This window comes from Alkalicoccus luteus (assembly GCF_052061695.1).
In the GTDB taxonomy this organism is placed as follows: Bacteria; Bacillota; Bacilli; order Bacillales; family Salisediminibacteriaceae; genus Alkalicoccus; species Alkalicoccus luteus.
This window is the reverse complement of sequence record NZ_JBPZEY010000003.1, coordinates 112,870-221,233: the sequence shown is the minus strand read 5'-3', so window position 1 is coordinate 221,233 and position 108,364 is coordinate 112,870. Positions and strand designations below refer to the sequence as shown.

The 108,364-nt window shown below is 49.4% G+C and carries 133 protein-coding genes and 1 other annotated feature (2 of these 134 running past the window's edge); of the genes, 91 read left to right on the top strand and 42 right to left on the bottom strand.

What is annotated here, in order from left to right; genetic code table 11:
• A protein-coding gene (locus ACSZLD_RS05340; RefSeq protein ID WP_444684640.1) for a potassium/proton antiporter crosses the window boundary here: on the top strand, window positions 1–1,144 show its 3' portion. The gene continues 332 nt to the left of window position 1, outside the view; only the last 1,144 of its 1,476 coding nucleotides appear in the window; the start codon falls outside the window, past its left edge; it ends in the stop codon at window positions 1,142–1,144.
• A 1-nt stretch (window position 1,145) separates the two neighbouring features.
• Here the strand turns inward: ACSZLD_RS05340 and ACSZLD_RS05335 are convergent, their stop codons facing one another.
• Entirely contained in the window at window positions 1,146–2,246 is a 1,101-nt protein-coding gene (locus ACSZLD_RS05335; protein ID WP_444684476.1) for a GGDEF domain-containing protein, read from the bottom strand.
• A 131-nt stretch (window positions 2,247–2,377) separates the two neighbouring features.
• On the opposite strand from ACSZLD_RS05335, the gene ACSZLD_RS05330 reads away from it, so the two are divergent.
• From ACSZLD_RS05330 to ACSZLD_RS05290, 9 genes are all read left to right on the top strand, one after another.
• Window positions 2,378–2,917, top strand: a complete 540-nt coding sequence (locus ACSZLD_RS05330) for a GNAT family N-acetyltransferase (RefSeq protein WP_377907843.1) — start codon at window positions 2,378–2,380, stop codon at window positions 2,915–2,917.
• Window positions 2,914–3,834 carry an AEC family transporter gene (locus tag ACSZLD_RS05325; RefSeq protein WP_444684475.1) on the top strand — a complete coding sequence of 307 codons (921 nt, stop codon included), beginning with the start codon at window positions 2,914–2,916 and terminating at the stop codon, window positions 3,832–3,834. Before ACSZLD_RS05330 ends, ACSZLD_RS05325 begins: the two co-directional genes overlap by 4 nt.
• Before the next feature lie 10 nt (window positions 3,835–3,844).
• Window positions 3,845–4,741, top strand: coding sequence for an arsenic resistance protein (locus ACSZLD_RS05320; protein ID WP_444684474.1), 897 nt, complete (start codon window positions 3,845–3,847; stop codon window positions 4,739–4,741).
• A gap of 5 nt (window positions 4,742–4,746) precedes the next feature.
• The gene (locus tag ACSZLD_RS05315) at window positions 4,747–4,935 is read left to right on the top strand and encodes a hypothetical protein (RefSeq protein WP_444684473.1); all 189 of its coding nucleotides are present in this window, start codon (window positions 4,747–4,749) and stop codon (window positions 4,933–4,935) included.
• Window positions 4,936–4,985: 50 nt separating this feature from the next.
• Window positions 4,986–5,192 (top strand): hypothetical protein, encoded by a 207-nt coding sequence (locus tag ACSZLD_RS05310; RefSeq protein WP_444684472.1) that lies wholly within the window; start codon window positions 4,986–4,988, stop codon window positions 5,190–5,192.
• A gap of 379 nt (window positions 5,193–5,571) precedes the next feature.
• Window positions 5,572–5,922: a hypothetical protein gene (locus ACSZLD_RS05305; RefSeq protein ID WP_444684471.1), complete on the top strand. Its 351-nt coding sequence runs from the start codon at window positions 5,572–5,574 to the stop codon at window positions 5,920–5,922.
• 19 nt (window positions 5,923–5,941) lie between these two features.
• Entirely contained in the window at window positions 5,942–6,328 is a 387-nt protein-coding gene (locus ACSZLD_RS05300; protein ID WP_444684470.1) for a hypothetical protein, read from the top strand.
• A gap of 21 nt (window positions 6,329–6,349) precedes the next feature.
• Entirely contained in the window at window positions 6,350–6,811 is a 462-nt protein-coding gene (locus tag ACSZLD_RS05295; RefSeq protein WP_444684469.1) for an ASCH domain-containing protein, read from the top strand.
• A 184-nt stretch (window positions 6,812–6,995) separates the two neighbouring features.
• Entirely contained in the window at window positions 6,996–7,178 is a 183-nt protein-coding gene (locus ACSZLD_RS05290; protein WP_168006107.1) for a DUF2207 domain-containing protein, read from the top strand.
• A 44-nt stretch (window positions 7,179–7,222) separates the two neighbouring features.
• On the opposite strand, the gene ACSZLD_RS05285 is transcribed toward ACSZLD_RS05290, so the two are convergent.
• A complete protein-coding gene (locus ACSZLD_RS05285) occupies window positions 7,223–7,438 on the bottom strand; it encodes a hypothetical protein (protein WP_444684468.1) in 216 nt (71 codons plus the stop codon).
• 76 nt (window positions 7,439–7,514) lie between these two features.
• Window positions 7,515–8,960: an N-acetylglucosamine-specific PTS transporter subunit IIBC gene (gene nagE, locus ACSZLD_RS05280; RefSeq protein WP_444684467.1), complete on the bottom strand. Its 1,446-nt coding sequence runs from the start codon at window positions 8,958–8,960 to the stop codon at window positions 7,515–7,517.
• A gap of 177 nt (window positions 8,961–9,137) precedes the next feature.
• Here nagE and ACSZLD_RS05275 point away from each other — a divergent pair, with 177 nt between their 5' ends.
• The 7 genes from ACSZLD_RS05275 (at window position 9,138) to ACSZLD_RS05245 (ending at window position 16,601) form a co-directional block, all read left to right on the top strand.
• Window positions 9,138–9,962 carry a MurR/RpiR family transcriptional regulator gene (locus tag ACSZLD_RS05275; protein ID WP_444684466.1) on the top strand — a complete coding sequence of 275 codons (825 nt, stop codon included), beginning with the start codon at window positions 9,138–9,140 and terminating at the stop codon, window positions 9,960–9,962.
• A gap of 13 nt (window positions 9,963–9,975) precedes the next feature.
• On the top strand, window positions 9,976–11,358 hold the full coding sequence (locus ACSZLD_RS05270) for a YjiH family protein (protein ID WP_444684465.1): 1,383 nt from the start codon (window positions 9,976–9,978) through the stop codon (window positions 11,356–11,358).
• Window positions 11,359–11,370: 12 nt separating this feature from the next.
• Entirely contained in the window at window positions 11,371–12,462 is a 1,092-nt protein-coding gene (locus ACSZLD_RS05265) for an amidohydrolase (RefSeq protein WP_444684464.1), read from the top strand.
• Window positions 12,459–13,250 carry a GNAT family N-acetyltransferase gene (locus tag ACSZLD_RS05260; protein ID WP_444684463.1) on the top strand — a complete coding sequence of 264 codons (792 nt, stop codon included), beginning with the start codon at window positions 12,459–12,461 and terminating at the stop codon, window positions 13,248–13,250. The genes ACSZLD_RS05265 and ACSZLD_RS05260 overlap by 4 nt, the downstream gene beginning before the upstream one ends.
• On the top strand, window positions 13,240–14,352 hold the full coding sequence (menC, locus tag ACSZLD_RS05255; protein ID WP_444684462.1) for an o-succinylbenzoate synthase: 1,113 nt from the start codon (window positions 13,240–13,242) through the stop codon (window positions 14,350–14,352). The genes ACSZLD_RS05260 and menC overlap by 11 nt, the downstream gene beginning before the upstream one ends.
• A 134-nt stretch (window positions 14,353–14,486) precedes the next feature.
• Complete coding sequence (locus tag ACSZLD_RS05250) at window positions 14,487–14,789, top strand: hypothetical protein (RefSeq protein WP_168006121.1); 303 nt, start codon at window positions 14,487–14,489, stop codon at window positions 14,787–14,789.
• Between the two features lie 309 nt (window positions 14,790–15,098).
• A complete protein-coding gene (locus tag ACSZLD_RS05245) occupies window positions 15,099–16,601 on the top strand; it encodes a UDP-N-acetylmuramoyl-L-alanyl-D-glutamate--2,6-diaminopimelate ligase (protein WP_444684461.1) in 1,503 nt (500 codons plus the stop codon).
• A 91-nt stretch (window positions 16,602–16,692) separates the two neighbouring features.
• On the opposite strand, the gene ACSZLD_RS05240 is transcribed toward ACSZLD_RS05245, so the two are convergent.
• From ACSZLD_RS05240 to ACSZLD_RS05225, 4 genes are all read right to left on the bottom strand, one after another.
• The gene (locus ACSZLD_RS05240; RefSeq protein WP_444684460.1) at window positions 16,693–17,571 is read right to left on the bottom strand and encodes a hypothetical protein; all 879 of its coding nucleotides are present in this window, start codon (window positions 17,569–17,571) and stop codon (window positions 16,693–16,695) included.
• Window positions 17,572–17,655: 84 nt separating this feature from the next.
• Window positions 17,656–18,003 carry a cupin domain-containing protein gene (locus ACSZLD_RS05235; protein WP_444684459.1) on the bottom strand — a complete coding sequence of 116 codons (348 nt, stop codon included), beginning with the start codon at window positions 18,001–18,003 and terminating at the stop codon, window positions 17,656–17,658.
• A complete protein-coding gene (locus ACSZLD_RS05230) occupies window positions 18,000–18,221 on the bottom strand; it encodes a hypothetical protein (RefSeq protein ID WP_444684458.1) in 222 nt (73 codons plus the stop codon). The genes ACSZLD_RS05235 and ACSZLD_RS05230 overlap by 4 nt, the downstream gene beginning before the upstream one ends.
• A gap of 19 nt (window positions 18,222–18,240) precedes the next feature.
• Window positions 18,241–18,696 carry a hypothetical protein gene (locus ACSZLD_RS05225; RefSeq protein WP_444684457.1) on the bottom strand — a complete coding sequence of 152 codons (456 nt, stop codon included), beginning with the start codon at window positions 18,694–18,696 and terminating at the stop codon, window positions 18,241–18,243.
• Between the two features lie 104 nt (window positions 18,697–18,800).
• Here ACSZLD_RS05225 and ACSZLD_RS05220 point away from each other — a divergent pair, with 104 nt between their 5' ends.
• The gene (locus tag ACSZLD_RS05220) at window positions 18,801–19,097 is read left to right on the top strand and encodes a hypothetical protein (RefSeq protein ID WP_444684456.1); all 297 of its coding nucleotides are present in this window, start codon (window positions 18,801–18,803) and stop codon (window positions 19,095–19,097) included.
• A 451-nt stretch (window positions 19,098–19,548) separates the two neighbouring features.
• On the opposite strand, the gene ACSZLD_RS05215 is transcribed toward ACSZLD_RS05220, so the two are convergent.
• Both ACSZLD_RS05215 and ACSZLD_RS05210 read right to left on the bottom strand, forming a co-directional pair.
• Complete coding sequence (locus tag ACSZLD_RS05215) at window positions 19,549–20,061, bottom strand: hypothetical protein (RefSeq protein WP_444684455.1); 513 nt, start codon at window positions 20,059–20,061, stop codon at window positions 19,549–19,551.
• Window positions 20,062–20,162: 101 nt separating this feature from the next.
• Window positions 20,163–20,537: a hypothetical protein gene (locus ACSZLD_RS05210; protein ID WP_444684454.1), complete on the bottom strand. Its 375-nt coding sequence runs from the start codon at window positions 20,535–20,537 to the stop codon at window positions 20,163–20,165.
• Window positions 20,538–20,694: 157 nt separating this feature from the next.
• Here ACSZLD_RS05210 and ACSZLD_RS05205 point away from each other — a divergent pair, with 157 nt between their 5' ends.
• Window positions 20,695–21,789 carry an MBL fold metallo-hydrolase gene (locus ACSZLD_RS05205; protein ID WP_444684453.1) on the top strand — a complete coding sequence of 365 codons (1,095 nt, stop codon included), beginning with the start codon at window positions 20,695–20,697 and terminating at the stop codon, window positions 21,787–21,789.
• Window positions 21,790–21,804: 15 nt separating this feature from the next.
• Here ACSZLD_RS05205 and ACSZLD_RS05200 read toward each other — a convergent pair whose 3' ends face one another.
• Window positions 21,805–22,026: a hypothetical protein gene (locus ACSZLD_RS05200; RefSeq protein WP_444684452.1), complete on the bottom strand. Its 222-nt coding sequence runs from the start codon at window positions 22,024–22,026 to the stop codon at window positions 21,805–21,807.
• A gap of 75 nt (window positions 22,027–22,101) precedes the next feature.
• Window positions 22,102–22,713 carry a hypothetical protein gene (locus ACSZLD_RS05195; RefSeq protein WP_444684451.1) on the bottom strand — a complete coding sequence of 204 codons (612 nt, stop codon included), beginning with the start codon at window positions 22,711–22,713 and terminating at the stop codon, window positions 22,102–22,104.
• Window positions 22,714–22,942: 229 nt separating this feature from the next.
• Between ACSZLD_RS05195 and ACSZLD_RS05190 the strand changes: the two genes are divergently transcribed.
• From ACSZLD_RS05190 to ACSZLD_RS05155, 8 genes are all read left to right on the top strand, one after another.
• Window positions 22,943–23,479 (top strand): hypothetical protein, encoded by a 537-nt coding sequence (locus tag ACSZLD_RS05190; RefSeq protein ID WP_444684450.1) that lies wholly within the window; start codon window positions 22,943–22,945, stop codon window positions 23,477–23,479.
• A 240-nt stretch (window positions 23,480–23,719) separates the two neighbouring features.
• On the top strand, window positions 23,720–24,742 hold the full coding sequence (locus tag ACSZLD_RS05185; protein WP_444684449.1) for an ArsR/SmtB family transcription factor: 1,023 nt from the start codon (window positions 23,720–23,722) through the stop codon (window positions 24,740–24,742).
• Between the two features lie 17 nt (window positions 24,743–24,759).
• Entirely contained in the window at window positions 24,760–25,977 is a 1,218-nt protein-coding gene (locus ACSZLD_RS05180) for an MFS transporter (protein WP_444684448.1), read from the top strand.
• A gap of 183 nt (window positions 25,978–26,160) precedes the next feature.
• Window positions 26,161–26,400, top strand: a complete 240-nt coding sequence (locus tag ACSZLD_RS05175) for a hypothetical protein (protein ID WP_444684447.1) — start codon at window positions 26,161–26,163, stop codon at window positions 26,398–26,400.
• Window positions 26,401–26,445: 45 nt separating this feature from the next.
• On the top strand, window positions 26,446–26,568 hold the full coding sequence (locus ACSZLD_RS05170; protein WP_377907872.1) for a hypothetical protein: 123 nt from the start codon (window positions 26,446–26,448) through the stop codon (window positions 26,566–26,568).
• Between the two features lie 15 nt (window positions 26,569–26,583).
• On the top strand, window positions 26,584–27,750 hold the full coding sequence (gene chrA, locus ACSZLD_RS05165; RefSeq protein ID WP_444684446.1) for a chromate efflux transporter: 1,167 nt from the start codon (window positions 26,584–26,586) through the stop codon (window positions 27,748–27,750).
• 82 nt (window positions 27,751–27,832) lie between these two features.
• The gene (locus ACSZLD_RS05160; protein ID WP_377907874.1) at window positions 27,833–28,195 is read left to right on the top strand and encodes a nuclear transport factor 2 family protein; all 363 of its coding nucleotides are present in this window, start codon (window positions 27,833–27,835) and stop codon (window positions 28,193–28,195) included.
• Between the two features lie 14 nt (window positions 28,196–28,209).
• On the top strand, window positions 28,210–28,962 hold the full coding sequence (locus tag ACSZLD_RS05155; protein ID WP_377907875.1) for a phosphotransferase: 753 nt from the start codon (window positions 28,210–28,212) through the stop codon (window positions 28,960–28,962).
• A 784-nt stretch (window positions 28,963–29,746) separates the two neighbouring features.
• Here the strand turns inward: ACSZLD_RS05155 and ACSZLD_RS05150 are convergent.
• The 3 genes from ACSZLD_RS05150 to ACSZLD_RS05140 all read right to left on the bottom strand — a co-directional run bounded on the left by ACSZLD_RS05150 (window position 29,747) and on the right by ACSZLD_RS05140 (window position 32,497).
• Entirely contained in the window at window positions 29,747–31,465 is a 1,719-nt protein-coding gene (locus ACSZLD_RS05150; protein WP_444684445.1) for an ABC transporter ATP-binding protein, read from the bottom strand.
• A gap of 90 nt (window positions 31,466–31,555) precedes the next feature.
• Window positions 31,556–32,353 carry a class I SAM-dependent methyltransferase gene (locus ACSZLD_RS05145; RefSeq protein WP_444684444.1) on the bottom strand — a complete coding sequence of 266 codons (798 nt, stop codon included), beginning with the start codon at window positions 32,351–32,353 and terminating at the stop codon, window positions 31,556–31,558.
• A gap of 12 nt (window positions 32,354–32,365) precedes the next feature.
• Window positions 32,366–32,497 carry a hypothetical protein gene (locus tag ACSZLD_RS05140; protein WP_377907878.1) on the bottom strand — a complete coding sequence of 44 codons (132 nt, stop codon included), beginning with the start codon at window positions 32,495–32,497 and terminating at the stop codon, window positions 32,366–32,368.
• A gap of 169 nt (window positions 32,498–32,666) precedes the next feature.
• On the opposite strand from ACSZLD_RS05140, the gene ACSZLD_RS05135 reads away from it, so the two are divergent.
• The 4 genes from ACSZLD_RS05135 to ACSZLD_RS05120 are packed head-to-tail and all read left to right on the top strand — an operon-like array spanning window position 32,667 to window position 35,263.
• The gene (locus tag ACSZLD_RS05135) at window positions 32,667–33,095 is read left to right on the top strand and encodes a MarR family winged helix-turn-helix transcriptional regulator (RefSeq protein WP_444684443.1); all 429 of its coding nucleotides are present in this window, start codon (window positions 32,667–32,669) and stop codon (window positions 33,093–33,095) included.
• Between the two features lie 58 nt (window positions 33,096–33,153).
• Complete coding sequence (locus tag ACSZLD_RS05130; RefSeq protein WP_377907880.1) at window positions 33,154–33,723, top strand: NADPH-dependent FMN reductase; 570 nt, start codon at window positions 33,154–33,156, stop codon at window positions 33,721–33,723.
• Window positions 33,720–34,664: a ring-cleaving dioxygenase gene (locus tag ACSZLD_RS05125; RefSeq protein ID WP_444684442.1), complete on the top strand. Its 945-nt coding sequence runs from the start codon at window positions 33,720–33,722 to the stop codon at window positions 34,662–34,664. Before ACSZLD_RS05130 ends, ACSZLD_RS05125 begins: the two co-directional genes overlap by 4 nt.
• Window positions 34,661–35,263 (top strand): alpha/beta hydrolase, encoded by a 603-nt coding sequence (locus tag ACSZLD_RS05120; protein ID WP_444684441.1) that lies wholly within the window; start codon window positions 34,661–34,663, stop codon window positions 35,261–35,263. The genes ACSZLD_RS05125 and ACSZLD_RS05120 overlap by 4 nt, the downstream gene beginning before the upstream one ends.
• 45 nt (window positions 35,264–35,308) lie before the next feature.
• Here ACSZLD_RS05120 and ACSZLD_RS05115 read toward each other — a convergent pair whose 3' ends face one another.
• The 6 genes from ACSZLD_RS05115 to ACSZLD_RS05090 all read right to left on the bottom strand — a co-directional run bounded on the left by ACSZLD_RS05115 (window position 35,309) and on the right by ACSZLD_RS05090 (window position 42,721).
• Window positions 35,309–36,919, bottom strand: a complete 1,611-nt coding sequence (locus ACSZLD_RS05115; protein ID WP_444684440.1) for a glutathione ABC transporter substrate-binding protein — start codon at window positions 36,917–36,919, stop codon at window positions 35,309–35,311.
• 632 nt (window positions 36,920–37,551) lie between these two features.
• Entirely contained in the window at window positions 37,552–38,754 is a 1,203-nt protein-coding gene (locus ACSZLD_RS05110; RefSeq protein WP_444684439.1) for an ROK family transcriptional regulator, read from the bottom strand.
• 87 nt (window positions 38,755–38,841) lie between these two features.
• Entirely contained in the window at window positions 38,842–39,504 is a 663-nt protein-coding gene (locus tag ACSZLD_RS05105) for a DUF624 domain-containing protein (protein WP_444684438.1), read from the bottom strand.
• A 10-nt stretch (window positions 39,505–39,514) separates the two neighbouring features.
• Window positions 39,515–40,348, bottom strand: a complete 834-nt coding sequence (locus ACSZLD_RS05100) for a carbohydrate ABC transporter permease (protein WP_444684437.1) — start codon at window positions 40,346–40,348, stop codon at window positions 39,515–39,517.
• A 12-nt stretch (window positions 40,349–40,360) separates the two neighbouring features.
• Window positions 40,361–41,281 carry a carbohydrate ABC transporter permease gene (locus ACSZLD_RS05095; protein WP_444684436.1) on the bottom strand — a complete coding sequence of 307 codons (921 nt, stop codon included), beginning with the start codon at window positions 41,279–41,281 and terminating at the stop codon, window positions 40,361–40,363.
• A gap of 90 nt (window positions 41,282–41,371) precedes the next feature.
• Entirely contained in the window at window positions 41,372–42,721 is a 1,350-nt protein-coding gene (locus tag ACSZLD_RS05090; RefSeq protein ID WP_444684435.1) for an ABC transporter substrate-binding protein, read from the bottom strand.
• Between the two features lie 291 nt (window positions 42,722–43,012).
• Here ACSZLD_RS05090 and ACSZLD_RS05085 point away from each other — a divergent pair, with 291 nt between their 5' ends.
• The 9 genes from ACSZLD_RS05085 (at window position 43,013) to ACSZLD_RS05045 (ending at window position 51,814) form a co-directional block, all read left to right on the top strand.
• On the top strand, window positions 43,013–44,056 hold the full coding sequence (locus ACSZLD_RS05085) for a family 43 glycosylhydrolase (protein WP_444684434.1): 1,044 nt from the start codon (window positions 43,013–43,015) through the stop codon (window positions 44,054–44,056).
• Window positions 44,057–44,082: 26 nt separating this feature from the next.
• A complete protein-coding gene (locus ACSZLD_RS05080; RefSeq protein ID WP_444684433.1) occupies window positions 44,083–45,858 on the top strand; it encodes a glycoside hydrolase family 2 protein in 1,776 nt (591 codons plus the stop codon).
• A complete protein-coding gene (locus ACSZLD_RS05075) occupies window positions 45,855–47,195 on the top strand; it encodes a glycoside hydrolase family 43 protein (RefSeq protein WP_444684432.1) in 1,341 nt (446 codons plus the stop codon). Before ACSZLD_RS05080 ends, ACSZLD_RS05075 begins: the two co-directional genes overlap by 4 nt.
• Before the next feature lie 94 nt (window positions 47,196–47,289).
• Window positions 47,290–47,712: a pyridoxamine 5'-phosphate oxidase family protein gene (locus tag ACSZLD_RS05070; RefSeq protein WP_444684431.1), complete on the top strand. Its 423-nt coding sequence runs from the start codon at window positions 47,290–47,292 to the stop codon at window positions 47,710–47,712.
• A 732-nt stretch (window positions 47,713–48,444) separates the two neighbouring features.
• Window positions 48,445–48,924, top strand: coding sequence for a GNAT family N-acetyltransferase (locus ACSZLD_RS05065; protein WP_377907885.1), 480 nt, complete (start codon window positions 48,445–48,447; stop codon window positions 48,922–48,924).
• Between the two features lie 59 nt (window positions 48,925–48,983).
• On the top strand, window positions 48,984–49,889 hold the full coding sequence (locus ACSZLD_RS05060; RefSeq protein WP_444684430.1) for a phosphotransferase: 906 nt from the start codon (window positions 48,984–48,986) through the stop codon (window positions 49,887–49,889).
• Window positions 49,890–50,026: 137 nt separating this feature from the next.
• Entirely contained in the window at window positions 50,027–50,629 is a 603-nt protein-coding gene (locus ACSZLD_RS05055) for a CHRD domain-containing protein (RefSeq protein ID WP_377907887.1), read from the top strand.
• A 167-nt stretch (window positions 50,630–50,796) separates the two neighbouring features.
• Window positions 50,797–51,363: a DUF4256 domain-containing protein gene (locus ACSZLD_RS05050; protein WP_377907888.1), complete on the top strand. Its 567-nt coding sequence runs from the start codon at window positions 50,797–50,799 to the stop codon at window positions 51,361–51,363.
• Window positions 51,364–51,682: 319 nt separating this feature from the next.
• A complete protein-coding gene (locus tag ACSZLD_RS05045) occupies window positions 51,683–51,814 on the top strand; it encodes a hypothetical protein (protein ID WP_377907889.1) in 132 nt (43 codons plus the stop codon).
• Between the two features lie 31 nt (window positions 51,815–51,845).
• Here ACSZLD_RS05045 and ACSZLD_RS05040 read toward each other — a convergent pair whose 3' ends face one another.
• From ACSZLD_RS05040 to ACSZLD_RS05030, 3 genes are read right to left on the bottom strand one after another with little or no spacing between them, the layout of a single operon-like run.
• Window positions 51,846–53,162, bottom strand: coding sequence for a permease prefix domain 1-containing protein (locus tag ACSZLD_RS05040; protein ID WP_444684429.1), 1,317 nt, complete (start codon window positions 53,160–53,162; stop codon window positions 51,846–51,848).
• Window positions 53,159–53,566, bottom strand: coding sequence for a helix-turn-helix transcriptional regulator (locus tag ACSZLD_RS05035; RefSeq protein ID WP_444684428.1), 408 nt, complete (start codon window positions 53,564–53,566; stop codon window positions 53,159–53,161). The genes ACSZLD_RS05040 and ACSZLD_RS05035 overlap by 4 nt, the downstream gene beginning before the upstream one ends.
• Window positions 53,556–54,098: a sigma-70 family RNA polymerase sigma factor gene (locus ACSZLD_RS05030; RefSeq protein WP_444684427.1), complete on the bottom strand. Its 543-nt coding sequence runs from the start codon at window positions 54,096–54,098 to the stop codon at window positions 53,556–53,558. Before ACSZLD_RS05030 ends, ACSZLD_RS05035 begins: the two co-directional genes overlap by 11 nt.
• Window positions 54,099–54,315: 217 nt before the next feature.
• Here ACSZLD_RS05030 and ACSZLD_RS05025 point away from each other — a divergent pair, with 217 nt between their 5' ends.
• The 11 genes from ACSZLD_RS05025 (at window position 54,316) to modB (ending at window position 64,860) form a co-directional block, all read left to right on the top strand.
• Window positions 54,316–54,693 (top strand): GntR family transcriptional regulator, encoded by a 378-nt coding sequence (locus tag ACSZLD_RS05025; RefSeq protein ID WP_377907893.1) that lies wholly within the window; start codon window positions 54,316–54,318, stop codon window positions 54,691–54,693.
• Entirely contained in the window at window positions 54,690–55,568 is an 879-nt protein-coding gene (locus tag ACSZLD_RS05020) for an ATP-binding cassette domain-containing protein (RefSeq protein ID WP_444684426.1), read from the top strand. Before ACSZLD_RS05025 ends, ACSZLD_RS05020 begins: the two co-directional genes overlap by 4 nt.
• Window positions 55,565–56,278, top strand: a complete 714-nt coding sequence (locus ACSZLD_RS05015) for a hypothetical protein (RefSeq protein WP_444684425.1) — start codon at window positions 55,565–55,567, stop codon at window positions 56,276–56,278. The genes ACSZLD_RS05020 and ACSZLD_RS05015 overlap by 4 nt, the downstream gene beginning before the upstream one ends.
• A 222-nt stretch (window positions 56,279–56,500) precedes the next feature.
• Window positions 56,501–57,316, top strand: coding sequence for a GGDEF domain-containing protein (locus tag ACSZLD_RS05010; protein ID WP_377907896.1), 816 nt, complete (start codon window positions 56,501–56,503; stop codon window positions 57,314–57,316).
• A gap of 171 nt (window positions 57,317–57,487) precedes the next feature.
• On the top strand, window positions 57,488–57,715 hold the full coding sequence (locus ACSZLD_RS05005) for a hypothetical protein (RefSeq protein ID WP_444684424.1): 228 nt from the start codon (window positions 57,488–57,490) through the stop codon (window positions 57,713–57,715).
• A 13-nt stretch (window positions 57,716–57,728) separates the two neighbouring features.
• Window positions 57,729–58,232: a hypothetical protein gene (locus ACSZLD_RS05000; RefSeq protein ID WP_377907898.1), complete on the top strand. Its 504-nt coding sequence runs from the start codon at window positions 57,729–57,731 to the stop codon at window positions 58,230–58,232.
• 128 nt (window positions 58,233–58,360) lie between these two features.
• Window positions 58,361–58,816 (top strand): MarR family winged helix-turn-helix transcriptional regulator, encoded by a 456-nt coding sequence (locus ACSZLD_RS04995; protein ID WP_377907899.1) that lies wholly within the window; start codon window positions 58,361–58,363, stop codon window positions 58,814–58,816.
• Between the two features lie 323 nt (window positions 58,817–59,139).
• The gene (wrbA, locus tag ACSZLD_RS04990) at window positions 59,140–59,802 is read left to right on the top strand and encodes an NAD(P)H:quinone oxidoreductase (protein ID WP_377907900.1); all 663 of its coding nucleotides are present in this window, start codon (window positions 59,140–59,142) and stop codon (window positions 59,800–59,802) included.
• Window positions 59,803–60,314: 512 nt separating this feature from the next.
• On the top strand, window positions 60,315–63,377 hold the full coding sequence (locus ACSZLD_RS04985) for a YhgE/Pip family protein (RefSeq protein ID WP_444684423.1): 3,063 nt from the start codon (window positions 60,315–60,317) through the stop codon (window positions 63,375–63,377).
• A 92-nt stretch (window positions 63,378–63,469) separates the two neighbouring features.
• Entirely contained in the window at window positions 63,470–64,210 is a 741-nt protein-coding gene (gene modA / locus ACSZLD_RS04980; RefSeq protein WP_444684422.1) for a molybdate ABC transporter substrate-binding protein, read from the top strand.
• A complete protein-coding gene (gene modB / locus ACSZLD_RS04975; protein WP_444684421.1) occupies window positions 64,207–64,860 on the top strand; it encodes a molybdate ABC transporter permease subunit in 654 nt (217 codons plus the stop codon). Before modA ends, modB begins: the two co-directional genes overlap by 4 nt.
• Window positions 64,861–65,021: 161 nt before the next feature.
• Here the strand turns inward: modB and ACSZLD_RS04970 are convergent, their stop codons facing one another.
• On the bottom strand, window positions 65,022–65,246 hold the full coding sequence (locus ACSZLD_RS04970; RefSeq protein WP_377907904.1) for a hypothetical protein: 225 nt from the start codon (window positions 65,244–65,246) through the stop codon (window positions 65,022–65,024).
• 91 nt (window positions 65,247–65,337) lie between these two features.
• Between ACSZLD_RS04970 and ACSZLD_RS04965 the strand changes: the two genes are divergently transcribed.
• The 4 genes from ACSZLD_RS04965 to ACSZLD_RS04950 all read left to right on the top strand — a co-directional run bounded on the left by ACSZLD_RS04965 (window position 65,338) and on the right by ACSZLD_RS04950 (window position 69,172).
• Window positions 65,338–65,535, top strand: coding sequence for a hypothetical protein (locus ACSZLD_RS04965; RefSeq protein WP_444684420.1), 198 nt, complete (start codon window positions 65,338–65,340; stop codon window positions 65,533–65,535).
• 3 nt (window positions 65,536–65,538) lie between these two features.
• Entirely contained in the window at window positions 65,539–66,567 is a 1,029-nt protein-coding gene (locus ACSZLD_RS04960; RefSeq protein WP_444684419.1) for a sugar diacid recognition domain-containing protein, read from the top strand.
• A gap of 182 nt (window positions 66,568–66,749) precedes the next feature.
• The gene (locus ACSZLD_RS04955; protein ID WP_377907909.1) at window positions 66,750–68,009 is read left to right on the top strand and encodes a GntP family permease; all 1,260 of its coding nucleotides are present in this window, start codon (window positions 66,750–66,752) and stop codon (window positions 68,007–68,009) included.
• Window positions 68,010–68,035: 26 nt separating this feature from the next.
• On the top strand, window positions 68,036–69,172 hold the full coding sequence (locus tag ACSZLD_RS04950; protein WP_444684418.1) for a glycerate kinase: 1,137 nt from the start codon (window positions 68,036–68,038) through the stop codon (window positions 69,170–69,172).
• A 47-nt stretch (window positions 69,173–69,219) separates the two neighbouring features.
• Here ACSZLD_RS04950 and ACSZLD_RS04945 read toward each other — a convergent pair whose 3' ends face one another.
• Together ACSZLD_RS04945 and ACSZLD_RS04940 are read right to left on the bottom strand one after the other, a co-directional pair.
• Window positions 69,220–69,495 (bottom strand): hypothetical protein, encoded by a 276-nt coding sequence (locus tag ACSZLD_RS04945; protein ID WP_377907911.1) that lies wholly within the window; start codon window positions 69,493–69,495, stop codon window positions 69,220–69,222.
• A gap of 78 nt (window positions 69,496–69,573) precedes the next feature.
• Complete coding sequence (locus ACSZLD_RS04940) at window positions 69,574–69,852, bottom strand: DUF4190 domain-containing protein (RefSeq protein ID WP_444684417.1); 279 nt, start codon at window positions 69,850–69,852, stop codon at window positions 69,574–69,576.
• A 155-nt stretch (window positions 69,853–70,007) separates the two neighbouring features.
• On the opposite strand from ACSZLD_RS04940, the gene ACSZLD_RS04935 reads away from it, so the two are divergent.
• From ACSZLD_RS04935 to ACSZLD_RS04925, 3 genes are all read left to right on the top strand, one after another.
• Window positions 70,008–70,553, top strand: coding sequence for a cysteine hydrolase family protein (locus ACSZLD_RS04935; RefSeq protein ID WP_444684416.1), 546 nt, complete (start codon window positions 70,008–70,010; stop codon window positions 70,551–70,553).
• 80 nt (window positions 70,554–70,633) lie between these two features.
• Complete coding sequence (locus ACSZLD_RS04930; RefSeq protein ID WP_444684639.1) at window positions 70,634–71,485, top strand: STAS domain-containing protein; 852 nt, start codon at window positions 70,634–70,636, stop codon at window positions 71,483–71,485.
• Complete coding sequence (locus ACSZLD_RS04925; RefSeq protein ID WP_377907915.1) at window positions 71,482–71,679, top strand: hypothetical protein; 198 nt, start codon at window positions 71,482–71,484, stop codon at window positions 71,677–71,679. Before ACSZLD_RS04930 ends, ACSZLD_RS04925 begins: the two co-directional genes overlap by 4 nt.
• Before the next feature lie 701 nt (window positions 71,680–72,380).
• Here the strand turns inward: ACSZLD_RS04925 and ACSZLD_RS04920 are convergent.
• Both ACSZLD_RS04920 and ACSZLD_RS04915 read right to left on the bottom strand, forming a co-directional pair.
• Entirely contained in the window at window positions 72,381–73,082 is a 702-nt protein-coding gene (locus ACSZLD_RS04920) for a C40 family peptidase (RefSeq protein WP_444684415.1), read from the bottom strand.
• Window positions 73,083–73,238: 156 nt separating this feature from the next.
• Window positions 73,239–73,370, bottom strand: a complete 132-nt coding sequence (locus ACSZLD_RS04915) for a hypothetical protein (RefSeq protein ID WP_377907918.1) — start codon at window positions 73,368–73,370, stop codon at window positions 73,239–73,241.
• A 142-nt stretch (window positions 73,371–73,512) separates the two neighbouring features.
• Between ACSZLD_RS04915 and ACSZLD_RS04910 the strand changes: the two genes are divergently transcribed.
• Window positions 73,513–73,887, top strand: a complete 375-nt coding sequence (locus ACSZLD_RS04910) for a DUF1801 domain-containing protein (protein ID WP_377907919.1) — start codon at window positions 73,513–73,515, stop codon at window positions 73,885–73,887.
• Window positions 73,888–74,491: 604 nt separating this feature from the next.
• Here the strand turns inward: ACSZLD_RS04910 and ACSZLD_RS04905 are convergent.
• Entirely contained in the window at window positions 74,492–74,779 is a 288-nt protein-coding gene (locus ACSZLD_RS04905) for a YggT family protein (protein ID WP_377907920.1), read from the bottom strand.
• A 497-nt stretch (window positions 74,780–75,276) separates the two neighbouring features.
• On the opposite strand from ACSZLD_RS04905, the gene ACSZLD_RS04900 reads away from it, so the two are divergent.
• A complete protein-coding gene (locus ACSZLD_RS04900) occupies window positions 75,277–76,470 on the top strand; it encodes an MFS transporter (protein ID WP_444684414.1) in 1,194 nt (397 codons plus the stop codon).
• A gap of 37 nt (window positions 76,471–76,507) precedes the next feature.
• Here the strand turns inward: ACSZLD_RS04900 and ACSZLD_RS04895 are convergent, their stop codons facing one another.
• Together ACSZLD_RS04895 and ACSZLD_RS04890 are read right to left on the bottom strand one after the other, a co-directional pair.
• Complete coding sequence (locus ACSZLD_RS04895) at window positions 76,508–76,804, bottom strand: hypothetical protein (protein WP_444684413.1); 297 nt, start codon at window positions 76,802–76,804, stop codon at window positions 76,508–76,510.
• 115 nt (window positions 76,805–76,919) lie between these two features.
• A complete protein-coding gene (locus tag ACSZLD_RS04890; RefSeq protein ID WP_377907924.1) occupies window positions 76,920–77,159 on the bottom strand; it encodes a hypothetical protein in 240 nt (79 codons plus the stop codon).
• 112 nt (window positions 77,160–77,271) lie between these two features.
• On the opposite strand from ACSZLD_RS04890, the gene ACSZLD_RS04885 reads away from it, so the two are divergent.
• From ACSZLD_RS04885 to ACSZLD_RS04875, 3 genes are all read left to right on the top strand, one after another.
• On the top strand, window positions 77,272–77,445 hold the full coding sequence (locus ACSZLD_RS04885) for a hypothetical protein (RefSeq protein ID WP_444684412.1): 174 nt from the start codon (window positions 77,272–77,274) through the stop codon (window positions 77,443–77,445).
• A gap of 75 nt (window positions 77,446–77,520) precedes the next feature.
• Window positions 77,521–78,114: a CHRD domain-containing protein gene (locus ACSZLD_RS04880; RefSeq protein WP_377907926.1), complete on the top strand. Its 594-nt coding sequence runs from the start codon at window positions 77,521–77,523 to the stop codon at window positions 78,112–78,114.
• Window positions 78,115–78,248: 134 nt separating this feature from the next.
• Complete coding sequence (locus ACSZLD_RS04875; RefSeq protein ID WP_444684411.1) at window positions 78,249–78,611, top strand: hypothetical protein; 363 nt, start codon at window positions 78,249–78,251, stop codon at window positions 78,609–78,611.
• On the opposite strand, the gene ACSZLD_RS04870 is transcribed toward ACSZLD_RS04875, so the two are convergent.
• Window positions 78,608–78,856, bottom strand: a complete 249-nt coding sequence (locus ACSZLD_RS04870) for a hypothetical protein (protein WP_377907928.1) — start codon at window positions 78,854–78,856, stop codon at window positions 78,608–78,610. The genes ACSZLD_RS04875 and ACSZLD_RS04870 overlap by 4 nt on opposite strands.
• A gap of 125 nt (window positions 78,857–78,981) precedes the next feature.
• Between ACSZLD_RS04870 and ACSZLD_RS04865 the strand changes: the two genes are divergently transcribed.
• From ACSZLD_RS04865 to ACSZLD_RS04850, 4 genes are read left to right on the top strand one after another with little or no spacing between them, the layout of a single operon-like run.
• Window positions 78,982–79,230, top strand: coding sequence for an RNA polymerase sigma factor (locus tag ACSZLD_RS04865; protein ID WP_444684410.1), 249 nt, complete (start codon window positions 78,982–78,984; stop codon window positions 79,228–79,230).
• Window positions 79,202–79,468 (top strand): RNA polymerase sigma factor, encoded by a 267-nt coding sequence (locus ACSZLD_RS04860; RefSeq protein WP_444684409.1) that lies wholly within the window; start codon window positions 79,202–79,204, stop codon window positions 79,466–79,468. The genes ACSZLD_RS04865 and ACSZLD_RS04860 overlap by 29 nt, the downstream gene beginning before the upstream one ends.
• Entirely contained in the window at window positions 79,458–80,873 is a 1,416-nt protein-coding gene (locus ACSZLD_RS04855; protein ID WP_444684408.1) for a hypothetical protein, read from the top strand. The genes ACSZLD_RS04860 and ACSZLD_RS04855 overlap by 11 nt, the downstream gene beginning before the upstream one ends.
• 4 nt (window positions 80,874–80,877) lie before the next feature.
• Window positions 80,878–81,285, top strand: coding sequence for a GNAT family N-acetyltransferase (locus ACSZLD_RS04850; RefSeq protein ID WP_444684407.1), 408 nt, complete (start codon window positions 80,878–80,880; stop codon window positions 81,283–81,285).
• A 95-nt stretch (window positions 81,286–81,380) separates the two neighbouring features.
• On the opposite strand, the gene ACSZLD_RS04845 is transcribed toward ACSZLD_RS04850, so the two are convergent.
• Window positions 81,381–81,518 (bottom strand): hypothetical protein, encoded by a 138-nt coding sequence (locus ACSZLD_RS04845; RefSeq protein WP_444684406.1) that lies wholly within the window; start codon window positions 81,516–81,518, stop codon window positions 81,381–81,383.
• Between the two features lie 15 nt (window positions 81,519–81,533).
• Window positions 81,534–82,808, bottom strand: a complete 1,275-nt coding sequence (locus ACSZLD_RS04840; RefSeq protein WP_444684405.1) for a tetratricopeptide repeat protein — start codon at window positions 82,806–82,808, stop codon at window positions 81,534–81,536.
• A 456-nt stretch (window positions 82,809–83,264) separates the two neighbouring features.
• Here ACSZLD_RS04840 and ACSZLD_RS04835 point away from each other — a divergent pair, with 456 nt between their 5' ends.
• The gene (locus ACSZLD_RS04835) at window positions 83,265–83,912 is read left to right on the top strand and encodes a response regulator transcription factor (protein ID WP_444684404.1); all 648 of its coding nucleotides are present in this window, start codon (window positions 83,265–83,267) and stop codon (window positions 83,910–83,912) included.
• A gap of 172 nt (window positions 83,913–84,084) precedes the next feature.
• Entirely contained in the window at window positions 84,085–85,623 is a 1,539-nt protein-coding gene (locus ACSZLD_RS04830; protein ID WP_444684403.1) for a S41 family peptidase, read from the top strand.
• 44 nt (window positions 85,624–85,667) lie between these two features.
• On the opposite strand, the gene ACSZLD_RS04825 is transcribed toward ACSZLD_RS04830, so the two are convergent.
• A complete protein-coding gene (locus ACSZLD_RS04825) occupies window positions 85,668–86,687 on the bottom strand; it encodes a GGDEF domain-containing protein (protein WP_377907936.1) in 1,020 nt (339 codons plus the stop codon).
• A 165-nt stretch (window positions 86,688–86,852) separates the two neighbouring features.
• Between ACSZLD_RS04825 and ACSZLD_RS04820 the strand changes: the two genes are divergently transcribed.
• Window positions 86,853–87,200 (top strand): DUF805 domain-containing protein, encoded by a 348-nt coding sequence (locus tag ACSZLD_RS04820; RefSeq protein WP_444684402.1) that lies wholly within the window; start codon window positions 86,853–86,855, stop codon window positions 87,198–87,200.
• Here the strand turns inward: ACSZLD_RS04820 and ACSZLD_RS04815 are convergent.
• Complete coding sequence (locus ACSZLD_RS04815; RefSeq protein ID WP_444684401.1) at window positions 87,197–87,556, bottom strand: hypothetical protein; 360 nt, start codon at window positions 87,554–87,556, stop codon at window positions 87,197–87,199. The genes ACSZLD_RS04820 and ACSZLD_RS04815 overlap by 4 nt on opposite strands.
• 111 nt (window positions 87,557–87,667) lie before the next feature.
• On the opposite strand from ACSZLD_RS04815, the gene ACSZLD_RS04810 reads away from it, so the two are divergent.
• The 4 genes from ACSZLD_RS04810 (at window position 87,668) to ACSZLD_RS04795 (ending at window position 91,115) form a co-directional block, all read left to right on the top strand.
• Complete coding sequence (locus ACSZLD_RS04810; RefSeq protein WP_444684400.1) at window positions 87,668–88,750, top strand: acetamidase/formamidase family protein; 1,083 nt, start codon at window positions 87,668–87,670, stop codon at window positions 88,748–88,750.
• A gap of 96 nt (window positions 88,751–88,846) precedes the next feature.
• Window positions 88,847–89,131, top strand: a complete 285-nt coding sequence (locus ACSZLD_RS04805; protein ID WP_377907940.1) for a hypothetical protein — start codon at window positions 88,847–88,849, stop codon at window positions 89,129–89,131.
• A 269-nt stretch (window positions 89,132–89,400) separates the two neighbouring features.
• Window positions 89,401–90,342 carry an ATP-binding cassette domain-containing protein gene (locus tag ACSZLD_RS04800; protein WP_444684399.1) on the top strand — a complete coding sequence of 314 codons (942 nt, stop codon included), beginning with the start codon at window positions 89,401–89,403 and terminating at the stop codon, window positions 90,340–90,342.
• Window positions 90,339–91,115, top strand: coding sequence for an ABC transporter permease (locus ACSZLD_RS04795; protein WP_377907942.1), 777 nt, complete (start codon window positions 90,339–90,341; stop codon window positions 91,113–91,115). Before ACSZLD_RS04800 ends, ACSZLD_RS04795 begins: the two co-directional genes overlap by 4 nt.
• A gap of 9 nt (window positions 91,116–91,124) precedes the next feature.
• Here the strand turns inward: ACSZLD_RS04795 and ACSZLD_RS04790 are convergent, their stop codons facing one another.
• The 3 genes from ACSZLD_RS04790 to ACSZLD_RS04780 form a co-directional block, all read right to left on the bottom strand.
• Complete coding sequence (locus tag ACSZLD_RS04790; protein ID WP_444684398.1) at window positions 91,125–91,334, bottom strand: hypothetical protein; 210 nt, start codon at window positions 91,332–91,334, stop codon at window positions 91,125–91,127.
• Window positions 91,327–91,740 (bottom strand): KwaA family protein, encoded by a 414-nt coding sequence (locus ACSZLD_RS04785; protein ID WP_444684397.1) that lies wholly within the window; start codon window positions 91,738–91,740, stop codon window positions 91,327–91,329. The genes ACSZLD_RS04790 and ACSZLD_RS04785 overlap by 8 nt, the downstream gene beginning before the upstream one ends.
• A gap of 63 nt (window positions 91,741–91,803) precedes the next feature.
• Window positions 91,804–92,256 (bottom strand): GNAT family N-acetyltransferase, encoded by a 453-nt coding sequence (locus ACSZLD_RS04780; RefSeq protein ID WP_444684396.1) that lies wholly within the window; start codon window positions 92,254–92,256, stop codon window positions 91,804–91,806.
• 153 nt (window positions 92,257–92,409) lie between these two features.
• On the opposite strand from ACSZLD_RS04780, the gene ctaG reads away from it, so the two are divergent.
• The 16 genes from ctaG (at window position 92,410) to ACSZLD_RS04700 (ending at window position 104,164) form a co-directional block, all read left to right on the top strand.
• Window positions 92,410–93,327, top strand: a complete 918-nt coding sequence (ctaG, locus tag ACSZLD_RS04775) for a cytochrome c oxidase assembly factor CtaG (protein ID WP_377907945.1) — start codon at window positions 92,410–92,412, stop codon at window positions 93,325–93,327.
• Window positions 93,328–93,340: 13 nt separating this feature from the next.
• Entirely contained in the window at window positions 93,341–93,961 is a 621-nt protein-coding gene (locus ACSZLD_RS04770) for an SCO family protein (RefSeq protein ID WP_377907946.1), read from the top strand.
• A gap of 263 nt (window positions 93,962–94,224) precedes the next feature.
• On the top strand, window positions 94,225–95,499 hold the full coding sequence (locus ACSZLD_RS04765; protein ID WP_377907947.1) for a molybdopterin molybdotransferase MoeA: 1,275 nt from the start codon (window positions 94,225–94,227) through the stop codon (window positions 95,497–95,499).
• Window positions 95,496–95,966: a molybdopterin-guanine dinucleotide biosynthesis protein B gene (gene mobB / locus ACSZLD_RS04760; RefSeq protein ID WP_444684395.1), complete on the top strand. Its 471-nt coding sequence runs from the start codon at window positions 95,496–95,498 to the stop codon at window positions 95,964–95,966. The genes ACSZLD_RS04765 and mobB overlap by 4 nt, the downstream gene beginning before the upstream one ends.
• Window positions 95,942–96,409 (top strand): molybdenum cofactor biosynthesis protein MoaE, encoded by a 468-nt coding sequence (locus ACSZLD_RS04755; protein ID WP_444684394.1) that lies wholly within the window; start codon window positions 95,942–95,944, stop codon window positions 96,407–96,409. Before mobB ends, ACSZLD_RS04755 begins: the two co-directional genes overlap by 25 nt.
• A complete protein-coding gene (gene moaD, locus ACSZLD_RS04750) occupies window positions 96,406–96,642 on the top strand; it encodes a molybdopterin converting factor subunit 1 (RefSeq protein ID WP_377907950.1) in 237 nt (78 codons plus the stop codon). The genes ACSZLD_RS04755 and moaD overlap by 4 nt, the downstream gene beginning before the upstream one ends.
• A gap of 15 nt (window positions 96,643–96,657) precedes the next feature.
• A complete protein-coding gene (locus ACSZLD_RS04745) occupies window positions 96,658–96,954 on the top strand; it encodes a HesB/YadR/YfhF family protein (RefSeq protein WP_444684393.1) in 297 nt (98 codons plus the stop codon).
• Complete coding sequence (locus tag ACSZLD_RS04740; RefSeq protein ID WP_377907952.1) at window positions 96,951–97,142, top strand: hypothetical protein; 192 nt, start codon at window positions 96,951–96,953, stop codon at window positions 97,140–97,142. The genes ACSZLD_RS04745 and ACSZLD_RS04740 overlap by 4 nt, the downstream gene beginning before the upstream one ends.
• 45 nt (window positions 97,143–97,187) lie before the next feature.
• A complete protein-coding gene (locus ACSZLD_RS04735) occupies window positions 97,188–98,147 on the top strand; it encodes a BMP family ABC transporter substrate-binding protein (protein WP_377907953.1) in 960 nt (319 codons plus the stop codon).
• A gap of 3 nt (window positions 98,148–98,150) precedes the next feature.
• Window positions 98,151–98,705: a DinB family protein gene (locus tag ACSZLD_RS04730; protein ID WP_377907954.1), complete on the top strand. Its 555-nt coding sequence runs from the start codon at window positions 98,151–98,153 to the stop codon at window positions 98,703–98,705.
• Between the two features lie 69 nt (window positions 98,706–98,774).
• Entirely contained in the window at window positions 98,775–99,107 is a 333-nt protein-coding gene (locus ACSZLD_RS04725; protein ID WP_444684392.1) for a hypothetical protein, read from the top strand.
• 144 nt (window positions 99,108–99,251) lie between these two features.
• Complete coding sequence (locus ACSZLD_RS04720; protein ID WP_377907956.1) at window positions 99,252–100,184, top strand: beta-ketoacyl-ACP synthase III; 933 nt, start codon at window positions 99,252–99,254, stop codon at window positions 100,182–100,184.
• A gap of 20 nt (window positions 100,185–100,204) precedes the next feature.
• Window positions 100,205–101,443 (top strand): beta-ketoacyl-ACP synthase II, encoded by a 1,239-nt coding sequence (fabF, locus tag ACSZLD_RS04715; protein WP_377907957.1) that lies wholly within the window; start codon window positions 100,205–100,207, stop codon window positions 101,441–101,443.
• Between the two features lie 204 nt (window positions 101,444–101,647).
• Complete coding sequence (liaF, locus tag ACSZLD_RS04710) at window positions 101,648–102,481, top strand: cell wall-active antibiotics response protein LiaF (RefSeq protein ID WP_444684391.1); 834 nt, start codon at window positions 101,648–101,650, stop codon at window positions 102,479–102,481.
• Window positions 102,474–103,514: a sensor histidine kinase gene (locus tag ACSZLD_RS04705; RefSeq protein WP_444684390.1), complete on the top strand. Its 1,041-nt coding sequence runs from the start codon at window positions 102,474–102,476 to the stop codon at window positions 103,512–103,514. The genes liaF and ACSZLD_RS04705 overlap by 8 nt, the downstream gene beginning before the upstream one ends.
• On the top strand, window positions 103,511–104,164 hold the full coding sequence (locus tag ACSZLD_RS04700; protein ID WP_444684389.1) for a response regulator transcription factor: 654 nt from the start codon (window positions 103,511–103,513) through the stop codon (window positions 104,162–104,164). The genes ACSZLD_RS04705 and ACSZLD_RS04700 overlap by 4 nt, the downstream gene beginning before the upstream one ends.
• A 189-nt stretch (window positions 104,165–104,353) precedes the next feature.
• Here ACSZLD_RS04700 and trpS read toward each other — a convergent pair whose 3' ends face one another.
• Window positions 104,354–105,349 (bottom strand): tryptophan--tRNA ligase, encoded by a 996-nt coding sequence (trpS, locus tag ACSZLD_RS04695; RefSeq protein ID WP_377907961.1) that lies wholly within the window; start codon window positions 105,347–105,349, stop codon window positions 104,354–104,356.
• A 59-nt stretch (window positions 105,350–105,408) separates the two neighbouring features.
• Window positions 105,409–105,661, bottom strand: a binding site (T-box leader).
• 182 nt (window positions 105,662–105,843) lie between these two features.
• Here trpS and ACSZLD_RS04690 point away from each other — a divergent pair.
• Window positions 105,844–107,028: a dicarboxylate/amino acid:cation symporter gene (locus ACSZLD_RS04690; protein ID WP_444684388.1), complete on the top strand. Its 1,185-nt coding sequence runs from the start codon at window positions 105,844–105,846 to the stop codon at window positions 107,026–107,028.
• A gap of 60 nt (window positions 107,029–107,088) precedes the next feature.
• Here the strand turns inward: ACSZLD_RS04690 and ACSZLD_RS04685 are convergent, their stop codons facing one another.
• Together ACSZLD_RS04685 and ACSZLD_RS04680 are read right to left on the bottom strand one after the other, a co-directional pair.
• Complete coding sequence (locus tag ACSZLD_RS04685; RefSeq protein ID WP_444684387.1) at window positions 107,089–108,081, bottom strand: sodium:calcium antiporter; 993 nt, start codon at window positions 108,079–108,081, stop codon at window positions 107,089–107,091.
• A 213-nt stretch (window positions 108,082–108,294) separates the two neighbouring features.
• Window positions 108,295–108,364, bottom strand: the final stretch of a protein-coding gene (locus tag ACSZLD_RS04680; protein WP_377907964.1) for an HD domain-containing protein. 467 nt of this gene lie beyond the right edge of the window; 70 of the gene's 537 nt are visible here — the last part of the coding sequence; its start codon lies off the right edge, out of view; its stop codon occupies window positions 108,295–108,297.

The following is a 108,364-nucleotide window of genomic DNA, read 5'->3' as shown; positions in this document are numbered from 1 at the left end:
TGTATTGGACGTAACCTGGCTGGAAGGGATGCTTTTCGGCGCCATTGTTGGTTCAACAGACGCAGCTGCTGTTTTTGCAGCATTAAAGAATCATAATATCAGCGAAAAGCTCGGAGCAACCCTGGAAGCAGAATCGGGAACAAATGACCCGATGGCGATGTTTTTAACGCTCTCTTTTATTACGCTTCTTACTACGGACCGTGTAGGTTTTCTTTCTGTTGCTGGGGACTTCTTCATTCAGATGGGCGTCGGGTTGGCCGCGGGTTTGCTGCTAGGGAAAGCGGCATCGTGGCTGATCAATCGCGTTAACTTAGAATCGAGCGGTTTGTATCCGATCATTGCAATGGGTTTTGCGCTGCTTACGTACAGTCTGACAGCTGTCGTAGGAGGCAGCGGACTGCTTGCTGTCTATATCGCTGCTCTTGTGGTCGGCAACAGCGATCTTACCTACCGGCACACGATCTTCAGCTTTAACGAGGGATTTGCATGGATGATGCAGCTTGGTATGTTCGTTATTCTGGGGCTGCTTGTCTTTCCAAGCGAACTGTTTCAACTGGAGATTATTATTCAGGGGTTATTTTTATCAGCGGTGCTGATTCTCTTAGCTCGTCCTGCCGCGGTTTTCTTAACATTGATCGGCTTTTCATATAGTTTAAGGGAAAAGCTGCTCGTTTCCTGGGCCGGGCTGCGAGGTGCTGTTCCGATCGTATTGGCAACCTTCCCGCTAATAGCTGGTCTGCCGAATGCACAGCTGTTTTTCAACGTCGTGTTTTTTGTTGTGTTAACCTCAGCTTTAATTCAAGGAACCTCTATTGCACCAGCTGCAGAGAAGCTCGGACTCACCGGTCCAAAGAAGGTGACTCCGTTTCATTCTCTCGAGCTTGTGTCGATTGGAAAGGCGAACGCGGAAATCATTGAATACACGGTGAACGAAGAGACGAAAGTGATTGGTCAGACACTTTCAGACATTGCCTTCCCGCCTGACGTATTAATTAACGCGATTATCCGCGGGGAAACACTCGTCACACCATATGGGGAAACGACAATTGAAAACGGGGACATCCTGTATATTCTCGTGTCAAAAAAGCGTAAGAAAGACTTAAAAACGCTGCTCGGAGAAAGACGCAGCGTTCCGGAAGACTAAGTTAAAACATTTGCACGGCCCGCACGGAACTGGTGCGGGTTTTGTTGCGTCCGCTCCGCTTTGCTTCATACAGCGCTTCGTCTGCATCGGCTGTGAGTGTTTCTGGGGCGGCAGAGGTTTCCGGAAAGGCGGCAATGCCAATCGAGAGTGTCACGTGGATAACACTGTCATCTGAAAGCACGAACGGGTGTGCTTCGACAGCTTTCCGGATGCGTTCTGCAATTTCATTTGCATCGTCCTTAGCACAGCCAGGAAGAAGTACGGTAAATTCCTCACCGCCGTTACGGCTGATGATATCAACCGGACGAACATTTCTGCCCATAATAGCCGCAATTTCCCTCAAAACAAGGTCGCCTTCACGATGTCCATACGTATCGTTTACCCGCTTAAAATGATCAATGTCAGCAAAAAGCAGCGCGAGTGGCTTGTCTTCCTCCTTCGCCTCTTCAGAAAAGGTGCGCAAATGCATATTGAACTGACGCAGGTTATTAAGCCCGGTGAGTCCGTCTGTGAGCGACTCTTCACGGTATCGTTTGAGCAGGTGCTGCGACCGTCTTGTATATTCTACCGTGTAAAAAGCAGCAGCTGCACCAATGTATGAAACGGCCCAGTAAAATGGTATAAGCCCGGTCAGGATGGACAGATCCTGAAGCAGATAAATGATGACCGCCGTAAAGATCACGTTGGCAGCGGTCGTCATCCAAAATACGCAGAAGGTTTTTGGAAGCTTGCTGCGGGCGATCCATACTGCTGCAATCGTTACAGCAATGATAAGTGCACTTCCGGCTAAAGCAGATACGGTCATACCAAAAAGAAAGCGGCCTATGATAACAAACAGCATGGCAATGCCTGCAGGGACGGCACCTCCATAGTAGGCAAGCAGCAGAATAGGAATATGACGCAGATCCACAATCGTTTCGCCATACTGCAGACTGTAAAACATCAGTACGTTAGACAGCAGCCCGCCCATTACACCGGCAAACAGCTTCAGCTTTAATGGAGATGTCTGGTGCAGCGCATAGCGGCCAGTAAATTGCGTATATAAAAATAATAACGTTGTTAACACAGCTAGATTTGCACCAAGCTCTTTGATCATCGACATAAAACGGTCCTCCGGGAGGGTGTGGCGTCATGATATTATTTTAGCATAACAGAGGAAGATTCAGGAAAGTTTATTTTTACTCCAGAAAGGCGTAAACTGGAAACGACAAGGAAAATAAAGGACAGATGCCGATGATGCTAACAGAATCAAACCTGCAGCTGAAAATACCGAACGAAGCAGAAATCCACAGTCTATACTGGTGGAAATATATTGAAGAAAAACAGCTTGCCAAGCAGTGGAACGGCCCATACATACCAGAAGAGTTCGTTGATGAGAAAACCTATTCTCAAATCTGGCAGGAAGAAATAGAGGCTGGCATTCCGGCTGCAGCTGCAATCGTGATCAATGGAAAAGCAGTCGGCTATACAGGAGCTTACTGGGTGGACCGGAACACCGACTGGCTGGAGGGTGGCATTGTCCTTTACGACCCGGATTACTGGAACGGAGGCTATGGAAGCACTGCTTTCCGCCTCTGGATCGATTATTTGTTTTCCTCGATGTCGATCCATCGCATCGGTCTCTCGACATGGTCCGGCAATACCCGCATGATACGTGTCGCAGAAAAAATGGGATTTATAGAAGAAGCACGAATTCGTGAAGCCCGATTGTGGAAAGGAAAACGGTACGATGCGATTAAAATGGGCGTGCTGCGACAGGAGTGGGAAGGATGATTGTGGAGATCGCCATTCAGGTGATGTTTCCGATTCTTGCTCTCGCGGCAGCAGGAGCGTTTTTTCAGCGGTGGTTTCAGCTGGATCTTGGCACTTTATCCAGGCTTCTGACATATTTCTTTCTGCCCGCTGTCGTCTTTACGACGATTTCCACACAGGAAATGGACAGCAGTCTGCTGCTTGACGTCGGCGCATTTCTGTTCATTCAATTTTTATTGCTGGCTGGAATGTCGAGACTGATTTGCCGACTGACCGGCATGGACCCGAAGCTTGCTCCGACGTTTAAAAACAGCGTCGTGTTGATGAATTCCGGAAACTTTGGCCTGCCTGTAAGCCAGCTCGTGTTTGCGGGTACAGCCGGTGTTTCTATTCAAGTCATCGTTCTGCTGTTTCAAAACTTTTTAACGTATACATACGGATTGTTTCAAGCGGCATCTTCTACAGCCGATACGATGAAAACAGCGGTGATGCAGCTGCTGAAAATACCGGTTCTCTATGCGCTGGCAGCTGCCGTTATTGTGCAGCTGACCGGCATCAGTCTGCCTGACCCGGTGATGATTCCGCTCGAGCAGACGGCGGATGCTTTTATCGCACTTGCCTTGTTTACGTTGGGGGCGCAGGTTGCTTATCCAGCGCTGAGGCAGTTATCCCTCCTCTTTTTCGCAGCGGTTATTGCGCGTTTGATATTTGCGCCGCTGCTCGGATTGGGAATCATCTTTTTACTCGGCATTGATGGCCTAACGGCTCAGGCCCTTCTCATCGCGAGCGCGTTCCCGATGTCTCGAAACAGCGCGCTGTTTGCACTGGAATACGACAATTATCCGGAATTTGCGGCACAGGGCGTGCTCATCTCCACGATCTTAAGTATGTTCACTGTCAGCTTTTTCATCTATCTGGCCCAGCTCTTATTTGCTTAGGAGGGGAACGATGACCAGAAAACATGCAATCGATCCGTTTTTACTCCTTGCAGCAGCTGTATGTGGGCTTTTGATAAGCGGTACTGCACCTGACTGGACATTGGAGCCGATTATTTACCTGCTGCTCGCGAGTATGTTATTTTTCGTTTTTTATACGATGCCAAGCGGCAAAGAAAAACGTGAAAGGAACTTTCGCTTGACGGTCCTGCTCTTAAATGGAGTGGTGGCTCCACTTTTCGCAGTATGTCTTGGGTGGCTTTTTCTCGGCGGTGAAACAGCGCTGTTTATCGGGTTTTTGATGCTGATGGTAACGCCATGTACCGACTGGTATTTGCTGTTTACGAAGGCAGCCGGAGGAAACGTGAGGCTTTCAGCCAGCTTCATTCCGAGTAATCTTGCGTTGCAGCTCTTTTTCTTATCCGCAATCGTAGTGATTGCTGGTGGCGCATTTGGTTTCAGCGGCGTAGCCGTTTCTTTGATGCAGGCGTTAGCTGTGGTTCTGCTTCCATTGGGTGCTGCGGTAGTTGCCCGGGCAAAGCAACCAGGCAGAAGCGTCCCGGAAAAGCTGCCCGTATTCTTGCTGGCAGGCGCTGTTCTGCTGATCTTTATGGCTGAAGGGGGGGCGCTCGGACAAGCGTGGGAGCAGGCTGGCATCATCTTCGTGCCTGCACTGCTTTTTTTCCTCACAATGAGCGGAGCCGGATACGCCATTGGAAAATGGCTGCACATGGAGCGCTCGGCGCACATCAGTCTCGTCTTTACCGTCTCCGGGAGAAATGCACCACTCGCTGTAGCGTTCGCTGCAGCAGCTTTTCCGAATGAGCCGCTCATCCTGCTCGTACTGCTGGCTGTGCCGCTGTTGGAGCTTCCTTATTTAAGTCTGCTGACATATTTATTAAAGAGGTGATTTCCATGAACCGTTACATGATTGCGCTGCTGGCAGCCGTTTTAATGCTTGGCATCGCCGCAGCTTTATTTATCACGATGCAGTCCCAGCATCGCGACAACCTGCAGGTGATGCAGTCCTGCATTGAGGAAGGCGGGGTGGTGAACGTAGAAGAACGTTTTCTAGGGAACCAGGTGGAATGCCGGCTCCCCTGATGTGAAACGAGATTTTCATTGAACCGTATACATAATATAGGAGGTATAGCGTGCTCGTATCAGCTCTTATAATAGCCGGTTTCGTCTTGATCGTTCTTGTACTTCTAAAAGGATTGAAGCTGAGGCGAAAAGAGGTCCAGCAGTATTATGGCGGCATGCATCTGATCAGCCTTCTGGTGATCGCGATAGCAATGATTACTCTGATCATGTGGAGCGGGAACGATGCGCAGGAAATGCGGCCCGATGAACCAATGTGAACGAATCCTCTAATCTATACAACTGTCGGAGTGACTCTCATGCAGCTTGTGCAGGCCGTGTACGATTATCGTTTTGCTGAAAATAGAAACGTCCCCGTTTTTTCGTTTTCCATGGTAGGACTGCTGGCGATATGGTTCAGCACGATTCTATTTTTGACAGGTTGATTGGTATGAGAAAACGTTCATCCTATGAACGTAAAGGATAAAAGAAGATTGAAGTTAAAAGACGGATAGGAACTTGCATCTGGAATCACTTGCCTGCGTCCTATTCAAAGTAATGAAGCAGGAATAGATTCATGAATAGAATGTACGCTGACCATCAAGCTTAACGAGGAGGCTTATTATCGCAAATCTACTACTTCTGGCAGCAGGGCTGTTCGTGCTAAGTATGTTATATTTCCCGTTCCGCTGGCGTAAGAAGCTTGATCTGCAAAAACAAGAGATCAATCGCACGTGGGGCAGATCTCATTTTATCATCCAGCTTGTGTTGATTGCAGCGGGGATCGCGCTTCTCTTGTATGGAGCCATCTTTTTCCGAGATCAACCGCCTGTATACCTTTCACCAATCGTCATTCTGCCGGCTTTTTACACACTTCTGGCTCTCGGACAGGCGTTCTTTGATTCCAAATTTGCCGAGAAGCCGGATGTGGTCGCGTATTCAAAACGAATGGCAGCACTTACGGTGATGCTCGTGACAGGCTGGTTCCTGTTATTGGCTTTAATCGGGTGACGTTAAAGGAGGCTGATTCATGATCTGGATCATTTTTTCTATTGCAACAGCGCTGTTGTTCATGTCACTGTGGGGACTTCGCAAATGGGTAGGGCTTGAGCGGCACGAGGTTAACCAGGACTGGGGAAGGGGCTTTAAAGCTCTGCGCTTTGGCATCATAGCCGTAGGCATTGCGGCAATCCTGATCCGGGCTGGTTTAGGGGAGGTGCAGCTGATTGCAGGGACAGCTGCCGAGATTTCACTGATAGCCGTCACCATGATCATGCTGCAGCAGCTCGTTCAGCTGGTCTATGACGTACGTTTTGCAGAAGACAAAAGTGTGAAGCACTATTCGGCAGGAGTCAGTATGCTGCTTTTTCTGTATATACTAGGGATGGTAAGTATGATAGTTCTGTTTACTACATAACTGATAAAGGATGTGTCGATCATGAAAGAAGCGTTAGTAGAGGCATTTTGGGAGCGGGCTAGACAAGCAAAGGGAATTAAGGCGGACAATTATTACGAAGCCTTTTCGTTCGGAGGCAACTCGGCGGATGAATTGGCCAGACTCGTACTGGATCAGGAAAAAACTGCTACCTGTTCGGCGCTGCCGTTATACGAAATCGAGCAGCAGCCGCTACCAGAGCCAGGCGCTTACAGCATCGTTCTCGCTGAAAACGGCTCTCCGCTCGCTGTGATAGAAACGACGAGAGTGTCAATTATGAAAATGGAGGACGTGCCGGAGGATTTTGCACTGGCAGAAGGAGAAGGCGGGTACGAAAAATGGTGGGCTGATCACGAAGCCTTTTTCAAAGAGGAGCTTGGTAAGTACGGTCTGCGCTTTGATCCATCGTTAAAGCTCGTCTGTGAGCGGTTTCTGCTTGTTTACACAGAAGGACCGGCGCTGTAATGGACTGGCTTGGAAGCATTGCTGCCACGATGCTGTTTTTTCTAACAGGTACGACGCTCGTTGCGTTTATCACCGTGCAGATTCTGAAGCGAAAGAAGTAGCGCAGCGGCATAGAACAGGAGAAAGATGGGTATAGAATAGGGAAGCAACCCTATTCTGAAAAGAAGGTGATGAGATGCGGATCATGCAGCCAGTTAAACATCAGCTGATTGATATTATTCTGTTTTTTATCGCTGCCGTGCTCGTATTTGGCATTCTTTTTGATATGGCCGGTTTTGGAATCGGCACAGTCGGTCTGATTATCGTTTCCATTATCACCGCTGTCGTCATCGTGTATGGCAAGGCAGCATTAGGAAAAGAGGCATAACGTGAAGCAGCTTCGGTTTCGAACCGGAGCTGCTTTTTATTGTCTCATTTTGGAGCAGGATCTTCTTCGTTTCCGATTCTCTTTTCAACATGATCAAGTCGCCTTGATATTGCTTCCAGCTGCTCCGCGCGTTTTTGCTCCAGCTCCAGCCGCTTTTTTGTCTGCTTGTTCATGTTGTTGATGAACACAAGCAGAACGATGAGCATCGCTAGCGGAAGAATAAGAATGAACAGGGCTGAAAACTGATAAATCAGATCCATATCATCACCTCCTCAACGCCTCCAGTATAGCAGACATAGGGAAGAGGCTGAGGAAGCCCCAGCCTCTTACAAGTATTTACTGTTCTTTTTCCACCTGCTTGCGGACTTCTTCCTCTGTAAACTGTACGCTTGGGCCGATAATCACGTGGATGCTGTGCTTGCCGACGATATTCGTACCGGGAACCCCGGTGCGACGGATTGCACCTTCATCAACAGCGTCCATGTCGTGAACCTCCAGTCGCAGCCTGGTGGCGCAGCTGTCGATCGAAGCAATATTTGCAGCTCCGCCAAGACCGGCAATGATACGGGCGCTTTGAGCGGAAAGCTCGCTGTCTGCGTCTTCCTCTCCGGCGCTCGTCTCCTCCGTTCCGGTTTCCTCCTGGCGACCGGGTGTCTTCAAATCAAACTTAATAATTAAAAAGCGGAACAAAAAGTAGTAAATGGCTGCAAAAACGAGACCCTGAACGATCAGCATATACGGCTGCTGCGCAAGAGGCATAACGAAGCCGAGCACAAAGTCGACTAAGCCTGCGCTGAAACCGAAGCCTGCCATCCACTCAAACGATGCTGCAATAAAAAGGGACAGTCCGGTTAACGCAGCATGCACGACGAACAGAAGCGGAGCAAGAAACATAAACGAAAATTCAAGCGGCTCTGTGACACCGGTAAAGAAGGAGGCAATTCCAGCTGCAAGGAGCAGGGCGGCGGCCTGTTTCCGCTGCGTTGTTTTCGCAGTGTGGTACATGGCGAGCGCAGCAGCTGGCAGTCCGAACATCATAATCGGGAAAAAACCGGCCATGTAGCGTCCTGTCACGCCTGGTTCTCCTTCACTGGACCAGTAATTTCCGATGTCGTTTATGCCCGCGAGATCAAACCAGAATACCTGATTCAAGGCATGATGCAGTCCGGTTGGGATAAGCAGACGGTTGAAAAACCCGTAAAGACCGGCGCCGGCAGGACCGAGTCCGCTGATCGCCGTTCCGAACGTGACGAGCCCGTTGTAAACAACCGGCCACAGAAAGAAGAAAATACCTGCGAGCCCGACGGATGCAGCAGCTGTTAAAATCGGGACGAGCCGTTTGCCGCTGAAAAAGGCAAGTGCATCAGGCAGCTTCACGTGGCTGAAGCGGTTGTAAAGCGCTGCAGCGACAAGACCGACAATGATGCCGATAAAGACGTTGTCAATACCGGAATAGGCAAGCGGAGCATCATCTTCGGCTACTCCCATCATGCCAGCCACGTTTTCACTGCTTAAAAGCTGTGTAATAACGAGAAAACCAACGAGCCCGCTAAGTGCTGCTGCGCCATCTTTCTCTCGGGACATACCGATCGCAACACCGACAGCAAACAAGATCGCAATGTTGTCGAGAATCGATGTGCCGGCGTTAATAATAAACTGGCCGATCACGCTGTCTTCGTTTACGGCCGTGATCCAGTTACCGATTCCGGCGAGAATCGCAGCCGCTGGCAGTACGGCAACAGGCAGCATGAGTGAACGCCCGATTGCTTGAATATACTTCATAAAGATGGTTCCTCCTCCAATAAATAATGAAGCGATTTCATACAAACAGAATAGCATTTATTCATATAGATGTCTAGACCACTAGATAAATTAAATCTTCTAAATTTTTGTTGTTTTTGCAGGATATCCTGCATTATACTGTGAAGAAGCAGGAAAAACTTCGTTATGGATTAGGAGGTGGACGAGCTGTCCTTAAAGGATTTGCTGCATGAACGGTATAACAGCTTTTCACGCGGTCAAAAGAAGGTGGCTGGTTTTTTTCTGACGCACGCGTCTGAAGCAGCAATGCTCACGGCCGGGCAAATCGGTGAACGAACAGACGTTAGTGAAACAACCGTCATTCGCTTCTCGCATGCGCTCGGATACCGAGGCTTCAGTGAGCTTCAGGAAGCGTGGCGCACAGAATGGCTTGGCGTGCAGGAACATGGACCGGTGTATGCGGCAGAAAGTATACCGGCCAAGGAAATCCGCATGCTGGAAGGTATCGATACAGAAGCGCTGGAACCGCTTCTCACAAAGTGGAGCCGCAGTCTGCTTCAAGCTGAGCGAGTTGTGATTGCGGGCTTCGATGGTACATATGCAGCGGCTTACTGGCTTGCTTTCTCGCTTCGCGGGTTTCGTAAGCGCATACATCTCATCGGACCGGAAACGATGCAGCCGGAGGAGATTCTTGATATGGATAAGAGCACGTGCGTCGTGCTGCTATCCTTCCCGCGCTATCACTATCAGTCAAAAGCAGTCGCAGAAGCCGCCAGCGGTAGGGCAGGGGAGCTGCTCGTTATGACGGATCATGCATCGAGTCCGCCAGCCGCCTCAGCTGACAGCGTCTGGACAGCATCCGTTGCTGACGGCGGTGATTACCGCTCTGCCGCCTACACCATTACGCTTTTGGAAATGCTGCTGGAAAAAGTCGAGCACCATGCAGACGAACTCGGTCAAGCTGCACCGCGCCGAAAAGAATTAGAAAAACTGTACGCTGCAAGCAGACGTTATTTAGAATAGAGGAGGCCTTACAATGAGTTCACTGCCGAATATCAACCAGGAATTTTCACCAAAACCGAAGCCGACACGAAAAGACATCTTATCCTTTATCCTGCCGTCTATACTGGGTATCCTCCTGTTTATTGTGCCGATCCCGCAGGATGACAGCATAACGATCCCGATCGCGTTTATGGCAGGGTTCATTAACGGAGCGCTCGGCGATGCAATCCCATTTATCATCATTGCTGTTATGGCCGTTTCTGTAATCTTGACGATCGGCGCTCAGCTTCTGAAGCCAGCGTTTGTGCTGGAACGAGACAGCCTGCGTTCGCTGCTGCTCGTTAAACCAGTATGGACCGTCATCCGCGCAGCAGGGCTGCTGTTTGCGGTGATGGTCGTATTCGGATTCGGAGCGGAAGCAGTTTACTCAGAAGATACCGGCGGACTGCTCATGTACGACCTGCTGCCGATTTTACTGACAACGTTTTTACTTGCCGGCTTTTTACTGCCACTGCTATTAAACTTCGGGATGCTCGAATTTATCGGCGTGCTGCTCATGAAGGTCATGCAGCCGCTTTTTCGGGTGCCGGGTCGAAGCTCGCTCGACTGCCTGACGTCATGGGTTGGCGACGGAACAATCGGCGTGCTCCTGACAACGAAACAGTATGAGAGCGGCTACTATACAAAGCGGGAAGCTGCTGTAGTAGCGACAACGTTTTCGGTTGTCTCCATCACATTTACGATCGTCATCATCGATTACATGGAACTGATGCACATGTTCCCGCAGTATTACTTGACGATCACGATCGCGGGTCTGTTTGCTGCTGTCATTATGCCGCGTATCCCGCCGCTCTCGCGTAAAGCGGACACAGCATATGAAGGCCAGGAAATCAAAGGGGACGTCGAAGTTCCCGCTGGTACATCCCTAGTGAAAGCCGGGTTCAGCGAAGCAGTGGCGAAGGCGCGCTCCAGCCGCAGTCCAAAGCTGTTTGTCCGGACCGGACTGCAGAACGTGCTCGACATGTGGATCGGTGTGCTGCCTGTTGTGATGGCAATTGGAACAGTCGCGCTCATCACGGCTGAATTCACGCCTTTCTTTTCAATTCTCGGACGTCCGTTTGAACCATTGCTTGCGTTGATGCAGGTACCGGAAGCAGAAGCTGCTGCTCAAACAATGGTCGTAGGGTTTGCGGATATGTTCCTGCCGGCGATTATCGGAAGCGGCATTGAAAGTGACATGACCCGCTTTATCATCGCCTGTGTGTCCGTTACCCAGCTCGTATATCTGTCAGAGATGGGTGGACTGCTGCTCGGCTCCAAGCTGCCGGTTAAATTCCGTGATCTCGTGTTCATCTTTATTCTGCGCACGTTGATCACGCTTCCGATCGTCGTGCTGATGGCCCATCTGATTTTTTAGGAGGAATGTTTCATGGATACGATCCTGCAAACGTATGAGGAGCTGCACAGGCTTGCAGAGCCCTCCTGGCAGGAGGAAAAAACGTCACGCTACTTGCAGCAGCGTCTAAAGGAAGCCGGTTTTTCACTGACAACGTTTGAAGGACACCACGGATTTTTTGCGGAAATAAAAGGGGAGACAGAGGACGTGCTGATGCTGCGGGCCGATATGGATGCCCTTCCATATGAAATTGAGGACGGTACGGTTTACCGGCACACGTGCGGGCACGATGCGCACAGCTCCATCGTGCTCCATACAGCACTGAACCTGAAAGATACGCTTCCAAGGCATACGCTCCGCTTTCTGTTTCAGCCGGCTGAAGAAACGGCAGCAGGCGCACTGCAGATGATTCGGGATGGTGTGTTGGACCGAGTTGTTTTCCTGGCAGGGCTGCACGTCAGACCGTTGTCCGAGCTGGCAGCAGAAGAAGCGTCTGCCGGCATCCAGCACGGAGCGACAATCGCTGTTAAAGGTCGTGTCACCGGTGAAGCGGCCCATGCTGCTAGAGCCTCAACCGGGATCAATGCGCTTTACGCCGCCGGACGACTCATGCGTAAACTGGAAACTTTTTCAATAGACGGTCAATCGGCAGTGATGACAAAGCTGAAAGCCGGAACGAGCGTTAATACGGTGCCGGATGAAGCGGTGTTTGAGCTTGATTTACGTGCACCCGACAATGAAGCAATGGAGCTTATATGGGAGAAGATGCAGCATGCAGCGGACGACGTAGAAGCAGAAACAGGCTCCCGCTTCACTCTTGAGGCAGCGGAGCATGCACCGGCGGCTGTAATTGATCCACGAGCAGCAAACTGCGCCAGGCGGGCGATTGCCGGTGTTTGTCACGTGGCTGACGTGCTGAAAACGCCAGGGGCAGAAGATTTTCATCATTATACGAATGTGAAAGAAGCACCGGCTGCCGTTATGGTCGGACTTGGCTCAGGATTAACGCCGGGGCTGCACCATCCGGATATGACATTTGATCTCAGAGCACTGCCAAAAGGCGTGGAAATCATGACGGCGCTGCTCGCGGAAGCGGATCTGGTCGACTGGAGGGACGAAGCGTGAAGCACGTAACAATCAGAGAACTAACGACAACAGCCGAACTAGAAGAGGTGTTTGAGCTGGAAGCATTCATCTGGAACCGGGATGACGCCGTGCCGCCTAACCAGACGATCACATCCGTTAAAAACGGCGGTTTCGTGCTCGGCATGTTTGATGAACGCCGGCTGATCGGATTTCAGTACAGCTTTCCGGGCTTTAACGGCACAGAGGTGTATCTATGCTCGCATACGCTCGTTGTTCATCCCGATTATCAAAAACAGGGTCTCGGTGAACAGTTAAAGCAGGCGCAGCGAACGCTTGCTGAAGCGAAAGGGTATCAAACGATCCAGTGGACGTACGATCCACTGGAGTCCGTCAACGCGAAACTGAACCTGCATAAACTCGACGCGACAAGCAGTGAGTATATCGTGAACGCATACGGAGAGCTGCACGACGCAATTAACACCGGAATGCCGACAGACCGGCTTGTCGTTTCCTGGTCATCCAGACCGGTAAAAAAGCAGCCAGTTTCGATCGAGGATGCAAAGACAGTGTATCCGATTGAAGAACGAAACGGCGTGCCTGTTCCGGGTACGGTCCGGTATACGGAGGCTGACGTCCTGCTCGTACCTGTCCCGTCATCTATTCAACAAATCAAACAGCTCAGTCATGAGGCAGCGTTAACGTGGCGGCTTGTTCAGCGTTCCGTGCTGCCGCCGTTATTTGCTAATGGATATTCTATTGTGGACTATCTGCCTTATGGGAGCCACTATGCGTACGTTTTAACAAAGGAGCGTCCAGATGCAGATTAAAGAAGTGATCATCAGAGAATTAGTCATGAAGCTGAAGCATCCATTTACAACCAGCGTCGGAACAGAAACCGAGAAAGCTTTTCTGCTTGCAGAAGTTCGCACGGAGAAAGGTGTTTCCGGCTGGGGCGAAGGTGTATCCATTGCGGAACCAATTTATAACGAAGAAACAATTTCGACAAACTGGGCCGTATTACGCGAACAGCTTTTGCCGACGCTGTTTCAGACGACCATTCGTCATCCTGATGATGCCGCTCGGGCCTTCCAGTATGTTCGCAGAAACTATAATGCGAAAGCGCTGTTGGACGGTGCGATCTGGGATGCCTATGCCAAAGAAGCCGAAAAGCCGCTTTATGAGGTGCTTGGCGGAGAAAAACGTCCGGTTGATGTCGGCATCAGCATTGGCATCAAGCCCTCGATGGGGGATGTGCTTGATACAATTACAAAAGCAGTCGAGGAAGGCTATAAGCGGATAAAAGTGAAGGTCAAGCCAGGCTGGGACATTGACCTGCTGAAGCTGATCAGGGAGCAGTTTCCTGATATTTCGCTCATGGCCGATGCAAACTGCGCCTATACGCTAGCTGACATCGATCATTTGCGACGCTTCGACGATTTTCAGCTGATGATGATCGAGCAGCCTCTCGCAGAGGATGACATCATTGATCATGCCCGGCTGCAGCGGGAATTACATACGCCAATCTGTCTTGATGAAAGCCTCCACAGCGACGAGGATGTGCGAAAAGCGCTGGAACTCGACAGCTGCCGCATCGTTAATATGAAGATCGGACGTGTAGGGGGATTGTCCGAAGCGCGCCGAATTCATACCAGGTGCAAGCAGGCAGACGTACCGCTTTGGTGCGGCGGCATGCTGGAGGCTGGCATCGGTCGTGCGCACAATGTAGCATTGACTACGCTTCCCGGATTTACACTGCCAGGGGACACGGCCCCGTCGTCTCACTATTGGGAACAGGATATTATTCAGCCCGAGGTCAAGATGTCCGCGGGTCAGATTATGCTTCCAGAGGAGCCGGGCATTGGCTTCGAGCCGGATATGGACCGCATTCATGCGCTGACTGTTCGTTCTCAAACGTTTGTAAGTCGATAGCGGCCGGACCCTGAGACCGACAGCTGCACCAATCCCATGCAGACTTATCAGAAGCTGACTGGAAAAATGAGGATTGGATTTTTCCTCCCATTTTCTGCTAAGCTTATAGCAGAAGAAATGTGGGAGGGGATCGGATGAAGGGATTGCTGGAGCTGGTCCGAGTCATCTGCATCATGCTTGCAGCAGGTGCAGCTGCCTGGTGGATTGTGCTTGAACCGCTCTACAGCGTAAACAGCCAGGTGCAAAATTGGAGCTGGATCGGGGCAATGGCCGTTTTTGTATTTATTTTTGTGCTGTACCGGAACCGTTGGCAGTTTTCCGGCTGGTATACGGGACCCGGGAGAGAAAAGCTTTCACGCCCGATTACAACAGCACTCGTTGCTATTGCAGGAGTCATGATCATCATTCCATTTTTATCGTTGCTCGTCAGTAGTTGAAAGAGCCGCAGGGACACTGATCCCTGCGGCTCTTCATACATAGTACAACCAATCATTATATTAAGATAATAGGTTCATTTTCATGCATTCTGCCGCTCAATTGCGTATAATAAACAACACTATGCGTCCTGATAACCTTTACTTCTTACCTTTTCGGTATGATGTGCGTGCGAGGTCAGCGACTACATGCTTTTCAACGTTCGTGCGCTTATGAACGACCTGCAAAAGTGTTGACGATTGTCCCAGTTTTATGCGTAATTTAGCGGGGTAAAGGAATAGAGACTATTTTTATGTGATTGGAGCTGCATCATGAATCTTTACCCGATTTTACATCATCAGATTATTACACAAACGGGCCCTGAGCCGAATGGTATTACTCATATCTCCTATGATTCCCGAACAATCGGGAATCAGGGCTGTTTCATCTGCATTCGCGGAGAACAGTCGGATGGGCATCGTTTCATTGATATGGCTGTTAACCAGGGAGCTGTTCAGGTCATCGGGGACGATGAAGAAGCGCTGCATGAACACGCGCTTCGGCATCCTCATGTTCAGTTTATTCTCGTTCAAGAACCAAAAAAGGCAATGGCGTTGTATGCAGCCCATTTGGAAGAGGATCCGCACCATGAGCTGTCGCTTATCGGCGTCACTGGCACACAGGGCAAAACGACGATCACCGCCTACGTACGCTCCTTGTTAAATCGTTCTGGAATCAAAACCGGTTCCATCGGCACGGCAGGTGTATGGGATCACGAAAAACCACTTCCGCTGCCGAAAAGCACCCCTACCACACCGGAATCAGCCGATTTATTTGATTATTTGTCGAGGATACGCCAGAAGCAGATTACGTCGGTTGTGATGGAGGCGACCTCAATCGGACTCGACCAGGACAGGCTTCATGGTCTCCATTTTGATGTTGCCGTCCATTCCAACCTGTCGCCGGAGCATCTGGATTATCATGAAACGTTCGAGGCCTATAAACAAGCAAAGCTGAGGCTGTTCGATCATGCGGAAACGGCCGTCGTAAACGTGGACGATGATGGTATGAGCCAGGATATACTGGATGCATTTACTGGCCCCGTCTGGACATACGGGATGAACCGTGAGGCGGATGTGAAGGCAGAAAACCTTCGCTACACGAAGCAGGGAAGCCACCTTGATTTAATTGTGGATGGCGTTTCTCACGATGTCTTTCTGCCGGTATTTGGTCTTCACAACGTATACAATGCGATAGCAGCTATTACAGTGTGTCTTGCTAAGGGGCTCGGGCTTCGACATTTACTTACACGACTCTCCAGCTTGGAAGGGCCGCCCGGCAGACTCCAGCTCATCCCGGAAGTATCAGACCGGCTGATGCTGTTTGACTTTGCCCATACCCCGCAGACGCTCACTAATTTATTTCACACGATTAAACCGCTTCGCTATAACCGTCTGATTGTGATGGTCACTGGCATCGGGATACGTGAAAAATCGCTGCGTGCTCCGATTGCGGAAGCAGTAGAGGGGAGAGCAGATGAGATCGTCGTTACAGCTGATCATCCCGGGAACGAAACAGCGGAAGCGGTAGTGGCCGATGTGATGGCGGGATTCCGATCGACGAAGAATGTCCATCCTGTCGCGTATCGCGGCGAGGCCATTCAAAAAGCGATGAGTCTTTCTTCAGAAGGCGACCTTGTTCTCATTACGGGAATTTGTATGGAGGATTTTCGGATCATTAACGGTGAGAAACAGCCGTATTACGATTATGATTACGTTCGTGACTTTCTCTGTAAGCATCCATGTTTGAAATCCAAAGTTGCTTCAGCAAACTGATCGATCATGAAGGCCTCAGCAATGTGTTGAGGCCTTTCGTATGCAGTAAACGATCGAAAAATGCCGTTCCGGTGAGCGGAACGGCAGATGTTTACTGATTCAGCATGTGAATGGTTGCAAGCAATTCTCCAATAATTTGCCCTTTGAATGGATCCGGCGCGCTGACGCCGTCCGGGTTGATCCACTCGTAGCGGTCCTTTTCGCTGCTGAAGCTGAAGCCGGCATCCTCTAGAAATGCAGCAAGTGCTTCTGGAAAAGCGTCGCTGCCAGTGAACGCACGGTAGTAATCCGTCAGCGAAACATAGAGTTCCACGTCATCCGGACTGGAAGAGATGACGAGCAGATCATCCGGCTCCTGAATAATCCACTGGCCTTTGGAAAAAATACCAACCTGAGCTCCTTTGAGGCCGGAAATGCCGTCGAGGTTAATACCGAATACGTAATTAATCAGCTGGCGGATCTCAGCACCACTTAAGGAATCGTTGTAATGCCGAATCACCCGGTCCATGACGTGGTTTTTCTTCATATTCATAATCGCAGCATCCTGACTGACATCATCTGCCTGCAGGCCGAGCGACTGTCGAACCGCTTCCATCACGAATGGATCATAGCGGTCAAGCGTATTTCCATACCCGAGCCTGGATACGAGTGAAATATCCACATCAAAGACGAGCTGTACAGCTTCTCTGGCATCCTGACCTTTTACCCGATTGTTCGTCTGCCTCATATATCGATCCATCACTTCCACCTGAGACATGGTGCGGATCGACTCATCCTGACTCAGATCGTGTTTCGTTAACCCGAGTGACTCGCGCACAGCACGCATCACTTTTTTATCATACATTGGTTCTGCATCCTTCACTGAAGCGGTATCGAAATCTGCCTGATCTTCTGCAGCCGATGCCGGAACTAACCCGAGAAAACATAGTGCGGTAATAAAAACGATAACCATCATTAGACGTGCCTGCATAAAACCCCTCCTATGAATCGTGATCAACACTTCCTTAGTATACCGTATAAAGGAAATAAAAGGGGGAGAGATAAGAGGAAGCGCCTATAGCTTGAAATCCTGTTCCTTAAGGACCGGACTTTCGAGAATAAGCGCGGTCATCCCTTCGTCGGAGATCGTTTCATGACGCTCACCTGTGGTCCAAAACGCAGCATCGCCTGCTTTTACCGAAGAAAAGCGGGAGTTAGAGCCGCATACTTCAGCCGAGCCGGAGCATATGATCATTAGCTGAGGGACACGTGCTTCATGCATGGCGATCGTACCTTCAGGAGGAAGGTGAACCACTGAAACCGCCGCTTCCCCTTCGAAGCGGGTGACAAGCTGATGGACAAAGTCCGATCCATCATCGCTGATGCGCCGGCCATCTTTAGCTTGAAAGGAGAAGATCTTCATGCTTTTTCTCCATCCGTCCATTTGCCAACAACGAAGTAAATGAGCATGACGACCACGGGTATAAACGGCGCGAACAAAAAGAGATCAAGGGAGAGAAACAAAGCGAGAAACAGGGCGCTGCCGCCGCCTAACGCAAAGAGCGGCCTGCTCTTACGCAGGCCGATTCCAAAATACCAGGCGCCGATGACAGCAGCGAGTGTTAAAAACAAGGTGTACATAGGCAGTCTCCTTTTTGGGTTAAGAACGGGAGCCGAAGGTCAGGCCATACCGTCTCGATTCAAGTTTGCGAAAGCTGGTGATGAGAAAGCAGCCGGCGAGAAGACCAGAGATCATGCCAACTTCAATCGACAGCAGCGTTGTCGTAAATGCTCCGGAAGTCGGCGTTAAAAACGTCGGACCGGCAAAATAAAGTGCCGGGAAAAAGATGATGTACAACAGCGGAAGACCGACAAAGACAAATAAATCCCAATCGAACTTCCAGCTGCCGGATTGACGGAACCGCCAAAGTAAAATCGGAAATCCTAGCACAATGCCAAGCGGTATGTAGTAAAGCGGGAAAAAGAACGTTGGCGTCGGATTACCAGTAACCGCCGCATTTTCGCGGATCGAGTATGTAAAATCAACCGTCAGAATAAACAAGCTGTACAGCACGAAGGCGTAAGCAAGAAAACCGACAGAGCGCGAGATGGACATACACATCGCCTCCTTTTCTGAAAAATCTGTTCATGAGTGGTACCATTGTAACATAGAGAAATCACGCTTGCCGTAAGACTTTTCTTTTAGAAGGAGGAGATACAGTGCTTGCACTCGGTGCCTTTTTCATCGTAGCAATGATAATGGCGGCCGCAGCAAACCTGGCTGCGACAAGAGTAGTAAAAAAGCGTGGGATCGATGAGGACGGGATTGCAGGAAAGCTCACCCTTTCTTTTTTACTTGGGCTCCCGGTCGTGTGGATGGAGTACTTTCCGCTGCCAATTGGCATGCTGATTTTCTTTATCATCAACCCGCAGCAAAACGCCAGCTTGAAACGGAGCTTTGCGCTGTCAGGCATGGTGCTGTCTCTTATCAGCGGCATCTTTGGATTCATTTTTTAGTCGGGACGGTTAGCAAATACGGGAAAACGAGCCTTTAGGGGCTCGTTTTTTATTGGTAAGGACGCAGCGGTCATCGTATGATGGGACCGCTTTTTTTACGCGTCTTTATGTTGCATGGAGTACGTATTACGACGTTTCATTCGTTACATTGACCTGTTGCGTGGCTTCAGTCCCATTTAGTCACGGCAAAGCTTTTAACCTGTGTAAAGGTAGAATGGTCCGGCGCTAAGCAGTATAAGGCCTTCGTTTAGCTATTGATTGTCTGCACCGCTCCACGCTAAAAAAACGGGCACAGGCCCGTTTTACTCATGCGTACTGTAACTGCAAATGCATTTCCAGCTATTCGGAGCGCTTTTTTGCTTTGCGGTCTTTCTCAAAGAAATACAAAAAGCCTGCTGAAGCAGCCATTCCGAGAACGATGATAACGGCCTGCATCCTATCTCCCCTTTCCCTATCCGAGGTGAAACGCGGACCAAAAGGCCATGGCAAGGCCGGCGCACAGCCCGGGGTCCATATATTCCGGACACTCGGCTTCAATCGTATACGTGGGATTCAGTAAAAATCCGCTCCGCTTTGTTTCTCCAATTTTCTCGCCATTGTAGCAGATGTCACCGGAGCCATTCCAGGCAGCAACGATAGAAACAGCGGGAAGATGTCGGCCGTGCAGCTCAACCCGGTATTTCTCTTTAGCGCTGTACACGCTCAAGACTCTTGCAATGGCGCGCTTATCCTTCGAAATGCACCATGAATGACCGCGTCGCACCGAAAACGACTCCTGAAAAAATTCATAGCTCGTATCCGTCGACTTCACGAGAAAATTAACATCGTAGCGTGGGTTAACCGAAGGCCGTGTTTCGTTGCGGTGAAACCAACGGTGAATGCGGGCACGCTGGCCGTTTTCGAGTTCAACGGCGATCGGTTTTGTTGATGAGCCAATGAGCGGCCGGTCCATGACGATCCTCATCTCTTCCAGTCCTTTCTGTGTCTGCAGCTGCATCAAATTCTGGGAGTTGTCAGTTTCTTCTACGGAAAGGAAGAAGAAGTGGTTTCACGATTTTGAAAAAATCATATTCTGGTGATGCTGAACAATAGCGCCGTGACGATAATCACCGTATCACAGAATGTCAGCGCTGCAATCCGGGGGCGGCCGCTTTTGTTGATGTCCATGTACATTTGCACGGCTGCATCGATCATGACGGCAACGACGAGAGCGCCGAGTGCATAAACAAGAAAGGCTTCATTCCATATACCAGCAGCAAAAACGAAAGCCAAAAGGATGTATAAAGCTGCAGACACGTATTTCCATTTTTGATGCACGGAATCGTAAGGAGAGCTGAAAAAGCCGTTATCGGCGTCCTCAATCCGGAAGAGCTTCTTAACGATCTGACGGATCACGATCCAAATGCCGACGATCGCTGCAAGAATAAACAATAAGAACATAGTGATCCGCTCCTGTTTTTCTATTCCTTTCCCAGCAGGGTTTTTCGCTAAACGCGGAGGCTTTCCTTCAACGTGTGTAAATCCACTTCGCTTGCGGAAGTGATTGATTTCCAGCTAAGATAAGACTAATCCTGACTGCAGAAAGGAACATCCGCTTATGCTGAGAAAAACACTTACAGTAGGTTTAGCAGCTGCCACCGCTGCAGCAATTGCGATTAATATGCACCCTGGATTCGGCCAGGCTCCTGGAAAAGCACACCGCGATTCCTTTAAGGACGCTCCGAATCTTCATAACGGCAGGTTCCATAACAAGCGTGCGTCAGCCGTTTCCGTAAACCCTTGCGATCTGTACACGATGACACGAGACCTGTTTCGCGACCGGGATGTGCGAAGCCCGTTTGCACCGCTGGCGGTTCAGACGCCAGAATGGGATAAGGATGAGAGCGTGACGTGGTTCGGTCATTCCTCCTACTACGTGCATATCGATGACATCCGCCTTCTGGTCGATCCGATGTTTGGTCCCGCTGCGGCACCGCTGCCGGGAACCGGAAGCAAGCGGTATACAGGGGACTTGCTGTCGATGATTCCGTCGATGCCGGATATCGATGCCGTCCTGATTACACATGACCACTACGATCATCTGGACTATCCGACGATTCAGGCGCTGCTTCCAAGAGTGAAGCGGTTTATTGTGCCTCTCGGTGTTGCGTCACATCTTATTCGCTGGGGCGTGAGCCAGGAACGGATTCAAGAACTGAACTGGTGGGAAGAAACCTATGTAAAGGACGTGAAGGTCGCCCTCACGCCTTCGCATCACTTTTCAGGCAGAACGATGGCTGCACGGGACCGCACGCTTTGGGGCGGCTGGGTGATCGCCGGCAGTGAGAGCCGACTTTATATCAGCGGAGACGGCGGCTACGGGAGTCATTTCAGAGAGATCGGGGATGTCTATGGCCCATTCGATTTGGCTGTCATGGAAGGAGGCCAGTACGACAGCCGCTGGGAAGGTGTGCATATGACACCGGAAGAAGCGGTTCAGGCGTTTGAAGACGTACGAGGCCGCAGCATGATGCTCTCCCATTGGGCTGGGTTTACGCTTTCCTTCCACAGCTGGGAAGAGCCGGCTGAACGGGCGCTGGCAGAAGCAGAGCGCAAGGATGTCAACCTGCTGACTCCGCATATCGGAGAGACCACGGCCTGGCACGCTCCCGCTCCGCAGACAAACTGGTGGAGACAGCCGGCTTATCAATAAGAACGAGAAAAGGCTTCAGGAGCTTTTATCCTGAAGCCTTTTTGATTCGTTTTTCATGTTAACATTGCGAATGATTCCATACACAATCAGCCCGGATAACAAGAGCGCGAGAAGTGCAAAGACAATGCCGTAGCCGGTTTCCTGAGCTGAAAACTGCTCGACTGCCAAGCGCACCATCGCGATAACACTAATCCCGAGCGACACGAGAATCAATGGGTGAATGCTTGCTTTTTCCATCCTATCAGTCCTTTTCGTAAACGTGTGAATCAGGCGGGTACCGGTCATCTGTTTCAGTTACCCGTCTGTAGCACCTTAAGCAGCCTTCTCGCGAAGGTCATCCGGGCTCATCGTAAGAGACCATCCGTCGGCGACAAAAAAGGCCACTTCAATGTCCCCATAGAGAAAGTGGATCTTCCACCTGCCTTCATTCGAAAAAACGAGGTTTCCTTCTTCATCAATCATGGCAGCCCCGGTCATGGATTCCCATTCCTGAGCGGTGATGCCGGAGCTTTCAAATACAAGGTTTTGGATCACTGCGTTGTCGGGATCTATGTCTGCTTGATCATCTTCTATCCAAATATCAAAGGCGACGTTGGCTGCAACGGATTCGCTGTTGGAATCAGACTCGTCTCGTGAGCTGAACGTAATAGGCTCCGCTTCGACGAGAGACTCTTCCTCGTGTGTTTCAGCAAACCGTTCCGTTCCTTGCAGGGAATCATGTTCCAGCGAGTTACCGATATCCTGAAACAGCTGTTCCACCTGGTCATGATTTAAGGAAGGAGGATCTTCGCGCTCCGGATCACGTTCGACCGTAAGGACCTCGAGACCATGCTCTTCTCCCATTTCAACGACGTCTTCCTCGGTTGGTTCTGAGCACGCAGCCAGGAAAAGGGAGGCCGGTATAAGTAAAATCCGTTTTTTCATGTGACGCTCCTTTCATCCACATTCCATTATTGTGAACGACCTGTCCGATGTGTAACAACGGGCGGTCAGCGGGTAAGAGAGTAGCACCGGCTCGATGATAAAACGTGCGGCCGTAAAGAAACTGTTCCTCCATTGTACATGAAATGGAAAGAGATTTCCTTTATTTTGTTTGACATATGATGGGAAGTTTGGAAAACTTAAAGCAGAGGAGCACAGAAAGGATGGCATCATGGGAAAGAAACTTATCACCGGGATCCTTCTGCTGATGATTGCAATTCTTGCTGTAGCAGCCGTCGTGAATATGCTGCCGGGAAGAGGATCTTCTCCGGAAGAAGCGTTTTACGACTTTTCGGAGGAAGAGGGCTTTCAGTCACCGGATCTTGTGTACCAGGAATGGAAATTTGATGGGACGGCTATTTACGCCTATCGGGAAAACGACATGCCGAATCTTGCGGTCTTCACCGAGGGTCTGCTCGGCTGGAGGATCGAAGGAACGCGGGAAAATATTCCGTCACATACAGTCGCTGTCCCGATGCAGGTAGGAGACAGTGAGCTGCTGTACGGCCGGATTCCATTGGATACAGAGCCGGCGCCAGCGGCAGTCCATATTGGTTCGGACATCGTGCAGCTTAATGATCGTGCGCGGGAGACCGGCGTTTGGATTGCGGAGCGCCCGGAACGTCACGGCTTATTTATGGATCTGCAGGTAGTCGACACGGAAGAAGAGGTACTGATTGAAGAGGAAATACGATTAGATATGTTTTAATGGCTGCTGGATACGATAACTATCGCCCTCGACCTTTTTGCGGAGTAAAGCACTCGTTTTATGTTGGGTTAACACTGGTTCATAGTCCCCTTGCTAAAGCCGGCTTCGCGCAGCGGCTTTTTTAGTTGACCTTACATTCGATGCACATCGAAATGAACATTTGACATACGTGAATATTTGTAGTTTAATATGAATTAAATAATACATTCGATAAAAATCGAACAAGAGAGGTGAAGCCAAATGGAGCTGAAAGTACACGTGTCAGAAGCGGTTGATTTAACAGGCTTTATGTATGTCATTCATAATAGCGGCAGAAAAGAAGATGAAGAGCTGGTTGAAAGGATGCTCAAACATGATCCGGCAGAGCAAAAGCTGGATCAGATTCGGCAGCGGCTTTCAGCAGCGGAGCACGAGCGGCTGGAGGTGTTTATGAATGAAGACAGCGCGATTGTCCCGGCACTGCTGCCAATTTTGCTGGAGGGGGAGCCGGAGCTTTCGGCAAGTGCGTTCAGCGAAAAGCTGCGGAAGCTGGATAACAACGTCATCCGCAGCAGCATGTTCAGCCGTGCCTTCACGGACACCACGTATGATGGAACGGATATCGATCAGGGCAAACGGCTCGTCGAGCAGCTTGCTGTTCCGGCGAAAGAAAAATGGAAGCTGTTTTACTACCTGGACCGGCCTGAAGCCTTAAAAGACGAGCTTGCTGCGCTTATAGATGAAATGTACGCCACCTATTACGAGCCGATTCGGGAGGAAGCACTCGCTGCAGCAGCTGCGTACCGCGCGGAGCTGCTTGAGCAGCCGAACGATCCGGAGCACCCCGTTAGACGGCTCGTAGCTGACTATGTGGATGTAGATAACGTGGACGTCATCCACGTGTATCCATCCTTTTCGCTGAATATCGGCTTTATGCTGGCGGATGTGTCTAAAGAGCGCACGGTGCATTTCAGCATCGGCATTCAGCGGTTTTCTCTGATGGAATCGAAGCTGAACGAAGAGGAGCTGTTCGGTCTGCTGAAGGTATTGACGGATGAGCGGCGGTTTCGATTGCTGCGCTTGTTGAAAAAGCGCCCGCACTACGGCTATGAGCTGGCGGAAGCGCTCGGTGTGTCAAACTCGACAATCTCTCACCATCTGGCCATTTTACTAAGTCATCAGTTCGTCACATCAGACCGGGCAGAAAACAGGGTGTACTACAAAGTGAATACCGCGGAAATTAAGCGTGTCATGGCACAGGTGGAACGTATGTTTGCTCAATAAAGAGGAGGAGAACGGCGATGGAACAGAAAAGCCTCTGGCGCAATCGTGCCTTTATCCTGTACTTTTTTACATTTCTGGCGTCTGGATTAAGCGTGTCGTTTTTTCTGTTTGCGGTGAACTGGTACGTCGTCGACTCACTCGGACTGGAAGCGATGCTCGGTCTCGTCTTTTTTGCAAGCTCCGTGCCGCGCCTGGTGTTTATGCTGATCGGCGGGGCGCTTGCAGACCGTTTCAACCGTGCGGTGATTATGCTCGTATCAGATTTAACAAAGGCCATTCTGCTGATCGGGATCATTGTCCTGCTCGTCTTTCAGCTCGTGAACATTTGGGTGCTCGTCGTGCTCGCTCTTTTGTTCGGATTACTGGATGCATTTTTCTGGCCCGCAAGTCAGACGGTGCTTCCTGGGATTGTTGGTAAAAAGCAGTTAACGCGAGCAAACTCCGTTGTTCAGCTGACGAACAACGCGACGTTAATAGCCGGCCCAATGCTCGCTGGCTTTCTGATCGGGTTCGGCAGCTATGAGCTGATGTTTTTGGTCGTTTCCATTATGCTGTTTGCAGCAGCTGCGATCGATTGGAGATTGAAGCGGGACATTGAAGTACCTGAAGAATCGGATCGAGAAGAATCTGTGCTGCATGCTATAAAAAGTGGATTCAGCTACATGCGAAGCCGGCCTTTTCTGCTGACGCTCATGATGACGTCCGTCTTCTTAAATCTGCTCTTAGTCGGACCGTTTGTGATGGGACTGCCGATTTACGCGAACCTGATTTTAGGTGGGGACGAGCTGACCTACAGCTACTTAAACGCAACGAGCGGAGCCGGTATGCTTGCTGGGGCGCTGCTCGTCGGGGTGCTGAACATTCAGCGAAAGCGCGGGTTGGTATCACTGTCTGGTATCCTGCTGTTGGCACTTGCTTTCTTAGGCTTCGGACTGGCACCTGACTTACTGTGGAGTCTCGTCTTTATTGCTTTCGTCGGCATGCTGATTTCGGTAATCGATATACCGCTCATTTCAGCAATTCAGGCGAATACGCCCGATGACTACCTTGGCCGTGTCATGAGCATGCTTACGTTTGCAGCACTGGGGCTGGTGCCGGTCAGTTATTTACTGACATCGCTGCTGCTTTCTGCAGGTCTGGCAATTGATACGATTATGATCGGCGGGGCCATTCTGATGGGCGTACAGGCTCTGGTCGTCATCACGTTCGCCAAATCGATTCGCAGCATCGATTAATTCGGACTCCAGCCCTGTAAAAGCTGTCTCCATTTACATTGGGAGGCAGCTTTTTTGGATTGACAACCTCCTGCAGGTAAAAAAAGCTTCCACATACCAAATTGTTAACCGTTTTTTACAAAAACGTTCATTCTCCCATGATAAACTGGATAAAGTACAACTATGCGTTAGGAGGCAGAAGGCATGAATGCAGAAGAACTTATGACCGGTTTAACGATGTGTGCTGCACCAGAAGCACCAAAGAAAATCGAGCAGTTGCGTCCGGAAGTCGTAATCGATTTGCGAGCGGAAGCCCCCGTAACGGAGGAATCCGTTTCGTTCTCACTTGCAAACGGTGGTCCGACTGATCCACAGGAGCTGAAGCGGGCTATTGAATATACCGCTGAAGTACTGCAAAATGGAAACCGCGCGGTGCTTCACTGACAGGGTGGAAAGAGCCGCACCGGGAGTGTAGCAGCGGGAGTACTAATGGAAACGGGAGCAGCAAATTCGGTGGATGAAGCGCAGCGGACTATCCTTCGCTATAGGCCTGAGGCGGTTATCCAGGAGGAAGCACTGGCTGTTCTCCGCAAACTGTATGAACCAACGTAGAAGGGACGTTACATAGTGAAAACGTGGCTTGAGATATTTCTCGTATCGCTGCGGCTCGGACTGACCTCCTTCGGGGGACCGGTCGCACACTTAGGTTATTTTAAAGAAGAATATGTGAACCGCAGAAAGTGGCTCACGGATAAACAATATGCCGATCTCGTCGCATTGTGCCAGTTCCTGCCTGGACCGGCCTCCAGCCAGGTGGGGATAGGCATCGGGATGGCACGAGGCGGAACGCTGGGGGGATTCATCTCCTTCATTGGGTTCACAACGCCATCCGTACTGCTGTTAATGGCGGTTGCCGTCGGCTTTCAGCAGCAGGGCCTGATCGACCTTGGCATCATTGATGGCTTAAAAATTGTTGCCGTTGCTGTCGTGGCGCACGCCTTGTTAGGGATGGGCAGAAATCTGGCTCCGGACAGCCAGCGCGCCTCGATTGCGGTGCTCGGGTTTGTGGCGGTTCTGCTCGTTCCTGCTGTCTGGATTCAGGTAACGGTGATCATTGCAGCCGGTCTGATCGGCTGGTGGCTGTACCGCGATCAGGATTTACCAAAGGCTGAAACGCTGCCGTTAAAGCTCTCAGGCAAGTTTTCAGCGGTTTGCCTGTCGCTGTTCGCCGCACTGCTGGCTCTGCTGCCGCTTTTGCGATCAGCAACGGATAGCCTGCACATTCAGCTTGCCGACAGCTTTTACCGGGCCGGATCGCTCGTATTTGGCGGTGGACACGTTGTCCTTCCGCTGCTCGAGCGTGAAGTCGTACCGACCGGCTTGATTTCAGAAAGTGATTTTCTCGCTGGATACGGCGCAGCTCAGGCCGTTCCCGGTCCATTGTTCACCTTTGCGAGCTACCTTGGCATGGTGATTGACGGAGCGCCGGGGGCTCTGACGGCAACGATCGCGATCTTCACTCCAGCTTTTCTGCTTCTGCTTGGCGTGCTGCCGCTTTGGCTGAAGGTGCAGCAGGCGCCAGGGATGCGTGCAGCTGCAGCCGGCATCAATGCCGCTGTCGTCGGCATTCTTGCTGCAGCACTATACAGCCCGGTCTTCACATCAGCGGTCGAAAACGGAAGTGATCTCGCATTTGCAGCCGTGTTGTTCATGCTGCTCGTCTACTGGAAGCGGCCGGCCTGGCTGATTGTCATCATCGGAATAGTCGGCGGGTTGCTGTTTTACGGAGTATAAGCTACATCTGAACAACTATGACATAGGCTATACGGGCTTAAGAGGAAGAACCTCAGCCAGCACCTGATTGGAGGAGTCTGTAATGAGTGATCAGTTAAGCGCACACATTCGCGAGCTCGAGGAAACCCATATCCGGCCTGACGTCAGGCGTGATATAAAACAGCTTGGCGAGCTGCTTGCCGATTCCTTTATCGAAATAGGCAGCTCTGGCCGAAAGTACGGAAAACGAGAGGTATTGGAAAGCGGGGTGCACGTAACCGAGATGACGATGCATGACTATCAGGTGCGAACGCTTGCGGAGAATACCGTACTCGCCGTTTATTACCTCGTGGATCATACCCAGCAAAAACAGACGTACCGAAGTTCGATTTGGAGTAAAATCGATGGACGCTGGCAGCTCGCCTTTCATCAGGGTACGCCGTCAGCCAGCCATAAAGCTGATTGAAGGAGGAGGGCGACATGGATTCTCACAGAGAAGAACCGTTAACTGGCGGTAATGTGTCGGCCGTCGTCCGGATCGGGCACACGGTGCGCAGAAGCCTTCGCAGCGGAAGCCGTGATGTGCACCGGCTCCTGCTGCACCTGGAACGGAAGCAGGTGCCGTTTACACCTCGCTTTTTAGGAATCGACGATCAGAACAGGGAAATGCTGACCTACATAGAAGGTGTTGCGGCGGACTATCCGGGAGCTTCGTGGATGTGGCGGGATGAGGCGCTTATCCGGATCGCCGGCATGCTCCGCCAGTATCATGATGCTGTGAGCGACTTTCCGCTTGAAGGCAATTGGGAAACGATGCCGCTGTCACCAGATGAGCCGGATATCATTTGTCACCGTGATTTTGCCTTCTACAACCTGATTTTTCAGGATCAGCAGCCGGCAGGCGTGATTGATTTTGATATGGCGGGTCCTGGTACAGCGATGTGGGATGCTTCGTATACGGCCTATACGTGCGTGCCGCTCGGCAGCAGAAGCAGGACACATAATAATGATGAACGAATCCGGAGGCTCGACCTCTTTTTTGAAGGCTACGGTGCTCCTAAACCGGCTGATGTTACCGATATCCTTGTGCGGCGTCTGGAAAGTCTGTGTGCGACCATCGAAGCAAAGGCAGCTGCCGGTGAAACTGCGTTCCAGCGCATGAAGAAAGAAGGCCATATCGATTATTATCAACAGGAAATACGTATCGTGCGAGCCCAATTGCAGCGCGCGTAGGCAATACGGAAGCACACAGCATTCTGGAACGTATGCAGCTATCCCTGTAAAATCGCTCCTGAAATCATGAATATTCGCTTCCTTAACGAGAGCCATGAGCGGGAAACGTTTAAGCCGACCGGACTGAAACAGCTGTAACGAAAACACGATCTTTTATGCAGCCAATGTTCGCCGCAGTAGGATCAATCGCAGGCGAAGCATATCAACCTGAAAAAGTCTTTCAACTTACATGTTTATTCGTTTGAAAGTATTTCCCTTCTGCTTACCTAGCCTGCCGTGGGCTGGCCTTCAGCTATTTCTCGGGGTGACTCCTGTATGAAGGGAAGAAAGGCACGGGATGATGGCGTAGTAGGATGGCGCGGCTTCCAAGGGCATGCCGGACACATCGGGCAAACGGCTCTGATTCATGGAGAACTACGTCAGGACAGAGGCGACTGCTTTTTTTCCATTTATCATGAATTCGATGAAGGATTGGCATCCCCACTTAACATCGAAACGTTTCATGGAGAAGTTCTATCTTGTATGGAACCTGATCGTGCGTTCATAACCAGCACATGAAACGCACTGCCAGCTGCCGGCATCGAAGGAGCTCGACTCCGGGAGGATCAGAACGAGGCGAAGATCCAGCGCTTCCGACAGCAGGAGGGAAAGCCGAGCCCGTTCCCTCCGGAAAGCGAGTGTCCGCAGATATAGGCAGATGCCATCTTATTCACCTAAAATGACTTTATCAACACGCTGAAAAAGACAGCAGTCCCGAAACGGGATGCTGTCTTTTTTCTCATGCTTATACAAACACCGTCTGTACGTCATGCAGGCGTGCGTAGTGACCGCCGCGCTTGAGCAGCTCACTGTGGCTGCCTTCTTCTTCAATCCCGTTTTCTGTAACAACAACGATGCGGTCGGCGTGGCGGATCGTTGCCAGCCGGTGCGCAATGATCAGCGTCGTCCGTCCTTCTGCAAGTTCGGTGAGTGAGCGTTGAATCGATGCCTCTGTTTCTGTATCCAGAGCAGACGTCGCCTCATCCAAAATGAGAATCGGCGGATTTTTCAAAAACATGCGTGCAATGGAGAGGCGCTGCTTTTGACCGCCTGAGAGCTTCACGCCCCGTTCACCGACGACCGTATCAAGACCGTCTGGAAGTTCGGTGATAAAGCTTTCCAGCTCGGCACGACGCGCCGCCTCTAAAATCGCTGCATCGTCAGCTTCCAAGTTTCCGTAGCGGATGTTTTCCCGGAGCGTGCCGGAGAACATAAAGACATCCTGCTGGACGATGCCGATCTGCCGGCGCAGAGAAGCGAGCTTCATGTCACGGATATCGATGCCGTCAACGGTGATGCTGCCATCCTGAATTTCATAGAAGCGCGGCAGCAGGCTGCACAGTGTCGTTTTACCGGCGCCGGAGGGCCCGACAAAGGCTACGGTTTCCCCGGCCCGAATGGAGAGATCGATGCCGTCCAGCACCGGTCGGGCTTCGGTATAGCCGAAGCGGACTCCTTCATAGGCAATATCGCCGTGAACGACCTCCACCGTTTTCGCGTCGGGCTTATCTGCTATATCCGGGGTCGTATCAAGGATGGCGAGAAAGCGCTTGAATCCGGAATAGCCCTTCGGATAACTCTCGATAATCGCATTGATTTTTTCGATCGGGCGGAAAAAGACGTTCGTCAGCAGGATGAAAGCCATGAAGTCGCCGATCGATAATGTGCCCTGAACGATAAAATAAGCGCCGCAGAGCAGAACAAACAGCGTCATCACCCGCATCATCATGTAGCTGAGCGAGTTGTTGATCCCCATAATACGGTACGACCAGATTTTTGCTTCTTTAAACTTCAGGTTGTCCTTTTGGAACAGACGCCGTTCATGCTTTTCGTTGGCAAACGCCTGCACGAGGCGGATTCCGCCGATCGTATCCTCCACGCGCGCGTTAAAATCAGCCATGCGCACAAACATAGACTTCATCGCCTGTGCCATCTTCCGGTTGCAGTATACGACGATAAAGACGAGCAGCGGCACGACGAAGAATGTGAGCAGCGCGAGCTCTACATTAATATAGAGCATGACCGCAAAGGAGCCGATCAGCGTCATGAACGCAATGAATAAATCCTCCGGGCCGTGGTGCGCAACTTCGCCAATTTCAAACAGATCGTTCGTCAGATTGGAGAGCAGGTGTCCGGTCTTATTGTTGTCGTGATAGGTAAACGACAGCCTCTGTACGTGCTCAAACAGCTCGGCACGCATGTCGGTTTCAATATTAATCCCGAGCCGGTGCCCCCAATAGGTGACGACGTAATGGGCGCCTGAGTTGAATATGTAAATGACGAACAGCGCAGCGCTTGCCCAGATAATAAGCGTCAGGTTGCCGGTCGGCAGGAGTGAGTCCACGACATAGTTCACGATCAATGGGAACGCAAGCTCCAGCAGTGCCACAAATACGGCGCAGATAAACGTAACCGTAAACAGTTTTCGGTACGGTCTATAGTAACGGATAAACCGTTTTAACATAAAAAATCCCTCCAATCATCGGTATTTATCATACCAGAAAATTGAAGGGAATCCTATACTAATTGAAAACGATTATCAATTAAAATATGATTATGTTTTTGCTTGCTTGCGCAGTACGGCAATGCTGCACGTGTGCGGGATACTGTGTACCGCTCCCGGATACTCGCTCACGAGCATTTCCGCAAGCTCCTCCATCACCTTTCTGCGAACCTCTTCCTCCTGGGAGACGATCCAGGAGATGGAGCTGATTCGTCCACACCACTCGGTGTTCGTAAACGAGACGGTGTAGTCAAGAGAATAAAGCTCTTTTAGTGAAAGATGATGCGACTGCCACTCCTCAAACCATTCAACCGGGAAGCCAAGAATCCGCTGTTTTGATGCTGCTTTGGCACCAGCAGGGGAGACAGAGCCTTCTGGAAGACGCTCTATTAAAAACGTAATCGTCTTGTCGACAATGTCTGTTCCTGTCTGAAAGCCAGCGTCCATGACGAGCAGGTGACCATTCGGTTGGAGCACACGGCTGATTTCCTGCAGTGCTTTTTCGCGATCAAACCAGTGCCAGGCCCGCATAACTGTAATCATATCTGCATAGTCATCTGCAGCAGGCAGCTCTTCTGCAGATCCGGAAGCATAAAAGAGGCTCGTTCCGGCTTGACGCTGCATCTTTTCCGCATCGTTCAGCAGTTCCGGAGACGGCTCAACGCCTGTCACGACCGCACCTTCCCGGGACAGCGCCCGGCTTAATACACCCGTTCCGGCTCCGATATCCACCGTTACGGCATCGTGAAAGGAAACGCCTCGCTGTTTTAAACTGGAAAAAAGGTCACTTGGCAGATCGTTGCGGTATTTCCCGTAGGCGGATGCTTCTTTTCCAAAGTGCATATACATTACGATACCCTCCTAATTCTCCAAAAGCTTTCCGGCGATAAGACCCAGCAGAAAGTTCGTGACGAGATAAACTCCGGCCCCTCCAAGAAGGAAGGTAACAATCGCTGCTGTGATTCCAAACGACACGGCCTGTGAAGACATCATGAATACCCTCCATCGCTGTCTAGCATTGCTACCAGTATAACCCAATCTGCTTCATTTTCATACGAACTAAAAACTTACATAAAGTAAGTTGACAACAAATAATAAGCGTGATAAGATTATCTCATATTCAAGATAATTTAATTCGAGATAAAAGACTGGAGGGATGGCGATGGAGCCTGCTGCCTGTTTGAAAGCAGTTGCTGTGCTTATCAAAGCACATGATTCGGTACACGCGTGTATTAAGCGCGATGCAGCGAAGGCAGGACTGAATCCAACAGAGTTTTCGGTGATGGAACTACTGCTGCATAAAGGCGCACTGCCAACGCAGGAGATTGGCAGGCGAGTGCTCATTTCAAGCGGAAGTATCACGTACGTTGTCGATAAGCTGGAAGCAAAACAGCTCGTCAGGCGCTCCCCATGCCCGACAGACAGGCGGATCACGTACACCGAGCTGACAGAAAACGGACGTGCATTAATCGATAAAGCGTTCTCCCGGCATCGAGAAAACGTGGAAAGCTTATTTGCTGAAGTGGAGTCCGAGCAGCTGGAGTCGATGATCAGTACATTAAAGCAAATCGGTCGAAAAGCAGAAGAGTAGTATTTTTTTAACCAATTATCTCGAATTCGAGATAAAACCCTTGAGGAGGAATATAATTATGGAAAAGCGTAAAATCGGCATTATTTTAGGATCAACGAGAGAGGGACGTGTCAGCCCGCAAGTAGGGGAATGGGTAAAGGCAATTGGAGACGAAAGAGGCGATGCAGAATACACGATTCTCGATCTCGCTGATTACAAGCTTCCGCTGCTTGGCGAACCGGGCGGAGATGCATCCGGAGCGGCAAACTGGGCAGCAGACGTGGCGGCTCAGGACGGATTCGTATTTATCGTGCAGGAGTACAATCACTCTATCAGCGGCGCATTAAAGAACGCCATGGATTATTTGAAATCAGAGTGGAACAACAAAGCAGCTGGCATCGTTTCGTATGGTGCGGCAGGAGGTGCAAGAGCTGCGGAGCATTTGCGCGGGATTCTCGGAGAGCTGATGGTTGCAGACGTCCGGGCTCATCCGACGCTGTCATTGTTCACCGATTTTGAAAACGGCTCTGTATTTAAGCCGGCAGACGTGCAGCGGAAAACGGTCGGCCAAATGCTAGATCAGGTAAACGACTGGTCGGAAGCAATGCGCTCTGTCCGAAACAAAAAGGAAGAGGTGAAGCAGACATGAGAACACAGGGAATCCATCATATTACGGCTATTGTGGGGCACCCGCAGGAGAACGCAGACTTTTATGCCGGCGTTCTCGGGCTCAGGCTCGTTAAAAAAACGGTTAACTTTGATGATCCAGGTACCTACCACCTGTATTTCGGCAATAAGACAGGAGAACCGGGTACGATCATCACCTTTTTCCCTTGGGCGAATGCCTTCCCTGGTAAAATCGGGAGCGGACAGGTCGGGGTCACCACTTACGTCGTACCGGAAGGCGCTCTTGCTTTTTGGGAAAACAGGCTGACGAATCTGAACATACACGTACAAAAAGAAGAACGGTTTGGCGAGACGTTTCTTGCATTTGAAGATCCGCATGGTCTTCAGCTGGAAATCGTGGCAAGAGACCGAGGCAGTAAAAGCGACTGGGAGACGGAAGATATTTCGTCCAATGAAGCGATCAAAGGTTTTGGTGGTGCGATTCTGCTTTCCTCCCGGCCTGAGCAAACAGGAAAGCTGCTGACAGAAGGCATGGGTCTGCAGCTCATCGGACAGGACGGCGACTATATTCGCTACGAAGCGCCAGCTGAGCTCGGAAATATCATTGATATTAAACAAACGCCGGTCGGAAGCGGCGAAATGGGCGTCGGCATGGTCCATCATATCGCCTGGCGCGCTGCGGACGACGCCGAGCAGATCGAATGGCAGGAGCACATCCGCAACCTCGGCTACGGTGTAACCGACGTGCGCGACCGTCAGTACTTTAACGCAATTTACTTCCGGGAGCGAGGACACCTCTTGTTTGAGATTGCAACCGATCCACCAGGATTTATGCGAGATGAGCCAATCGAAGCGCTCGGGGAAGAGCTGAAGCTGCCGGAGCAGTTCGAAGCGCAGCGTGAAAAAATTGAGCAGCATGTGCTGCCATTTACAATACCTATTCAGAAGGGAGAAAAAGCATGAAGCATACCTATCAGCAAGGTCATGAGGACAAGCCGGTTTTATTAATGCTGCACGGAACAGGAGGGACAGAGCACGATTTACTCTCGGTTGCCTCCATGATTGATAAAGAAGCCTCCGTGTTAAGCGTCCGCGGCAACGTATCAGAAAATGGGATGACCCGCTACTTTAAAAGGCACGCGCCGGGCATTCTTGACCAGGAGGACCTCGCATACCGCACCGATGAACTTTTTGAATTCATTAAGCAGGCAGCGGACGATTATGGATTCGATCCGTCCCGCGTGGTCGCCGTCGGGTACTCAAACGGAGCGAATATTGCCGCTAATCTGCTTCTGAAAATCAAAGGCAGCCTCGCTGGTGCGATCCTGTACCATCCGATGATTCCAAACAAGGATGCTGTGGTGCCTGATCTCTCCAACGTGCCCGTTTTTATCGGCGCCGGGATCAACGATCAGATGGTGCCGATGGATGAAACGGAAAAGCTACGGGATATATTGCAGGAAAACGGTGCCGAGGTCTCCATGAAGGTGGAAACGAACGGCCATCAGCTGACCGGCACGGAAATTGACGCTTCGAGAGAGTGGTACGAGCAATCATTTTAACGAAAAACGACGCCCGGGGGAACATGCCCCAGGGCGTCGTTTTTTTTATTCAGATCGTGTAACAGGAAACATGTCATACAGACTGCTTGGATGAATCACAAAGTTTTCCACGTCTTCCTGCAGGCCGGCGAGGTGTTCGATGTGATAAAGCGGCACGAGCGGCAGGTCATCCATAATGAGCTCCTGTGCGTCGAAATAAAGCTGCTCGCGCTCCGTTTCATCGCTTTCCTGACGGGCAGCTTCCAACAGGTCATCGACTTCGCTGTTCTCATAAAACGTACGGTTTCCGGAAACGCCGCGGCTCTCCGAATGGAATACCGGATACAATCCATAATCGGCATCACCGGTCACGGTGCCCCAGGAGCTGATAAACATCGGTGCGTCTCCATCATTCAGGTGATCGCGGTGAACGCCTGATTCCATCGAGATGATGTCTACAGTGATTCCAATCGGAGCGAGCTGTGCCTGAATTATTTCCGCAGCGTCCTGCCAGGCACGGGAGTCATCGACCCACAGCTCTGTCTCAAAGCCTTCGTCAAATCCGGCTTCTGCCAGCAGATCCTGAGCTGTTTCCATGTCCTGTTCAATTTGTTCCAGCTGATCGGATGCTCCAAATACTATAGGGGCAAGCGGTCCTTTAGCGGGCTGGGCAGTTCCGTTCATCACCGAATTGACAATGTCCTCTTTATTCACCGCAAGCGCGATTGCTTCACGTACAAGCGGATCGTCGAACGGCTCTTCCTCGGTCTGAAATCCTAAGTAGGCAAGTGATGCACTCTCATAGCGGGCGACCTTTGTATCTTCATTGTCTTCGACTCGCTGCACATCGTTTGGATTTAAGTGTCCGATGATCTGTGCAGAGTCCGTTTCCAGCTGACCAACGCGGGTTAAATCCTCCGGTACAATTTCAAACGTCAGCGTTTCTGCCCCGGGTTTCCCGTTCCAATAGTTCTCATTTTGGACCAGTTCATACGAAGAACCAGGCTCCTGCTCTGCCAGAACATAAAAACCGGTCCCGATTGGATTTTCGTTCACAACGCTTCCAGGATCCGCGCCTTCTTCTATGGCAGCGTAGTCTTCTTCAATGACAAGCGGACTGATCTGCTGGCCGGCAGGATGAGCGAAGTGGGTACGGAGCGGCGCAAATGGATACTCAGTATGAATAAGCAGGGAATAGTCATCAACGAGCTCTACTTCTTCGATCATGTCAAACATGAATGCAACGGGGGAGGCTAGGTCCGGATCAAGCATGCGCTCAATGTTCAGCTTTACCGATTCTGCGTTCAGTTCGGAACCGTCATGAAATTCAATTCCCTCCTGAAGCACCACTTCCCACGTCGTATCATCTACCTGTTCAAACGATTCTGCGAGACTCATCTCCAGCTCCAGGTTTTCATCTGTCGATACCAACGTATCGTAAATCGTCCGTTTCACGTTCAGCGACGGATGATCATTTCCGAAATGCGGATCAAGCGAGCTTACGTCCGAGGCCATATTAATCACAAGCGCGTCCGGATCGGCTTGCTCCTCATTCGAAGCATCAGCTCCGCTCGCTTCGGTATTCTCAGAAGTCTCGTCCATATTGTTAACAGGCTCTCCTTCACCCGCGCATGCCCCAAGCAGCACCAGCGTGCTGAGTCCAATCATATTTTTCATCATCATCTCTCCTCTCATCTGTTTCTTAGATTACCGCTTAATTCTAATAAAGTAAATAGATTTTGTCGGGATTAAAAAAGTCAGAAATATTTGAAGACCTTTTTATTATGCAGGACATAATTTTATGAATGTTATTTATTGAATGGCAAATGAGCAATAGCTTCGGCTGGTCTTTTCATGCGCTAAATAAACGGGGAGTCAGCGCTTCACTTTCTTATAATAATCTCGGAAAGAACACAGGAGTACTTAGTCTAGAGGGATCAAGCCGAGCAGGTGAGAGCGATTTACATCAAGATTGAGCTACCTCTTTGTCGGAAAATTTATTTCCGGAAAGCGGGCTTTAATGGTGGAGGAGCCGGTAGACAATTAAAGCATCAATTTGTAAACAAATAAAAGACCGGTACATGAGCTGCTCGTACCGGCCTGAGTATTCAAACATAAGTGAACCTGATGAATATATGAATGTTCAATAAAAAACTCTCTTTATTTTCTCAGAAAGGTGGGGACGTATCCGGGAGCGGCTATTTAAACATAAAACAGGATGTGCCTGTGAAATTTGGTAAGGTGAGCTCGCAGCAAAGGTTAGTGTCTCCCACATTATCAAATTCTTAAGCGGGTTGTTTTAAAAACGATTAGCTTCCTGCTGCTTTCTCAGGTATTGAACCAGCCTGAAACAATTGATCAATTGCCAGCGTGAATGCTCCGATTACCATGCCTTTCTTCCCCAGCTTCGACACAGTAATATCAGATCCTTGCAGATCAGCTTGAATGGTCCGCTTTTCAACAGTCTCTCTTAAAGGAGAGAGGATGACATTGCCGACCTGAAATAAATCACCTTCAACAATCACCTTTGTAAATGACATCATGTTTGTAATGTTGGCAATAGCAATGCCGAGATACCGGCCGGCATCGGCAAGAATTTCAGCTGTCAATGCATCTCCATCAGCTGCGGCTTCATAAATATCTGCCATCGTCAGCTCGTCGCTTCCTGATTTGTCCTGAAGTGAAGATGATTTTCCAAGCCTAAGCTGACGAGTAACCTGGTTGATAATGGCTGTTTCAGAAGCAAAAGCTTCCAGACATCCGTAGTTGCCGCAGCGGCACTTGGGACCGTTAATTTCTACTACAGTGTGGCCGATTTCGCCCGCACTGTGAACGGGACCATGGTAAATCGTGTTGTCCAATACGATACCTGATCCTATTCCAAGTCCAACGCTGACGCATAAATAATGCGAAGCGTCTTTTCCTTGACCGAACCAGCTTTCCGCTAATGTCAGTGTCCGTACATCGTTTTCAACAAGCACTGGCAAATGTAATTTGGCCTCCAAGTGAGACTTGATGGGTATATTACGAAGCTGTAAATGTGGAGAAAAGAGGGCTGTACCGGTATCTGTGTTAATCAATCCGTGCATCGCTACTCCAATCCCGATTATTTTGTCAGAATCGATTGCAGCAGATTGAATAACATTTTCTACCGAAGTCGTAAGCAGGCTGAGGAACTCATTCATTGTTGGAACTGTTCGAACTGCTTCCTTCTGTTCTGAAATAATCTCCCCATCCAAGTCAGCGACTACGGTATGAACCACCTCTGCTGCAGCATACACACCTACAGCGTAATACGCCTCTGCATTTACTGTCAGCATCAGCGGTTTTCTGCCGCCTTGTACTTTTCCGATGCCTTGTTCCTCCAGTAATATACCTTCTTCTTTTAATTCCTGAACAATGGTTCCAACCGTTGGAGGAGTGAGCTTCGTCCGTTTGGCAATGTCTGCTCGGGAAATAGGCCCCTCCAGGCGTACAATGTTCAGTACGGTGGAACGGTTCATGGATTTCATGCCTTCGAAGCTCCCGGTTTTTGGAATAAATATCATGGCGAATGCCTCACTTTACCTCGTAATAGTCACAGTCAATCGGTGCTGGCCCTAGATTTTCCAGGGGCGCAGGCTTCCTTTCCAGGAAACGTCAGATTCAAACTGATGCGCTTCAGGGTCATACCCTTGTAAAAGCTTCATAGCAGCGTTATTTAGCAGAATAGCTGTGGCTCCAGCTGCAATCAGGAGGGCCACCGTTATGATTGAGCTGAGCAGAACAAGCAGAAACACGTAGATGGCTATACAAATAGAATACCAGAAATGATCGCTGACTAGTTTAAAAGCGCGCAGTAAAATCATGGAATTTGTTTGTGCCGGATCTGCAGCTAACAGCGGCCACACATAAAGAAACATCAGCTGCCATAAGACAGCGGTATACAAAAGTAAAACGCTCATCGCAATGCCGACTACCGTTCCGTCTGATAACAACAAAAGGGAGGTGCCAAGCGCCGGAATCAAAAAACCAGCATACAGCAGCTGCAGTATCAAGCCTTTCTTGAAGTGACGACGCACGGCACAAATGAAGTCACCAGCTGATACGTTTTTGCCGAGTTGTTTTTCCCGCATACATGAATAAAGCGCTGCTGTGCCAGCCCCTGCTGTAGCGATTGGCAACAGGGATAAGGCCCAGAGCAGAGTAAACAAAGCGACGGCGCCAAGATCTTTATACGTTTCAAAAATTGACTTGTAGAAAACGTCGTAAGAAGCTCTCATATGCCTTCACCTATCCTTTGATTCCTGTCATCGCAATTCCTTTTACGATGAACTTTTGAGCAAAGATAAAGAGAATAATAACCGGTATTGCAGAAAACACGGTAGCTGCCATCAGCTTTGCAAACTGAATGTTAAACTGCCCCTGCATAATCGCAAGTCCAACGGGAAGCGTCCGCATATCTGCACTCGTCGTCACAATTAATGGCCATAAATAATCGTTCCAGTTTGCCATAAACGTGAATAATGCAAGAACAACCAGGGCTGGCTTTGCTAGAGGCAAAATGATTCTCCAGTAAATAAAGAATGCAGATGCTCCATCGATTCGAGCCGCTTCCTCCAGCTCAGTCGGGATGCCAATAAAAAATTGGCGGAGTAAAAAGATGCCGAATACACTTGCCAGCCCAGGAAAAATAAGAGCTGCATAATTGTTCACCCATCCGAGGTTGCTGATCAGTCCATAAAGCGGAACAAGGTTCATGACCGGCGGAATCATCATCGTGCCCATCAACGACCAAAATAATAAATCCCGGCCTTTAAAATGAAGTCTCGAAAAAGCATAGGCAGACATGGAGTTAAACAACAGCATCAGCATCGTATGAATCGTAGCAACGAAAAAGCTGTTCCAGAACCATCTTAATACCGGCACATCGTCACGCAGAAAGACATCTCGGTAATTTTCAAACGTTAATGTTTCCGGGATCCAGCGAATTGGCCAGGATATCGCCTGGCTCTCCGGCTTTAAGGAGGTGGAAAGCACCCATAAAAGCGGAAGAATCCAAAATAGAGCCATCACACATAAAAACAATAAGCTGATCCGTTTTGATACTTTGTCTTCATTCTTCATAAGGGCCACCTCCTATTTTTCGTTTGTCATCAATTTAAATTGAATCAGGCTGATACAAAGCAGGATCAACCCAAGGACGACCGACATTGCTGCGGCAAGGCCGGCACGGGGGTTTCCACCTGTGAAACCGACTTCGTAAATGTATAAAATAAGCACTCTTGTTTCATAGCCTGGACCGCCGCCTGTCGCAAGCTGCGGCTGCGCCATGACGTTGAACGACGCAAGGGTAGTCATCACGAGTACGAATGCCATCGGACCGCGAAGGCCTGGAAGGGTAACGTGAAAAAACTGCTGAATTTTGTTCGCGCCGTCGATTTTAGCAGCTTCATACAGCTGATCAGAAATTTCCCCGAGACCGGCTAAAAATAAAATCATGTTGGTACCAATTGTCCACCAGATGGTCATAAGTACAAGTGCGACCCATACCCATGGCGTCCGCGTCAGCCATGGAATAGCATCCAGTCCAAGCGTGCCGATATAATAGTTAACGAGCCCGGCGTTTGTATCGAGAAGCCAGATCCAAATCAGTACGACTGTTACGACAGACAGTAAGCTGGGGGCATAAAACAACGCCCGGAAAAAGTTTTGGCCGGGAGGCTTCGCGTTAATAGCCACTGCTATGAGTAACGGAATAATGATAAGCGGCGGAACGGATAATATCACAAAGATAAACGTTGCACGAAAGGCAGCCCAAAAGTAATCAAAATATAAGCTGTCTGTCTGCCAAAGAATACTTGCATAATTTTGGATCCCTACAAACGACATGTCTCCAAAGAAGTTCCAGTTATGAAAGCTGATGACGACGCCGTATATCGTAGGATAGGCTAAAAAAATCAAGAAAAAAACCAAGTGAGGGGCAATAAAGAATAATGGTGTCCATTTTTGTTTCCACGTTTTACGCTTTGCAGGCGGCTTCCCAGTAGTTGTTTCCATCCTATCTCTCCTTGCTGAGCAAAGCTCGGTTTTCAATTACCGCTCATTGAGTGAGGAAAAGGAGGGAGCAGCGCCCCTCCTTTTCCTACTTTACTCGCCGTGTTCAGCTGCGGCTTCTTCTGCATTTGCTTCCCCTTCACGGGCGGCGCGTTCCAACGCTTCAGCCGGAGAAATCTGGTCAAGCATCGCCTCATCTACAGCTGGTCCAGTTGGTCCCCACGTATCACCGTAGTATGGGGAAGTTGGAGGGAAGATAAACTCTTGCTGAGAGATATTGTACTGATGCTCTAAGCTTTCGAATTCCTCGCTTTCCAACACGGATATAGAGGCAGGAACCTGACCTGCTTCTGCCCATCTGGCACCATTCTCCGTCACAAACTCAATAAATTCCATCGCGGCTTCCTGACGCTCTGGATCGGCATCATCCTGTTTAGGAAGCACAAAGTTGTGGGAGCCTGCCCAGACGCCCTCTTCATCACCGAAATTAGGAACCGGGGCAGAAGCGAAATTCAAGCCTTCCTGCTCTTCAAAGCCGGCAATCATCCAAATCCCGTTAATATGAAACGCGCTGTTGCCCTGACGGAAAAGAGTAACTTCGCCGTCCGCTTGAACATCGGTAGGAGAGACCTCGTGTTCAAAAACAAGATCCACCATTTTCTGCAGCGCTTCTTCCCCTTCAGGAGAATCGTAGAGAGCAGTCATCCCATCTTCGCTGACGCTTTCTCCTCCATGTGACATTAAAGAGGAATAAAAAATCATGTTGCTCGGCCAAAATACAGGCATTGCGATTCCGTATGCATCTGTCTCTTCTTGAACTGCAAGGGACATTTCCACGAGCTCATCGTACGTTTCAGGTGGTTCACTGTAGCCGGCTTCTTCAAGGAGATCAATATTATAGAATAAGCCGAGCGGGTGAACGTCCAGCGGTATACCGTAACGGCTGCCTTCAAATTCACCAGCCTGCCAAACTTCTTCAATAAAATCTTCATCTTCAAAGCCAATATCAGCTACGAGGTCATCCAAATCTGTCAAAGTATCGTTTTGTGCATATCCGGCGATCGAGTCGAGGTGCATGATTGCTATGTCCGGTGCCTCATTATTTGCTACGACAGTACGGAATTGATCGTAAAAATTATCCCACGGCATCGTTTGCGTACGCACAGCAATTTCGCCTTCGTTTTCCTCATTGAAATCAGCAATAATCTGATTGATATCTTCTCCATCCGGCCCAGTAAATCCGTTCCAGAAGTCGAGAACAATTTCGGCATCGTCGATATCCACGTCACCAGGTGTTTCTTCCTGAGTTTCTTCATCGGTAGAAGCTTCCGCTTCGTTATTTTCCACACCTTCATTGCCACCTGGCTGTTCAGGCTCCTGACATGCTCCAAGTAATCCGGCCATTCCAATACTGATAATGGATAAAACTGCTGCTTTTTTCATTCTCTTCGCCCCTTTAAGCTAATTTTGTACATGGCACTGCGGTAGGTATGTTAAATTAATTTACTATCTGCCAAAATGATAACGCATACATATAAGAAAAACAATCTTTTATTTGAAAATTCTTTCGACGTTATTTTTTCTTCATCTAGAGAAGTGCGGCTTATAAATTGTTTGAATATTGATTTGGCAGCGTTTTTAGCGAAGTTTCCAAGAAAGCCTTTTCATGTATGTAGAGCTCTGATATGATGTAGAAAATTAATTAATTTTATAAACTGGATTGGAGGGGAACAAATGAAGCAATCGGTCGCTGTCGTGTTATCGATCTTTGGTCTCTTGGCAGCAGGTGGAATTGCAACCGCCTGTTCGTTATCTGGCGACGACGGAACCATGCAATCTGAATCGTTTATAAATCCTGTTTTTGAGCCAGTTTTGGCCGATCCTTCTGTCATAGAAGCAAACGGTATGTTTTACGCATATGGAACAGAGGACGATTGGGGAGATGGAGAAGGAAATCGTCTCGTGCCAATCGTAAAATCTGATGACCTTGTGAATTGGGAGTATACAGGGGAAGCATTTGGAGAGAGTCCTCAGTGGAAAGAAGAAGGCGGAATTTGGGCGCCTGACATTGCCTATTATCAAGATCGCTATTATTTGTATTATTCCGTATCTACTTGGGGTGATGCAAATCCAGCCATTGGGGTGGCAGTAGCTGATGACCCAGAGGGACCTTTTGAAGACCAGGGAAAGCTGTTTGACAGTGAGGAAATTGGAGTGCCGAATTCGATTGATCCACAGCTTTTTGTAGACGATGGCACTCCATATTTATTTTGGGGCAGCTGGTATGGAATCTGGGGGATTGAATTAACAGAAGATGGACTAGATTACACAGGAGATAAATTTGAAATTGCAGGCACTGATTTTGAAGCCCCTTATATTATCGAACGCGATGGAGAGTATATCTTCTTTGGTTCAAAGGGCTCTTGTTGTGAAGGGCAATGGAGCGAATATCGTGTTGCGGTTGGAAAAGCGGATAACGTGAAAGGGCCATATGTGGATCAGAATGGAACGGACCTTCTGCATAGCAGCGGCACCGTTATTTTAAGCGGAAGCGACGCATTCGCAGGGCCGGGACATAATGCGATTTTGACAGATGACGAAGGTCAGGACTGGATCCTCTATCATGCTGTTGACCAGGATGAGCCATGGATCGGCAGCGGAACAACGAGAAGGCCGTTGATGCTTGATCCGATCGATTGGGACAATGACTGGCCGGAAGTAAATGATGGGAAGCCGGGCGAAGCGGAACAAGAGGGTCCTTTTATCAGGAATGATTAAATAACTGAAGAAAGAGTTGAGGCGTAATGACAAACCGAATGGAATACCCAAGACCACAGTTTTACCGTGAGGATTGGAAATCACTGAATGGCGAATGGCAGTTTTCCTATGACGATGACAATGCCGGAGAAAAAGAAGCCTGGTTTGCTCCAGACAAAACGCTGGAGCGCACCATTCAAGTTCCTTTCTCCTATCAGACAGAAAAAAGTGGCATTGCGGAAACGGATTTTCATGACAACGTCTGGTACAAACGGTCCTTTACTATACCAGGCTCGTGGAGTGGGAAGAAGGTGAAGCTGCATTTTGGAGCCGTGGATTATCGCACGTGGGTCTGGGTAAACGGAAGCTATGCAGGATTCCATGAAGGAGGACATGTTCCCTTTTCCTTTACGATAGACCATCTGCTGCACGACGGGGAGAATGAAGTGACATGTCGGGTAGAGGATCCGACGCATGATTTGACACAGCCAAGAGGAAAGCAGTACTGGAAAGAAAAATCAGAAGGAATTTTTTATACAAGGACGACGGGCATCTGGCAGAGTGTATGGCTGGAACCAGTTTCAGATTTGCGCATTGAGCACGTCCGGTTTACGCCTGACGTTGACGAGGATATGATTCATATCGACATCGAAACAGAAGGAGCCGGAGCTGCCGAGATTGAAATTGATATTATGTTTGAAGGGGAGAGGGTTGCTGCAGACCGGTATATCATGAACCGGAACGAACTGTCGCGCTCCATCGCTCTCGGTGATTTTAACGTTCATGACAGCGGCAGGCTCTGGAGCCCTGAGCACCCGAACTTATATGATGTTACGTTCACTCTCTCTCAAGAAGGAAAAACAGTAGACCATCTGCAAAGCTACTTTGGTATGCGGAAAATCAGTATCGAAAATGGCACTGTTATGCTTAACAATAAACCCTATTACATGAAGCTGGTGCTGGATCAAGGGTATTTCCCTGAAAGCCTTCTGACTCCTCCATCCGAAGAAGCAATTTTAAAAGATATTCAGCTGACGAAGGAAATGGGTTTCAACGGGGTACGCAAGCATCAGAAAATCGAAGACCCACGTTTCTTGTATTGGGCCGACCGACTCGGTCTGCTCGTATGGGGGGAGATGGCCAACTCCTATTTGTATTCGCAGCGATCCGTAGAAAAAATCACACAGGAATGGCAAAAAGCGGTCAAGCGGGATTACAGTCATCCATCTGTAGTAGCCTGGGTACCGCTGAACGAGAGCTGGGGTGTCCCGAATCTGCTAAGCTCCGAAAAGCAGCAGCATCATACACTTGCTATGTATTATCTGACTAAATCACTTGATCATACGAGACTTGTGCTTTCGAATGACGGATGGGAGCATACAAAGTCTGATATGCTGACGATTCATGACTATGAAGCATCAAAAGAAGTGCTTCTAAACCGCTATCGATCACTGGATACGATTTTGGAAAGCCTACCTGGACACCGTAAGCTGTATGTACCCGGATACAGCTATGATCAAGTACCGATTCAGGTGACGGAATTTGGCGGTATTGCTTATCAGACGAATGACTGGGAAGGCTGGGGATATTCCGGTGCGACAAGCGACAGCGAGTTTGCTGAGCGCTACGAAGCAGTTATTTCTGCTATGCTGGAATCTCCAATTGTGCAAGGCTTTTGTTACACGCAGCTGACGGATGTGGAGCAGGAGATAAACGGTCTGCTTACATACGATCGGAAACCAAAAATTCCACTGGACGTGATTCGCTCCATTAATGAGGGACGAGGGGAGGCGCGCTTCACGACGAAGGAGGAAAAAGTATGACAAAAGAGAACCCTGTGATAGCCATTCCGGGTGTGGACCATGGCGATCCTGCTGTCATTCAGCACGAAGGCGTCTATTATTTGTATCATACCGGACCTGATCATGTGCCTGTCTATTCATCAGAAAATCTAAGAGATTGGAAGTATGAAGGAAAGGCGTTAACAGCATCTTCTATTCCGGGTCATTGGGCTGCCATCGATTTATGGGCTCCTGAGCTTTTTTATGAAAATGGCACATTTTATATGTATGTAACAGGAGCAAAAATTGACAGGGACGGGCAAGCGAATGATGAGGAACGGCATATTGGAGTTGCAGTCAGCAGCCATCCTTTAGGTCCTTTCAGGCTGCATGATGAACCGTTAACGAATGAGTGGTCGATTGATGCTCATCCTTTCGTAGATGGCGACGGGCTTCTCTACATGTTTTATAATGTTCGGAATGAGCATACGATCGGTCCTGCGAAAGCAACAGGGACAGGCAACGTCGTCGACCGTATGCTTGACCCGGTTACGCTCGCCGGAAAACCTGAGCTTGTAGTAAAGCCGGAGTATGAACATGAAGGGAATAAAGAAAGAACATTTTATTGGAACGAAGGCCCTTTCGTTCTCAAGCATGAAAACACGTATTATCAAATGTACAGTGCCGGATTTTTTGGAGATGACACATACGGCGTTTATTATGCTAAGTCCCCCTCGGTTTATACGGGAATGGGATATAAAACACGGTGGGAAAAATGTGATCAGGCAAAACCTCTAATGGAGACAAACGCAGTATGTCACGGCCCTGGTCATCATGTTGTAGTAACTGGACCTGATGGACGAACGCCTTACATCGTTTATCATGGCTATTCCCCTGAAGAGCGCTTACAGGAACGCAGAATAAGGATCGGCCGCCTTTGGTGGGAGGGCGACAAGCTCCAGGTTCAGGCGCCCTCGAGACAGCTTCCTGCAGTTGTAAGGCCGGATGTAGTAAGCCGGGATCAGCAGCATATGCCTCATGAGCTTCCGAAAGCGGCAACATTTACTTTAGTCTTGGAAGTGAACGTGCAAAACATGTTTGCGTTAATGTTACCGGAAGTTGACGCTGATCTGACAATTGATTTAGGTGAACAAAAGATCAAGTGGAGGGCAGGGGGAAAGGGGCATACAAACCCGCTGCCAAGGTACTGGGAAGAAAACGCCGTCCATCATCTACGAGTCTTCAATCAACACGGCAAACTGAGCTTTTTCATGAATCATATACAGCTGTTTGAGTTTTCGTTGTCTGATTCCTCTATAAGCTGTGTTCTGCATGATTCTGCATGCGTCAAGTATCTGGCGTGGACAGCTCATTCGTAACGTTTTATGGAATACCTTTATCATGGTTTATCCTGTCCTAAAAACAGGAATGAGTGCTTTAGCAGGTAAACTATTGGAAAAGGGGTTTTTGCACATGAACCAGGATCAGCTTAAACAACGCATAGCAGAAATTATGGATGAAAATAAAACTGGTGTTTTGTCCACGGTGGAAAATCACCAGCCGTACGCTCGCTACATGACGTTTGTATATAAGGATATGACGCTTTACACGCCGACAAACAAAGAAACGTATAAAACCGAGGAAATTGAGAAGAACAAAAACGTGCACGTCCTGCTTGGCTATCAGGGAGAAGGCTTCGGTGATGAGTACGTCGAGGTCACCGGGAATGCGGAGATTCGCGATGATAAAAACCTGATTGAAGAGCTGTGGTTTGAAGATCTTGATAACTGGTTTGAAGGGAAACAGGATCCGAAGCTGATTTTCCTCGAAATAAAGCCGGAGCGCGTCCGTCTGATGAACGGCAAGGGAGAGCCTCCGCAAACGCTGGACCTGTAAATTGCATATGAATCAAAATCTGAACGGAGAAAGGGGTATGCCCCTTTCTCCGTTCAGGCTGTTGAAAAAGTCTTTCAACTTACATATTTATTCGTTTGATTGTATTTCCCCTCTGCTTACCGAGCCTGCCATGAGCTGGCCTTCAGGTATTTCTCAGGGCGACCCCTGAGAAAGGATCTTCAGACTGCGCTGATCCCACGGGCGTCCCCGCCGGACACATCGGGGAAACGGCTCTGATTCATGGAGAACAACGTCACGACAGGCAGGTGCGACCGTTTTTTTTACCTTTTATACGGAATTGTAGGAAGAATTGGCATCCCTATTCAACATCGAAACGTCGCATAGGGAAAGTTCAATCAGTATGGAAGCCAATCGTGCAGTCCTAACCACACATATAAACCGTACTGCCAGCTGCCGACGTCGAAGGAACTCGACTCCGGGAGGATCAGAACGAGGCGAAGATCCAGCGCTTCCGACAGCAGGAGGAAGCGGTTAGCTGAGCCCGTTCCCTCCGGAAAGCGAGTGTCCGCAGATACAGGCAGATGCAACGTTATTCACTTAAAATGACTTTATGAACACTCTGTACGGAGAAAGGGGTATGCCCCTTTCTCCGTTTTTTATCATGCCGGCTGCAATTACCTTCCTCTGCAGCTGTTTTCATGAGTTCGGTCTCATTTGATCGGGCTTTTTTGATAGGATAAAGACAGGCATTCAGCATGAAGGAGGGTTTCGATGAACGGTGAACTTGTATTAAAACGATTGACGCCGGACTCAGAAAGCGTGGCCAGTCTTCGTGCGCTGAACCGGCTCTACGCAGAAGCATTTGACGAGCATGACATGTATTTGGCTAAGCCGCCGTCAGAAGCTTATTTGCTGCGGCAGCTTCGTAAGGAAGACACGCTCGTATGCGCAGCGTGTATAGAAGAAAAAGTTGTAGCGGGTTTAACAGCATATGTGATGCACAAGCTGGAGCGGGAAACGTGTGAAGTGTACATTTATGATCTGGCCGTTGATGCAGCTTACCGCAGGAGAAAGATCGCAACAAAGCTTCTGCAATATGTGGTCGAGGAGGCAAAACAACTCGGGGCTTCCGCCGTATTTATCCAGGCTGACGAAGGCGATGCGCCGGCAGTGGCGCTTTACGACAAGCTGGGGGAACGGGAAGTGGCGTATCACTATGATATTTTCGTAAAGCAGGAACCAGGTTCCTGACAACAATAGTCATGCTTATCCCTCATACAGGAAAGAAACAGCAGAGCAGGAGGAACAAAATGACGATACCGGAAACAGTGAAAGCAGTATTTGGGAACGATTACCTCGTTACATCAGTCACGCCGGTGAGAGGCGGCACGCAAAAAACCGTTCACCGTATCACCTGTTCAAATGGGTTTACGTTTTTACACTATGCGTGGGATGACGACAAGAATCTGTTTCAGGAAGAAATGGAAACAAGTAAGCACCTCTTCAGCATCGATAGCTTTTTGGACAATGGTAAACAGATTCGCTCTGCCGGTATAGCTGTACCAGACATTTACTATGCTTCAAACGAAACACGAACGGCGTTTGTCGAATGTATAACAGGACCGGATTTTCAGAGAGAACTGGAACGTGGCACGGAAGCGGATAAAAAGAAAGTTTCGGCGGAAGCCGTTGACGTAGCAATGGCCCTGCACGAACTGACCCGGAAATCGTGGGGAACTGTTCGCTCTCCCGAAGCTGGAAGCTGTATCGAGCCTCATGAAAAAGAAGCATACACTAACCTGCAGTTTATCTCTTCAAAAAGGAAGCTTCCTCTTAGCGCGCTGCACTCTCGTCTCAGCCTGCTGGCTGCGGATATCGAACCTCGGAATAACTATGCGTTTGTACACGGAGAGCTCGGTCCGAATCATTTGCTTCGCTCTTCATCAGGCGAGCCCGTGCTGATTGATATCGAAGGAGCCCGCTATTACGACAGGGAATACGAGCTGTCCTTCATGTCTTTTCGATACCCGTATTTGGAAACACCAGCTACCTGCGATCAAAACAGATTTCACTATTATTTGTTCGGACATCACTTGTCTCTGGCTGCTGGTGCGATTAAGCTTCAGGAGCGTGGATATGAGGACCAGAACTTCGCTCGCACACTCGAAGCGTTTCATCTGAAGCGCCTGCAGCACTTTCCACTTCTTCCACAATGACAGGCTGAAAAGGAAAGATATTGGTAAATAAAGCGTAATATGGATACCTCTTCCTCTGAAAGCGTTTCATTTTTCTGAAAATGGAAATAGAAGAAGCAGCCGGCTTTATGCGGCAAATTGGAAGAGGAGTGAAGAAAATGAAAAAAGCATTGATCGTATCTACTGCTTCAGTTGTCGCGTTTGTCGGGTTTACCGGAGCTGTTTCGGCAGCGCATGAAGGCCAGTCGTTCATGGGGGAGCTGACTCCTGAGCAGGAAGTTCAGGACGTAGACAGTGATGCTAGCGGCCACATCCATGTTGATGTCAGCGAGGACGGAGACTCTCTCTACTTTGAAGTAGAAGCGTCCGGATTAACAGACACACTGGCGGGGCATTTACATAGCGGCCCGGCTGGAGAAGATGGTCCAGTAGAATTGTTCCTCTTTGAAAACGATGAGCCGATGGATTACGATGGTGAAATCGCTTCAGGTACACTTACTGAAGATGATCTTGTTGGCGATCTCAGCTGGGAAGAATTTTCGATGGAGCTGGTAGCCGGAAATATTTATGCAAACCTTCATACGGAAACATTCCCGGATGGTGAAATCCGCGGTCAGCTGGAAATGGCAGAGGAAGGCGACGAAATGCCGGATACAGCGACTAACGGTCTGCTTTACACCATGCTCGGGCTGTCAGCAGCTGCCGGAGGCGGTATGCTTCTTGCAGGGCGCAGAAAAAAAGCGGGAAGTGAAAAAGCCTGACAGATTGCAGAAGATAAAACCCTCGAGATGCGTCTCGGGGGTTTTCCACGTCAAAAGGCGTATGACTTTCATCGTCGTGTAAGAGAAGCAATCTAGGGTATACGCCTTTTTATGAAAACAGTGTATACTAAATGTGACACATATCGACACGACTGGAGGAAATGCAAATGGCTGATTACACGTCGAAGCTAACAGAAGAGGCACGCTCTGTACTGTTGGAAAAACTGAAGCAGCGGTTTGAAGAAAACATGCATCGGCATGAAGGATTGAAATGGGAAGGTATTCAACAGAAGCTCGAACTGGATCCGCAGAAATGCTTTGCGCTTTCGGAAATGGAGCGAACCGGCGGAGAGCCGGACGTTCTTTGCTACGTACCGGAACGCAGCACGTATTTATTCATGGACTTTGTCGCGGAAAGCCCGAAAGGACGCCGCAGCGTCTGCTATGACAGGGAAGCCCTGGAGTCCAGAAAAAAATACAAGCCGGAAACCAGTGCCGTCGATCTTGTCCGCGAAATGGGCGTGACGCTGCTGACGGAAAATCAGTACCGGCAGCTGCAGGAAAAAGAGCACGTCGATCAGAAAACATCCAGCTGGCTGGACACGCCGGCAGATATCCGCAGCAGAGGCGGAGCGCTTTTTGGGGACCGCCGTTACGGCCATGTGTTCACCTACCACAATGGGGCAGACTCTTACTACGCTGCACGAGGCTTCCGCACTGCATTAGAAGTGTAGAATTGTTTGTCATTATTTTCTAAAGGGTACATGAAGAAAAACCACACCCAAGCAGACCCTTCCCATACTGCCGCGTCCCCAACAACTGTCTGCTGGAGAGGAGAGGTGCAGCATGAAAGGGAAGCCCGTGTTCTTTTACGTAGTCGTCTTTTTTATCGGTCTCATCGTCGGCCTGCTTCTCATCGGCCCGCTGATTCCCTGGTAGCCTTCACAATGTTACACAGGAAATAGGTCCTCAGCGTCTGTTTATAACAGGCGCTTTGTTGTTTACTAGACGAAACAGCACTTTCCCATTTTAACGGGAGAGGAGGAGAAAATCGTGGGTAAAAAACGAACGGAAGAGGAAGAAACGGTCAGAGAAGCATTTGCTGGTCTTTTTGGCGGCTTCGGCCTCATGATCGTGGTCTTTCTTATCGTCCATTTTGTCATCGGTTTTCCAGCGTTTCAATAAGCAGCGAAAGAAGAAGCTTTGGAGTAATTATTTACTCGGAAGCTTCTTTTAATTGCCTCTCATTGAATAGAACAAACCGCTGCCGATGTATATTAATGACAATGCCGAACAGTGCAGCATAATAGATTTGCATGGAGGAACCTGGAGTAATAAAAGGCATTGGTAGAAAAGTGGCTGCGACTAGACCTGAACTTGTTAAAAGGTTCCAAAGAATAGGGAAAACAAGCAGAAAGACAGCACCCCAGCCAATTATTCTCAAAGGATAGTATGTAACAGCGTTAATATTCCAAAGTAGTTTACTCACAATCAACAGCAAGAGCATGCAAGTAAATAGTGCAAATAGAATTCCGCCATAATGTATAACAAATAAAAATGTATAGTCAAAGGGAAGTAAATAAAATGTATCACTGTTGATTCCTGCGTGCGAATTACCAGCTATCCATTTCGCTTGAGATAAAATGGTCGGGATATATTGAGCGTGATACGTATCACTCCCCCAAGTAAAAATCCCATTCAAACGTTCTGCTGCATAGCCATAGCTAGAAGAAAAATAGAATACGATTATCATCACTGGCAGCCAAGTAGTTGAAAACAAGGTTAATCGATAACGGATATTTTTTAGGGTGAACATAGTTCCTGCAGTTGTAAGCAATAAAAATAGTCCTGCTAAAATCAAATTAGGCAGAATTAAAAAAGAACTAATAGTCATCCACACCATTGTTATATATAGGAAAAGAGTTCGTTTACTAGCGTGTCTTATACTGGAAAGCAGGCCAGACCAACCTAATAGAAATAAAAGTGATAGTGCAGCAGGCACGTTTAGATAAAAAATATCAAAGACAGATAAGAAGACAAGAGAACCGGAATTTGAAATACCTTTTACAGTTGCAAACATGCCTATGATCAGTGCAGCTAGGATAAAGAGAGACCAGTATCGTAGCAATTTTTGGATGGGAACTAAGATCGTTACTATTATTGTCAACAAAACTAGTCCGTACAAGTCTGCCTGCATTACCAGCATGTAATAGGCAGGATATGCAGAGTCCCATGACTCGACAAAATAAGCAATTACAAGTCCAATTCCTAATAATATGACAATTAAACTGATAAGCAACCAATCCGTTTTTGGGCGATGAATCTTATTTAAGCTTTTTCCAGTGCGGACCGGACTGCCCATTTGACATACTGCCTTTTCAATAGATGCGGATTCGGAATACCCGCGCAGCTTGTATGTCCTGATAAGCGCATGTAAATGAGCTTCCAATTCAGCACGAATACCAACATGCGCATCTTTAAAATCAATATGATTTAACACAGAGTCAATGTAGGTGCGAATCTGATCATTCATAGATGTATCCTTACTAATTGTTTGACCTGATTGTGTACACTTCGGCTTTTTTCTTTTAACTTAGCTGCCGTTCTTCTGCCTCTAAAAGTTAATTGATAACGTCGTGTTTCTTCGTCCCATTGCCCCTCAATCCATCCTTTTTCTTCGAGTAAATGAAGAAGTGTGTAAATATCTGCTTCGTTATGATGAAAATGACTGTGAGAATCGCTTAATAAGGCAGAAGAGATCGTGAAGCCATCCTTTGCTTCCTGTTCAAGCGAATAAAGAATTGCAGTGATACTGGATGTTTGAAAATCCGCCCATTCCATAGCCTGTTTTTCCTTAATAGCTGATTGTACAGAACGTTTTCTTTCATTCGAAAAAGAAAGTCGGTTAAGATACGATTGCTGCAGCTTATTCTTCATAATAATATCCCCCTGTTAATCCTCTTAATCGTTCCCTTGCCTTTTTTAATCGAGACTTAATTGTATTTGCGTTTCCATTCGTTAACTCAGCAATTTGCTTTACCGTTAATTCCTCATAATAGTGAAAGTAAACGGCCTCCCTTAATGGTATAGGCAGCTTCATAACAGCTGATGCCAGCGCATTTGATTCTTCTCTGCTAATGATATCGTCTTCTAAAGGCTTAGTCTGGCCAGGAAGAAGCTTATCAAACAAGGCAACTTTTCTGAAGTGCCAGCTCCGCACGTGATCTTTGCAATGATTTATGGCAATTTTAAATAACCACGTTTTGAGCGAAGCTTGCTGATTGAATGTCGGTAGCTTTTCATAACATTTTATGAATATTTCCTGCGTTAAGTCTTCTGCAGCTGCAGCATCTTTTGTATATGTAAAGCTCAGACGCACGATGGCATCCCCATATTCATTCATCAGTTCCTCAATCATTAATGAGCGGTCTATCGGTAAGGTTATATCAAGTGCATCCGAAGATTCCATTTTTTTCACCTCCTCTTTAGTGTAGACGAAGCCAGCTCAAATTTGGTTGATAGATGGAACTTATTTGTTGGAGATAAACCAGTAATCATTCCAAGAGTGTTCGGGTAGTCAATCATGTTCCTCAGCATGAAAGCTCTTATAGACAGCGCAGCAGCTTTGATATATACTTATATACATAACTATATAACCTTATAGGTTAACAGAGGCGGTGGCATGTATGAGTGGATCGCTGGATGATTCCAGGCCGATTTTTTTGCAAATTAAGGAACGGCTCGCGGATCAAATTGTAAATCAACAGCTTAAGGAGCATGACCAGGTTCCATCGACGAATAAGCTGGTCCAGTTTTATCGAGTAAACCATTTGACGGTCGCAAAAGGAGTCAATCAGCTGGTAGAAGAAGGCATACTTTATAAGAAAAGAGGGGTTGGCATGTTTGTCGAGGAAGGGGCAAGAAGCAGGCTGCTGCAGCAGCGAAAGCAGGCATTTCAGGATGCGTTCATTGAACCGATGATCAAAGAAGCAGATATGCTCGGTTTATCGGAGCAGGAATTGCTCGAACTGATTCGACAGGGATGGGGAGGTGGTGCACGATGACCCTCCTGCAAGCAGAAAATCTTCACGTGTCATTTAAAAACGAGGAAGTGCTGCATGATATTAGCTTTACCATGAAGCAGGGAAGCATTTACGGCCTGATCGGCCGGAACGGTGCTGGGAAAACGACGCTGCTGTCTGTACTTGCGTCCTATCGTCAAGCTGACAGCGGCAAGGTTCTCATTAACGGCAGTGAACCGTTTGAAAACGAAGCGCTGATGCCGAAAGTAGCCTTTCTTTATGAAACGGATTATTCGGATGAAACGGAAACCGGACTCGTCCTGCTGAAGCTGGCGGCCAGGTATCAAGAACAGTTCGACTTGGAGTATGCAACAAAGCTCGCTGCGAAATTGGAGCTGCCGCTTGATAAACCGGTACACAAGCTCTCAACTGGTAAGCAGGCAGCTCTGAACGTGACGCTAGGACTCGCTTCAAGAGCGCCGGTGACAATTTTTGATGAAGTATACAGCGGTATGGACGCCCCGACGCGAGATACGTTTTATAAAGAACTGCTTGATGAGCAGGAGCGGCATCCGCGGATTATCATTCTGTCGACGCACCTCGTGTCAGAGATGGATTACTTGTTCGATCACGTGCTGATGATCCACGAAGGCAGAATGCTGTTGGATGAACCGGTAGATGCCCTATTGGAGCGCGGGTTTTCCGTGACTGGTGATCATCAGCGGGTGGAGGCGTTTGCTGCAGGCCGCAATGTGATCAGCGAACAGCGGCTCGGCGGAACCAAATCGGTGATGATTTTTGAAGAGCTGACTGCAGCGGATACAGCGAGAGCCTATGAGGACAGCCTGGATATCGGACAGGTGGCGCTGCAGGATCTGTTTATTCAGTTGACCGGCAAAGGAGGACAAGCATCATGAAAGCACAGTGGAAGAAAGCAGCCCGTGATCTAAGCATCATGCAGGGAACGTGGGCGGCCTGGCTTTTAGGAGTCGTTTTGATTGGATATATCGGAGCACACATCATGCTGAGGATACCGGCGTTTGCAGGCTTTATTAATGAAACGGGATTGATCACGTTCGGCTTTCATGAACTTGTCTGGAATGCCATGAATATCTTCATGCTCGTCATTGGAATCATGTCCTGCTACGCCTTTCTCGAGATGTTTGTCGGCTTCGGGGTGACGAGAAGGAGCTATTACAAAGCGTCGATTACGTCCGCGCTGCTCCTGGTCGCATTCGTGAATACAGTTGGCTTTGCAGTAAGTCCGCTTCTGTCCGTGCTGCTTGGTTTTGGAGGACCGTTCAGCTGGGGAATGGAAGCAGCGCTGCTTCCCGCATACATGCTAACGGCGTTTATTTACTATTTAGCCGGATGGATCATCAGCGTCGGATTTTACCGCTGGCAGCTGAGTGGCGGGTTTGCCTCTATCGCCATAGCTCTCGTAATTCTGACCGTAACGGACCGGTTTTGGAACTTGGACATGCCAGTGCCATTTCTATCCGCCTTTTTCGATTTGAATCTGGCGCAGGGGGCATGGCTTGCAGCAGCAGTCAGTCTGCTTTTCGGGGCAGCCGCACTAACAGGCATCCGAAAAGCAGTCTATAATATACCGGTAAAGGTAAAGTGAAACGACATGTAAAAGCGTCCTGCTGGCAGGACGCTTTTTATTTATAGGAAAAAAGACTTAATAGAGACGAAGTATTTCTGCCAATAATTAGTTTAACAATTGCGATAGCGGGTAAAACTAGTACATAAGCGTTATAAAAAGATGATACAAAAGTTTTGCGGTCGTGTATATGGTACGTTATACTAATGACATCAGCGAATAGAGAGACGGCTGGAAAGGAACATGCATATGCGATTCCAAAGCTATGTTACAAAACTGTTTACTGCTTATATGCTGCTTGGTGTTGCAGTTGGTATTGTGTTTTCCATCGTCGTACCGGCGATCATTCCCATTCCAACGGAGTCACGAACGTTTTTTACCGGATTTGCTGTTTCAGCAGGTGTGCTGCTCGGACTGCTGAACTTTCTCGTAGCACGGCAGTTTATCATCGGATGCACCTCGATGTTTCAACAAGTACTGGACCGTGTGCGAAATGGTGATTATCAAGCACGTTCCCAGTACTCAGGAACGGATGTCGTCCGCACGATGTCCGACGCGCTGAACCGGACGATTGCCTCACTCGAACAAAAAGATTACAGTATGCTGCACGACAGGCTTACAGGACTGCCGAACCGGGAAGCGCTCGACAGAATGTTCGCAGAAAAAGCAGAAAAAAGGAAACTGTTTTTTATTGATCTCGATCAGTTCAAAAAAGTGAACGATACTTACGGACATGCGGCCGGCGATCAGCTGCTGCAGGAGATTGGCAGACGGCTGCAGCAACTGGACCGGTCCATCGCCACTAGATCCTTCCGGTACGGCGGTGACGAATTCATCTTAATCTCAGATGAGCAGATGAGCGAAGAAAGGCTGAACGAGCAGCTGACACAGACGTTATCTGCACCGTTCTTTATCGGTGAACATCCGTATCAGCTCAGCTGGAGCTTAGGCTCCCATTCCTTTAACGGAAGTTTAAGCAGCTATTCCTCGATACTGGAAATAGCAGATCAGCGGATGTACGAAGCAAAGCAGGCACGTGCAGAATCTACCATCAGCTGACCGACCTGTCTTTAACGACAGGTTTTTTGATGTGGTAAACAGCGGTGCTGCATACGTCATTCTGCGGTATACTGAAGCTGATTCGTCCGCACAGCTGCTTAGAAAAATACCACATTTTCTCACGATGGAAGATGACTTCCATATGTTACGCTTAAGTCAGGAGGGGCATGGATGCAGTTTCGTACAATAATTTCAATTGCAGCAGGCTTGTTTCTGCTGATCTATATTGTTATGGATGTCCCATTTACGGCAGGATACTTTGTGCTTGCCTTATTGTTTACTTTACTAGCCGCAGCACCTGCTCAGGAGGGAGGCCGGCAGCTTCCTTACGTTCGCTGGCTCTTCGGATTTTTTGCTGCCGTCTGGCTGATGCTCGGGATCTTGAACGTCATGGGATAGAGGAGGAAAAAACATGAAAACAGCTGCTGGAGCTATCGGCATTGTCTTGCTGGCAGGGTGTGCGCTTCAGGAAGAAAACCAGATGCAGGCTTACGCAGAAGATACAGGAGAAAGCGTCTACGTGCTCGAATCCGACTTATTTGAGAAGGCTTCGATGGAAGTCCACCCCGGAAGCATATCAGAGACATACGAAGAGGTGGACGGGGAGCGGAAGCTGGATCTGCAGCACGGGTACGGCGACTTGATGGCTGATCATTTCCGCATGTACCTGGAAGACGGCATAGACGTGTATGCCGATTCACCAGAACTCTCGATCGTAGAAAAAGGATCGCTGATCGGCCGCTATTATGTTAATCATGCTGATGGGCATCATTCGTATCATTTCATCGATAAACAGATGATGGCTGACTTGACGGAGGAAAACAAAGGGACACGTATAGCGGTATCCCATATGGAGGAAGACGAATTCTGGGAGCTCGTGTCAAGCCTGGAGCAAGCAGATTGGACGACGGAGTAGCAGCTGCTGCGGATCATCGCATGCAGCTGTTTTTATCGAACATAATGCCAGCAGCTGGGGCAGGTCGTTGACGAGAGGTCGGCAACAGGATATACTTACCTCGAATTCGAGATAAAGGAATGATCACCATGACGAAGCAGAATGACCGAATTGAGGAAGAACTGTCGCTCAAGCTGTTTGTCGTCCTGACAAGAGCGAATCAGTCTCTAAAAAAGAAAGTAGAGGAAGATATTAAGCGCCACGGGCTCAACACGACAGAGTTTGCCGTTCTGGAACTGCTGTATAACAAAGGCGAGCAGCCGATTCAGAAAATCGGAGACAAAGTCCTGATTGCAAGCAGCAGCATCACGTACGTTGTGGATAAGCTCGAACAAAAAAAGCTCCTGCTGCGCAAGCCGTGTCCAACAGACCGGCGGGTCACCTTTGCTGTTCTTACCGAAACAGGTACAGAATTGATGGGCCGCATCTTTCCAAAGCATCGGGAAGCTATTGATGATATTTGCAGCAGCCTGGAGCGGCAGGAGAAAGAACAGCTGATTGACCTGCTAAAGAAGATTGGCCACAGTGCAGAAGCATACAGTTGAACCGGCAGCGGAGCATTTTTGTTCCCGCTGCTTTTTTAGGTTTAACAATCTGTTTCCAGTGGTAGAAGTAATAGTGTTGCTATAAAAACACCCCTCGCTATATTTTTTAAAGTTATTTAAAATTTTTTAGAGAAATATCTTGAATTCGGAATATATCTGATGGTATGATAAATCTCGTAAGCAGACATGTACATCACTTAAGGGAGGGGTCAGCTGAAAGCCGGCCTGCAGCAACAGTGACTGCCGGCGGATCTTTTGCACGTTACATCTCGAATTAGAGAAGTATGAAAGTGAAGTATCGGGCGTCAGGAAGGATGAAGAGCATGGGGTTAATGGATAAACTATTTGGAAAATCAAAGGAGATGGATGACATGGAAAACGTAAAAGTAGCAGTTGTTTATTATAGTATGGGTGGTACGAACTACCAGCTTGCACAGTGGGCAAAAGAAGGAGCAGAAAGTGCAGGAGCAGAAGTAAAGCTGCTTAAAGTAAAGGAGCTGGCTCCGGAAGAAGTTATTAAGCAGAACGAAGGCTGGCAGCAGCACGTTGATGAAACCCAGCACGTACCGGAAGCGTCTAACGACGATCTCGAGTGGGCAGATGCCATCATTTTCAGTGCACCGACCCGTTTCGGTAACGTTCCTTCACAGATGAAGCAGTTTCTCGATACAACTGGTCCGCTTTGGGGACAGGGCAAGCTCGTCAACAAAGTAGTCAGTGCAATGACTTCTGCACAAAATCCGCACGGCGGACAAGAGTCCACACTGCTTAACCTGTACACAACTATGCACCACTGGGGAGCGATTATCGCATCACCAGGGTATTCCGATCCTGTACAGTTCGCATCCGGCGGTAACCCTTACGGTATCAGCGTGACAGTCGGCCAGGACGGCAAGATGGCTGACGACGTAGCAGACGGCGTCAAATACCAGGCAAAGCGTACGGTCCAAGTTGCAGGCTGGGTAAAAGCAGGCATGAACAGCTAAGCAATAGTACCAATAAAAACCCCTTCCGCTTTTTATCATGCGGAAGGGGTTTTTTACTGCTTCCAGAGAAAAGCATTTTTAAGCCGAATGCTTGTAGATCATTGCCATGTCATAATGATGAAGCAGTTGGCAGCTTCTAAGCGTCGATTACAGCTCCGATCTGTCGCATCTTCACGTTACATAACAGATTATTAACCGTCCAGGTTAAGTAAAAAAACAAGTGTACCTAAGTATCCGAGTCCGCTTAAAATGTATACGGCAGTCATGCGAGACTCCTCCTTTCGTGCTGAGTTTCTGAGAGAACTATTCCCGGAAGTTATTTTCATAAAACGTTTTACGAGGTTACAAGCTGATTACATCCTTGTTTCTGAACGAAAAACGCAGCAAATTAATACTGTGAAAAAACAAAGAGCGTTATAAAGTTCACAAATTCGTCACGTCAAAACTGAATCACATCGCACGCAACTTCCGTATAATGAATCATCATTCATTTAAAAACGGGAGGATCAGCCATGCAGCATGCGAAGCAAATTATCAAACAAGATTTAAAAAACATTAAACGAGTGCCCCTGGTCGGCATCTTGCTAGTCGGACTGGCAGTGCTGCCGGCTCTATACGCCTGGTTTAATTTAGGCGCTGCCTGGGACCCTTATTCGAATACTAGTGAAGTGTCGATCGCCGTCGTGAACGAGGATGAGGGGGCAGAGTTTGAAGGTGAGTCTGTACATATTGGAGATGAACTAGTTGAGGAACTGCAAACGAACGACGAACTGGACTGGCAGTTCATGTCCCGGCAGGAGGCACATGATCAGGTGCGCCGGGGTGACGTTTATGCGAGCGTTTATTTGGATCCGCCTTTCTCAGAAGAAACCATCCGCTTAGTGGAGGAAGGGGATACGAATGCGGCGGTGCGCTATGAGGTGAACGAGAAGATCAATGCGATTGCCCCGACTATGACGGAAACGGGGGCCACAACCATTACCCAGCAGACTAACGACAGCTTTGTCGAGGCATCTTCTGCAGCGCTGTTAGAGGAGTTTGATCGTCTCGGCCTCAGACTGGAAGATGAGCTTCCGACGTTGAGGACGATGGCAGACACCGTCTATGAGATGGAAGCAGCACTGCCCGAGCTTCAAGAGCTGGCCGATCTTCTCGTCCAGATTGACGATGGCTGGGAGGATATTGACGGAATGGCAGTGAGGTTTCTCGAGCTTGAACACATGGGGAGTGACGTAGAGCAGGCATTCTCACAGCTTTATCACTTGGAGGACCAGCTTCCGCGCATGTATGAGGCTGCTGATACGGCAGAAGAAGTGGAAGAGATGCTCCCGCAGCTGGAGCGCGTCATTCACTCGATGGAACGAATCAATGACAGGTTTCCACAGGCAGAAGCAGAGCTGCAAGGCATATCAGATAATCTGAGCGGTGTGGAGGCGGTGATTGCAAGCGGAAACGCAGTCGTGCCGGAGATTGAAGCGGAGCTTGCTTCTGCAGAGGCAGCGCTTGGAGAGCTGGAGGAACGGGCGCACCTGCTGGAGCAGCAGGCAGAGCTGGGGCGTCAAACCTCGGTGACAATTCTTTCGGGCGTGAGCGAGCTGCTGGAACAGTCGTTGGAATCGGCCGCGGCTGCAGAGGAGCAGCTTGATGCCCTGCAGGCAATCGAACTGGACGTGCTTCCGGATGAAGCTGCCGCTTTAGCCAAAGAAGCAGTGGAGCTGCTTGAAGAGGTGCAGGCGGCTGGGGAGTGGACAGAGGAGAAACTGGAGCAGGCGGACAGTCTGCTGGCAGACATAGATGACGCTTCCCTGCCGAAACCGGAGCTGGATTCTGACCTTTCGGGTAATACACTCACGGAGAGTCTTAATGAACTAGAAGCAGCAATGGAGCAGGCAGCTGAAAGCCTGCGAACCGTCGAAGCAGATCGTGAAAATGCTGTACTGACTGCGCTCGCCGAAGAAGCAGAGCAAGCGCTGGCTTCGTTTCAGGAGAAACGAGCAGCGCTGCCTCAGGAGGCAGCGCTGGAAGAAGCCGTCATGGGAGCGGTTGATGCGCTGGAGCAGCAGGCACTAGAGCTTATACACGTGCCGCAGCAAGCGCTTCGTGACTTTGTGCAGTCAGTCGAGACGGCTTCGGCTGCTGAGATTGTGCAGCTAGCCGATGAAGTAGAATTCATTCTGACAGACTCGATACGCTGGATAGAAGAAACCGATGCCGCATCAGTCGAGCCGCTAGAAAAGGCGCAGGCTTCGTTGGGGAACATTCAGCAGGCAGGTGATGATGCGGCCGAGCGGGCAAATGACGAACTGGACCGGATTCAGCAAGCAGAGCGCTATGTGGCAGAAGAGGCGCCTGACCAAATCGCCGCTGCTTTTGCGTCTGTTCGGGAAACGCTTGATCAGGAAGACCGTTTTCGTGAAGCAGAAACGTATTTAGATCAGGCAGTGGTCGGACTGGCTACAGCTGAGGACGTAGTCGAAACGGCAAGGATCGCAGTAAACACGGGTAAGGATGAGCTTCCTGCTGTTGCTGACAGCTGGGCTGAAGCGACGGAATCTGCCGGTGAGGCATATCCGGATATCGAACAGGCAGTCAGCTCCTTTTCCTCCTTTTTATCGGTGCAGCTTCCGGTTGCCGAAGAACGGATTGATCGGATGATCCGGTTTGCAGAAGAAGACTGGCCGAAGGTGGAGGATGGATATGCCCATGCAGCTGCTCTTTTAGAGACAAACATGCCAAAGGTTGAAGAAACGATCGGCGAAGCGGCCTCGATGGCAAAAGAAGATTTTCCAGAGGCAGAGGCAGGACTGGTGGAAGCAGCGGACCGTATGCGGGCGTTAGAAGATAACGAAACCGTACAGGAGATGATTGACGCTCTCCGAAATGATCTGTATGAACAGGCAGAGCTTTTGGCAAATCCAGTAGCGATGGAGGAAGAGAGCCTTTTTCCGATTCCGAATTATGGATCCGCAAATGCACCGTTCTACACAGCACTAAGCCTCTGGGTAGGAGCGTTGCTGCTCGTGAATCTGGTCAGCACGAATTTGCACGGACCTGACCGCCGACCTGAATATACGGAGCGTGATATTTATTTGGGGCGCATGGGAATCTTCCTGATAACAGCGGTGCTGCAAGGGCTCGTCGTCAGCATCGGCAACATGGCGATCCTTGGTATGTACAGCGCACACAGCCTCTGGTTCACGGTGTTTTCCGTCGTCATCGCTGTGATTTTCATGCTAATGGTTTATACACTGGCCTCCATTCTCGGAAACATCGGGAAAGCGTTGGCCATCGTCCTGCTCGTGCTCCAGCTTTCCGGGGGAGGCGGCACCTTTCCTATTGAAGTCACGCCTTCCTTCTTTCAGACGATCCATCCATTTCTGCCGTTCACGTATGCGATTGATCTGCTGCGGGAGGCAGTGGGAGGCATTGTCTGGTCCGCAGCAGGGTTCAGCCTGACGATTCTGGCTGGCTGCGGTATGGTCACGATTGTCATTGGTCTGCTGCTGAAGCCTAAGCTTGCAGCGAGGATCCAGGCAACCGCAGATAAATCGAAAGCGAGCAGACTGATCGAATAATGACGCTGGTGTTGCGCCAGCGGGCGAACAGTTCCACTGACGGGTATTTTCCGGTAGAATAACGGGAGATAAGAAAATTGGAAGGTGGAGCTATGAGACATACTTTGGCATGGGGAGCGGTTCTGCTGCTTGCCGGCTGCGGGGAGGAGCAGGAGGAAATTCACGTAGCGGCAGCCTCCGGGCTGTATCACGTACTGACTGACATCGGAGCTTCCTATGAAGCAGAAACGGGCACTGCTGTCGTTTTCAGTTTTGGAGCGACCGGCCAGCTGACGCAGCAGATCGAGCAGGGAGCAGCTTTTGAGCTGTTTCTTGCAGGTGAGGAGGAATACATAACGAGACTGGAGCAGGGGGGCTTTGTTTCAGAGGGGACGGGCATCGCCGAAGGGGTGGTGACACTCGTGTCTGGGACCGAATCAGCACCCTACGAATCGGTACATACGCTTTTAGAGGAAGATCTGCGCACGGCGATTCCGAATCCTGAGCATGCGCCCTATGGCAGAGCAGCGCATGATGTGCTGCAGGCTGAAGGGATCTGGGAAGAGCTGAGCGATTCCTTTATTTACGCCAACGATGTGCGCACCTCGCTCCAATACGTGGAAAGCGGAGAAGTCGATGCTGGATTTGCGGCGCTCAGCCTGATGCAGGACAGCGAGCTGCCGTATATCGAGCTTGATACAGCGCTGCATGAGCCAATTATCCAGACGGCAGCCATTCTCGTGCAATCCGGGAAGCAGGAGGAAGCCGGCCAGTTTCTCGACTACCTGCAGTCGGCTGAGGTGCAGGCCGTCTTTCAAGCTTACGGATTTAAGCCTGGAGAGAATGCTTCATGACGGGGCCGCTGCTCTTATCGCTCCAAGTCGCAGCGGCAGCCACCGCTTTGGCTTTTGCAGCCGGAGTACTGCTCGCCTGGTGGTTCGCTGTCCGTCAGACGAAGCTGACCGAGCTTGTTTCGCTGTTGATCACGCTGCCGCTCGTGCTTCCGCCGACGGTGTTAGGCTACTATTTGCTCGTACTGCTCGGCCGCAACAGCTGGATTGGACAAATGTTTGAAGCCTTGGTCGGTTCGCCGATCGTGTTCACGTGGTATGCAGCTGTCGCAGCTGCAGCCGTTGCGGCACTGCCGCTGATTGTCCGCCCGATGCAGCAGGCATTTGAATCGGTGAACCGGAACAGTCTGGAAGCCGCGATGCTTGATGGAGCAGGACGGTGGCAGCTGTTTCGTCATATTATGGTCCCGCTTTCTTACCGCGGCATGCTGGCAGGGCTCGTGCTGGGCTTCGCACGAGCGATGGGAGAATTCGGTGCAACGCTGATGGTTGCCGGCAATATTCCCGGCAGAACACAGACGCTGTCGATAGCTGTATATGACGCAGTGCAGGCCAACCGCATGCAGGAAGCCCACCTGATGGTGCTCGTGCTGAGCGCTGTAACGATTGCGATCCTGTTTATGACGACCGTCTTGCTCAAAAAGCGGGTGTAGCAACAATCGAAAAAAGCCGGCATCAGCCGGCTTCTGGCGCTTTAACGTCGGCGCCGGACGAGATAAATACTGAGAATAATAAGTCCGATGAATCCCGCGATAATGAGGGGACCGCTTAATACAAACGTAGACAATCAGCGTCTCCTCCTTTCAGGCAAAAGCTAATCCTGTTTGTTTTTCGTGCCGGGGAATAAGTGCCAAAACTTAACGATCATAAATAAACATGCACCGATCACGGAAAAACCGATATTTTGCACGACGTTAACCGGCTGGTTAAAAATGAGCAAGTCAAGCACCACAAGTGCTGTAAAGAATAGTACGGATAAATAAACAAAATACGCTGCAGGCTGACTGGATAGCCGCTTCATCATCATCGCTCCATTCATTAAAGATGGTACTGCTTCTATGATAAGCATTTCAATCGTAAAGGTAAAGATTTATTCCGTAATGATTCCGATTGTAGAAAGGGGAACTGCAATGACAGACATAGTGATGATTATCGCTGCAAGTGCCGGAGGCCTGCTGCTTCTTTATAAAACAATCGAGCTAGCTGTGAAAAACGGAATTGAGCGCTCCAACATCGGTCGCTACATACAAAAGGGTAAAGGTTTTGAGCCGATTGAAAGCAAATGTACCGATTTTGCAGAGGAAGAAAATCAGCATAGGGGAGACTAAGCGATGATTACATCGGAAACGGCACAGCAGATCGTGGCACGGACGATGGAAATTCTGCCTTACAATATTAATGTTATCAGGCCGGATGGAACCATTATCGGCTCTGGAAATGCCTCCCGGATCGGGACGGTGCACGAGGCGGCGAGAGTAGTCCGCGAAAAAGGAACGGTAGTTGAGATAACGAAGGAAGAGGAAGGGCTTTGGGAGGGAGCGGTGCAGGGGATCAATCTGCCGGCTTTTCAAAATGGAGCGCTTGCTGCTGTGATCGGGATCACTGGTCCGCCGGACGATGTACGCAGCTTCGGCAGGCTCGTCGTCATGACAGCAGAAATGATGATGGAGCAGGCTGTGCTGCTTCGTGATATGCAGGTCGACGAACGCATGCGTGAAGAAGCGGCTTTGCAGCTGCTTGATGCCGAACAGTCGGCCGGACGTCTGGCAGAGAGGCTGCAGCGGCTGAATATCTCAATGGACGGCCCGCGCACCGTCATCTGCTTCACCGATCCGGAGCCTGAGCACGTGAAGCAGACGATTCAGCCGATTCTCTACAAGGATGAACTCTTCTGTGTGCGTCAGGGCAGGCTCTTCGTTATCGTGAGGGCCGGTTCAGAACGGGAAATTCATGTTCGATTCCGCTCGGTTTCCGGCTTTCAGGCAGCGGCTGGACCTCCTGTTTCCGTGCACGATCTGCCGCAGGCTGCCGAGCTTGCCTTGTCTGCAGCCTCACTGCCGAACCAGCACGAATCGTTTTTACTTTACCGAGACGTAGATTTGGAAGTGCTGTTATACAAAAGCGGTAAAATGGACAAAGGGGTCCCGCCGTGGCCGCTTGACGAAGAGCTTACAGAAACACTTTCGGCTTATGTGGCGCAAAACGGCCGTCTCCAGGATACGGCAGCTGTCCTGCACATCCACCGCAATACGCTTCAATACCGGCTCGGACGCATCCGGGAAAAAAGCGGGCGTGATCCCAGGAAGTTAAAAGAGCTGTTATATTTGTACGCTGATATGCTGCGGACTCGCAGCAATTAAATCGGTTTATCCCCCGACCAACGGCTGGCGGGGGTATTTTTAATGACCTTTTGTAGACAAATATACTAAAAGACCAATAAAGTTTCTTTATTTCTCATTTATTTTAGTCAAATGAACAATGACAGCGTTTTCGCAACCGCTTACAATTAGTCGTAGACTGATAACGAAGGAGTGGAAGCGCGATGCCAGTTACTGCATTAGGAGCAATAATCGGATTGGTGCTTGCGATCGTTTTAATACTTAGGAAGGTTCCGCCCGTTTACGCACTCGTAGCCGGAGCGCTCGTCGGGGGACTGACTGGCGGAGCAGGATTGGGACAGACGGTTGATTTAATGATATCTGGTGCAGAAGGCATCATACCAGCTGTGCTGCGCATACTTGCAGCCGGGATTCTTGCAGGTGTTCTGATCGAGTCAGGGGCAGCGGCATCGATCGCAAAAGCGGTCGTTCAAAAGCTTGGTGAGAAAAAAGCGCTGCTTGCGCTGATTTTAGCGACGATGGCACTCACAGCTGTCGGCGTCTTTGTCGACATCGCAGTCATTACAGTAGCCTCTATCGCACTCGTTATTGCACATAAAGCACAGCTCTCTAAAACGGCTGTTCTTCTCGCAATGGTCGGCGGTGGTAAGGCAGGGAATATCATGTCGCCGAACCCGAACACGATCGCCGTATCAGAGGCGTTCGATGTACCACTGACGTCCGTGATGGCAGCCGGAATTATTCCAGCCATCTTCGGTGTGTTTGTGACGTATTTAATTGCTAAACGATTGAAACATAAGGGCACGTATGTAAACTTTGAAGACATCAAAGAGGGCGAAGACAAAGTGCTTCCGCCTGTGGGGCTAGCAGTTGTTGCACCGGCAGTCGCGATCCTTCTGCTCGTGCTGCGTCCAGTTGCAGGAATTGAAATTGACCCGATGCTTGCACTGCCTGCCGGCGGTCTGGCTGGTGCCATTGCGATGGGGAAAGCACGTGAGATTAACTCCTTTATCGTAACCGGCCTCAGCAAAATGTCGGCAGTTGCGGTTCTGCTGCTCGGTACCGGCGCGATCGCCGGGATCATATCAAACTCCGGTCTTCAGTACGTATTGATCTCCGGTATTGAGACACTTGGTCTGCCAAGCTATGCGCTTGCGCCGGTATCCGGCATTTTCATGTCCGGTGCTACGGCCTCAACGACAGCGGGATCTGTTGTCGCTGCGGAAGTATTCAGCGGAACGCTATTGGAGCTTGGAGTCTCGGGTCTGGCTGCAGCCGCCATGCTGCACGCCGGGGCGACCGTTCTGGACCATATGCCGCACGGAAGCTTTTTCCATGCGACGGCAGGAAGTGTGCTGATGTCAATTCAGGAACGCTTAAAGCTGATCCCGTATGAGTCTCTTGTCGGTCTTACGCTCGCCGCTGTATCGACATTAATCTTCGGAGTGTTCTCCCTGTTTTAAACTGATGATTGGAAGGAGCATGGTTCATGAATATTGTCATAGCATCTGATTCATATAAAGGCTCGCTCAGCTCCCTGGAAGCTGGTGAAGCTTGCAAAGAGGGCATTCTGCGCGTTATGCCGGACGCACACGTTACAGTGAAACCGATGGCAGATGGAGGGGAAGGGACGGTAACTGCGTTAGTTGATGCAGTTGGCGGAAGCTGGATGCAGCAGACCGTTCACAATCCCTTTGGGGAAAAAACCGACGCCTCCTATGCCGTTTCTGCTGACGGAAAAACAGCTGTTATGGAAATGGCGGAAGCATCTGGAATTCATTACTCAGCCTGTGGTCCTCAGGACGTGCTGCACGCCTCAACGTATGGCACAGGTGAACTGATTCTCGATGCGCTTGATCTCGGAGTACGGGAATTTATTATCGGCATCGGCGGAAGTGCGACAAATGACGCAGGCACCGGCATGCTGCGCGCACTCGGCGCCTCTTTTCGTAATCAGGAAGGTGAAGAGCTTCCTGAAGGCGGAGCGGCACTAGCCGATCTCGCCGCGATTAAACTGGAAGGCTTGGATGACAGGCTGAAGGAGTGCCGTTTCCGCATCGCCTGCGACGTGGAGAATCCATTGACAGGACCAGATGGCGCCTCCGCCATATACGGCCCGCAAAAAGGGGCCGGGGAAGAGGAAGTAGCGGTGCTGGATCGAGCGTTGAAGCAGTTTGCCGAAGTCGCACAAAAAACGCTCGGGATGGATTTGGATCGTCCTGCAGGAGCAGGGGCAGCAGGCGGACTAGGGGCAGCCTTTCTTGGATTTTTACCTAGCAGCCTGGAAAAAGGAGCCGTCATCGTAGCAGACGTTACGGATCTTGCAGAGAGCCTGCAGCAAGCTGATCTCGTCATTACCGGAGAAGGCGGTATTAATCATCAAACCGTCTACGGTAAAACGCCCATTCACGTCGCGAAGCTGGCGAAAGAACAGCGTACCGACGTGCCGGTCATCGCGCTCTGCGGATGCGTCGAGCCTGGCTATGAAACGGTTTTTAACGCCGGCATCGATGCTGTCTTCAGTACCGTGGATAAAGCTGCTGAGCTGGAGGAGCTGCAGGAGCATGCTGCCGAAAATGTAGCCCGTACAGCCGAAAACATCGCACGGCTTATGAAATTTTGTTAGCATAAAAAAGCTCCGCTGCAGCACTGCCGCAGCGGAGTTTATCATGATTAATAAGTGATAGAGCTTGACATAACAGCTCCGAGCAGCATAACGGTCAGTACGATGGCAGATGCACCGCAGACAACTCCTGCAACGGCTGTTCCGGCTCCTTTTTGTGTAAGATCCCGGGCTTCTTTGCGTCCGGTTAATCCTAGAAAAATGGACAATGTCCCTAATGTCAGCGCGACGACCGGCATAAAAAACATCAACAGGGAGAAGACCCCGAGATAAATCGACATCAGCGCTTTGCTGTTCATTGATTGACGAAGTTCGATTGTATTCATATGAGACCTCCTCTTTCAACCGGGACGTTTCCCTTATTATACATGAGGCATCTTTGCCGATAAACGAATCTGCTCTGCTTAAACCGGGAGCTGTCCGCTGAAGAAAAAGAAAGCAAGAACAGCCATCGCTGCAGGAATGAGAAGACCAATGATTCCGCAGATGATCCCCGCTAGCGCAAGACCGCTGCCTTTCTCCAAGTTTGCCCGTGTTTCCCGTCTGCCGATAAAACCGAGGACAATTCCCAGCAGCGCAAAAATAATGCCGCCGATCGGTAGCAGAAACAAAACGATCGATAAAATGCCGAAAATCAGTGCCATCAGTGCGCGGCTGTTCGTCTGCTGCTCTTCCAACTCCATATAAACTTCCCCCGTATCTGTAGCAACTGCTAAACATACAATGGTTTATTCAGCAGCCGCTTCTCTTTATCCACCTTATTCCCGCAAGCTTCAGGTGTGAAACAGACAGAAAAGAGGAAAAGGCGTTTTACAGCAGAAATCAAGGAGGGATCAACATGCAGGCATTGATGCTAGTTGACGTTCAGCGTGCGTTTCATGACGAATCCTGGGGAAAGCGGAATAATGAGCACGCCGAGGATAATATGCGTACCTTGCTCGCCGTATGGAGAGAGGCATCTCGACCGGTGATTCATATCCATCATACCTCTGAAAACCCGGACTCGCTATTTTACTCAGAGGGTGAAGGGGTAAAGGTGCAGGAAGGGCGGGAGCCGCAGGTAAATGAAGCCGTATTTCGAAAAACAGTCAACAGCGCCTTTATCGGTACAGAGCTGGAAGAATGGCTGCGCTCTAAAGGCATTTCCACTATCGTTGTTGCCGGTTTGACGACTCAGCACTGCATTTCCACAACAGTCAGAATGAGCGGCAATCTCGGGTTTCACACGTATGTCGTAGCGGATGCAACCGCGGCATTTGAGCTCCGCGGTGCGGACGGGACACTGATAGACCCTCATACGATCCATACCGTGTCACTTGCAACGCTGCACAATGAGTTTGGGCGCGTCGTGACAACGGAAGAATTGCTGACGACAGCCTTCTAAATGGATGATTTGCCTTTTCTTTCTTATAGACTCTATAATGGGTAAAGACCAGGAAGAGATGAGGGATCAGCGTGACCGTAATGAACAATTTGACGCAGGGGGAGTTTTCTTCTCTTCATGTTGTCTCACAGCGTGTGTTCAAGCTGATAGCACAGGAGCTGGACATGAACTCTGTCTATATCGTAAAGAAAAACGGCGATCAGATGCATGTATTCAGCGTCTATAATCGGGATATTGAGATCGTTCCGGAGGGATTCCAAGTTCCTTACCAGGAAGCATACTGCTCGCACGTTCTTTCAAGCGGCAGCGGAGATTTTCAAGCAGGTGATTTGAGGGGCAACGAGTCAACCAGAGAAATGGATATAACAGAAGAGCTCGACGCACGAGGATTTCTCGGCGTCCCGCTTTGTAATCGCTCGGGAGAGGTGTTCGGCACCCTATGTGCGTTAGATAAAGAAGAAAAGTATTTTTCAAATAAAGATATTTCGTACTTAAAAGCGATGGCTGAGCTGCTATCCCATATCATTGAACTCGATGAAACAAAGGTGAACCTGTCATACTTGAACCTGCCTGTTATACCGATCACAGAAGGCGTCGCGGTTTTACCTGTCCAGGGCATTATTGATGAAAAACGCGCAGAAAAGCTCATGGAGGAAATGCTTAAGGAAACCGCAGAACGGCAGCTTGATTACGTGATTCTTGATTTGTCAGGATTAGTAACGATAAACGAGCAGTTCCCGGATGTCCTGATTCGCTTAATTCAGGCTGTTAATCTGATGGGCGCAGGTACGGTCCTAACTGGCATCAGTCCGCAGACGGCGATGCATCAACGGGATAATGACATGCTGAAGGATACGCAAGCTGCTCCCAATTTAGAGGCTGCTTTAAAGATGGCGGGCTTATATATTTCGAAAGAGGCGGATCAAGCGTGACGGATTCAGCGAAATACAAAAGCTGGTGTGCGCTGATGACAGCGTCGATTCCCATTGCTATCCTTGCCGGACTGGACAGCTGGATTCACATGGTTTTCCGCGGCGGTGAAGCTGACTGGCAGCTGGGCGTTTTGCCAGTCTTTTTCGGCGTAGGAGCTTTCAGCTGCTTACAGGCGATGCTCATTAAACGGTAATGTCTGCAATAAAGAGGCCTGCGATCACAAGGATCGCAGGCTCAGAGTGTCGGTAACGTATTTTTAAGTGAATAACCTTACACCTGCCTGTATCTGCGGACCTTCGCTTTCAGGAGGGAACGGGCTCAGCTAACCGCTTCCTTCTTCCGTCGGAAGCGCTGGATCTTCGCCTCGTTCTGATCCTCTCGGAGTCGAGGTCCTCCGATGTCGGCAGCTGATAGCATGTTTCACGTGCTTGAGACTGCACGATCGGCTTCCGTTCAGATAGAACCTTCCCGATGAGACGTTTCGATATCAAATAGAGATGTACGTCCTTCATCGATTTCATAATAAACGTAAAAAAGCCGTCGCTTCTGCCTATTATGACGTTGTTCTCCAACAAGCAGAGCCACTTTTCCGATGTGTCCGGCGGAGGCGCAACAAGCAGTTTGAAGATACCGTGCCGTTCAGATCTGTGAACGGCATTAACGATCGAGCGGAGCCGGACTGGCTCTTGAAGGCTTCTCGTGAGAAGCCTGTTTCCGAGTGAAGCCGCGCCATTCTAATGCGCCAGCCTCCTGTGCCGTTCTTCCGTTCGTACGGGAAATAGCTGAAGGCCAGCCCACGGCAGACTCAGCAAGCAGAAGGGAAAAAGTTGAAAGACTTTTTCAACAGCCTGGGCCTGCGATCCTTGTGATCGCAGGCCTCTTTATCGTGATGGACTACATGCTTTTGGCACCTAGATACCGCTGCTTCCAATAGCTGTTATCCATGCTCGTGACGGTTACGCCGGTGGAGGCGCCGGAATGCAGAAATTTATTATTCCCGAGATAAATGCCTGCATGGGAAGGCCCGGTGCGGGTTTCAAAAAAGACAAGATCGCCTTTTTGCGGCTTATCAACGCGCGTTCCGGCATCCCACATTTGAGCGACTGTACGTGGAAGGTTTTTTCCGTTTTCTTTGAAGGCGTATTGGATAAATCCGCTGCAGTCAAATCCGGAAGGTGTATCACCGCCCCAGACGTAGCGTGTGCCCATATGTGATTTGCCTGAAGCGATTACCCGCTCAGCAAAGCTTCCGTCCGAGCTCTCCCGAACAGATGCTGTCTCTGTTTGAGGGGCAGAGGCCGTTGATTTAGAGCTCGATCCCGCTTGAAACAATCCGAGGGAGCCAAGTGTTTTAGGACCTGCTGTGCCGAAGAAATTTCCATTTGCATGCGAGATGCCTGCAGACTGCTGATATTTCTGGACGGCTCGCTTTGTAATCGGACCAAAAATACCGTCCACATTGGAGCGCTTGTTGTAACCTTTATCCGCCAAGAGCTGCTGCAGTTCCTTAACGAAATCACTGCGGTCACCGTAGGAAGTGGAACGAATCGCTGTCTGAGGCGGAGTCATTGGTCCGCCGGAGGAAATAATCGTCATGCTCGTACGCCCTTTCATCCGCTGCAAAACGGTCTTTTCCATTTTATCGGCATGACTGCCGTATCTATGCAGCCAAAACGAAAAAATGAGCCGTATAGACTAGTAAAGCAACGAAACCGACTGGATCGTCCAGTCGGTGTGGTGAGCCAGTAATCGCTATTGATGAAGAACAGAGATGAGCGCCTTTATAAATTCAATTCCCTGGAAAAATAAAATGCTTATTCCTGCAGCGCCTGCCAGTGCGATCATCGCCTGTCTGACTAACATCATAACGTGAACGGTTGCCATCTTCACCATCTCCTTTTTTTTGATCTTACTCCTTTTACAAAGAAAAACCAGCGGAAAATTGTGAGAGACAATGGATAATATTGGGGGAAGCGCTTACGACTGTGATAGAATGAAAGAACCTACAAAAAGGGGGCCTCCCGATATGAAATTGGAAGCAGAAAGCCCGGAAGAATATGTGAATAAGCTGCCTGATGACTGGAGACGGGATCAGCTTCTGGCAGTCAGGGAAAAAATGCTGGCCCACAAAGCAGTTAAAGAAGAAATCGAGCACGGTATGCTCATGTACCGTATTGGCATGACGCGCCTGTTCCATGTTGGTGTTCAGAAGGCATATGTGAGCGTTTATGCTGGATGTATCGAAAAAGTTGATCCTGAGAAAAAGTTGTTGGAGGACTTCTCGGTAGGCAAGAGCTGTATTCGAATCAGCCGCGCCATAGACCTGGAGGATACAGGATTGCCACAATTTATAGCCGCTGCCGTAGCAAAAGCCAGACGCGGAGAAGACGTCGGCTGTTAATAAAACACGCTGCTTCCAATGTGGAAGCAGCGTGTCAGGCTGTTGAAAAAGTCTTTCAACTTACATATTTGTTCGTTTGATTGTATTTCCCCTCCGCTTACCGAGCCTGCCGTGGGCTGGCCTTCAGCTATTTCTCACAGGGCGACCCCTGAGAAAGGATCTTCAGACTGCGCTGATCCCACGGGCGTCCCCGCCGGACACATCGGGGAAACGGCTCTGGTTCGTGGAGAACAACGTCACGACAGGCAGGTGCGACCGCTTTTTTTACCTTTTATACGGAATTGTAGGAAGAATTGGCATCCCTGTTCAACATCGAAACGTCGCATAGGGAAGGTTCAATCTGTATGGAAGCCGATCGTGCAGGCCTAACCACACATATGAACCGTACTGCCAGCTGCCGACGTCGAAGGATCTCGACTCCAGGAGGATCGGAACGAGGCGAAGATCCAGCGCTTCGGACAGCAGGAGGGAGCGGTTAGCTGAGCCCGTTCCCTCAGGAAAGCGAGTGTCCGCAGATGCAGGCAGGTGCAACGTTATTCACTTAAAATGACTTTATCCACACTTTGAAACACGCTGCTTCCAATGTGGAAGCAGCGTGTTTTCCTTAAATACCAAGCGTATTCAGAATCGTTGCAAGTCCGCTGAGCGCCAGCATTTGTATAAAGCGGAAAGCAATCAGGGCGAAAATGACGCTGATGTCAATCATGCCAAGTGGCGGAATGATTTTTCGGAACACTTCCACGTACGGATTAACGATCTTATGCACGAATTCCCCTACAACATTCTCTCCGAGCGCCGGTACCCAGGACATAATAACGTAATAGAAAATAGCGATATAATAGGCAGTAAACGCATATTGGAAAATATCATAGATGGTTTGACCTATTCCCATGGTGTTCATCCTCTCATCTGTTTTTCTTTCTTCCTCAGAAAGGAAGGTTTCTCCCCACTCCTATGGTATCAGAACATCGCTTAAAATGCTTCCGCAGCATTCGAAATATCAATGAACTTTTTTCGTTATGAACCAGCACAGAAGGCCCGACACAAGCACGTAGAGAAAAAACTAAAAACTACTTTACAAATCCTTCCTGTTATCGTAAGATCTTCTGTACATGCTGAGAACGGACCAACAGGCGGCCCCCATTTCTACAGAGAGCTTTCCATTTGCTGAGAGGAAAGAAAACAGGACCGTTGAATCAACTCCGGGAGCAGCGCACAGGATTCTAAAAGGGATGATTGTGCGCCGGCAGCCGCCGTTATCAGGCTACGGTATAACCGGGAGAAAACCGGCGTACTGGATAAGGTTTTTCAGGCAACTGAAAAATAAAATTGAGGTGGCACCGCGGAGAAGATCCGCCCTCTGTTCCGTAAAGGAAGGGAGGGCTTTTTATGTCTGTTCAAGCAAAGCTATTAACCGTAACAAGTCTTTCAGCAGTTGGAAGCTGGACCTCGTTTATTGCCGTTAATCTGTATGTACTGATGGAAACATCCTCCGCCTTTGCGGTCGCACTGCTGTATATTGTCCGGCCGATTGCGGGCATGGCGGCGAGTCTGCCGGCAGGAGCTCTGGCGGACAGGATGCCGTCGCGTAGCCTGCTTGCCAAATTAGATATGTTTCAGGTTGTCGCTCTAATCCTGCTTTTTGCAGGTATTATGCAGGGGGCTGAACTGTATGTGATTTATCTGCTCGTCTTTCTCTCCAGTGCGATTCAGGCCGCGTATGATCCGGTTGGCGCTTCTGCCGTGGTGCGTTATGTGCCGGTCTCAGGACTTCAGCGTTATCATGCGATTCGTGCGGTTTTTGATTCAGGTGCCTTTGTGATTGGGCCCGCGGCTGCAGGAGTGTTTGCCGCAGCGGGATGGACCGAAGGAGCGATTCTCGCACACTGTCTTCTTATGGCCGTCTCTTTTCTGCTGACATGCCTCTTGCCGGCTGGAAATGTTCCCGGTGCTGCTGAAAGAACGCAATCGTCTGCAAAAGCCAGAGCACTTAGGTTCACAGTGGTCATCAGTCTTTTTTATACGCTGTTTATCGTGATGCAGACAGTGACCGATTCGCTCGAAGCTGCTTTTTCTATTGCCGTTATTGGGTTAAGTGAAGCAGAGTACGGCGTTCTCGTCGGCTCTGCGGGGATCGGTCTCTTAGCCGGGTCCGTCTGCAATAAAATCTGGGGTATCCGGCTCACGCCGCTTCAGCAGTTTTTAAGCGGTGCGCTTGGTGTATCAGCAGGATATCTCCTGTATGCCGTTCCGGCGGACCCAGCGTCGTCATTGGCTGGATTCATCGTCATCGGTTTTTTTACAGCTCCTGCAGGCTCCGGTTATCACGCCTTTTACCAAGCTCGCATCGATGCGGCCTGGACAGGTCGTTTCCGTGCAAAGTGGAAGGCGGTTGAGTCAATATCCGCGCTCACATTAACTGCTGCAGCTGGACTTTCAGCTGATTTGTGGTCGATGCATGCAGCTGTACTGCTGCCAGTGGCTCTGATGGTCCTCTTTATGATGGCAGCGTGCGCCTTTACGTATTTGTGCAAAGATACCGATCAGGATAGCCGCCCACTATCAAAACAGTCTTCCGCATAAAAAAGCCGCCACAATTGGGCGGCTTCGTACATAACGGTTACGCGGTCCTGACAAACCGGGAATACGCATAGGAGGCGGATGCTGCAACCAGGTAAACTCCTGTGACCAGTGCTGCAATCGAAACGAGTGCAAGCGGAAACGTCGTAAATGAGTAAATCACAACGTCAACTGCATACACCTCATTGCAGGCAGCGGTATCCGGTGTAATCACAAAATGATTCCTGCAGTCCGGCATGACAGCCAGCTGATTTGCAAAGAAAAAGCTGAAGAATGCTGTCGGCAGAAACAGCAGAAAAGCAGAGAGAAATAGTGGGAAGCTCCGCAGGAAAAACATAGCAGCACCTCATTTCATTAAAGTAGGTTCTACTATCTTCATTCCCCAAGCCTTTCCAAAAAAACATGCAAGTTTACTGAAAATAGAAAAAAAGCAGAGGCAGGGATAATTGAATTTAAAACGGCAGCAAAATGCGGACCAGTACGGCGAACGAAACTAGTGCCAGCACCGTGAGCAGCCATCCGAAAAAGGAGGCGCGGTCCCGCTTCAGTTTCGTGTACGCATACAGTCCGCTAAATAAGAAGAGAATAAAAAAGTAGACGCTGTCCGGTAAGTAAAACGGTGTCAGCATGCTGAGCAGCACAAGTATAATCATGATTCCTGCCAGTATCGTTACGATTCGATCCAGTGTCATCACCTGCTTTACTGATCTGAGTTGAGTCCCTGTTTCCGATCATATCACAACGTTGAAGCCAGGTGTTTCTGATAATTAAAAAATGATAGTATATGGAATTGGAGGTGGGTAGATGGAATGGATTAACGCGCTTTATCAGCTGGCCGCTTTTTTGGTAGTAGCATTGCTCCTGATCGTGCCCGTGGTTGCGCTCATTCAGCTGGTTACATGGCGAAAGAAATCTGCCGCTCAGCTGGATCGCATCGAACAGGAGCTGGCACAAATAAAAAAAAGTGGAAAAAAGTGATCCAAATGGAAAACGCCTTCGTTTACTTAAGCAGGGAAGCTTGCTTCTCAACTTTTAAACAGGAGGCGTTATAAAATGAAAAAAGGATTACTTATGTCGACAGCCGCATTGTTTGCTTTTGGTGCTGCAGCAGGTTCAGCATCGGCTGCGCACGAGGGACGCACGTTTACAGCAGATTTGACACCTGAAGCAGAGACGATGGAGGTTGACAGCAATGCGGAAGGATCGGCTGTAGTCAATGTCAGTGAAGACGGGGAATCACTTGACTTCAGCCTGAGCGCTTATGAGCTGGAAGGTGCAGTCGCAGGGCACTTGCACAGCGGACCTGAAGGAGAAGACGGTCCGGTGGAATTATTCCTGTTTGAAAATGACGAGGCAATGGATTACGATGGAGAGATCGCTTCCGGAACGCTTACTGAGGATGATCTTGTCGGTGACTTGTCGTGGGAAGAGTTTTCGATGGCGCTTGTAGCAGGAGATATTTACGTGAACGTGCATACCGAAGCATTTCCGGATGGTGAAATTCGCGGACAGCTGATGGATGAGGAAGAAGGAGATATGATGGCTGATACTGCAGGCTCCGGCCCTCTTTATGCCATGATCGGTCTCCTGACCGCTGCAGCTGGCGGCGGCCTGATGCTCAGCCGTCGTAAAAAAGCAGAAGCGTAATGACAGACAGCTCCGGCTATTTCAGCCGGAGCTTTTTTTATTTCTTCTGATGCAGAAGCAGCGAAAACGTGCGAAAATAGGAGGAGAATGAGGGGAGAGTATGAACCGATTTTCACCTGAAGGAGGAACGTAAGATGGGAACCATTCTGCTTCTGTTTGTTGTTTATATGCTGCTGAGCTTCGTCGTTATCTATCCATTCATCCTGCTCAGGAAGCGCTGGTATCTTTTTATTCCAAGCTTTATGGCTGTCATTGCCGCCTCCATTTTTTACATCACGGGCCGAACGAGACGGCTGGCATTGGAAGCGGACCGGGAAGCGGCGAGCTCTGTCGCAGATGCTGCTCCTCTCAGCAACGTCTACATGGTGACAGAGGAAATGTATGCGCTGCTTATCCTGCCTTTTATCGTCACGACTGCTGTAGCGGCAGGGCTCATTCTGGTGTTCAGTAAACGACGGCCTCCAGAAGCACCGCCGGAAAAGCACCCGCAGTTTTAAGGAGCAGGAAGCATGCCAATCAGCGTTACCGCGGACACGAATCCGATCACGGCCAGGGTAAGCCAGGCTAAATCCCGCATAAGCTGTGAGCGGGACCATTTCGTATAGCAGAACAGGCCCGCTGCTGCTGTGGCAAGCGTAAGCAGGACACGCTCATGCTGAATGGCACTGCCCGCCTGTTCCAGAATCAGCGTGAGGACGAAAGCGGCTGAAAGCCACGTGCCAAGGATCCAAAGCAGTCGCACGTAAACCACCGCCTTTACTATTTGCTGAACGCATCATACCATATTCAACTAATTTGCGCCCGGAGCGGACCTGTCTGCCTCCGGGTTTCGTCTGTATACATAAAGAAACATTAGGGGGAAAAGCGATGACAGATGAGGAACTGGTCCAGCGGATTTTGCAGGGGGAACAGGATGCGCTGGAGAACCTGCATAAACGACATGCCGATGGATTATATCGATACATATATGCAAAAACAACTAACCGCATGGACGCAGAGGAGTTGCTCCAGGACGTCTTTTTCAAAGCAGCGAAGCACTTGCCGTCGTTTCAGGGAAAAGCATCGTGCGGTACCGACAGAAGCGCAAGTGCTGGAAGCGGCCTACGGGTTTGCTGACAGTCCGGAGGAAACAGTCGTTCAGCAAAGCACTGTTGCTGACATCGCCGAGCTGATAAACGGACTGCCAGCAGACTATCAGGAAGTCCTGCATCTGCGGCTGATGGAAGATTTTTCAACGAGAGAGACTGCTGCGGTCATGGGAAAGTCAATGCTATCTGTGAAAGCACTATACAGGCGAGCAAAAAAGAAGCTTGCAGCAGAGCTAAAAGAAGGAGGAGAAGCGCATGGATCATAAACTGCGACAGGCAATGAAAGAGCGCCAGCCAGACCTTCGTGATGAAGCAAAAAAGCAAAGTCTGCAGGCATTTAAAGCAGGTACCGTAGAAGCGGAAGCCACTGCCAAACCGTCCCGTTTTCTTACCGGTGCGGTCTTCACAGGAGCGTTTGCCGCTGTAAGCATAACGGCTGTATTACTGCTTCCGGTCATCGACCTTCAGCCCGCTCCCGTTGATACGAATGACGAGCAGGAAATGCCCGTACCGGATGAAAATTCAGAAACAAAGGATGATGATCAGGAGCCATTGCCGTATGATGGACCGCCGGTGGATCTATCCTTAATTGGAGAAAATGACGCGATGCTCGGGAGCATATTTAATCGCGGGATTGATCGAAGAGATACGGAAAGCTATTCAGTAGACATGGAGGGAGGGAATGATCTTTTATTCTCCCTGCCAGACGAAGCGCCTTTTCAGGTCGAGAAGGCAGGACCGCTTACCAAGCTTACGCATGAAGTAGACGGCGGCAATCTGGAATTACTCGTGAATCATCCCGACGCGGATCAAGCGGAAGCAGAAGAGCAGAAGCTTGAGATGCTCTCCTTTCGCTATTCCGAGTCAACTTCCTATACCCTGTCTCAAGTGCTAAGACAGCTTCATGATGAAGACATTCGCTCGCCTCATGCAGGGATTATCCCGATTGACGAGGAAGAGGCATCGTTCTACAGCTTCATCAGCGAAACAGACAATCAATTTATCGATATTGTGCAGGCTGAGCTCTATGGACATGACATTTTTCTTAAAGCCGTGTATGACTTAGATCAGCCGGAGTTGAGGAAATATACGTGGTACACCCTCATGTTTTTTGGATTTAGTGAGGAAGGATTCGTGATTCCAGGATCAGAAGGAGCAGTTCATCCTGATATAGACAGGCCTGAATCGGTGGACATGGCTAGGCGGTCAGGTGCATCCGACTATCAGGATCAGACTTTTCGTTTAATGGCCAGTGAAGAACTTGGTCTTTCCATTTATATTCCGGAAGATGCTGAGTATGAATTGCTCTCGCATGAATGGATGAAGGAAAAGAGAATCACGGTACCTGCTCAATCCGAGTACAGCTTCCTGTCGCTGATAAAGCTGAACGAGAATTTTCCTGAAAGCGATCCCTCTGCCATTCTGGAAGAAACGTTTCCAGTAGAAGAAGAACATCGTGAAGCGTTGGAAGTGGATGATGGAAAACGTTTCTCTTATTACAGTGAAGCTTCAGAAGGGAACTATCACGCATTCTTTTTACTGCACGAATTGGACGGAGAAAGATATATGACGCTGTCATATTCTGACTACGAAGATTATAATGGAGGAACTTTTTTCAGTCTTGCCGAAATAATTACAGATCAGGCAAAATTAATTTCCGAGCAGGAGTGATGAAATGAAGCAACAGAAGATTAGCTACGAAGTAAATGGAACTATAAACCCGGAAGACATGGCGGACGTGTTCCGCTCTTCCGGCATTCGCCGCCCGGTAAACGATTTAGAAAGAATGGGGAGGATGCTGGAAGAAGCACAGCTTACGGTAAGCGCAAGAGTCGGGGGAGAATTGGTGGGGATTGCGAGGTGCTTAACCGATTTTTCCTATGCCTGCTACTTGTCTGACCTCGCCGTGAAGAAGGAGCATCAAAGCAGTGGAATAGGGAAAGAACTGATCGAACATGTCAAACAAGCCATTGGTCCCCAAACCGCATTGATCCTCTTATCCGCTCCCGAAGCCATGGACTATTACCCAAAAGCAGGATTTGAGAAGGTAGAAAACGGATTTATTGTGAAGAGGGAATTCTAGAATTAGGGCTTGATATTAAATCTTTCATTCAATTGCCAAGTTTAAAATAAAAACCCTCTCCAATATACAAATTAGAGAGGGTAGTGATATTTATATTACCAATCTGGGTGTGCTGCAGTTGGAGAGAAGTCGTTGTTAGTTTGATTAAGTTCAACTGCAGAAGCAGGCATAGCGGTGAATAGTAGAGCAAACGAAAATGCTACTCCTAAAAGAATCTTTTGTCCTTTTTTCATTATACACTCACCTCCTTAAAATAGTTCAATTTCTGAATATAAATCGATTGCTTTTTTATAAAACTGGCTGCTCGCTTTGTACTTGAATAGCTTCTCATATGCTTCGCCAATCTGCAAACAAGCTTCTGTCATAAGTTTAGAATTCGGCTTTTTATCCAAAAATGGAAATACAATTTCTTCAATGTACTGCACAGAAGATTCAGGATTATTACCGATTTTTCTTCGCAGCATTTCCATTTGAAGTTTAATTTCAGATAAAGGTTCATCAAGCCTTTCGCGGTCACTATCGATAACTTCTTTAGCTTTTTCAATATTATTGGTTTTAATATATTCTTTAGCCATAAAAAACAAAGTATTGAAATATTTATCCGAGTGCTCAACTTGATATTTCAAACTTTTTTCATAATATTGAATTGCTAAATTGGAGTCCCCCTTATGAGAGTAAAGATATCCTTTGTTATGGTACGTCATACTAAGTAAACTATCAGATTCTTTTTCTGAAGAGAGATCAAGAACTTTGTCAAAAATATCTTCGGCTTGTTTGTATTGTCTGAGACGAATATAGCAAATCCCTAACAATGAGAAAGTATCTATGACTCGTTCTTGTTCTAAGTTTTCTTGAAAGATTACCAATCCTTCTTTAGCGTAAAATAGAGCAAGTGATGAAGAGCCTAACAAGCTGTAAGAAAGCGCTATGTGATAAAAAAGAAATTCATCTTTTATATTGAGACTTTTACCAATTGCAAGCGCATGCTCCATCGTGCGAACACCTTCTACTAAATTATAATTCATAGATGCATGCAACCCAATGAAGTAGTTGAAGTAAAACTGCTGCAGTTCGCTTAGCGTTTTACTCAATTCATCCAGCCTTTTTTTCGTTTGATCAGCTGCTTTCATATCCCATTTGAATAATTCGTAGCGAAACTGAATTAATAGAAAATCAGCATTCACTGCAAGCAGGGGGTGTTCTTCTGCATATTGCGATAACGTTTCCCACTGTTTCTCAGCCGTTTTCATACGTTTGTTATTGATGCTCTTGTAAAGCTTCTGGATCGTGCGGACAGAGTCTGCCTGTACGCGCCGGAAGTAATCATAATCGACATCCAGGCGTTCCAGCAACAGCTCTACTGTTTCAGGATTAGGGTTAGTCAGCTTATTATTCTCCAGCTTGCTTAAATAAGGAATGGAACAAATACCGGATGCAAGTTCTTCCTGAGTCACCGATGTTTGAATCCGGCGTGAGGCTACCATGCGTCCAATATCCTGGTCCATATTTATGTCTATTCTCATTTTAGTATAATCCTCCCCCATACTCCATTGAGAAAATAGGTCCTTAAGCTTCGATCATACACGCTTTATTTCCTCAAAGTTGAGAAATATACCTGTGAAGACGGCATATGCTCTTCTACTATACTACGTTACTCTAAATGTTCGTTCGAGTCGACTGCTTTTCTGCCGGATTTTTCTGCCTTTTTTATAGATAATACCAGTATTTTTCTGGGATTATCAGGGATTATCACGCTATGACATTCATTTTACTGAACAAAACTCCGTATATGTTCAATTTAATGGATATTGCTGGCGTTTCATTTCCTGTTTCTCAAAAAGGTTGAAAAAGGGTGCTTTAAAAAGACCTATCTGAATGAAATCTTCCCGTGACTTTCTCAATACCGGAAACCCGCAGGATACGGTACATTTAAACATACAGACAGGCGTTTCTATTTCGCCGCAGGAGGAGGATGTATCATGATTGAAACGGTTTCCCCTATAAAGGTGACGTATTTGCAGTCCGTTCACGAAGACAGACAGGTTCATGTATGCCAGCAAGTGGTAATGCCAGTACTTGAACAGCTCGCAAGACCGGTTCACGTTATTTATCTGCTTCATCCATCCGGCTTAACGGAAGAGGAACGTGACGTGCTCAAGGCGGGCTACCCAGGCGAACAAAAAATGATTATCTTGACCTCTCCGGTTAGTCCGGATCAGATTTTAGATATGCAGACGTACGCACCGATTGTGGTTTCGGCAAAATATGCCATGTCGTTTCCGTCAGCTATGCGTGAAGCGGTAAAGAATCATCTTCCTCACGTTGAGCCGGATATTTCCTCGCTGCTTGCGGTGCGGATCAGTAATCTGAAAGAAAAGAAAAAGCGCCTCAGCCGGATTGAGCTGAACGGTGCGGATATCCGCGATAGCTTTAAACCACAGGAGATTGAAGTGCTGCAGGCGATTTTAGATGGAAGTGATACGAAGCAGATCAGCGAAGATTTGTATAAAGCGCATTCCACCGTGAATACCACGCTCAGCAAGATCTACCGAAAAATGAATGTTACCTGCCGAACGGCAGTTATAACAGAGTGCATCAAACGCGGATGGGTTCTTTCCGTCCGCTGAATATGCACAGCACGGCCTGCCCCCGGCCGTGCTTTTTTGATGTTCAATATAAATTTCTGTACATGCTTCTAATTAGCAGTTTTTTTACAGCTGAACTTACATAGAAAGTGCTGGGCGGATGCTTTCACAGAATGGTAAACTTATGTCAGGGTAAAGAGGAGGTGGGGGCGACGTGATAAAAAGGATTACAGGGGTGCTGGTGCTGCTTTTGGCTGGCTGTGCTGATGAAGCGGAGCCGCTGCCAGAGCCGGAAAATGTCCAGACTAAGCTTCCCTTTCTAAAAGAAGCTGAGAGCCCTCTCCTTGATTCGTTAAAGCCGTCCGGGTCATTCAATGAAACGGATGCAGAGAAGATCGAACGGTTTCATTCTGAAAGGCCGGAACAGCCCGATCCAGATATCAGTACATATGCTCCCGGATTTTCATCTTCTGCTATTGAAGAACTGGATGAAGACGGCCGGGAAGCGCTCATTCCGACGTTCGAGTATCTGGTGCAAATGACGCCGGATGAAATGGAAGCGGATGCTGAAGCGTTTTTGCAGGCGTTCCGTTATGGATATGCGCCATTTGATTTTTACGGAGAGGAAGTGTTTCTCGATTCCCATGATCAGCTGCTTGAATGGATTTCCGAGGCAGATGAGGAAACTCCGCGGCAGGAATTCGCGCAGGAGCTGCGGGAGAGCTATGCGTTTATAACGGATCAGCACGTGATGGTGGACGGTCGAAATCTTCAAGGGAGGCCCTACGTATTTCATTACGCGGACATGCTCGTTTATGAGGAGAACGGTCGGTACCTGACAGAGGATGGAGAGAGACTGCTTCGCATTAATGGGGAAAATCCGAGCAACTATTTGGTTCCCTCCTTAGATTCTGATGGAGAGATTGTTTATATGCCTGGCGATTATGGAGAAGAAGAGGCGAGGTGGATGTTTGAATCTACTGAGCGGACGTGGTCTGAAGAATTAAAGACCCCGTCTGATGCAGAAATTGTCAATCGGGACGGATACATCACGGAATGGCGTGAGGCAACCTGGCTAGCTCGAATTGACACGCTGTTCGTAGCAGAAAATGATCCCGTTTCCTTTGACGACAGACTGGACCGGATTATCGATTTAGACGAAGCAGAGGCCGCAGTAATCGATATCCGTTCCAATCGAGGCGGGCATACCCGCTTCGCGGTAGAGTGGGCGCAGGAGCTGCTCGGGGGCTACCTGCACAGTATCGACTCCTTTCACCTTGTCACGAATACACTCTACAGTTTAGTTGGACCGCAGCGACAGTTTTGGGCAGATCAGGGCTATGACTGGGAAGGGTTGTACCGGGCATTCGATCACTATGAGTTTCCAAGAGACCCAACCGTACATATGGACAGCGGGAGCTTTGAAAAACCAGACAGTGATACGCCGGTCTATGTGCTGATCGATGAACGTACCGGTTCCGCAGCGGAATGGATGTTGTCGGTGATGACCGATGCAGATAACGTGACGTTGGTTGGCACCCCTTCACACGGTAATTTTATGAGCGAAGCAGGAATGCAGGCGGAGCTGCCTCATTCGCGTATCCAATTTAATCTGCCGTCTTCCATGAACGTGCACCCGGCTCTGTTCGGAAGGGAAGGTATAGGAATTGAACCGGACATATGGGTGCTGCCGGGCGATGAACTTGATTTTACGCTCGCGTTGACGGATCGTCTGCACGGAACTAACGAATAAAAAGAGCGCCTGCATCGCATGCGGCGCTCGTCAACCAAATCAAGTCAGCTGGAGGATTTTTCAGATGCATAGTTTTCGAGGCGCTCTTTTCCGAGTGCTTTGCCGTGATACAGCGCACGGTCGCTTGCTCTCAGTGTTTCGTATACACTGGTCAATAAAGGAGATGCTCCGCCTGTAAAGGAAAGCGGCAGGTCAGGTGATTTACTGCGGAACTGAACGAGAAGCTTCTGAAATAAGGGCTCAACTTCTTCTTTTTCTGTATCAGGCAGGTAAATCAAAAATTCTTCACCGCCCCAGCGGGCAGCCTTTGCGCCGGCGGGCAGGCCAGAGCGGAATACGCCTGCTGCCATAATGAGAACTTTATCGCCGACATCATGACCGTACGTATCATTTATCCGCTTAAAGTCATCCATATCAAGCAGTAGCACCATGCCGTTCCGTCCCCGCTCTACCTCGTCCTCGAGCACCGCCGTCATTTTGCGGCGGTTCAGGAGGCCGGTCAGCTCATCGTGGATGGACTGATCGTGCAGCTCATCCAAAATGTCATCGTTCGTTGCTTTAAACAGGTAGAAAACGAACGTCACGATGATCAGGACCCCGAACAGATTAATAGCGCCAAGCACCCGCTGGGAGAGCTCAGGAAGCAGAGCGGTATACTCAGGCGTGATAAAATAAACGAATAAAAACTGAAGCATGATAACACTGATTAACAGCACCATCTGAGATTTTTTTAAGATAAGCAGAGCGAGAATCGGAAAAATAAACAAATAATAGAAAAAACCGACCGACCATCCGAGTAAAAAAGAACCATACAAAACGTGCAGGGACGTCTGAGAAAACATGATCAAAAACGTGGTCAGCGGACGTTTCATCATATTGAAAAAAAACATCGTCGTCAGCAGCGCCAGGCTTAGTGCGTTCAGAACAATCAAGGACGGAACGGTGTAAATAATAAATACGAATATCATAATAAAATGTGTGACCCATGCGCTGAAGATTATTTGGGTGAAATCGTGCTGGATCAGCAGCTGATGATGTTTAGGAGCTTCTTTTACAAAAGGCACAAGACCCCTCCTGACGGATAAGGAATGGAAACCAGCTGAATCATTCTTCGGTTTATATCATACTATAGAATGAATTTAGGTACAATGGGTTCAGGACTTTTATTAATTTATTGCCAGTTGAACCATAAAATTAGGCTTAAAGACTTACGTTACAGGAGGTTAAAAATGTACTGGTATGCACACGTTTTATCCCGTTACGCGGATTTCAGGGGCCGTGCCCGCCGCAAAGAGTACTGGATGTTTACGCTCATTAATATCTTAAGCATGCTCGCGCTCGTTATTGTACAGGAAGCAGCTGATATCGCGCCGCTGCTTACCGGACTGTACTCGATTGCGGTCGTGGTACCGGCTTTGGCAGTAGGAGTCAGAAGAATGCATGATACAGGAAGAAGCGGCTGGTTTGTGCTCGTCAGCTTTGTCCCGGTACTAGGCGTTTTCTTATTTGCAATCTTCGCAGCACTTGACTCAGAAGCGGGTCCAAACGATTATGGGTCAAATCCAAAGTCAGCTTAAAAGCCGGAAATGTCGCTGAAAAACGTCGTTTCGTCCGCCTCCAAAAGCTCGATTGCATGAATGTTATCCATGGAAATCCGGTAAACAGAAGATATTTTCCCATCATCGGCTGGTGTTAAATGCAGAAGAAGAAGATCGTCTTCAAGAGTTGTCTTCATTTGCACGGGGACCGGTCGATCTTTTGTGATCACATAGCCGGCTTCCTCCGTGTGGTACAAATAGATTCCAGGCTCCTGAAGCGATTGAATGTATGCATGCACCGCTTCAGGCTCCGAGCCTGCGGTCACTTCTTCAGCTTCGGCCTGCGGACTGCAGGCGGCCAGCAGGAGCAAACTTATCAGTAAACGGTTCCTCATTTGATAGCATACTCCTCTTTTTCTCTTATCATAGCACGTCTTCCCCGGTTTACCGAATCCTTTTTACAGGAAAAAGAGACATATCGTATCTAAAAAGGAGTGTGACTCATATTGCGTTATTCCCCATTCAAATCATCGTTAGCCTCATCTATAAAAGACGCTTCGATCCATTCGCTCGAAGCAACACCCGACACGGTGCACTGGGGGCACTGGGATCGATCGCTTCGCCCGTCGCTTATTGTTAAATCTGGTGACTTTGTCTATGTAGAAACTGTCACGCATCATGCGGGAGATGCCCCGGACGTGATGATGGATGACGGCATCCGGGCGATCTATGAAGCGATCCCGGAAGCAGAACGGGAGCCGGGTCCCCATTTGCTGACGGGCCCCATTTATGTAAAAGGCGCTGAACCGGGAGACATTCTGGAAGTGCAGATTCTCGATATGGAGCCGCGTAATCCATATGGCTCTAATTTATCTGCACCGTGGGGCTATCTTTTTAATGAAGTGGAAATGCATGAGCAGGAACGGGTAACCATTTACAAAATGGATGACAAAGGCCAATGGCTGACGCCGGCGTTCGGGTATCAGTATCCAGGCTCTTATAACGTCAACGGCCGTATCCTGCAGCCGAATGAAGTGACGCGGGAAGAAACGATGACGCATATGCAGGTCCCGGCCAGAATTCATATGGGCACGATGGGCACTGCTCCTGCGCAGGATGGTAAGTTCAGTACGATTCCACCTGGCCATTTTGGCGGTAACGTGGACAATTGGCGGATTGGAGCTGATACGACGATGTATTACCCGGTCTTTAATGACGGTGCACTGCTTTCTCTCGGGGATGCCCACCTAGCTCAGGGAGACAGTGAGCTGGACGGAACGGGAGTGGAAGCTTCCGTTAATGCTCTGCTCCGCGTTACGGTTCGCAAGGACTTTTCGTTTACGCAGCCAATTTTGGAGACGGACGAACACTGGATCATTCACGCGTTCCATGAAAATTTGGAAGAAGCGGCCAGACAGGTATCGCTTGCGGCCATTGATTTTCTTGAAAAATACTATAACAAAAGCAGGCGCGAAGCCTATTCGTTCCTTGCTGTGGCCGGCGATCTCCAAATTACACAAGTCGTTAACGAAAATAAAGGCATGCATATGTCGATTCCGAAAGAGGCGTTTCTTCCGGAAAAAAGTTAGTTTCCATATGCAGGAAGAATAAGCAGAAAGTCACGTGTGCAGGTTACCGGCATATGCTATTCTTATGTAAACGCATACATAAGGAGGCTGACCGCTGTGCTGCCGTATTTAACGCTGATTCTATTTGTTGCTGCTGCTGTCTGGTTCGTGATTGGTGGAGCCAAGGAAAATCGACGAACCCGTGCGTTTCGAGCCGGAATGTTTATCATTCTCGTGTACGCTGCGCAGGGAGGTATGTATTACGTCGTTCACGGAACGCTTGCTTCCTACCAGGTCGTTGGGACAGCCGCCGGTCTTGTAACTGCATCGCTATCGCTGATGCTGCCAAAAGCCGGAGCTCGTCCAGTATCCACTCATTTTCCACCAGGACGAATGAAGTAAAAAAGGAACCGTTTCCTCTGCTGGAGGAGCGGTTCTTTTTTGTGCTTTTAAAAGCAGAAAGGACTTGGCATAAGAATCACTTCAGTACCGGACGGCTTGACGAAGGCAGGAATGGCGAGCTTGCACGTATCGCTATTTAAGACATTATCCAGTTTGAAGCCCGCAAAAGACTTTAGTAAATCGCCAGCTCATATTTTCAAGGACTTTCCAGCCTCCATTCGGGGTATAGACTGGCAAGTACGAATCAAGAGAGAAAGGCGGAGCTGCAGATGACGAAAGGAACGATTGTAGTCGACCAACTGGTCAAAACGTATAAAGATAATTTTACAGCAGTAGATAATGTATCGTTTACTGTTAACAAGGGAGAATGCTTTGCTTTTCTCGGCCCGAATGGCGCCGGAAAATCGACAACGGTTAAAATCTTAACGACTCTCTCCAGGCTCAGTTCAGGAATCGTTACGATCAGTGGTATTGATGTCGATCGGGAACCGGAAAAGGTGCGCTGGGAAATCGGTGTGGTACTTCAGGATACCGGGCTTGATTCCAACCTGACTGCAAGAGAGCTTCTGGAGCTTCAGGGGAGAATCTTTCACTTAAGCCGAAAAGAAGCAGCTGCCAGAGCCGAAGAGCTGCTCGCTGTCGTCGGACTGACGGAAGAAGCAGACCGCACATCCAAAAAGTTTTCCGGTGGCATGAAAAGAAGACTCGATTTGGCGATGACGCTCGTGCATCGGCCGGGGATCTTATTTTTGGACGAGCCGACAACCGGACTCGATCCGCTTAACAGAAAAAGCATTTGGGAGGAAATACGGCGGCTTAATCAGGAAGAGGGGACGACCGTTTTTTTAACCACTCAATATTTAGAAGAGGCAGATGAACTTGCAGATCAAATTCAAATCATCAGCGGAGGGAAAATTGTCGCGGGAGGGACCCCGGCAGAATTGAAGCAGTCTATTGGAAAAGACGTCATTTCCATGCAGTTTGCCACGTCGGAGGAAGCGGTAAAGGCACGGGATATACTAAATGGGCGTGATGTTTTTGTGAAGGAAAATGACATTCGTGTCACAGAAGAAAAAGCCTCTGCTGCACTGCCCGGAATTCTACGGCAGCTGCAGGAGCACGGTTTGGAACCGGCAGGCTTGTCTGTCGCAGAGCCTACGCTTGATGATGTCTTTATTCAGGTCACCGGCAGCGTGGAGGGATCGGCATGAAGGCGTTTGTTATCCATACTTATGAGCTGACAAAACGAAGCATTATCGTGCTGCTCCGCAATCCGCTGACGATTTTACCAAACTTGTTTATTTCCGTTTTCTTTCTGTTTGTTTATACAGGAGGCTTGAGCGGGATCGCACAGCTTCCTCAGTTTGAAGGAGCCGACTATCTGTCCTTTATTTTACCGGTATCGATCGTGTCCGCGGCAATAGGCGGAGCGGGCGGTGCCGGACAGGAGCTCGTTCGAGATCTCGAATCCGGCTATTTCGCCAGGCTGCTGCAGACTCCAGTAACCCGCCTGGCGATAGTGCTCGGACCGATTATAGCCGGCATGCTCCAGCTGCTCGTTCAGACGAGTTTGATCCTCGGGCTTGCATTTCTGCTCGGGCTTCGGGTTGAAGCGGGGGCTGCAGGTGTCCTCGTTCTGCTGCTGTTTGCCGTTGGCTGGGGTCTGGCCTTCGCCGGCTACTCCGTTACTGTTGCACTGAAAGCGAAAAACGCTCAGGCTGCTCAAGCCGGAACGTTGATCTTTTTTCCGCTGTTGTTTTTAAGTACGACATTTGTACCGCTTGAGCTTATTGAAGCCAGCTGGCTGCGGACGGCTGCAGTAATCAACCCGACAACTTATCTGCTTGAAGGTATGCGGTCGGTTCTCATAGACGGCTGGGTGTGGCAGCCGCTTGTCACCGGCTTCCTCGTTGTCGGGGCTGCGTGCGTATTGACGATCAGTCTATCTGTTATCAGCGCGAAACGGGCGTTCAGCAGAGAATAAGCAGCACGGTCAATCGCTTGTACCGCGGTTGACCGTTTCTGTTTCAAATGTCTTTTTATGATAATAAAGGCCACCCTTAATTTTTACGAGCTGCAGATCAGACTTCTCATTAAAAAATTCCAGGTTTTCCTTTGTAATAATAACGCCATGTTTCGGTGTTGAGCTTTCTGATTTCTCGAAATCATCGATCCGTGCTTCAAACGCCTGGTACTTAAACATAATCAGCAGCAGCGTTAAAATAATACATATTCGTCTGCAGGGAGAGAATGAACAACAGGGCGAAGATTGTTAAAAAGGTAACAGTATCGGTGATGGAAGCGAATGATACATCGATGATCGGAAGGAAAAACGACACCAGATAAGCGGTGAAAAGAGAGTTTTTCAGCGGCTGGACGCTCGAAACCCGGCTCGTCGCCTCAGGACGGGTCGTATTATCATCCTGCTTGTATAACCCGTGGTACGCATGGGTAATCGAGGAAACGGCAATGACCGTGACGACGCCAAAAAGGATCAGAAGCGTCGTTACCGACAAATTCTGATCCTCATAGAGGCGCAGGGAGGCGATATAAAATATAGGGGAGCACGAGCTTAAGAAGATGGTCAGTTTCAAGAGCTGCTGGTTCATTGGCATCTGCATCCTTTCAGGTGTATCTGCCTCCGTTATTCCCGCTTTTAAGACTGGTTTAACCTAAAGCGTGCGCCCGTAGCGTTTACTAATGATGTCATAGAAGCCGAGAGAGTTATAAAGGCGCTTCGTCGCTTCATTGTTCATGCCCGTTTCCAGTTCAATCCCTTTGAAATTTTCTGCTTCGGCCCACTGCAGCACCCGCAGCAGCAGCTTTCGAGCGATCCCTTGCTGCCGGTCTGCTTTGCGGACGTATAAATCGTTCAACCATATGTAATAACCGCCTTTGTCGAGCCCCACTCCTTTATTTAAAAAGGCACAGCCGACAAACTCATCCTTGCGAACGGCGACGAAAAATTCCGAGGCACACTCCTGCCGGAGCGCGGTGCGAACCGTTTGTTCAAGATCTTCTAATGCAGGAGGATCGCTTAATTGCTCCATCTGCTCCATCATTAACGCGGAAATTCGTGAAATCTCATCATCGGTCCCTGGCTTTTGGACGTGGTAAATCTTCATAGGCTGTCTGCTCCTTTTTAATGAAAGATCTGTTCATGCAATCGTCAATAAACGTGCAGGAAGGTGGTAGGATTTGCATGGAAATCGTGTTATAACTATACTATGCGCGAAACGCGCGCGACTACGAGCTACATCATGAGGAGACTGGATTTTATGGAACAATTCTTTTCAACCTTTACCTTCCGGACAATCTGGACACCGGAGCTGATCGTGGTGCTCGGCCTCATCAGCGCAGTCTACTTCCTTATCATAACAAAATACAGGCACCGCTTTCCAGATGCTGCGCCGGTTTCCAGAAAGCGCATTGCCTACTTCCATCTCGGCTTGTTCGGCATTTACTTAGGATTTGGCGGTCCGCTGTACGTGCTCGGTCACATTATGCTCAGCATGCACATGATTTCCATGGCTATCGTATATTTGATAGCACCGCCGCTTTTGCTGCTCGGCATCCCGGATTGGTTTTTCGAGCGTTTCCGGCAGATGAAGCCGGTGCGAAACATCTTTTTTATTATTGGGTTTCCACTGCTTGGATTGCTGCTCTTCAATGCTGCGTTTTCGATCTACCATATTCCGGCCGTGTTTGACTTTTTACTGACGAACGAAGGAGCGCATAACAGTTATCAGCTCGGAATGCTCGCTCTGGCAGTGCTGATGTGGTGGCACATTATTCCACGTATCACGACTGCGTACAATTTGTCAGAGTTAAAACGAATCGGCTACATGTTTGTATCCGGCGTATTGTTCACTCCGGCGTGCGCGCTCATCATTTTTGCCGGCCAGCCGCTTTATGCTACATACACTGACCCTGCGGTATGGTCTACTGCCATTGCCTACTGTCTGCCTCCAGGCGCAGATATTCCGTTTGAAGTGATGAGCGGTGAACAGTCGCTTACGTTCCTGTCTCCGACCAACGATCAGCAGTTCGGCGGTGCGATGATGAAAATCATCCAGGAGCTCGTTTATGGCGTAGCCATCGGCTATTCGTTCCGGCTCTGGCAGAAGCGGGACAAAGAAGAAACGTCTCAAGAACAGTTCGAAGAGTATGAAATGTACCAGCCAAATGCAAACTAAAGGACGGATCGATGTGATCAAACAATTATCAATGCTCCTCGGTATCACCCTGCTTGCCGGCTGCAGCTTTCTCTATGAAGATGCAAGCGAATCAGCACAGGGGGAAGCGGTGATCGATACGACGGCTGCTGATGAGCCGTGGATGACCGGGGATTTCGAAGCAGTAAATCAGCACGGAGACGAGGTATCTTCTGCGGATCTTGAAGGAGAATGGTGGCTTGCTAAAACGATTTTCACCCGCTGTCCAACCGTCTGTAATGTGATGAGTCCTAACATGGCAGAGCTGCAGCAGGAAATGGAAGAAGCCGGGGTGGATGCGCGGATTGTCTCCTTTACCGTTGATCCGGAGTTTGACACGCCTGAACAGCTTGAGTCATACGGGGAGTCCTATGGTGCCGATTTTGATAACTGGGATTTTGTAACGGGCTACGAACGGGAGGATATTCAAACCTTCGCGCTTGATTCCTTTAAAGCTCAAGTACAGGAAATTCCGGAGCAAAATGATATTATGCACCCAACCCGTTTTTTCTTCGTTAATCCGGAAGGACAGGTTGTGCGGATGTACGCAGGTGAAGACAGCTTCGATGCGGAGGTAACGGTAGAAGATATGCAAACGGTGATGAACGAAAATTAACCGCTTTGCTGCCCTTGATCCGGCAGGTTTAAAGGCTTCAGCCAATTACATGAGGTCGTCTCAACCGAGGCGGCCTCTTTTTGATCTTTTGAGAAAGAAAAGGCTTTTTTATCTGACTGGGGTGATGGGACCGGCTGCTTTGAGTCGCTTTATCAGGACTCTCCTGTAATAAATGCCGGTTATTTTGGGTCTATCTTCAGATTTAGTGCTGAGCCATACAGCACCGTGCATTTTCTGCTAAACTAGTAACAGGAGGGATACATATGGTGCAACCACGTAAACCAATATCCGTTTCAGAGGCTGTCAGCCGTGTGATGCAGCTGCCGGTTCATACATATACAGAGACCGTCCCGCTTGAGCAGGCAGGCGGTCGTATTTTAGCTGCAGACGTTCACGCTGATGCAGACGTGCCGCCATTTGATCGGTCGCCGCTCGACGGATTTGCAGTCCGGGCAGCCGATACAAAAGAAGCCTCCCGCGAGAATCCGGTTCATCTCCGGGTACTGGAGACGGTCGGCGCCGGACATACGGCAACAGTTAAGCCAGAAGCCGGGGAGTGCATCCGGGTTATGACAGGAACGATGATGCCCGAGGGAACCGACGCGATCATCATGTTCGAGCTCACGAAAGAATTAGAAAACGGAGCACTCATTGAAATCACCCGAGCGTTTCACCCTCAGGATAATGTCGTTATTCAAGGAGAGGAAATGAAGCGTGACAGCGTGGTGCTCGAAAAAGGGGAACGGATCCATGCAGGTGCGGTTGCCGGATTGGCGACCTTTGGCTGTGCGGAAGTCGAAACAGCAAGGCCGGTAAAAGTAGGCGTTTACGCTACCGGCACGGAGCTACTGGAGCCCGGTGAAGCCCTTGAGCCAGGGAAGATCCGCAACAGCAATGCGCCGATGGTCCTTCAGCAGCTGCGCGAAGCAGGTGCAGAGCCGGTTTATTACGGTCAGCTGCCGGATGAGTTTGAGCTTTGCTATGAGAAAGTAGCCGATGCGCTACAACACGTCGATGCGCTGATTACAACGGGCGGTGTTTCCGTAGGTGACTTTGATTTCCTCCCGGCCATTTATGAAAAGCTCGGAGCCGAGGTGCTGTTTAACAAAATTGCGATGCGGCCAGGCAGTGTCACTACAGTTGCCGCGATTGACGGCAAACCGCTTTTCGGGTTGTCCGGTAATCCGTCTGCGTGCTTCGTCGGATTTGAACTGTACGCAGGTCCATGGATTCGCCAGGCGCATGGCGATACGCATCCTTACCTGCAGCCGGCACCTGCTGTGCTTGGCAGCGACTTCCCGAAACCAAATCCATTTACGAGGTTTGTACGCGGCATTGTCCGATTTAACGAGTCCGGGATGGTGGCAGTACCTGCCGGGCTTGATAAATCACAGGTTGTCACATCACTTGCCCGCTCGAATGCTCTCATTGTTCTGCCGGGAGGAACGCGGGGCTATCAGAAAGGCGATGCTGTTGATGTGCTGATGCTGCGCGGCGATGGCAGTGACACCTTTTCGGAGCCGGTGAAGGAGCGATGAGAGTCGTTCAGGTGATCGGTTTCTCCAATAGTGGAAAAACGACGCTGACGAAGGCGCTTACGGAACACTTTTCCGTGCAGGGGGTAGCAGTTGCGGCAGTGAAACACCACGGAACCGGCGGCAGGCTGGTCCCGGATGATACGTCGGACACTGGCCTTTTTCGACAAGCCGGAGCAAAAGCCGACATGCTCGTTTCCCAGGAAGAAACCATCTGGAACATCCGGCAGGCTCTATCCATCGAACAAATTGTGCACGTGCACAAAGTGATTGGAACCGAGCTGCTAATAATAGAAGGGTTTAAACAAGGCCCTTATCCCAAACTGGTGCTGCATGCAGAGGAAGCACTGCCTGCACTCGAGAATGCGGTCCTACACGTCGGGAAACAGGGAAGCCGGACGCTTGAGGAGGCACTTCGTGAAATAGATCAGATAGGAGAGATCGTATGGAGCAAAAGCGCTATCGTGTAACAGAAGAGCCGCTTGACAGTACTGCGATTATCCAGCGCGTGACCGATAAAAATGCCGGAGCGGTTACCGTCTTTATAGGCACGGTGCGGGAGATGACGAAAGGAAAACGGACTCTGTCATTAACCTACGAAGCCTACGTTCCGATGGCAGAGAAAAAGCTCGCGCAAATCGGAGCTGAAATTGAAGAAAAATGGCCGGGTACGATCATTGCGATAGAGCATCGGATTGGAGCGCTAGCCATAAGCGACGCTGCTGTTGTCATTGCCGTTTCCTCGCCGCACCGGGATGCTTCGTTTAAAGGAAGCCGCTATGCGATTGAACGAATCAAGGAAATAGTGCCAATTTGGAAAAAAGAACACTGGGATGATGGGTCATCCTGGATCGGCGATCAGCTGGAAACGACCGCTTACGATGAGGGTGCACCGAAGGAGGGAGAGACATGATTACTATACTGCTGTTTGCCGGTATGAAAGAAGCCGCAGGAACAGATAAATTGACAATGGACAGAGAGCAAGTCTCGGTAGCAGAGGTCCGGCAGTTTGTTAAGGAAACCTATCCAGCTATTCCCGGCACCGAGCGGGCGATGGCGGCCGTGAATGAAGAATTTGTTCCGGATCAGGAACTGATTCGCGATGGGGATACCATAGCATTTATTCCACCGGTTTCAGGTGGATAAAGGAGGAATCAAGAGATGAACATGTACATCTCGAACGAAGCAGCTGCTTACATGAAGGAGGATCTGCAGGCCGAGTCAGGTGAGAGCGTGCGCTTTTTTGTCAGGTATGGGGGCTGCGGAAATATTCAGACAGGCTTCTCTTTAGGGGTTGCGAAAGAAGACCCAGTGGAGCCTGCCACATTCATTGAGTCAGCAGGAGTCCGCTTTTACGTAGAAGAGCAGGACAACTGGTATTTTGACGGACTTCCGTTTTATATCGAATGGAGCCGTTCCAGTCAGGAAATCACATTTCGCCATGGAGAAACCGTATGAAGCGAAAGCTGATCATTGGGGTGGCCGTCTTCTCCATTTCGGCACTTGTGATATATTTAATATTGGATATTTTAACAGAAGTTCCAGTTGAAGTAGCAGTGATGACTGCACTTGCAGGCGGATTTTTGCTGGAATGGAGCTATTTTCAACTGAAAGGCTCCGCCTCTGCCGATGAGCAGAACCGATAGGCAGCCCACGGCTGCCGCTGAATACGTATGGGGGAGATGGCACGTGTGAAACAATTAGTCTTTGTCACGCTGCTTCTCATCACGACCGCCTGTGCATCGGCGGAAGAGCGGGACAGAATGGAAGTCGGCCTGCTCCTGACCCACCCGATTGAGGAGCAGGAGTGGAACCGGCAGGGATATGAAGGTGTTCTGCAGCTTCAAAGCGACTATGATGCTGAGGTTCATGTGATGGAAGGCATTACGAATTTTGAAGAAACCGCGGAGGCGGTCGAACAGCTGGCGGATGAAGGAGTAAATCTGTTATTTGGACATGGCTCCATTTACTCGGACATGTTTTTGCAGCTAAATAACGACTATGAGGATATTCATTTCATCAGCTTTAACGAAAGCGCCTCTGCAGAAAATGTTTCAAGTATGCACTTCGAAGGGTATGCTATGGGATACTTCGCCGGAATGCTGGCCGCTGAACAGTCTGTAAGCGGACATATTGCTGTTATCGGTGCGTTTCCCTATCAGCCGGAGGTCCAAGCCTTCGCGGAAGGTGCCCGCTGGCATGATCCGGATATTCAAGTGTCTGCACGTATGACAGAGAGCTGGATCGATGATCATGCTGCGGTGCACTATTTAGATGAGCTGGCTGATGAGCATGCAGATGTGTTTTATACAGCGGGTGACGGCTTTTCCGAAGCAGCAATTGAACGCGCCGCTGACCGAGGGGTGCATGTCATTGGCTATGTCACCGACCAGTCATCTGTAAGTCAGGAGACGGTGTTAACAAGTACGCTGCAGCACGTGGAAGAGCTTTACCTGACAGCAGCAGACCGGTTTTTAAACGGCACTTTGGAGCCGGGACGGCATTCGTTTGATTTCGCCGATGGAGCTATTTCCTTCGCCCCGTTTGGACCGGCAGTAGAAGAGGAAACGAAAGAGTGGATCAACGAAATGGTTCAAAGTTATGCAGAGGATGGAAAGCTCCCGCATGAGAGCGAACAAGAGGAGGAATAGTCTATGAAGGAATACACGCTTGCCCCTGTTTCAGCCAGAGAATCGATGCATCTGCTTGGAGGCGTCATCCAAACGCGTGAAAAACTGTTAGAGTTAATCGCAGAGCTGAATGAAGAAGATATGCACCATCATGTATCTGACTTTCCAAGTATCGCAGGCTATGCCCTTCACCTTGCACAAATCGAGTGGTGGTGGAATCAGGCCGTGCTGCGTGGAACAGGCGTAACAGACGAAGACCGCGAACGGTTCCTTTTTAAAGAAGAACAGACTATTCACTGCCCGGATCATATTGAGAAGAGCTTTCTGCTTGCAAGACTTGGTGAAGCTCGTATTCAAACGCGTGAGTATTATTATGCGCTGTCTGACCAGGAGTTCAGGCGTGCAGACAAGCAGCCTGCCGGAGGAAAAACAGATGAGGCGTACTCACCTGAGTGGGTGCTCTGGCACCTGCTGCACCATGAAAGCTACCACATTGGTCAAATGTATATGCTGCGCCGCTGGATTAACGGCCAACGGGAAAAGTGGGATCATTTTAACACGCCGTACCTGTCTTTATAATCAAGGCTGAAGGCCTTGAGGAAAGAGCAGCACCGGCTTTACATGAATTGCGTGAAAGGATGAGCTATGTTGGCAGAGAACAGACAAGCGATGGAAAAACTGGCCCGCCGTGTCACCGATGGCTATGAGGCGGTCCATGAGAAGAATTATGCAAGAGCGAGACAGCTGCTGGAGCCGCTCGTCCCGATGCTGCACAATGAATTGAAACCGAACGTGAAGCTGCTTGCCTACACGGCCATTGCTCAAATTGGGGATCGCCAGGTTCAAGCCTTTTTGGAAACCTACGAACAGCTCAAGGCACAGACTCCCGGCGATGAACGTGAACAAGCTCTCGTCACACGGGTGGATGACATGTTTACCGTGCTAATGGAGTCAGTCGCTGAGGAAGAAAACAACAATTAACTAACGAATCTTTTTTTTGAATCAGCCCTGTGACGGCTGATTCTTTTTTTTTTGGACGTCCGCCTGGTTTGAAATCAGCTTGCATTTTTCTTAGTACTAGGTCATAATTATAGATATAACAACCAGCATAGAGGAGGAAGCGGCATGCGCGTAGGAATATGGGGTATGGGTACGTACGTCCCCGAGCATGTGATTACAAATAAAGAGCTTGAACAGCGGATCGACACATCAGATGAATGGATCCGCACACGAACCGGTATTAAGGAACGCCGCATCGCGTCAGATGATGTAGATACCTCCCATATGAGCATGTATGCAGCTCAAGAAGCGTTAGATAACGCAGGAATTACAGGTGCTGATCTGGATATGATTATCGTTGCGACCGTCACGCCGGATCGCTCGTTCCCTTCCGTATCGAGCATGCTGCAGCATCAGCTCGGAGCAAATCGAGCGGCAGCAATGGACGTCAGTGCTGCATGCGCCGGTTACATTTACGGGCTCGTGACGGGCAAGCAGTTTATCGAAACCGGCACCTACAAGCACGTTCTGGTGATCGGAACAGAAAAACTGTCTAAAGTTGTGGACTGGACAGACCGCAACACGGCCGTGCTTTTCGGTGATGGCTCTGGAGCCACTGTGCTTGGACCTGTTTCAGAAGATAAAGGCATTTTATCATTTGAACTCGGTTCTGACGGATCAGGAGGCGAGCACATCAGCATGCAGGATCATCTGTTCATGAACGGCAGAGAAGTGTTTAAATTCGCTGTCCGGCAAATGGGAGAGTCCTGCATTCAAGCGGTCGAATCGGCCGGGCTTACGAAGGAGGATGTTGATTTTCTCGTGCCTCATCAGGCGAATATCCGCATCATGGAATCGGCTCGTCAGCGACTCGATCTACCGGAGGAGAAAATGTCTAAAACGGTGGACCGGTATGGCAATACCTCTTCCGCATCCGTTCCACTTTCGTTAAAATATGAACTGGACCAGGGCAATATAAAAGATGGAGACCTCGTCGTACTAGTCGGTTTTGGGGCCGGCCTTGTATGGGGTTCCGTCGCAATCAGATGGGGAAAATAAGGTAAAGGAGCGACACAGCTATGTCGAAACAACGAGTAGTTATTACAGGAATTGGTGCTTTGACACCGCTTGGAAACAGCGCTGCAGAATCGTGGGACGGCATTCGTAACGGCCGTTCAGGTATTGATACATTTAACCGTTATGAAGAAGCAAACTTTCCAGCTAAAGTGGCAGGAGAAGTAAAGGACTTCGATCCAGGTTCGTTTATGGATCCAAAAGGCGCCCGCAAAATGGATCGGTTTACGCAGTTTGCTGTAGCGGGAGCACGCATGGCCGTCGAAGATGCAGGCCTTGCTATTCACGAAGGCAACGCCGGCCGGATCGGCGTATGGATTGGTTCAGGCATCGGCGGGATGGAAACGTATGAGAAACAGTTCCGTCTCTATGAAAAGCGCGGATACCGGCGGGTTTCCCCGTTCTTTGTACCAATGCTTATCCCGGATATGGCATCCGGACAAGTGTCCATTGAACTTGGAGCAAAAGGTATTAATTCCTGCTCGGTCACTGCATGTGCGTCCGGCGCCAATTCGATTGGAGACGCTTACCGGGTGATTGAGCGTGGCGATGCTGATGCTATGATCACCGGCGGAGCAGAAGCACCGCTTACGGAAATGTCCTTCGCAGGATTTTCGTCGGCACGTGCGCTCTCGACGAACCCGGACCCAGGCTCGGCCAGCCGTCCATTTGACAAGGACCGGGATGGATTTGTCATGGCGGAAGGGACAGGTATTCTCATTTTGGAATCACTGGAATCCGCGCAGGCACGCGGTGCTCATATTTATGCAGAAATTATTGGGTATGGTGCAACGGGGGATGCGTATCACGTAACAGCTCCAGCTCCGCAGGGGGAAGGGGCCGGCCGCGCGATGCAGCAGGCGCTCGACCAGGCCGGCGTAAAACCGGAGCAGATTGATTATATCAATGCGCACGGAACGAGCACAGAGTATAACGATAAATATGAAACCGAAGCGGTCAAAGGTGTATTTGGCGACCATGCCTATAAACTTGCGATGAGCTCCACCAAATCGATGACAGGCCATCTGCTCGGCGCAGCCGGAGCTGTAGAAGCGATCTTTTCGGTGAAAGCGATCGAAGAAAGCATTCTGCCGCCTACGATCAACTGTGAAAATCAGGATGAAGCGTGCGACCTTGACATCGTTTCAGGCGCTGCCAGAAGCGGCGAGCTGGAGTACGTTATGAGTAACTCGCTCGGCTTCGGGGGACACAACGTTTCACTATTGTTCAAAAAATACAGCTGATGTTAACAAGGGAAGTCTCTGATATAGAGGCTTCTTTTTTTCTGCTTTGGAGCGCTTTCTAGATTAAAAGCTGCAAGGAAACGGGAGCGAACAAGGTTTCTCGGTCTGAAGACGGAGAAAGAAACCGCCGTCAGGTGATAGGCATGACGCCTGCTGTCGCTTATAATGTAAGTATTAGGAAATCATTGATAGGGGATGAAGACGATGAGAAAAACGGTCGGACTGCTCCTGCTTGCGGCAGGTGCCGTATTTTTAGCGGTTAACAGCGGATGGATCACGCTTGGTGTGGATCGAATTTTCTTTTTCGGCGCAGCGGTGGTCCTTGCGCTGCTCGGGCTGAAATGGACGGGAGAGGGCTTTTTCGCGATGATCCGCTCTTTTAAAAGGGACAGGCGTCATATCGGACTGCTTCTTTTTGGTCTGTGGACCATTTCTGCAGCAGCTGCAGTCGGATACAACCAGTATGCACCAGGCAGCTACAGCATTCGGGATGTGTGGAATTGGACGTGGCCGCTGTTCTTATTTTATGCCGGATTTAAATTGTTTTTTGACCGGGACACGACGCCAGTTGTAAAGTGGGAGCCCGGACAAGAACCAGGAGAAAAGCCTAAGAAGAAAAAGAAGAAAAAAGCAGAAGGGCCCTTCGGTTCGTTCGATGGATTTTCAGGTGGCGCTGAGAAAACCGCGCTTGGTGATATGTCGATCGGTCGTCAGCCGTGGGAGCCCGCGGACAGACGGCTGCAAATGGGAGTAGGCAGTGTGGAAATAGATTTCTCCAAAGCCATTTTGCACGAAGGCGATAACGTGATGCACATCAGCTGCGGTGTTGGAAGTGTGGAAATTCAAGTGCCAGAAGGGATGGCCATTTCCGTGCGCGGAGCCGTAAAGTTGGGGGAGATAACGATTTTCCATGATTCTCAAGCAGGGTCCGGTCGGACAGTCTCATTCGTAAGCGAAGGCTTTCAAGAGGCAGAGAGGCGGCTTGTGCTCCATGTTGCAGTCGGACTTGGTGATCTGGAGGTGATTCAGGTTGGCTGAAGTCGAACAGAAACGAAAGCCATCCGGACTGCTTTGGTCCGCTCTCCAGGTACAGCTTAAGGCGGCTGCGGCCGGCACACTGCTATTTACGAGCATGATGCTGCTGATTGGCATTGAGATCGACCTGCTGCCGATCGTCCTCGCTGCAGGAATGGCCTTTATTCTGCCGACAGCATTTTTTCACTATCAGCAGGTTCGAACGGAGAAAAGAAGAATGCTTCAGTATTTAGCAGCGGTAAAGCAGCGACGACGAGGAGCGAAAAATACCTTTCCTGAAACAGAGGGCGATGAACTTGGCAGACTGATGCAGGAGGTAACAGATATGATTGAGGATGATGAGCAGCAGGTAGCCTCGTTAAAAAGGGTGCTGGATGAAAATGCATCGCTTCTCGAAGAGCGGGAACGGGGAGCCGGCCAGGAAGAAAGGCGCCGGCTCGCGAGAGAGCTTCATGATTCGGTCAGTCAGCAGCTGTTCGCTGTTTCGATGTCAATGAGTGCAATGCCGAAGCTTATCGAACAGGCGCCGAAAAAAGCCGCTTACGTGGCCAGACAGGTCACAGCGATGGTTCAGGAATCCCAGCAGGAGCTAAGAGCGCTGATCATGCAGCTCCGACCGGTCACACTGGACGGAAAGCCGTTAAAAGAGGCGGTTGATCAGCTGTTTCAGGAGCTTGATGCCAAACATGAACGAATTACCTTTCAGGCGGATACGTCTGGGATTCCAGAGTGCTCAAAAGGAGTGGAAGAACACATTTTCCGCGTGCTCCAGGAAGGGATATCCAACGCGTTAAGACACGGGAAACCAGAACACGTGAAGCTTAGTGCAGCTGCTGGTTCAGCGAAAACGATGATTGTATTAACCGACGATGGCAGCGGGTTCGACCCGGAAGCTGTAAAATCAACCAGCTACGGGCTGATGACGATGAAGGAACGTATGGTGGAGTTGGGAGGCCATATGACAATTATATCAAGGCCGGGTAAAGGAACGCGTTTGGAATTCCGCCTGCCGGTTGAGAGGAGTGCAGTGATGTGACGATTCGATTATTGCTTGTAGATGACCATGATATGGTGAGGCTCGGTCTTTCCACATACTTATCGATGGAAGAGGATCTTGAGGTTGCAGGAGAAGCGAGAAACGGAAAAGAAGCACTTGCACAGGTAAAGGCACTTGAGCCTGACGTCGTTCTCATGGATCTGCAAATGGAAACGATGAACGGGATTGAGGCTACTGCTGAACTGCAAAAGCTTCATCGCCCGCCTAAAGTAATCGTTTTGACGAGCTTTTTAGACGATGAGATGCTTTACCCGGTGCTCGAAGCAGGAGCGTTCAGCTATTTATTGAAAACGTCAACGGCAGAGGAAATAGCAGCAGCAGTCCGCAGTGCAGGAAAGGGGGAAGCCGTTTTTACGTCATCCGTGACATCACGGATGGTGGAAGGGATGCGGCGCCGTTCAAAGGCGAAGCACAATGAGCTGACGAAGAGGGAGATGGAAGTGCTGCTTGAGCTCGGACGCGGCAAAACGAATCAGGAGATGTCTCAATCGCTTTTTATAGGCATCAAAACAGTAAAAACCCACGTCAGTCATATTTTACAGAAGCTGGAGCTGGAAGACCGCACACAGGCCGCAATCTACGTGCATGAGCAGCGCCTGCTCGACCACGCAGAGAAAGCCGGAAACTAGCAGTATAGGAAACAGGCCAGCTGAATTACTCAGCTGGCCTGTTTCAACTTCCTGATGAAAAGGCTGAAGAGCAGGATTTTTCGAGCCTGCCTTCCTTGCTATTTCAGGTAAAACACAGCTTGTTACGGCATGGCTCTGCTCGGAACCCTGTGAGGTCTCGTTCTGTTAAGAAGCACCGTGAGGGATTATTCAGGATCTGCGGCCTCGGCCCAGTCCCATAGCGCGCTCTGCTTTTGCAAGCATCTTCTTTGCAGCACGATCAGCCTGATCGGCTCCTTGATCTAAAATGGCATCCAGTTCCTCGGAAGCCATCAGCTCCTCATACCGTTTTTGAATCGGTTCCAGCACGGATACAACAGCCTCCGCTACATCTTCCTTGAATGGCCCGTACTCTGAATCACGGTAGCGTTCCGTCAATGATTCGACCGATTCTCCTGAGCATAGCGAGTAAATTGTCAGCAGGTTGGTCACCCCAGGTTTGTTTTCCGCATCGGCGTAAACTCCTCCCTCAGAATCGGTAACCGCGCTGCGCATTTTCTTGCGGATGGTTTCCGGATCATCCAGCATTGAAATATAGCTTTTCGGCTTAGGGTTCGACTTGCTCATTTTTTTTGTCGGATCGTTCAGGCTCATAATGCGGGCGCCAACCTTCGGGATGCGGACTTCCGGAATCGTAAAAATATCATTATAGCGCGTGTTGAAACGGTGAGCCAGATCACGGGTCAGCTCCAAGTGCTGCTTTTGATCTTCACCGACAGGGACGATGTCCGTGCCGTAAAGTAATATATCTGCGGCCATCAGCGGTGGATACGTCAAAAGTGCAGAAGAAACGGCCTCTTTCCCATCAGATTTATCTTTGAACTGCGTCATTCGTTCCAGCTCGCCGATATAGGCAATGCATTGCATCATCCAGCCCAGTTGAGCATGCGCCGGCACCTCTGACTGAATAAAGAGCGTCGACTTGTCTTGAGAAATTCCAGAAGCTAAGTAGAGGGCAGCCAGGCTGCGAATATTCCTTTTAAGTTCATTTTTCTTTTGAGGTACGGTAATGGCATGCTGGTCCACGATGCAGAAATAGCAGTGGTAGTCATCCTGCATATCCACAAAATTTTTCATCGCGCCTAAATAATTCCCCAGTGTTAAGGTGCCACTTGGCTGAATACCTGAAAAAATCGTTTTTGTCATCGAATCTTCCTTCCCTGTTTCGTTTAGTAAGACACCAAAAAGGCCCACTCATCCCTAAAAACAGGGACGAATGGACCGCGATACCACCCTTATGATCAGCTACTTCACAGGAGCTGTCTCTCAAGCCTTCTTCGCATCAAGCGGAAAAGGTTCTCCTTGATATCGGGGGAGAAGCCCGGGAGCGCCTACTGGGGTAACGTTCAGCGTCCGGCTCGAAAGTCCATTCACATCAGCTTCGTCTCCTGCTTTCACCATACGCAGGCTCTCTGGGCACGAAGGGCCGATGCTACTTCTCTTTCTCATCGCCTTTTGGTTATCTGTTATTCAGTATATAAAAGCACACGACGCGTTGCAAGGCTTTATATGCCGATTATAAAACGAACATTCCGACTATTAAGCAAACCGTTGCAATCGTGATCGGTTATTGGCACTATAGAACCTGTGAGAGATACATTTGTTTATGACACAGAGACAGTGCGGGGGAGGAAAACAGTATGAAGCTGATTTTGAAACTGCTTATCGGAATCGCAGCGGGGGTAGTGGTCGGTCTGTCCGGAATCGACTGGCTCATCCGGTCACTTGTGACGTTCACTGGTATGTTTGGAGAGTGGATTAACTTTGTTATCCCGCTGATCATTCTCTTCTTTATCGGATCCGGGATTGCAAGCATTGGAAAAGGTTCTTCTAAGCTCGTTGGCGCAACCGTAGGAACGGCTTATCTATCTACGATTACGGCAGGGATCATGGCATTTTTTGTCGCTGTAGCCATCATGCCGTTTGTAACGAGCGAGCGTCAGCCGCCGGAGGAGGGGGCTGCGCCTGAAGCATTTTTCAGCTTTGAGCTTACACCGTTCATGGATATCCTGACAGCGCTGGTGCTCGCCTTTATTTTTGGTATTGCGATAGCGGCGCTGAAACTGGATGGTTTGAAGACGGTTTTTGACGAAGGAAAATCGGTTATTGAGAAAGTGATTTACATCGCAATTATTCCGGTTCTTCCGTTTTACATTGCCGGGATATTTGCAGATATGGCAGCAGAGGGCACGGTGCTTGAAACACTGCAAGTGTTTGGAATCGTGCTTGCGGTTGCGATTGCGACACACTGGATTTGGATTACCCTTCAGTATACCGCCGCCGGGGTGGCAACAGGCCAGAATCCCTTTACTCTTATCAAAACCATGCTGCCGGCATACGTGACAGCGCTTGGTACAATGAGCTCCGCGGCGACCATTCCGGTGACACTCCGGCAGACGAAGCAGAATCGCGTTAGTGAAGCGGTGGCAAACTTCAGCATTCCGCTCAGCGCCACGATTCATCTTTCCGGCAGTGTGATCACGATCGTCAGCTGTGCGGTCGCAGTCATGGCTGTCCTGGATGGTTATACGGTTCCAGGCTTTCTGACCATGCTGCCAGTCATCCTCGCACTTGGTGTTATTATGGTGGCAGCCCCGGGTGTCCCTGGAGGTGCGATCTTTGCAGCGCTCGGTGTATTGACTACCATGCTCGGCTTCTCAGAAGCAGCGATGGGAATGATGATCGTCCTGTATTTTGCGCAGGACAGCTTTGGAACTGGAGCAAACGTTACAGGTGACGGGGCTATTGCTGTATTAATGGATAAAGTAGCAGAAAGGCAGTCTCCCGAAGCTCCTCAAATGGAGGCTCAGCGAAAAGCAGAATAGCGTCATAAACTTTAAAAAGCCGCCGGTCCTCTCTTAGGCCGGCGGCTTTACGCTGATTCGTTAACTAAAGCTGAATATCGCGTAGCTGCTTAGAAAATAAACTAAGATGACGAGCATGGAAGGCAGGCTGTAAACAGCAGCCGGTTTTTTCCTGTTAACCATCATTACCGCACCGATGACGACTGCGTTCAAGATCAGAACACCCGCAGCAGCTGCGAGAACGGCGGGAGAGACGATGCTCAAAACCGGGCCGCCGCGGTAAACGGCATCAATGATAATTAAAATCAGCATATTAAAGACGTTAGACCCTAGTATGTTTCCAAGCGCCATGCTGTGATTGGCAAGCTGTATCGCAACGATCACGGTGACAAGCTCCGGCAGTGACGTAGCGCCTGCAATGAGAAAAGCACCGACAAAGCTCGAACTGATGCCGGTAGCCTGTGCGATCAAATCGCCGGTTACGGACAGTGCGGATCCAGCGGCTAATATGATGACTGCCGCAACAGCAAAGCCGCGCTTCGCATGACGAAGGGAAATAGCATTATGCTGCGGCTCCGGTTCGTCTGCTGACAGCGGTGTTAAGTTGCTTCCTGTCCGTGAAATAACAATCATCCCGCCGGCATATAAAAAGGCGAGCAGCAGCATTTCAACGCCAATGCCTAAAACACTGAATCCTATTGGGAAGACCATCACTGCAGCCATCGAAGCGGTCATGACAATACATAGAACGGCAGTTGCCAAATGAGAGGAATCCGCTGCCTGCAGAATTCGCTTTCGCCGGTAAACTAAATCGACGGCTGCGAGGATAAACAAATTAAATAAATTAGAGCCGAAAACGTTGCTGACAGCAATATCCGGATTGTTGACAACAATTGCTGTAATACTGGTGGTCACTTCAGGAAGGGAAGTAGCTCCGGCAAGAAGGAGCACCCCAGCCATCATTCCTCCCAATTTCGTTCGTTCCCCAATGACATCTGCATACGTGGAGAGCTTCACGGCTGTGATGACCGTGATAATGGCTGCTGCGATAAACAGGATATAGATCATGAACATTCCCTCGCTTTCTAAAATTAGAGCGGGTGGGCATAAAAAAAGAGACCTTTTTACACAGCACACCCGCTGTATAAAAAGGTCTCGCGTACGCCGTTTGAGCGCTCTGCAGACCGAGTGCCGCGGCACTGTCATGACGATCTGCAGACCTGTTGGTCGCTACTCCCCTTCTTAATTAAAGGAATCATAGCACGAAAAGAAAAAAACCGCAACGGATTAATTCGCTGCAGTTGCCTGTTCCGATAAGGAAGAAGATTGAAGCAGTATATCGAGCTGCCGCAGCCGG

What these genes read in the sequence shown, in the direction of transcription:
- ACSZLD_RS05205 (WP_444684453.1), top strand. Translation starts at nt 20,695, where the DNA reads ATGCTGAGAAAAACACTTACAGTAGGTTTAGCAGCTGCCACCGCTGCA.
- ACSZLD_RS05295 (WP_444684469.1), top strand. Translation starts at nt 6,350, where the DNA reads ATGAAAGAAGCGTTAGTAGAGGCATTTTGGGAGCGGGCTAGACAAGCA.
- ACSZLD_RS05325 (WP_444684475.1), top strand. Translation starts at nt 2,914, where the DNA reads ATGATTGTGGAGATCGCCATTCAGGTGATGTTTCCGATTCTTGCTCTC.
- ACSZLD_RS05330 (WP_377907843.1), top strand. Translation starts at nt 2,378, where the DNA reads ATGATGCTAACAGAATCAAACCTGCAGCTGAAAATACCGAACGAAGCA.
- ACSZLD_RS04950 (WP_444684418.1), top strand. Translation starts at nt 68,036, where the DNA reads ATGAATATTGTCATAGCATCTGATTCATATAAAGGCTCGCTCAGCTCC.
- ACSZLD_RS04940 (WP_444684417.1), bottom strand. Translation starts at nt 69,852, where the DNA reads ATGGAGTTGGAAGAGCAGCAGACGAACAGCCGCGCACTGATGGCACTG.
- wrbA (WP_377907900.1), top strand. Translation starts at nt 59,140, where the DNA reads ATGGGGTTAATGGATAAACTATTTGGAAAATCAAAGGAGATGGATGAC.
- ACSZLD_RS04915 (WP_377907918.1), bottom strand. Translation starts at nt 73,370, where the DNA reads ATGGCAACCGTTCACGTTATGATGTTAGTCAGACAGGCGATGATCGCA.
- ACSZLD_RS05005 (WP_444684424.1), top strand. Translation starts at nt 57,488, where the DNA reads ATGCAGTTTCGTACAATAATTTCAATTGCAGCAGGCTTGTTTCTGCTG.
- ACSZLD_RS05150 (WP_444684445.1), bottom strand. Translation starts at nt 31,465, where the DNA reads ATGTTAAAACGGTTTATCCGTTACTATAGACCGTACCGAAAACTGTTT.
- ACSZLD_RS05010 (WP_377907896.1), top strand. Translation starts at nt 56,501, where the DNA reads ATGCATATGCGATTCCAAAGCTATGTTACAAAACTGTTTACTGCTTAT.
- ACSZLD_RS05185 (WP_444684449.1), top strand. Translation starts at nt 23,720, where the DNA reads ATGGAGCTGAAAGTACACGTGTCAGAAGCGGTTGATTTAACAGGCTTT.
- ACSZLD_RS05265 (WP_444684464.1), top strand. Translation starts at nt 11,371, where the DNA reads ATGGATACGATCCTGCAAACGTATGAGGAGCTGCACAGGCTTGCAGAG.
- ACSZLD_RS05240 (WP_444684460.1), bottom strand. Translation starts at nt 17,571, where the DNA reads ATGCAGGCACGTCTAATGATGGTTATCGTTTTTATTACCGCACTATGT.
- ACSZLD_RS05250 (WP_168006121.1), top strand. Translation starts at nt 14,487, where the DNA reads ATGAAGGGATTGCTGGAGCTGGTCCGAGTCATCTGCATCATGCTTGCA.
- ACSZLD_RS05270 (WP_444684465.1), top strand. Translation starts at nt 9,976, where the DNA reads ATGAGTTCACTGCCGAATATCAACCAGGAATTTTCACCAAAACCGAAG.
- liaF (WP_444684391.1), top strand. Translation starts at nt 101,648, where the DNA reads ATGAGAAAAACGGTCGGACTGCTCCTGCTTGCGGCAGGTGCCGTATTT.
- ACSZLD_RS04880 (WP_377907926.1), top strand. Translation starts at nt 77,521, where the DNA reads ATGAAAAAAGGATTACTTATGTCGACAGCCGCATTGTTTGCTTTTGGT.
- ACSZLD_RS05195 (WP_444684451.1), bottom strand. Translation starts at nt 22,713, where the DNA reads ATGAAAAAACGGATTTTACTTATACCGGCCTCCCTTTTCCTGGCTGCG.
- ACSZLD_RS05200 (WP_444684452.1), bottom strand. Translation starts at nt 22,026, where the DNA reads ATGGAAAAAGCAAGCATTCACCCATTGATTCTCGTGTCGCTCGGGATT.
- ACSZLD_RS04765 (WP_377907947.1), top strand. Translation starts at nt 94,225, where the DNA reads ATGGTGCAACCACGTAAACCAATATCCGTTTCAGAGGCTGTCAGCCGT.
- ACSZLD_RS04890 (WP_377907924.1), bottom strand. Translation starts at nt 77,159, where the DNA reads ATGACACTGGATCGAATCGTAACGATACTGGCAGGAATCATGATTATA.
- ACSZLD_RS04685 (WP_444684387.1), bottom strand. Translation starts at nt 108,081, where the DNA reads ATGTTCATGATCTATATCCTGTTTATCGCAGCAGCCATTATCACGGTC.
- ACSZLD_RS05210 (WP_444684454.1), bottom strand. Translation starts at nt 20,537, where the DNA reads ATGTTCTTATTGTTTATTCTTGCAGCGATCGTCGGCATTTGGATCGTG.
- ACSZLD_RS04920 (WP_444684415.1), bottom strand. Translation starts at nt 73,082, where the DNA reads ATGACGATTATTTCCTCCGGCGGACCAATGACTCCGCCTCAGACAGCG.
- ACSZLD_RS04785 (WP_444684397.1), bottom strand. Translation starts at nt 91,740, where the DNA reads ATGAACCAGCAGCTCTTGAAACTGACCATCTTCTTAAGCTCGTGCTCC.
- ACSZLD_RS05105 (WP_444684438.1), bottom strand. Translation starts at nt 39,504, where the DNA reads ATGAGAGCTTCTTACGACGTTTTCTACAAGTCAATTTTTGAAACGTAT.
- mobB (WP_444684395.1), top strand. Translation starts at nt 95,496, where the DNA reads ATGAGAGTCGTTCAGGTGATCGGTTTCTCCAATAGTGGAAAAACGACG.
- ACSZLD_RS05140 (WP_377907878.1), bottom strand. Translation starts at nt 32,497, where the DNA reads ATGATGTCTTCACAGGCCGTGTCGTTTGGAATCACAGCAGCGATTGTT.
- ACSZLD_RS05320 (WP_444684474.1), top strand. Translation starts at nt 3,845, where the DNA reads ATGACCAGAAAACATGCAATCGATCCGTTTTTACTCCTTGCAGCAGCT.
- ACSZLD_RS05335 (WP_444684476.1), bottom strand. Translation starts at nt 2,246, where the DNA reads ATGTCGATGATCAAAGAGCTTGGTGCAAATCTAGCTGTGTTAACAACG.
- ACSZLD_RS04995 (WP_377907899.1), top strand. Translation starts at nt 58,361, where the DNA reads ATGACGAAGCAGAATGACCGAATTGAGGAAGAACTGTCGCTCAAGCTG.
- ACSZLD_RS04910 (WP_377907919.1), top strand. Translation starts at nt 73,513, where the DNA reads ATGAAATTGGAAGCAGAAAGCCCGGAAGAATATGTGAATAAGCTGCCT.
- ACSZLD_RS05085 (WP_444684434.1), top strand. Translation starts at nt 43,013, where the DNA reads ATGAAGCAATCGGTCGCTGTCGTGTTATCGATCTTTGGTCTCTTGGCA.
- trpS (WP_377907961.1), bottom strand. Translation starts at nt 105,349, where the DNA reads ATGACAAAAACGATTTTTTCAGGTATTCAGCCAAGTGGCACCTTAACA.
- nagE (WP_444684467.1), bottom strand. Translation starts at nt 8,960, where the DNA reads ATGAAGTATATTCAAGCAATCGGGCGTTCACTCATGCTGCCTGTTGCC.
- ACSZLD_RS05080 (WP_444684433.1), top strand. Translation starts at nt 44,083, where the DNA reads ATGACAAACCGAATGGAATACCCAAGACCACAGTTTTACCGTGAGGAT.
- ACSZLD_RS04935 (WP_444684416.1), top strand. Translation starts at nt 70,008, where the DNA reads ATGCAGGCATTGATGCTAGTTGACGTTCAGCGTGCGTTTCATGACGAA.
- ACSZLD_RS05095 (WP_444684436.1), bottom strand. Translation starts at nt 41,281, where the DNA reads ATGGAAACAACTACTGGGAAGCCGCCTGCAAAGCGTAAAACGTGGAAA.
- ACSZLD_RS05075 (WP_444684432.1), top strand. Translation starts at nt 45,855, where the DNA reads ATGACAAAAGAGAACCCTGTGATAGCCATTCCGGGTGTGGACCATGGC.
- modB (WP_444684421.1), top strand. Translation starts at nt 64,207, where the DNA reads ATGACGGGGCCGCTGCTCTTATCGCTCCAAGTCGCAGCGGCAGCCACC.
- ACSZLD_RS05035 (WP_444684428.1), bottom strand. Translation starts at nt 53,566, where the DNA reads ATGAAGAATAAGCTGCAGCAATCGTATCTTAACCGACTTTCTTTTTCG.
- ACSZLD_RS04690 (WP_444684388.1), top strand. Translation starts at nt 105,844, where the DNA reads ATGAAGCTGATTTTGAAACTGCTTATCGGAATCGCAGCGGGGGTAGTG.
- ACSZLD_RS05290 (WP_168006107.1), top strand. Translation starts at nt 6,996, where the DNA reads ATGCAGCCAGTTAAACATCAGCTGATTGATATTATTCTGTTTTTTATC.
- ACSZLD_RS05285 (WP_444684468.1), bottom strand. Translation starts at nt 7,438, where the DNA reads ATGGATCTGATTTATCAGTTTTCAGCCCTGTTCATTCTTATTCTTCCG.
- ACSZLD_RS04895 (WP_444684413.1), bottom strand. Translation starts at nt 76,804, where the DNA reads ATGTTTTTCCTGCGGAGCTTCCCACTATTTCTCTCTGCTTTTCTGCTG.
- ACSZLD_RS04820 (WP_444684402.1), top strand. Translation starts at nt 86,853, where the DNA reads ATGTACTGGTATGCACACGTTTTATCCCGTTACGCGGATTTCAGGGGC.
- ACSZLD_RS04740 (WP_377907952.1), top strand. Translation starts at nt 96,951, where the DNA reads ATGAAGCGAAAGCTGATCATTGGGGTGGCCGTCTTCTCCATTTCGGCA.
- ACSZLD_RS05160 (WP_377907874.1), top strand. Translation starts at nt 27,833, where the DNA reads ATGAGTGATCAGTTAAGCGCACACATTCGCGAGCTCGAGGAAACCCAT.
- ACSZLD_RS04930 (WP_444684639.1), top strand. Translation starts at nt 70,634, where the DNA reads ATGAACAATTTGACGCAGGGGGAGTTTTCTTCTCTTCATGTTGTCTCA.
- ACSZLD_RS05015 (WP_444684425.1), top strand. Translation starts at nt 55,565, where the DNA reads ATGAAAGCACAGTGGAAGAAAGCAGCCCGTGATCTAAGCATCATGCAG.
- ACSZLD_RS05100 (WP_444684437.1), bottom strand. Translation starts at nt 40,348, where the DNA reads ATGAAGAATGAAGACAAAGTATCAAAACGGATCAGCTTATTGTTTTTA.
- ACSZLD_RS04745 (WP_444684393.1), top strand. Translation starts at nt 96,658, where the DNA reads ATGAACATGTACATCTCGAACGAAGCAGCTGCTTACATGAAGGAGGAT.
- ACSZLD_RS04755 (WP_444684394.1), top strand. Translation starts at nt 95,942, where the DNA reads ATGGAGCAAAAGCGCTATCGTGTAACAGAAGAGCCGCTTGACAGTACT.
- ACSZLD_RS04955 (WP_377907909.1), top strand. Translation starts at nt 66,750, where the DNA reads ATGCCAGTTACTGCATTAGGAGCAATAATCGGATTGGTGCTTGCGATC.
- ACSZLD_RS05090 (WP_444684435.1), bottom strand. Translation starts at nt 42,721, where the DNA reads ATGAAAAAAGCAGCAGTTTTATCCATTATCAGTATTGGAATGGCCGGA.
- ACSZLD_RS04815 (WP_444684401.1), bottom strand. Translation starts at nt 87,556, where the DNA reads ATGAGGAACCGTTTACTGATAAGTTTGCTCCTGCTGGCCGCCTGCAGT.
- ACSZLD_RS05135 (WP_444684443.1), top strand. Translation starts at nt 32,667, where the DNA reads ATGGAGCCTGCTGCCTGTTTGAAAGCAGTTGCTGTGCTTATCAAAGCA.
- ACSZLD_RS05125 (WP_444684442.1), top strand. Translation starts at nt 33,720, where the DNA reads ATGAGAACACAGGGAATCCATCATATTACGGCTATTGTGGGGCACCCG.
- ACSZLD_RS05030 (WP_444684427.1), bottom strand. Translation starts at nt 54,098, where the DNA reads ATGGAATCTTCGGATGCACTTGATATAACCTTACCGATAGACCGCTCA.
- ACSZLD_RS05115 (WP_444684440.1), bottom strand. Translation starts at nt 36,919, where the DNA reads ATGAAAAATATGATTGGACTCAGCACGCTGGTGCTGCTTGGGGCATGC.
- ACSZLD_RS04845 (WP_444684406.1), bottom strand. Translation starts at nt 81,518, where the DNA reads ATGAAAAAAGGACAAAAGATTCTTTTAGGAGTAGCATTTTCGTTTGCT.
- moaD (WP_377907950.1), top strand. Translation starts at nt 96,406, where the DNA reads ATGATTACTATACTGCTGTTTGCCGGTATGAAAGAAGCCGCAGGAACA.
- ACSZLD_RS04970 (WP_377907904.1), bottom strand. Translation starts at nt 65,246, where the DNA reads ATGAATGGAGCGATGATGATGAAGCGGCTATCCAGTCAGCCTGCAGCG.
- ACSZLD_RS04960 (WP_444684419.1), top strand. Translation starts at nt 65,539, where the DNA reads ATGATTACATCGGAAACGGCACAGCAGATCGTGGCACGGACGATGGAA.
- ACSZLD_RS05300 (WP_444684470.1), top strand. Translation starts at nt 5,942, where the DNA reads ATGATCTGGATCATTTTTTCTATTGCAACAGCGCTGTTGTTCATGTCA.
- ACSZLD_RS04795 (WP_377907942.1), top strand. Translation starts at nt 90,339, where the DNA reads ATGAAGGCGTTTGTTATCCATACTTATGAGCTGACAAAACGAAGCATT.
- ACSZLD_RS05245 (WP_444684461.1), top strand. Translation starts at nt 15,099, where the DNA reads ATGAATCTTTACCCGATTTTACATCATCAGATTATTACACAAACGGGC.
- ACSZLD_RS04790 (WP_444684398.1), bottom strand. Translation starts at nt 91,334, where the DNA reads ATGTTTAAGTACCAGGCGTTTGAAGCACGGATCGATGATTTCGAGAAA.
- ACSZLD_RS05170 (WP_377907872.1), top strand. Translation starts at nt 26,446, where the DNA reads ATGGAAACGGGAGCAGCAAATTCGGTGGATGAAGCGCAGCGGACTATC.
- ACSZLD_RS05055 (WP_377907887.1), top strand. Translation starts at nt 50,027, where the DNA reads ATGAAAAAAGCATTGATCGTATCTACTGCTTCAGTTGTCGCGTTTGTC.
- ACSZLD_RS05235 (WP_444684459.1), bottom strand. Translation starts at nt 18,003, where the DNA reads ATGAAGATCTTCTCCTTTCAAGCTAAAGATGGCCGGCGCATCAGCGAT.
- ACSZLD_RS05050 (WP_377907888.1), top strand. Translation starts at nt 50,797, where the DNA reads ATGGCTGATTACACGTCGAAGCTAACAGAAGAGGCACGCTCTGTACTG.
- ctaG (WP_377907945.1), top strand. Translation starts at nt 92,410, where the DNA reads ATGGAACAATTCTTTTCAACCTTTACCTTCCGGACAATCTGGACACCG.
- ACSZLD_RS04780 (WP_444684396.1), bottom strand. Translation starts at nt 92,256, where the DNA reads ATGAAGATTTACCACGTCCAAAAGCCAGGGACCGATGATGAGATTTCA.
- ACSZLD_RS05230 (WP_444684458.1), bottom strand. Translation starts at nt 18,221, where the DNA reads ATGTACACCTTGTTTTTAACACTCGCTGCTGTCATCGGCGCCTGGTAT.
- ACSZLD_RS05000 (WP_377907898.1), top strand. Translation starts at nt 57,729, where the DNA reads ATGAAAACAGCTGCTGGAGCTATCGGCATTGTCTTGCTGGCAGGGTGT.
- ACSZLD_RS05315 (WP_444684473.1), top strand. Translation starts at nt 4,747, where the DNA reads ATGAACCGTTACATGATTGCGCTGCTGGCAGCCGTTTTAATGCTTGGC.
- ACSZLD_RS05190 (WP_444684450.1), top strand. Translation starts at nt 22,943, where the DNA reads ATGGGAAAGAAACTTATCACCGGGATCCTTCTGCTGATGATTGCAATT.
- ACSZLD_RS04850 (WP_444684407.1), top strand. Translation starts at nt 80,878, where the DNA reads ATGAAGCAACAGAAGATTAGCTACGAAGTAAATGGAACTATAAACCCG.
- ACSZLD_RS04875 (WP_444684411.1), top strand. Translation starts at nt 78,249, where the DNA reads ATGGGAACCATTCTGCTTCTGTTTGTTGTTTATATGCTGCTGAGCTTC.
- ACSZLD_RS04730 (WP_377907954.1), top strand. Translation starts at nt 98,151, where the DNA reads ATGAAGGAATACACGCTTGCCCCTGTTTCAGCCAGAGAATCGATGCAT.
- ACSZLD_RS04985 (WP_444684423.1), top strand. Translation starts at nt 60,315, where the DNA reads ATGCAGCATGCGAAGCAAATTATCAAACAAGATTTAAAAAACATTAAA.
- ACSZLD_RS04885 (WP_444684412.1), top strand. Translation starts at nt 77,272, where the DNA reads ATGGAATGGATTAACGCGCTTTATCAGCTGGCCGCTTTTTTGGTAGTA.
- ACSZLD_RS04855 (WP_444684408.1), top strand. Translation starts at nt 79,458, where the DNA reads ATGGATCATAAACTGCGACAGGCAATGAAAGAGCGCCAGCCAGACCTT.
- ACSZLD_RS05180 (WP_444684448.1), top strand. Translation starts at nt 24,760, where the DNA reads ATGGAACAGAAAAGCCTCTGGCGCAATCGTGCCTTTATCCTGTACTTT.
- ACSZLD_RS05110 (WP_444684439.1), bottom strand. Translation starts at nt 38,754, where the DNA reads ATGAAATCCATGAACCGTTCCACCGTACTGAACATTGTACGCCTGGAG.
- ACSZLD_RS04840 (WP_444684405.1), bottom strand. Translation starts at nt 82,808, where the DNA reads ATGAGAATAGACATAAATATGGACCAGGATATTGGACGCATGGTAGCC.
- ACSZLD_RS04835 (WP_444684404.1), top strand. Translation starts at nt 83,265, where the DNA reads ATGATTGAAACGGTTTCCCCTATAAAGGTGACGTATTTGCAGTCCGTT.
- ACSZLD_RS04900 (WP_444684414.1), top strand. Translation starts at nt 75,277, where the DNA reads ATGTCTGTTCAAGCAAAGCTATTAACCGTAACAAGTCTTTCAGCAGTT.
- ACSZLD_RS05020 (WP_444684426.1), top strand. Translation starts at nt 54,690, where the DNA reads ATGACCCTCCTGCAAGCAGAAAATCTTCACGTGTCATTTAAAAACGAG.
- ACSZLD_RS05025 (WP_377907893.1), top strand. Translation starts at nt 54,316, where the DNA reads ATGAGTGGATCGCTGGATGATTCCAGGCCGATTTTTTTGCAAATTAAG.
- ACSZLD_RS05060 (WP_444684430.1), top strand. Translation starts at nt 48,984, where the DNA reads ATGACGATACCGGAAACAGTGAAAGCAGTATTTGGGAACGATTACCTC.
- ACSZLD_RS04865 (WP_444684410.1), top strand. Translation starts at nt 78,982, where the DNA reads ATGACAGATGAGGAACTGGTCCAGCGGATTTTGCAGGGGGAACAGGAT.
- ACSZLD_RS05070 (WP_444684431.1), top strand. Translation starts at nt 47,290, where the DNA reads ATGAACCAGGATCAGCTTAAACAACGCATAGCAGAAATTATGGATGAA.
- ACSZLD_RS05145 (WP_444684444.1), bottom strand. Translation starts at nt 32,353, where the DNA reads ATGTATATGCACTTTGGAAAAGAAGCATCCGCCTACGGGAAATACCGC.
- menC (WP_444684462.1), top strand. Translation starts at nt 13,240, where the DNA reads ATGCAGATTAAAGAAGTGATCATCAGAGAATTAGTCATGAAGCTGAAG.
- ACSZLD_RS05065 (WP_377907885.1), top strand. Translation starts at nt 48,445, where the DNA reads ATGAACGGTGAACTTGTATTAAAACGATTGACGCCGGACTCAGAAAGC.
- ACSZLD_RS05130 (WP_377907880.1), top strand. Translation starts at nt 33,154, where the DNA reads ATGGAAAAGCGTAAAATCGGCATTATTTTAGGATCAACGAGAGAGGGA.
- modA (WP_444684422.1), top strand. Translation starts at nt 63,470, where the DNA reads ATGAGACATACTTTGGCATGGGGAGCGGTTCTGCTGCTTGCCGGCTGC.
- ACSZLD_RS04905 (WP_377907920.1), bottom strand. Translation starts at nt 74,779, where the DNA reads ATGGGAATAGGTCAAACCATCTATGATATTTTCCAATATGCGTTTACT.
- ACSZLD_RS04945 (WP_377907911.1), bottom strand. Translation starts at nt 69,495, where the DNA reads ATGAATACAATCGAACTTCGTCAATCAATGAACAGCAAAGCGCTGATG.
- ACSZLD_RS05040 (WP_444684429.1), bottom strand. Translation starts at nt 53,162, where the DNA reads ATGAATGATCAGATTCGCACCTACATTGACTCTGTGTTAAATCATATT.
- ACSZLD_RS04965 (WP_444684420.1), top strand. Translation starts at nt 65,338, where the DNA reads ATGACAGACATAGTGATGATTATCGCTGCAAGTGCCGGAGGCCTGCTG.
- fabF (WP_377907957.1), top strand. Translation starts at nt 100,205, where the DNA reads ATGTCGAAACAACGAGTAGTTATTACAGGAATTGGTGCTTTGACACCG.
- ACSZLD_RS05120 (WP_444684441.1), top strand. Translation starts at nt 34,661, where the DNA reads ATGAAGCATACCTATCAGCAAGGTCATGAGGACAAGCCGGTTTTATTA.
- ACSZLD_RS05175 (WP_444684447.1), top strand. Translation starts at nt 26,161, where the DNA reads ATGAATGCAGAAGAACTTATGACCGGTTTAACGATGTGTGCTGCACCA.
- ACSZLD_RS04720 (WP_377907956.1), top strand. Translation starts at nt 99,252, where the DNA reads ATGCGCGTAGGAATATGGGGTATGGGTACGTACGTCCCCGAGCATGTG.
- ACSZLD_RS05155 (WP_377907875.1), top strand. Translation starts at nt 28,210, where the DNA reads ATGGATTCTCACAGAGAAGAACCGTTAACTGGCGGTAATGTGTCGGCC.
- ACSZLD_RS05215 (WP_444684455.1), bottom strand. Translation starts at nt 20,061, where the DNA reads ATGAGGATCGTCATGGACCGGCCGCTCATTGGCTCATCAACAAAACCG.
- ACSZLD_RS04800 (WP_444684399.1), top strand. Translation starts at nt 89,401, where the DNA reads ATGACGAAAGGAACGATTGTAGTCGACCAACTGGTCAAAACGTATAAA.
- ACSZLD_RS05225 (WP_444684457.1), bottom strand. Translation starts at nt 18,696, where the DNA reads ATGTCCATCTCGCGCTCTGTCGGTTTTCTTGCTTACGCCTTCGTGCTG.